This is a genomic window from Mycobacterium sp. ELW1 (assembly GCF_008329905.1).
Lineage (GTDB): Bacteria > Actinomycetota > Actinomycetes > Mycobacteriales > Mycobacteriaceae > Mycobacterium.
On the sequence record NZ_CP032155.1, the window covers coordinates 4,514,592 to 4,627,438 of the forward strand.

114 protein-coding genes and 2 pseudogenes (2 of these 116 cut by a window edge) are annotated in these 112,847 nt (G+C 67.5%); 49 read left to right on the forward strand and 67 right to left on the reverse strand.

The window, feature by feature from the left end; translation table 11 throughout:
* Nucleotides 1-141, forward strand: the 3' portion of a protein-coding gene (locus D3H54_RS21480) for a hypothetical protein (RefSeq protein WP_149380990.1). The gene continues 498 nt to the left of window position 1, outside the view; the window shows 141 of its 639 coding nt (coding positions 499-639); its start codon lies beyond the left edge, outside the window; the stop codon is at nt 139-141.
* Here D3H54_RS21480 and D3H54_RS21485 read toward each other — a convergent pair.
* The 3 genes from D3H54_RS21485 to D3H54_RS21495 all read right to left on the reverse strand — a co-directional run bounded on the left by D3H54_RS21485 (nt 138) and on the right by D3H54_RS21495 (nt 5,191).
* A complete protein-coding gene (locus D3H54_RS21485) occupies nt 138-1,049 on the reverse strand; it encodes a ribonuclease Z (RefSeq protein ID WP_149380992.1) in 912 nt (303 codons plus the stop codon). The genes D3H54_RS21480 and D3H54_RS21485 overlap by 4 nt on opposite strands.
* A 12-nt stretch (nt 1,050-1,061) precedes the next feature.
* Complete coding sequence (locus D3H54_RS21490; protein WP_149380994.1) at nt 1,062-4,064, reverse strand: UPF0182 family protein; 3,003 nt, start codon at nt 4,062-4,064, stop codon at nt 1,062-1,064.
* A gap of 104 nt (nt 4,065-4,168) precedes the next feature.
* Entirely contained in the window at nt 4,169-5,191 is a 1,023-nt protein-coding gene (locus tag D3H54_RS21495) for a YlbL family protein (RefSeq protein WP_149380996.1), read from the reverse strand.
* 133 nt (nt 5,192-5,324) lie between these two features.
* Between D3H54_RS21495 and D3H54_RS21500 the strand changes: the two genes are divergently transcribed.
* The 3 genes and pseudogenes from D3H54_RS21500 to D3H54_RS21510 all read left to right on the forward strand — a co-directional run bounded on the left by D3H54_RS21500 (nt 5,325) and on the right by D3H54_RS21510 (nt 8,932).
* Nucleotides 5,325-6,698, forward strand: a complete 1,374-nt coding sequence (locus D3H54_RS21500) for a zinc-dependent metalloprotease (RefSeq protein ID WP_149380997.1) — start codon at nt 5,325-5,327, stop codon at nt 6,696-6,698.
* A 59-nt stretch (nt 6,699-6,757) separates the two neighbouring features.
* Nucleotides 6,758-7,564, forward strand: a complete 807-nt coding sequence (locus D3H54_RS21505) for a TOMM precursor leader peptide-binding protein (RefSeq protein ID WP_149383667.1) — start codon at nt 6,758-6,760, stop codon at nt 7,562-7,564.
* Nucleotide 7,565: 1 nt separating this feature from the next.
* A pseudogene (locus D3H54_RS21510) lies at nt 7,566-8,932 on the forward strand (macrolide-binding ATPase MABP-1).
* A gap of 19 nt (nt 8,933-8,951) precedes the next feature.
* Here the strand turns inward: D3H54_RS21510 and D3H54_RS21515 are convergent.
* Complete coding sequence (locus D3H54_RS21515) at nt 8,952-9,221, reverse strand: WhiB family transcriptional regulator (protein WP_036340081.1); 270 nt, start codon at nt 9,219-9,221, stop codon at nt 8,952-8,954.
* 133 nt (nt 9,222-9,354) lie between these two features.
* A complete protein-coding gene (locus tag D3H54_RS31890) occupies nt 9,355-9,486 on the reverse strand; it encodes a hypothetical protein (RefSeq protein WP_286198963.1) in 132 nt (43 codons plus the stop codon).
* A 273-nt stretch (nt 9,487-9,759) separates the two neighbouring features.
* Here D3H54_RS31890 and tpx point away from each other — a divergent pair, with 273 nt between their 5' ends.
* Both tpx and D3H54_RS21525 read left to right on the forward strand, forming a co-directional pair.
* On the forward strand, nt 9,760-10,254 hold the full coding sequence (tpx, locus tag D3H54_RS21520) for a thiol peroxidase (protein WP_149380999.1): 495 nt from the start codon (nt 9,760-9,762) through the stop codon (nt 10,252-10,254).
* Between the two features lie 99 nt (nt 10,255-10,353).
* Nucleotides 10,354-10,788 (forward strand): hypothetical protein, encoded by a 435-nt coding sequence (locus D3H54_RS21525; RefSeq protein ID WP_149381001.1) that lies wholly within the window; start codon nt 10,354-10,356, stop codon nt 10,786-10,788.
* A gap of 1 nt (nt 10,789) precedes the next feature.
* Here D3H54_RS21525 and D3H54_RS21530 read toward each other — a convergent pair whose 3' ends face one another.
* Nucleotides 10,790-12,892, reverse strand: a complete 2,103-nt coding sequence (locus tag D3H54_RS21530; RefSeq protein ID WP_168214936.1) for an ATP-dependent DNA helicase UvrD2 — start codon at nt 12,890-12,892, stop codon at nt 10,790-10,792.
* A gap of 63 nt (nt 12,893-12,955) precedes the next feature.
* On the opposite strand from D3H54_RS21530, the gene D3H54_RS21535 reads away from it, so the two are divergent.
* Nucleotides 12,956-13,207, forward strand: a complete 252-nt coding sequence (locus D3H54_RS21535) for a mycoredoxin (protein ID WP_036340096.1) — start codon at nt 12,956-12,958, stop codon at nt 13,205-13,207.
* A 68-nt stretch (nt 13,208-13,275) separates the two neighbouring features.
* Here D3H54_RS21535 and nudC read toward each other — a convergent pair whose 3' ends face one another.
* A complete protein-coding gene (gene nudC, locus D3H54_RS21540) occupies nt 13,276-14,193 on the reverse strand; it encodes an NAD(+) diphosphatase (protein WP_149381005.1) in 918 nt (305 codons plus the stop codon).
* Nucleotides 14,194-14,197: 4 nt separating this feature from the next.
* Complete coding sequence (locus D3H54_RS21545; protein ID WP_149381007.1) at nt 14,198-15,274, reverse strand: potassium channel family protein; 1,077 nt, start codon at nt 15,272-15,274, stop codon at nt 14,198-14,200.
* A gap of 99 nt (nt 15,275-15,373) precedes the next feature.
* Between D3H54_RS21545 and D3H54_RS21550 the strand changes: the two genes are divergently transcribed.
* On the forward strand, nt 15,374-15,784 hold the full coding sequence (locus tag D3H54_RS21550) for a DoxX family protein (protein ID WP_149381009.1): 411 nt from the start codon (nt 15,374-15,376) through the stop codon (nt 15,782-15,784).
* On the opposite strand, the gene D3H54_RS21555 is transcribed toward D3H54_RS21550, so the two are convergent.
* Nucleotides 15,759-18,992: an ATP-dependent helicase gene (locus D3H54_RS21555; RefSeq protein WP_149381011.1), complete on the reverse strand. Its 3,234-nt coding sequence runs from the start codon at nt 18,990-18,992 to the stop codon at nt 15,759-15,761. The two genes, D3H54_RS21550 and D3H54_RS21555, sit on opposite strands and share 26 nt — an antisense overlap.
* Nucleotides 18,989-22,126: an ATP-dependent DNA helicase gene (locus D3H54_RS21560; protein ID WP_149381013.1), complete on the reverse strand. Its 3,138-nt coding sequence runs from the start codon at nt 22,124-22,126 to the stop codon at nt 18,989-18,991. The genes D3H54_RS21555 and D3H54_RS21560 overlap by 4 nt, the downstream gene beginning before the upstream one ends.
* A 56-nt stretch (nt 22,127-22,182) precedes the next feature.
* Here D3H54_RS21560 and D3H54_RS21565 point away from each other — a divergent pair, with 56 nt between their 5' ends.
* Both D3H54_RS21565 and D3H54_RS21570 read left to right on the forward strand, forming a co-directional pair.
* Nucleotides 22,183-22,968 carry an alpha/beta fold hydrolase gene (locus D3H54_RS21565; protein WP_149381015.1) on the forward strand — a complete coding sequence of 262 codons (786 nt, stop codon included), beginning with the start codon at nt 22,183-22,185 and terminating at the stop codon, nt 22,966-22,968.
* A gap of 2 nt (nt 22,969-22,970) precedes the next feature.
* Complete coding sequence (locus D3H54_RS21570) at nt 22,971-23,267, forward strand: MGMT family protein (RefSeq protein ID WP_149381017.1); 297 nt, start codon at nt 22,971-22,973, stop codon at nt 23,265-23,267.
* On the opposite strand, the gene D3H54_RS21575 is transcribed toward D3H54_RS21570, so the two are convergent.
* The 3 genes from D3H54_RS21575 to D3H54_RS21585 form a co-directional block, all read right to left on the reverse strand.
* Entirely contained in the window at nt 23,264-24,118 is an 855-nt protein-coding gene (locus D3H54_RS21575; RefSeq protein ID WP_149383668.1) for a TIGR02569 family protein, read from the reverse strand. The two genes, D3H54_RS21570 and D3H54_RS21575, sit on opposite strands and share 4 nt — an antisense overlap.
* 48 nt (nt 24,119-24,166) lie before the next feature.
* Entirely contained in the window at nt 24,167-25,333 is a 1,167-nt protein-coding gene (gene moeZ, locus D3H54_RS21580; RefSeq protein WP_432246611.1) for an adenylyltransferase/sulfurtransferase MoeZ, read from the reverse strand.
* Nucleotides 25,334-25,469: 136 nt separating this feature from the next.
* A complete protein-coding gene (locus tag D3H54_RS21585; protein ID WP_149381021.1) occupies nt 25,470-26,507 on the reverse strand; it encodes a DUF3152 domain-containing protein in 1,038 nt (345 codons plus the stop codon).
* Between the two features lie 161 nt (nt 26,508-26,668).
* On the opposite strand from D3H54_RS21585, the gene fasR reads away from it, so the two are divergent.
* Entirely contained in the window at nt 26,669-27,346 is a 678-nt protein-coding gene (gene fasR / locus D3H54_RS21590) for an HTH-type transcriptional activator FasR (protein WP_115316653.1), read from the forward strand.
* A 3-nt stretch (nt 27,347-27,349) separates the two neighbouring features.
* Here fasR and D3H54_RS21595 read toward each other — a convergent pair whose 3' ends face one another.
* Nucleotides 27,350-27,601: a DUF3107 domain-containing protein gene (locus D3H54_RS21595; protein WP_036340122.1), complete on the reverse strand. Its 252-nt coding sequence runs from the start codon at nt 27,599-27,601 to the stop codon at nt 27,350-27,352.
* A gap of 186 nt (nt 27,602-27,787) precedes the next feature.
* On the opposite strand from D3H54_RS21595, the gene D3H54_RS21600 reads away from it, so the two are divergent.
* Entirely contained in the window at nt 27,788-28,354 is a 567-nt protein-coding gene (locus D3H54_RS21600) for an MmpS family transport accessory protein (protein ID WP_149381023.1), read from the forward strand.
* On the opposite strand, the gene D3H54_RS21605 is transcribed toward D3H54_RS21600, so the two are convergent.
* Nucleotides 28,351-29,034, reverse strand: a complete 684-nt coding sequence (locus D3H54_RS21605) for a ferritin-like fold-containing protein (protein ID WP_149381025.1) — start codon at nt 29,032-29,034, stop codon at nt 28,351-28,353. The two genes, D3H54_RS21600 and D3H54_RS21605, sit on opposite strands and share 4 nt — an antisense overlap.
* A gap of 250 nt (nt 29,035-29,284) precedes the next feature.
* Between D3H54_RS21605 and D3H54_RS21610 the strand changes: the two genes are divergently transcribed.
* Both D3H54_RS21610 and D3H54_RS21615 read left to right on the forward strand, forming a co-directional pair.
* Nucleotides 29,285-30,799, forward strand: coding sequence for a DEAD/DEAH box helicase (locus D3H54_RS21610; protein ID WP_149381027.1), 1,515 nt, complete (start codon nt 29,285-29,287; stop codon nt 30,797-30,799).
* Nucleotides 30,800-30,819: 20 nt separating this feature from the next.
* Complete coding sequence (locus D3H54_RS21615) at nt 30,820-32,049, forward strand: Rv3212 family protein (protein WP_149381029.1); 1,230 nt, start codon at nt 30,820-30,822, stop codon at nt 32,047-32,049.
* On the opposite strand, the gene D3H54_RS21620 is transcribed toward D3H54_RS21615, so the two are convergent.
* Nucleotides 32,046-32,846 (reverse strand): ParA family protein, encoded by an 801-nt coding sequence (locus D3H54_RS21620; protein WP_168214937.1) that lies wholly within the window; start codon nt 32,844-32,846, stop codon nt 32,046-32,048. The two genes, D3H54_RS21615 and D3H54_RS21620, sit on opposite strands and share 4 nt — an antisense overlap.
* A gap of 70 nt (nt 32,847-32,916) precedes the next feature.
* Between D3H54_RS21620 and D3H54_RS21625 the strand changes: the two genes are divergently transcribed.
* From D3H54_RS21625 to D3H54_RS21635, 3 genes are read left to right on the forward strand one after another with little or no spacing between them, the layout of a single operon-like run.
* Complete coding sequence (locus tag D3H54_RS21625) at nt 32,917-33,528, forward strand: acid phosphatase (RefSeq protein WP_149381033.1); 612 nt, start codon at nt 32,917-32,919, stop codon at nt 33,526-33,528.
* A complete protein-coding gene (locus tag D3H54_RS21630) occupies nt 33,528-34,622 on the forward strand; it encodes an isochorismate synthase (protein ID WP_432246376.1) in 1,095 nt (364 codons plus the stop codon). The genes D3H54_RS21625 and D3H54_RS21630 overlap by 1 nt, the downstream gene beginning before the upstream one ends.
* Nucleotides 34,619-35,098 (forward strand): GNAT family N-acetyltransferase, encoded by a 480-nt coding sequence (locus D3H54_RS21635; RefSeq protein ID WP_149381037.1) that lies wholly within the window; start codon nt 34,619-34,621, stop codon nt 35,096-35,098. The genes D3H54_RS21630 and D3H54_RS21635 overlap by 4 nt, the downstream gene beginning before the upstream one ends.
* On the opposite strand, the gene D3H54_RS21640 is transcribed toward D3H54_RS21635, so the two are convergent.
* Together D3H54_RS21640 and D3H54_RS21645 are read right to left on the reverse strand one after the other, a co-directional pair.
* Nucleotides 35,095-35,484, reverse strand: coding sequence for a hypothetical protein (locus D3H54_RS21640; protein ID WP_149381038.1), 390 nt, complete (start codon nt 35,482-35,484; stop codon nt 35,095-35,097). The genes D3H54_RS21635 and D3H54_RS21640 overlap by 4 nt on opposite strands.
* 22 nt (nt 35,485-35,506) lie before the next feature.
* Complete coding sequence (locus tag D3H54_RS21645; protein ID WP_149383669.1) at nt 35,507-36,340, reverse strand: lysophospholipid acyltransferase family protein; 834 nt, start codon at nt 36,338-36,340, stop codon at nt 35,507-35,509.
* Between the two features lie 99 nt (nt 36,341-36,439).
* On the opposite strand from D3H54_RS21645, the gene D3H54_RS21650 reads away from it, so the two are divergent.
* Complete coding sequence (locus tag D3H54_RS21650) at nt 36,440-37,039, forward strand: TetR/AcrR family transcriptional regulator (protein ID WP_149381040.1); 600 nt, start codon at nt 36,440-36,442, stop codon at nt 37,037-37,039.
* Here the strand turns inward: D3H54_RS21650 and D3H54_RS21655 are convergent.
* Nucleotides 36,999-37,472 carry a GtrA family protein gene (locus tag D3H54_RS21655; RefSeq protein WP_149381042.1) on the reverse strand — a complete coding sequence of 158 codons (474 nt, stop codon included), beginning with the start codon at nt 37,470-37,472 and terminating at the stop codon, nt 36,999-37,001. The genes D3H54_RS21650 and D3H54_RS21655 overlap by 41 nt on opposite strands.
* A 91-nt stretch (nt 37,473-37,563) precedes the next feature.
* On the opposite strand from D3H54_RS21655, the gene D3H54_RS21660 reads away from it, so the two are divergent.
* Both D3H54_RS21660 and D3H54_RS21665 read left to right on the forward strand, forming a co-directional pair.
* A complete protein-coding gene (locus D3H54_RS21660) occupies nt 37,564-38,571 on the forward strand; it encodes a diacylglycerol/lipid kinase family protein (protein WP_149381044.1) in 1,008 nt (335 codons plus the stop codon).
* Nucleotides 38,572-38,820: 249 nt separating this feature from the next.
* A complete protein-coding gene (locus D3H54_RS21665; RefSeq protein WP_149381046.1) occupies nt 38,821-39,075 on the forward strand; it encodes a WhiB family transcriptional regulator in 255 nt (84 codons plus the stop codon).
* Nucleotides 39,076-39,164: 89 nt separating this feature from the next.
* Here D3H54_RS21665 and D3H54_RS21670 read toward each other — a convergent pair whose 3' ends face one another.
* Together D3H54_RS21670 and D3H54_RS21675 are read right to left on the reverse strand one after the other, a co-directional pair.
* Nucleotides 39,165-40,661: a sensor histidine kinase gene (locus D3H54_RS21670; RefSeq protein WP_149381048.1), complete on the reverse strand. Its 1,497-nt coding sequence runs from the start codon at nt 40,659-40,661 to the stop codon at nt 39,165-39,167.
* Between the two features lie 5 nt (nt 40,662-40,666).
* Nucleotides 40,667-40,882 carry a biotin/lipoyl-binding carrier protein gene (locus D3H54_RS21675; RefSeq protein WP_149383670.1) on the reverse strand — a complete coding sequence of 72 codons (216 nt, stop codon included), beginning with the start codon at nt 40,880-40,882 and terminating at the stop codon, nt 40,667-40,669.
* A gap of 139 nt (nt 40,883-41,021) precedes the next feature.
* Here D3H54_RS21675 and D3H54_RS32390 point away from each other — a divergent pair, with 139 nt between their 5' ends.
* Nucleotides 41,022-41,096, forward strand: a complete 75-nt coding sequence (locus D3H54_RS32390) for a 50S ribosomal protein bL37 (protein WP_085976028.1) — start codon at nt 41,022-41,024, stop codon at nt 41,094-41,096.
* A gap of 60 nt (nt 41,097-41,156) precedes the next feature.
* Here D3H54_RS32390 and rsrA read toward each other — a convergent pair whose 3' ends face one another.
* Nucleotides 41,157-41,468 (reverse strand): mycothiol system anti-sigma-R factor, encoded by a 312-nt coding sequence (gene rsrA / locus D3H54_RS21685; protein WP_149381050.1) that lies wholly within the window; start codon nt 41,466-41,468, stop codon nt 41,157-41,159.
* Complete coding sequence (locus tag D3H54_RS21690; protein WP_168215099.1) at nt 41,465-42,121, reverse strand: sigma-70 family RNA polymerase sigma factor; 657 nt, start codon at nt 42,119-42,121, stop codon at nt 41,465-41,467. Before D3H54_RS21690 ends, rsrA begins: the two co-directional genes overlap by 4 nt.
* Before the next feature lie 244 nt (nt 42,122-42,365).
* Here D3H54_RS21690 and D3H54_RS21695 point away from each other — a divergent pair, with 244 nt between their 5' ends.
* The gene (locus tag D3H54_RS21695) at nt 42,366-42,854 is read left to right on the forward strand and encodes a YbaK/EbsC family protein (RefSeq protein WP_286198964.1); all 489 of its coding nucleotides are present in this window, start codon (nt 42,366-42,368) and stop codon (nt 42,852-42,854) included.
* A 9-nt stretch (nt 42,855-42,863) separates the two neighbouring features.
* Nucleotides 42,864-43,712: an SDR family oxidoreductase gene (locus D3H54_RS21700; RefSeq protein WP_149381054.1), complete on the forward strand. Its 849-nt coding sequence runs from the start codon at nt 42,864-42,866 to the stop codon at nt 43,710-43,712.
* Here D3H54_RS21700 and D3H54_RS21705 read toward each other — a convergent pair.
* From D3H54_RS21705 to D3H54_RS21715, 3 genes are all read right to left on the reverse strand, one after another.
* Entirely contained in the window at nt 43,709-45,469 is a 1,761-nt protein-coding gene (locus tag D3H54_RS21705; protein ID WP_149381056.1) for a sensor domain-containing diguanylate cyclase, read from the reverse strand. The two genes, D3H54_RS21700 and D3H54_RS21705, sit on opposite strands and share 4 nt — an antisense overlap.
* A 165-nt stretch (nt 45,470-45,634) precedes the next feature.
* Entirely contained in the window at nt 45,635-47,173 is a 1,539-nt protein-coding gene (locus D3H54_RS21710) for an aldehyde dehydrogenase family protein (protein ID WP_149381058.1), read from the reverse strand.
* Nucleotides 47,174-47,228: 55 nt separating this feature from the next.
* Nucleotides 47,229-47,993 carry an SOS response-associated peptidase gene (locus D3H54_RS21715; RefSeq protein ID WP_149381060.1) on the reverse strand — a complete coding sequence of 255 codons (765 nt, stop codon included), beginning with the start codon at nt 47,991-47,993 and terminating at the stop codon, nt 47,229-47,231.
* A gap of 35 nt (nt 47,994-48,028) precedes the next feature.
* Here D3H54_RS21715 and aroA point away from each other — a divergent pair, with 35 nt between their 5' ends.
* Genes aroA through D3H54_RS21730 form a run of 3 tightly spaced genes read left to right on the forward strand, consistent with a single transcriptional unit; the run spans nt 48,029 to nt 51,199 of the window.
* The gene (aroA, locus tag D3H54_RS21720; RefSeq protein ID WP_149381062.1) at nt 48,029-49,324 is read left to right on the forward strand and encodes a 3-phosphoshikimate 1-carboxyvinyltransferase; all 1,296 of its coding nucleotides are present in this window, start codon (nt 48,029-48,031) and stop codon (nt 49,322-49,324) included.
* Nucleotides 49,321-50,310, forward strand: coding sequence for a ribosome small subunit-dependent GTPase A (gene rsgA, locus D3H54_RS21725; protein WP_149381064.1), 990 nt, complete (start codon nt 49,321-49,323; stop codon nt 50,308-50,310). The genes aroA and rsgA overlap by 4 nt, the downstream gene beginning before the upstream one ends.
* Before the next feature lie 40 nt (nt 50,311-50,350).
* Nucleotides 50,351-51,199 carry an aldo/keto reductase gene (locus tag D3H54_RS21730; protein WP_149381067.1) on the forward strand — a complete coding sequence of 283 codons (849 nt, stop codon included), beginning with the start codon at nt 50,351-50,353 and terminating at the stop codon, nt 51,197-51,199.
* Nucleotides 51,200-51,203: 4 nt separating this feature from the next.
* Here the strand turns inward: D3H54_RS21730 and D3H54_RS21735 are convergent, their stop codons facing one another.
* The 6 genes from D3H54_RS21735 to D3H54_RS21760 all read right to left on the reverse strand — a co-directional run bounded on the left by D3H54_RS21735 (nt 51,204) and on the right by D3H54_RS21760 (nt 57,102).
* A complete protein-coding gene (locus D3H54_RS21735; protein ID WP_149381069.1) occupies nt 51,204-51,716 on the reverse strand; it encodes a GNAT family N-acetyltransferase in 513 nt (170 codons plus the stop codon).
* Between the two features lie 33 nt (nt 51,717-51,749).
* A complete protein-coding gene (locus tag D3H54_RS21740) occupies nt 51,750-53,012 on the reverse strand; it encodes a fatty acid desaturase family protein (RefSeq protein WP_149381071.1) in 1,263 nt (420 codons plus the stop codon).
* Nucleotides 53,013-53,082: 70 nt separating this feature from the next.
* Entirely contained in the window at nt 53,083-54,240 is a 1,158-nt protein-coding gene (locus tag D3H54_RS21745) for a ferredoxin reductase (protein ID WP_149381073.1), read from the reverse strand.
* Nucleotides 54,241-54,302: 62 nt separating this feature from the next.
* Nucleotides 54,303-54,806: a DUF6912 family protein gene (locus tag D3H54_RS21750; RefSeq protein ID WP_149381075.1), complete on the reverse strand. Its 504-nt coding sequence runs from the start codon at nt 54,804-54,806 to the stop codon at nt 54,303-54,305.
* A gap of 22 nt (nt 54,807-54,828) precedes the next feature.
* Complete coding sequence (ppk2, locus tag D3H54_RS21755; protein WP_149381077.1) at nt 54,829-55,677, reverse strand: polyphosphate kinase 2; 849 nt, start codon at nt 55,675-55,677, stop codon at nt 54,829-54,831.
* Between the two features lie 9 nt (nt 55,678-55,686).
* A complete protein-coding gene (locus D3H54_RS21760; protein WP_149381079.1) occupies nt 55,687-57,102 on the reverse strand; it encodes a WS/DGAT/MGAT family O-acyltransferase in 1,416 nt (471 codons plus the stop codon).
* A gap of 173 nt (nt 57,103-57,275) precedes the next feature.
* On the opposite strand from D3H54_RS21760, the gene D3H54_RS21765 reads away from it, so the two are divergent.
* Nucleotides 57,276-57,737 (forward strand): Rv3235 family protein, encoded by a 462-nt coding sequence (locus D3H54_RS21765; protein ID WP_149381081.1) that lies wholly within the window; start codon nt 57,276-57,278, stop codon nt 57,735-57,737.
* Between the two features lie 10 nt (nt 57,738-57,747).
* Here the strand turns inward: D3H54_RS21765 and secA are convergent, their stop codons facing one another.
* The 3 genes from secA to D3H54_RS21780 form a co-directional block, all read right to left on the reverse strand.
* Complete coding sequence (gene secA / locus D3H54_RS21770; protein ID WP_149381083.1) at nt 57,748-60,525, reverse strand: preprotein translocase subunit SecA; 2,778 nt, start codon at nt 60,523-60,525, stop codon at nt 57,748-57,750.
* A gap of 100 nt (nt 60,526-60,625) precedes the next feature.
* Nucleotides 60,626-61,285 (reverse strand): ribosome hibernation-promoting factor, HPF/YfiA family, encoded by a 660-nt coding sequence (hpf, locus tag D3H54_RS21775; protein ID WP_502707767.1) that lies wholly within the window; start codon nt 61,283-61,285, stop codon nt 60,626-60,628.
* Nucleotides 61,286-61,595: 310 nt separating this feature from the next.
* Nucleotides 61,596-62,225: a ComF family protein gene (locus tag D3H54_RS21780; RefSeq protein ID WP_149381088.1), complete on the reverse strand. Its 630-nt coding sequence runs from the start codon at nt 62,223-62,225 to the stop codon at nt 61,596-61,598.
* 52 nt (nt 62,226-62,277) lie between these two features.
* Between D3H54_RS21780 and D3H54_RS21785 the strand changes: the two genes are divergently transcribed.
* The gene (locus D3H54_RS21785) at nt 62,278-63,099 is read left to right on the forward strand and encodes an alpha/beta fold hydrolase (RefSeq protein ID WP_149381090.1); all 822 of its coding nucleotides are present in this window, start codon (nt 62,278-62,280) and stop codon (nt 63,097-63,099) included.
* A 40-nt stretch (nt 63,100-63,139) separates the two neighbouring features.
* Entirely contained in the window at nt 63,140-64,369 is a 1,230-nt protein-coding gene (locus D3H54_RS21790) for an HNH endonuclease signature motif containing protein (RefSeq protein ID WP_149381092.1), read from the forward strand.
* 785 nt (nt 64,370-65,154) lie between these two features.
* Here the strand turns inward: D3H54_RS21790 and D3H54_RS21795 are convergent.
* The 15 genes from D3H54_RS21795 to D3H54_RS21865 all read right to left on the reverse strand — a co-directional run bounded on the left by D3H54_RS21795 (nt 65,155) and on the right by D3H54_RS21865 (nt 79,875).
* Entirely contained in the window at nt 65,155-65,688 is a 534-nt protein-coding gene (locus tag D3H54_RS21795; RefSeq protein WP_149381095.1) for an Imm61 family immunity protein, read from the reverse strand.
* Nucleotides 65,685-68,408 (reverse strand): glycohydrolase toxin TNT-related protein, encoded by a 2,724-nt coding sequence (locus D3H54_RS21800; RefSeq protein ID WP_149381097.1) that lies wholly within the window; start codon nt 68,406-68,408, stop codon nt 65,685-65,687. Before D3H54_RS21800 ends, D3H54_RS21795 begins: the two co-directional genes overlap by 4 nt.
* Nucleotides 68,409-68,430: 22 nt before the next feature.
* Complete coding sequence (locus D3H54_RS21805; protein WP_149381099.1) at nt 68,431-68,721, reverse strand: WXG100 family type VII secretion target; 291 nt, start codon at nt 68,719-68,721, stop codon at nt 68,431-68,433.
* A complete protein-coding gene (locus D3H54_RS21810) occupies nt 68,714-69,028 on the reverse strand; it encodes a WXG100 family type VII secretion target (protein ID WP_168214938.1) in 315 nt (104 codons plus the stop codon). Before D3H54_RS21810 ends, D3H54_RS21805 begins: the two co-directional genes overlap by 8 nt.
* 81 nt (nt 69,029-69,109) lie before the next feature.
* The gene (locus tag D3H54_RS21815) at nt 69,110-69,640 is read right to left on the reverse strand and encodes a VOC family protein (protein WP_149381103.1); all 531 of its coding nucleotides are present in this window, start codon (nt 69,638-69,640) and stop codon (nt 69,110-69,112) included.
* A gap of 11 nt (nt 69,641-69,651) precedes the next feature.
* Nucleotides 69,652-71,406 carry an MtrAB system accessory lipoprotein LpqB gene (lpqB, locus tag D3H54_RS21820; protein WP_210419758.1) on the reverse strand — a complete coding sequence of 585 codons (1,755 nt, stop codon included), beginning with the start codon at nt 71,404-71,406 and terminating at the stop codon, nt 69,652-69,654.
* 8 nt (nt 71,407-71,414) lie between these two features.
* Nucleotides 71,415-73,088 (reverse strand): MtrAB system histidine kinase MtrB, encoded by a 1,674-nt coding sequence (mtrB, locus tag D3H54_RS21825; RefSeq protein ID WP_149381107.1) that lies wholly within the window; start codon nt 73,086-73,088, stop codon nt 71,415-71,417.
* 22 nt (nt 73,089-73,110) lie between these two features.
* Nucleotides 73,111-73,797, reverse strand: coding sequence for a two-component system response regulator MtrA (gene mtrA, locus D3H54_RS21830; RefSeq protein ID WP_071947075.1), 687 nt, complete (start codon nt 73,795-73,797; stop codon nt 73,111-73,113).
* 72 nt (nt 73,798-73,869) lie between these two features.
* Nucleotides 73,870-74,499 carry a dTMP kinase gene (locus D3H54_RS21835; RefSeq protein WP_149381109.1) on the reverse strand — a complete coding sequence of 210 codons (630 nt, stop codon included), beginning with the start codon at nt 74,497-74,499 and terminating at the stop codon, nt 73,870-73,872.
* A gap of 16 nt (nt 74,500-74,515) precedes the next feature.
* A complete protein-coding gene (ahcY, locus tag D3H54_RS21840) occupies nt 74,516-75,976 on the reverse strand; it encodes an adenosylhomocysteinase (protein ID WP_149381111.1) in 1,461 nt (486 codons plus the stop codon).
* A 107-nt stretch (nt 75,977-76,083) separates the two neighbouring features.
* The gene (locus tag D3H54_RS21845; RefSeq protein ID WP_286199311.1) at nt 76,084-76,626 is read right to left on the reverse strand and encodes a TetR family transcriptional regulator; all 543 of its coding nucleotides are present in this window, start codon (nt 76,624-76,626) and stop codon (nt 76,084-76,086) included.
* Between the two features lie 86 nt (nt 76,627-76,712).
* Entirely contained in the window at nt 76,713-76,901 is a 189-nt protein-coding gene (locus D3H54_RS21850; RefSeq protein ID WP_102808604.1) for a rubredoxin, read from the reverse strand.
* Nucleotides 76,898-77,071, reverse strand: coding sequence for a rubredoxin (locus tag D3H54_RS21855; protein ID WP_149381113.1), 174 nt, complete (start codon nt 77,069-77,071; stop codon nt 76,898-76,900). The genes D3H54_RS21850 and D3H54_RS21855 overlap by 4 nt, the downstream gene beginning before the upstream one ends.
* Nucleotides 77,068-78,228: an alkane 1-monooxygenase gene (locus D3H54_RS21860; protein ID WP_286199312.1), complete on the reverse strand. Its 1,161-nt coding sequence runs from the start codon at nt 78,226-78,228 to the stop codon at nt 77,068-77,070. The genes D3H54_RS21855 and D3H54_RS21860 overlap by 4 nt, the downstream gene beginning before the upstream one ends.
* A 165-nt stretch (nt 78,229-78,393) precedes the next feature.
* Complete coding sequence (locus tag D3H54_RS21865; protein ID WP_149381117.1) at nt 78,394-79,875, reverse strand: amino acid permease; 1,482 nt, start codon at nt 79,873-79,875, stop codon at nt 78,394-78,396.
* 58 nt (nt 79,876-79,933) lie between these two features.
* On the opposite strand from D3H54_RS21865, the gene D3H54_RS21870 reads away from it, so the two are divergent.
* Nucleotides 79,934-81,328, forward strand: a complete 1,395-nt coding sequence (locus D3H54_RS21870; RefSeq protein WP_149381120.1) for an FAD-dependent oxidoreductase — start codon at nt 79,934-79,936, stop codon at nt 81,326-81,328.
* Here D3H54_RS21870 and D3H54_RS21875 read toward each other — a convergent pair.
* The 5 genes from D3H54_RS21875 to D3H54_RS21895 form a co-directional block, all read right to left on the reverse strand.
* Nucleotides 81,285-82,205 carry a cation diffusion facilitator family transporter gene (locus D3H54_RS21875; protein WP_149381122.1) on the reverse strand — a complete coding sequence of 307 codons (921 nt, stop codon included), beginning with the start codon at nt 82,203-82,205 and terminating at the stop codon, nt 81,285-81,287. The two genes, D3H54_RS21870 and D3H54_RS21875, sit on opposite strands and share 44 nt — an antisense overlap.
* Before the next feature lie 27 nt (nt 82,206-82,232).
* Nucleotides 82,233-83,459 (reverse strand): mannose-6-phosphate isomerase, class I, encoded by a 1,227-nt coding sequence (manA, locus tag D3H54_RS21880; protein WP_149381124.1) that lies wholly within the window; start codon nt 83,457-83,459, stop codon nt 82,233-82,235.
* A 7-nt stretch (nt 83,460-83,466) separates the two neighbouring features.
* On the reverse strand, nt 83,467-84,543 hold the full coding sequence (locus tag D3H54_RS21885; RefSeq protein WP_149381126.1) for a TobH protein: 1,077 nt from the start codon (nt 84,541-84,543) through the stop codon (nt 83,467-83,469).
* Nucleotides 84,540-85,931 (reverse strand): phosphomannomutase/phosphoglucomutase, encoded by a 1,392-nt coding sequence (locus D3H54_RS21890; protein ID WP_149381129.1) that lies wholly within the window; start codon nt 85,929-85,931, stop codon nt 84,540-84,542. Before D3H54_RS21890 ends, D3H54_RS21885 begins: the two co-directional genes overlap by 4 nt.
* Before the next feature lie 77 nt (nt 85,932-86,008).
* Nucleotides 86,009-86,434, reverse strand: coding sequence for a DUF3499 domain-containing protein (locus tag D3H54_RS21895; RefSeq protein WP_210419580.1), 426 nt, complete (start codon nt 86,432-86,434; stop codon nt 86,009-86,011).
* A 162-nt stretch (nt 86,435-86,596) separates the two neighbouring features.
* Here D3H54_RS21895 and D3H54_RS21900 point away from each other — a divergent pair, with 162 nt between their 5' ends.
* A complete protein-coding gene (locus D3H54_RS21900) occupies nt 86,597-87,019 on the forward strand; it encodes a metallopeptidase family protein (protein WP_036340282.1) in 423 nt (140 codons plus the stop codon).
* Nucleotides 87,020-87,046: 27 nt separating this feature from the next.
* On the opposite strand, the gene D3H54_RS21905 is transcribed toward D3H54_RS21900, so the two are convergent.
* Nucleotides 87,047-87,406, reverse strand: coding sequence for a WhiB family transcriptional regulator (locus D3H54_RS21905; RefSeq protein WP_149381132.1), 360 nt, complete (start codon nt 87,404-87,406; stop codon nt 87,047-87,049).
* Between the two features lie 299 nt (nt 87,407-87,705).
* Between D3H54_RS21905 and cofD the strand changes: the two genes are divergently transcribed.
* The 3 genes from cofD to D3H54_RS21920 are packed head-to-tail and all read left to right on the forward strand — an operon-like array spanning nt 87,706 to nt 90,610.
* The gene (gene cofD, locus D3H54_RS21910; protein ID WP_168214940.1) at nt 87,706-88,707 is read left to right on the forward strand and encodes a 2-phospho-L-lactate transferase; all 1,002 of its coding nucleotides are present in this window, start codon (nt 87,706-87,708) and stop codon (nt 88,705-88,707) included.
* Nucleotides 88,707-90,074: a coenzyme F420-0:L-glutamate ligase gene (locus D3H54_RS21915; RefSeq protein ID WP_149383673.1), complete on the forward strand. Its 1,368-nt coding sequence runs from the start codon at nt 88,707-88,709 to the stop codon at nt 90,072-90,074. The genes cofD and D3H54_RS21915 overlap by 1 nt, the downstream gene beginning before the upstream one ends.
* Nucleotides 90,071-90,610 (forward strand): NUDIX hydrolase, encoded by a 540-nt coding sequence (locus D3H54_RS21920; RefSeq protein WP_149381135.1) that lies wholly within the window; start codon nt 90,071-90,073, stop codon nt 90,608-90,610. Before D3H54_RS21915 ends, D3H54_RS21920 begins: the two co-directional genes overlap by 4 nt.
* Here the strand turns inward: D3H54_RS21920 and manB are convergent.
* Genes manB through rfbD form a run of 3 tightly spaced genes read right to left on the reverse strand, consistent with a single transcriptional unit; the run spans nt 90,607 to nt 93,466 of the window.
* Nucleotides 90,607-91,683, reverse strand: a complete 1,077-nt coding sequence (manB, locus tag D3H54_RS21925; protein WP_149383675.1) for a mannose-1-phosphate guanylyltransferase — start codon at nt 91,681-91,683, stop codon at nt 90,607-90,609. The genes D3H54_RS21920 and manB overlap by 4 nt on opposite strands.
* A gap of 5 nt (nt 91,684-91,688) precedes the next feature.
* The gene (locus D3H54_RS21930; RefSeq protein WP_286198966.1) at nt 91,689-92,576 is read right to left on the reverse strand and encodes a glycosyltransferase family 2 protein; all 888 of its coding nucleotides are present in this window, start codon (nt 92,574-92,576) and stop codon (nt 91,689-91,691) included.
* Entirely contained in the window at nt 92,573-93,466 is an 894-nt protein-coding gene (gene rfbD / locus D3H54_RS21935; protein WP_168214941.1) for a dTDP-4-dehydrorhamnose reductase, read from the reverse strand. The genes D3H54_RS21930 and rfbD overlap by 4 nt, the downstream gene beginning before the upstream one ends.
* A 145-nt stretch (nt 93,467-93,611) precedes the next feature.
* Here rfbD and D3H54_RS21940 point away from each other — a divergent pair.
* The 4 genes and pseudogenes from D3H54_RS21940 to D3H54_RS21955 all read left to right on the forward strand — a co-directional run bounded on the left by D3H54_RS21940 (nt 93,612) and on the right by D3H54_RS21955 (nt 96,920).
* Nucleotides 93,612-95,029 (forward strand): annotated as a pseudogene (locus D3H54_RS21940) (LCP family protein).
* Nucleotides 95,029-95,739 (forward strand): TIGR03089 family protein, encoded by a 711-nt coding sequence (locus tag D3H54_RS21945; protein ID WP_149381140.1) that lies wholly within the window; start codon nt 95,029-95,031, stop codon nt 95,737-95,739. The pseudogene D3H54_RS21940 and the gene D3H54_RS21945 overlap by 1 nt, the downstream one beginning before the upstream one ends.
* 143 nt (nt 95,740-95,882) lie before the next feature.
* Nucleotides 95,883-96,095 (forward strand): hypothetical protein, encoded by a 213-nt coding sequence (locus D3H54_RS21950; RefSeq protein ID WP_149381142.1) that lies wholly within the window; start codon nt 95,883-95,885, stop codon nt 96,093-96,095.
* Nucleotides 96,096-96,134: 39 nt separating this feature from the next.
* Nucleotides 96,135-96,920: a biotin--[acetyl-CoA-carboxylase] ligase gene (locus tag D3H54_RS21955; protein WP_149381144.1), complete on the forward strand. Its 786-nt coding sequence runs from the start codon at nt 96,135-96,137 to the stop codon at nt 96,918-96,920.
* Between the two features lies 1 nt (nt 96,921).
* Here the strand turns inward: D3H54_RS21955 and D3H54_RS21960 are convergent, their stop codons facing one another.
* Genes D3H54_RS21960 through D3H54_RS21970 form a run of 3 tightly spaced genes read right to left on the reverse strand, consistent with a single transcriptional unit; the run spans nt 96,922 to nt 99,840 of the window.
* Nucleotides 96,922-98,082 (reverse strand): acyl-CoA dehydrogenase, encoded by a 1,161-nt coding sequence (locus tag D3H54_RS21960; RefSeq protein ID WP_115316708.1) that lies wholly within the window; start codon nt 98,080-98,082, stop codon nt 96,922-96,924.
* 41 nt (nt 98,083-98,123) lie between these two features.
* On the reverse strand, nt 98,124-98,630 hold the full coding sequence (gene purE / locus D3H54_RS21965; RefSeq protein WP_149381146.1) for a 5-(carboxyamino)imidazole ribonucleotide mutase: 507 nt from the start codon (nt 98,628-98,630) through the stop codon (nt 98,124-98,126).
* Entirely contained in the window at nt 98,623-99,840 is a 1,218-nt protein-coding gene (locus D3H54_RS21970; RefSeq protein WP_149381148.1) for a 5-(carboxyamino)imidazole ribonucleotide synthase, read from the reverse strand. Before D3H54_RS21970 ends, purE begins: the two co-directional genes overlap by 8 nt.
* 57 nt (nt 99,841-99,897) lie before the next feature.
* Here D3H54_RS21970 and D3H54_RS21975 point away from each other — a divergent pair, with 57 nt between their 5' ends.
* On the forward strand, nt 99,898-100,548 hold the full coding sequence (locus tag D3H54_RS21975) for a GtrA family protein (RefSeq protein ID WP_102808588.1): 651 nt from the start codon (nt 99,898-99,900) through the stop codon (nt 100,546-100,548).
* Here D3H54_RS21975 and D3H54_RS21980 read toward each other — a convergent pair.
* Nucleotides 100,503-101,021 carry a PH domain-containing protein gene (locus D3H54_RS21980; protein WP_149383677.1) on the reverse strand — a complete coding sequence of 173 codons (519 nt, stop codon included), beginning with the start codon at nt 101,019-101,021 and terminating at the stop codon, nt 100,503-100,505. The genes D3H54_RS21975 and D3H54_RS21980 overlap by 46 nt on opposite strands.
* A gap of 88 nt (nt 101,022-101,109) precedes the next feature.
* Between D3H54_RS21980 and D3H54_RS21985 the strand changes: the two genes are divergently transcribed.
* The 8 genes from D3H54_RS21985 (at nt 101,110) to D3H54_RS22020 (ending at nt 107,621) form a co-directional block, all read left to right on the forward strand.
* Complete coding sequence (locus D3H54_RS21985; protein ID WP_149381150.1) at nt 101,110-102,738, forward strand: acyl-CoA carboxylase subunit beta; 1,629 nt, start codon at nt 101,110-101,112, stop codon at nt 102,736-102,738.
* Nucleotides 102,739-102,754: 16 nt separating this feature from the next.
* On the forward strand, nt 102,755-103,033 hold the full coding sequence (locus tag D3H54_RS21990; RefSeq protein WP_149381152.1) for an acyl-CoA carboxylase subunit epsilon: 279 nt from the start codon (nt 102,755-102,757) through the stop codon (nt 103,031-103,033).
* Nucleotides 103,034-103,037: 4 nt separating this feature from the next.
* Complete coding sequence (locus tag D3H54_RS21995; protein ID WP_149381154.1) at nt 103,038-103,682, forward strand: Maf family protein; 645 nt, start codon at nt 103,038-103,040, stop codon at nt 103,680-103,682.
* A gap of 20 nt (nt 103,683-103,702) precedes the next feature.
* Nucleotides 103,703-104,605, forward strand: a complete 903-nt coding sequence (locus tag D3H54_RS22000; protein WP_149381156.1) for a sulfurtransferase — start codon at nt 103,703-103,705, stop codon at nt 104,603-104,605.
* 2 nt (nt 104,606-104,607) lie between these two features.
* On the forward strand, nt 104,608-105,021 hold the full coding sequence (locus D3H54_RS22005; RefSeq protein ID WP_168214942.1) for a SufE family protein: 414 nt from the start codon (nt 104,608-104,610) through the stop codon (nt 105,019-105,021).
* An 85-nt stretch (nt 105,022-105,106) separates the two neighbouring features.
* Nucleotides 105,107-105,382 (forward strand): hypothetical protein, encoded by a 276-nt coding sequence (locus D3H54_RS22010; protein WP_149381160.1) that lies wholly within the window; start codon nt 105,107-105,109, stop codon nt 105,380-105,382.
* A 114-nt stretch (nt 105,383-105,496) separates the two neighbouring features.
* Nucleotides 105,497-107,284, forward strand: coding sequence for an acetyl/propionyl/methylcrotonyl-CoA carboxylase subunit alpha (locus D3H54_RS22015; protein ID WP_149381162.1), 1,788 nt, complete (start codon nt 105,497-105,499; stop codon nt 107,282-107,284).
* 16 nt (nt 107,285-107,300) lie between these two features.
* Nucleotides 107,301-107,621 (forward strand): hypothetical protein, encoded by a 321-nt coding sequence (locus D3H54_RS22020; protein WP_149381164.1) that lies wholly within the window; start codon nt 107,301-107,303, stop codon nt 107,619-107,621.
* On the opposite strand, the gene D3H54_RS22025 is transcribed toward D3H54_RS22020, so the two are convergent.
* Nucleotides 107,618-108,163, reverse strand: a complete 546-nt coding sequence (locus D3H54_RS22025; protein ID WP_149381166.1) for a nucleotidyltransferase family protein — start codon at nt 108,161-108,163, stop codon at nt 107,618-107,620. The genes D3H54_RS22020 and D3H54_RS22025 overlap by 4 nt on opposite strands.
* A 254-nt stretch (nt 108,164-108,417) precedes the next feature.
* On the opposite strand from D3H54_RS22025, the gene D3H54_RS22030 reads away from it, so the two are divergent.
* The gene (locus D3H54_RS22030; RefSeq protein WP_286198967.1) at nt 108,418-108,819 is read left to right on the forward strand and encodes an STAS domain-containing protein; all 402 of its coding nucleotides are present in this window, start codon (nt 108,418-108,420) and stop codon (nt 108,817-108,819) included.
* Here the strand turns inward: D3H54_RS22030 and D3H54_RS22035 are convergent.
* Both D3H54_RS22035 and D3H54_RS22040 read right to left on the reverse strand, forming a co-directional pair.
* Entirely contained in the window at nt 108,790-109,515 is a 726-nt protein-coding gene (locus D3H54_RS22035; RefSeq protein ID WP_036340373.1) for an RNA polymerase sigma factor SigF, read from the reverse strand. The genes D3H54_RS22030 and D3H54_RS22035 overlap by 30 nt on opposite strands.
* 62 nt (nt 109,516-109,577) lie before the next feature.
* Nucleotides 109,578-110,015: an ATP-binding protein gene (locus D3H54_RS22040; RefSeq protein WP_115316720.1), complete on the reverse strand. Its 438-nt coding sequence runs from the start codon at nt 110,013-110,015 to the stop codon at nt 109,578-109,580.
* A gap of 212 nt (nt 110,016-110,227) precedes the next feature.
* Between D3H54_RS22040 and D3H54_RS22045 the strand changes: the two genes are divergently transcribed.
* Nucleotides 110,228-111,244 (forward strand): DNA topoisomerase IB, encoded by a 1,017-nt coding sequence (locus D3H54_RS22045; protein WP_149381170.1) that lies wholly within the window; start codon nt 110,228-110,230, stop codon nt 111,242-111,244.
* 127 nt (nt 111,245-111,371) lie between these two features.
* On the opposite strand, the gene D3H54_RS22050 is transcribed toward D3H54_RS22045, so the two are convergent.
* A protein-coding gene (locus D3H54_RS22050) for an FAD-dependent oxidoreductase (RefSeq protein WP_149381172.1) crosses the window boundary here: on the reverse strand, nt 111,372-112,847 show its 3' portion. Its footprint extends 30 nt past the window's final position; the window shows 1,476 of its 1,506 coding nt (coding positions 31-1,506); its start codon lies beyond the right edge, outside the window — the gene reads right to left on this strand; its stop codon occupies nt 111,372-111,374.

Here is a 112,847-nt window from a genome sequence, read left to right on the forward strand (position 1 = left end):
GTCCTGCTGTTCACCCAAGGCTCCACCCTGGCCCGCATCGAGTTCGACGGCCTGCCCGGGCAGCCCGCCGCAGCCGACTTCGTCACCAACGTCGGCCAGAAGCAGGCCATTGCCCTGCGCGTCGGCCTGCCCACTCCCTAGCGGCGCGCAGGCACCGGCACCCGCATCAGGTCCTCGGCCACCACAAGGTCGCCGGAGAACACCGCAGCGGCCTCCTCGGCGTACCGCGCCGCGGCGTCGACATAACGCTGTGAGAAGTGCGTCAGCACCAACGTGCGCACCCCACACTCCGAGGCCACAACGGCCGCCTGGCGCGCCGTCAGGTGCCCGTACCGGTGCGCCAGATCCTCGTCCTCGGTCAGGAACGTCGCTTCGATCACCAGCATGTCGGCGCCGTCGGCGAGCGCGTACACCCCATCGCAGAGCCGGGTGTCCATCACGAACGCGAACCGCTGCCCGGGCCGCGGCTCACTGACCTGTGCCACATCGACAACCCGGTCCCCCAACCGCAGCGTTCCGGCGCGTTCCAGCTCGCCCACCGACGGCCCGCTGATCCCGAAGTGGGACAACAGCTCCGGGATGAACCTCCGGCCGTCCGGTTCGACCAGCCGGTAGCCGAACACATCAGTGGAATGCTCGAGGGCAGCGGCTTCCAGGACCCCGAACGCGCCGACGGCAACAACACCGGCAGCCGAAACCGGCTCCTCCCGCACCTCGACGCGGTCGTAGAACACCGAGGCGTGCCGCAACCGATCGAAGTAGTCGCGGCCTGACGCCGGAAAGTGCGCGACGAGCGGATGGCCGATCTGATCGAGTGACGCCCGCTGGATCACGCCGGGCACCCCGAGGCAGTGATCGCCGTGAAAATGCGTGAGGCACAACCGGTTCACCGCACTGACCGACACCCCGGCCAGCATCATCTGGCGCTGGGTGCCCTCCCCGGGATCGAAGAGGATGCCCTCGTCGTCCCAGCGCAGTAGGTAGCCGTTGTGGTTGCGGTAGCGGGTCGGCACCTGACTGGCGGTGCCGAGCACTACCAACTCACGCATACCGCACCTTTGCTACTTGGCGGCCTCGTACTTCTTCATCGCATCGTCGAGGCGTTGCAGCGCATCTCCGTAATCGGCGAAGTTGCCGTTCTTCTGGGCTTCCTGCACCGCGCCCAGCGCCGTCTCGACGTCGGTCAGCGCGGCAGACTTGGCCGGCGACAACGTCGTTGGGACACCCGGTGTGGCCGGTACCCCCGCGACCGGGGTGGGCACCTCCGGCGCGCTGCCCGGCACCGGAGCGGGTGCCGCAGGCGGGCGGGAGCCCGGTGGCTGACCGCCCGGCGGCGGGGTCGCCGGCGCGGGACCGGTGGCTGTCGCGCCCGCGCCGGCACCGAAGATGCCGTCGAGCGCGGTACTGACCGTCGGGCCGTAGCCGACCTTGTCGTTGTACATCATCGCCACCCGGATCAACCGTGGATAGGACGATGCGGCATCACTGGAGCCCGGCGAGGCGTACACCGGTGACACGTAGATCAGGCCGCCCTGCCCGACCGGCAGGGTCAGCAGATTGCCCCACCGTATTCGGTTCTGGTTGTCACGGCCGATCACACCGAGGTCTTGGCTGACCGCAGTGTCGGTACTGATCGCGTTGAACGCCAACTTTGGACCGTTGACCTGGCCCGGAATGGTCAACACCGTGATCCGGCCGTAGGTTTCGGGGTCGGAACTGGCACTGATGTAGGCGGCCAGGAAGTCACGCCGGAACCGGTTCATCGCGCTGGTCAGCTGGAACGACGACGAATTGGTATTGCGGGCAAGGTCTTTGGCCACGATGTAATACGGCGGCTGATAGCTGCTCGCGGTCGGGTTGGGATCCAGCGGCACGTCCCAGAAGTCCGAGGTGGAGAAGAACGTCACCGGATCGTCGACGTGATACTTGGCCAGCAGCATGCGCTGAACCTTGAACAGGTCTTCCGGATAGCGAAGGTGCGCAGCCAGATCCGGAGTGATCTCACTCTTCGGCTTGACCGTGCCCGGGAATACCGCCATCCACGCCTTCAGCACCGGGTCGCTCTCGTCCTGGGCGTAGAGCGTCACGGTGCCGTCGTAGGCGTCGACGGTGGCCTTGACCGAGTTGCGGATGTAGGACACCTGCTTGTCCGGGGCCAACCGGTTGACCGCCACCTCGGTGGAGTCCGCGGTGGCCGACGACAGCGACGTCAACTCCGAGTACGGGTAGTTGTCCAGCGTGGTGTAGCCGTCGATGACCCACACCATCTTTTTGTTGACGATCGCCGGGTACACCGTGCTGTCGGTGGTCAGCCACGGCGCCACCGCCTCCACCCGCTGCGCGGGGTCGCGGTTGAACAGGATCTTGCTGTTGTTGCCGATCACGTTGGAGAACAAGAAGTTCCGCTCGGCGAACTTGGCGGCGAACACGCTGCGCGCCAGCCAGTTGCCGATCGGCACACCACCGGCGCCGGTGTAGGTGTAGTTCTTGGTGTCGGTGTTGGTCTCGTAGTCGTACTCGCGGTCGGCGCCGTTCTTACCGACGATCGCGTAGTCGGCCGCCGTGTTGGAGATGACCGGGCCGAAGTAGACACGCGGCTGATCCAGCGGGGCCGGGCCGGGCGAGACGACATTGCCGTTGGCCCCGACGACGCTGGCCAGGAATTCGGGATAACCGCCATTCTGGTTGGGGTCGTTGGCGATTCCGCGCACCGTGTTGGCCGGCGAGGCGATGAAACCGTTTCCGTGGGTGTAGACGGTGTGCCGGTTGATCCAGTCCCGCTGGTTGTCCTGCAGCCGGTCCGGGTTGAGTTCGCGGGCGGCGACCACGTAATCACGCAGCTCGCCGTCGGCGCTCTGGTAGCGGTCGATAGACAGCTGGTCGGGGAAGTAGTAGAAGTTCTTCCCCTGCTGGAACTGGGTGAACGCCGGGCTGATGATCGTCGGATCCAGCACCCGGATGTTCGACGTGGTCGCCCGGTCGGAGGCCACCTGCTGCGCGGTGGTCGGCGCGGTGCCGCTGTAATCCCGGTACGTCACATGATCGTTGGTCAGCCCGTACGCCTGCCGTGTCGCGGCGATACTGCGACTGATGTATTCGCTTTCCTTCTGCGCGGCATTGGGTTTGACGCTGATCTGCTCGACGACCAGTGGCCAGCCCGCGCCGACGATCAGCGAGCTCAGCAGCAACAGCACCAAGCCGATCGCGGGGATACGCAGGTCGCGCAGCACGAGTGCGGAGAACACCGCGGCCGCGCAGATCAGCGCGATGGCAAGCAGGATCAGCTTGGCCGGCAGCACGGCGTTGATGTCGGTGTAACCGGCGCCGGTGAACGGCTTACCGCCGCGGGTGTGGCTGAGCAGTTCGTAGCGGTCCAACCAATAGGCGACGGCCTTGAGCAACACCAGCGTCCCGATCAGCGCCACCAGTTGGATGCGGGCCGGGCGGCTCAGTACGCCGCTGCGGCCGGCCAACCGGATGCCGCCGAAGATGTAGTGACTGATCAGGTTCGCCAGGAACGCCAGGAACAGCGCGACGAACAGGTACGACAGCACCAGCCGATAGAACGGCAGATCGAAGGCGTAGAACCCGAGGTCCTTGCCGAACTGTGGGTCGGTGATGCCGAAGTCACCGCCGTGCAGGAACAACTGCACGCGGGCCCAGTAGCTCTGCGCCACCGCTCCGGACAGCACACCGATGACCGTGGGCACCCCGATGCCGAACAACCGAAGCCGGGCCATCACCGCGGTCCGGTAGCGCGCCACCGGATCATTCGGCCCGACCGTCGGCACGAACACCGGCCGGGTGCGGTAGGCCAGCGCCAGCCCGGCGAAGACGATCGCACCCACCGCCAGGGCAGCGACCAGGAAGACCACGATGCGGGTGACCAGGACGGTGGAGAACACCGAGCGGTAGCCCAGCTCGCCGAACCACAACCAGTCCACGTAGGTGTCGACCAATCGTGGCCCCACCAGCAACAGCACGACGACCGTGAGCGCAATACCGATCAGAATCCGGCTGCGCCGAGTCAACTTCGGCATCCTGGCGCCGGGCCGCATACTCACCTGTCAGGCTCCTGAGTCTTGTCGGCGCGGCCGCGCCGCGCCGAGGCAGCAGTACGGCCACAACTCTACGCATCGCAACAACGGTGCGGTCCTGCAGCAATGCGCTAGCAGCTGGGCGGACGCCCGCCGGAGGTCAGCGTGTGCAGCGAATCGACGGCGCTGCTCAACGTGTCGACCTTCACCAACTCCATGTTGTCGTCGCGCATGGACTTCGCCTCATCGCAGTTTTCGGCAGGCACCAGGAACACACTCGCCCCGGCCTCCTGGGCGGCCAGCATCTTGTGGGTGATGCCACCGATCGGGCCCACCTTGCCGTCCGCGCTGATCGTTCCGGTGCCGGCGATGAACTTCGATCCGTTGAGATCGCCGGTGGTCAGCTTGTCGATGACGGCGAGGCTGAACATCAACCCGGCCGACGGGCCGCCGATGTTGGCCAGGTTGAAATCGATCTTGAACGGCGCCCACGGCGCGTCGAGCACCGCCACCCCGAGATAGCCGTAGTCGCGATCCTGGTTGTTGCCCAAGGTGATTCGCGCGACGCCCGGCGGGCCGTTCTTGCGGCGATAGTCGAGGACGATTTCCTGGCCCGGTTTGGTGGCCTTCAGTAGCGCCGTGAACTCCGCGATATTCGCTACCGGCTTACCGTCGACGGCGTCGATCGCGTCGCCGTTCTGCAGTTTGCCCGCCGACGGCCCCGGATCGTTCACCTTCTCCACCCGCACCGCCGAGGGGTATTTCAGATACCCCAGCGCCGCGTACTCGGCACTGTCCTCGGACCGCTTGAAGTCGGCGTCCTGATCCTTCTCGACGTCTTCGCGCGACTTGTCCGGCGGGAACACCAGGTCCCGCGGAACCAGCTGCTCGCGACCCGACACCCACAAGGTCAGTGCCTGGCCCAGCGTCAGGCCGTCGCGCTGCGCGACGGTGGTCATGTTCAGGTGCCCGGAGGTGGGATGGGTTTCGGTGCCGTCGATGGCCACCACCGGCTTGCCGTCGACCTCACCGAGCGTGTCGAACGTCGGCCCCGGGCCCAGCGACACATAGGGCACCGTCACGACCGCCAGCAGCACGCCGAAGACGACGATCGGCACGAGCGCCGTCAGCAGCGTCAGAATCCGCCTGTTCACGCCGCCAAGACTAGATGCGGCGGGCAGGAGCGAAGCGACCCGGGGAAATCGCCGGAGCCCCTGGCCGCCTCGGTTCACTGACAGCGGATCGCCTCCTTCCGCACTCGCGGCCCAGCATGAGTACGGTTGAGGCATGCCTGACCAGCCCTTCGGCTTCTCCGCGGGAGACGACCCCGACCGCGACAAGCCGAAAAAGGACCCGAACCCCGGCCCCGGTGACCCGTTCGGTTTCGCCGGCGGCGACTTCAACATGGCCGACCTCGGTCAGATCTTCACCAAGCTCGGCCAGATGTTCAGCGGCGCCGGCAACCCGATGGCCGGCGGCTCGGGACCGGTCAACTACGACGTGGCCCGCCAGCTGGCGTCCAGCTCGATCGGCTTCGTCGCTCCCATCGCGTCCGCCACCAGCACCGCCGTCGCCGACGCCGTGCACCTGGCCGACACCTGGCTTGACGGGGCGACCGCGCTGCCCGCCGGGGCGACCAAAGCCGTCGCGTGGACCCCCAACGACTGGGTGGACGGCACGCTGGACCGCTGGAAGCGCTTGTGCGACCCGATGGCCGAGCAGATCTCGTCGGTGTGGGCGCAGTCGCTGCCTGAGGAGGCCAAGGCGATGGCCGGGCCGCTGATGGCGATGATGACCCAGATGGGCGGCATGGCGTTCGGCTCGCAGCTGGGCCAAGCCCTCGGCAAGCTGTCCCGCGAAGTGCTGACGTCGACCGACATCGGACTGCCGCTGGGACCGACCGGCGTGGCCGCCCTGATGCCCGACGCCATCGAGACGCTGTCCGAAGGCCTCGAGCAGCCGCGCAGCGAGATCATGACGTTCCTGGCCGCCCGCGAGGCGGCTCATCACCGGCTGTTCAGCCACGTGCCGTGGCTGTCGAGCCAGCTGCTGAATGCCGTCGAGGCCTACGCCAAGGGCATGAAGATCGATATGAGCGGCCTCGAGGAGCTGGCGCAGGGCATCAACCCGGCCGCGCTGACCGACCCGGCCGCCATGGAACAACTGCTCAGCCAGGGCATGTTCGAGCCGAAAGCCACCCCGGAACAGACGGCGGCGCTCGAGCGGCTCGAAACCCTGCTGGCGCTGATCGAGGGCTGGGTTCAGACCGTGGTCACCGCCGCACTCGGCGAGCGCATTCCCGGCACCGCGGCGCTCTCGGAGATGCTGCGGCGCCGCCGGGCCACCGCCGGACCTGCCGAACAGACCTTCGCGACGTTGGTCGGGCTGGAACTGCGCCCCCGCAAGATGCGGGAGGCCGCCTCGCTGTGGGAGCGACTCACCGACGCCGTCGGCATCGACGCGCGCGACGCCGTCTGGCAGCACCCGGATCTGCTGCCCAGCTCCGCCGACCTCGACGAGCCGGCCGGCTTCATCGACCGGATCATCGGCGGCGATACCAGCAGCCTGGACATCGACGCCGCGATCGAGGAATTCCAGAAGGCCGAAGACGAAAAGTCGGAAGACGGCAAGAAGAACGACGACGGGCCTGTGGATAGCTGAGCCGCGCGGCACCGTCGTGATGCCACAGTCGGCAGGTGCTCTACGCACTCGACCCGGCGATGCCGGTGCTGTTGCGTCCCGACGATGCGGTGCAGGTCGGCTGGGATCCCCGCCGCGCCGTGCTGGTTCGCCCACCTGACGGAGTCACGCCGGCCGCGCTGGCAAGCCTGCTGCGCGGCATGCACGTTCCCCTCGACAAGACCGAACTGCAGCGGCTGGCCGCCGCGCACGGACTCGCCGACAATCTCGACCAGCTGCTCGACGCACTCGAAAGCAGCGGCGTCGTCCGCGGCCGGGCCCGCCCCACCGCTGCCCGCGCGCTGGCGATCCGGGTGCACGGCAGCGGCCCCCTGGCCGATCTTCTGGTCGAAGCGCTGCGCTGTTCCGGGGCGCGGATCGCGCAGACCAGCCACACCGGCGCCGCCCTGTCGACGGCGCGCGCCGACATGGTCGTGCTGACCGACTACCTTGTCGCCGATCCCAGGCTGGTGCGCGACCTCCACACCGTCGGCATCCCGCACCTGCCGGTACGGGTGCGCGACGGCGCCGGGCTGGTCGGCCCGCTGGTGATCCCCGGCGTGACGAGCTGCCTGGCCTGCGCCGACCTGCACCGCACCGACCGGGACGGCGCCTGGCCCGCGGTGGCCGCACAGCTACGCGACGTGATCGGTACCGCCGACCGTCCGACCGTTCTAGCAACCGCCGCCGTCGCGCTCGGACAGGTGCAGCGCATCATCACCGCGGTGCGCGGACAGGAAGCGGCCGGCGCTCCCCCGACCACGCTGAACACCACCCTGCAGGTCGATGTGAGTAACAACACGATCACGGCTCGCCGCTGGTCACGGCATCCACGCTGCGAATGCTGACATCCATGGTTGCCAGGAGACCGCCGTCAGGGATGATGGTCTGGTGGCAGACATCAAGCGAGGCCGCGCGGCCCGCAACGTCAAGCTGGCGACCATCCCGGTCGGCTTCGCCGGCAGGGCGGCGCTGGGCTTGGGCAAACGACTGACCGGCAAGTCGAAAGACGAGGTCCAGGCCGAGCTGTTGGAGAAGGCTGCCAACCAGTTGTTCACCGTGCTCGGTGAGCTCAAGGGCGGAGCCATGAAGGTGGGCCAGGCGCTGTCGGTGATGGAAGCCGCCATCCCCCCGAGTTCGGCGAGCCCTACCGCGAGGCCCTGACCAAGCTGCAGAAGGACGCCCCGCCGCTGCCCGCGCCGAAGGTGCACCGCGTGCTCGACGGCCAGCTCGGCACCAAGTGGCGTGAACGCTTCCAGTCCTTCGATGACACCCCGGTCGCGTCGGCCAGCATCGGCCAGGTGCACAAAGGGGTCTGGTCGGACGGTCGCGAGGTGGCGGTCAAGATCCAGTACCCCGGCGCCGACGAGGCACTGCGCGCCGACCTGAAGACCATGCAGCGCCTGGTCAGTGTGTTCAAACAGCTCGCACCGGGCGCCGACGTGGAGGGCGTGGTCGACGAGCTCATCGAACGTACCGAAATGGAGCTGGACTACCGGCTCGAGGCCGACAACCAGCGTGCCTTCGCGAAGGCCTATCAGGGCCATCCGCATTTCGTGGTGCCGCACGTGGTCGCCAGCGCGCCGAAGGTGATGATCTCGGAGTGGATCGACGGCACCCCGATGGCGCAGATCATCCGGGATGGCACGCCCGACGAGCGGGACCTCTGTGGCACAAGGCTTATCGAGCTGACCTTCGACGCCCCGGCACGGCTCGGCATGATCCACGGCGACGCGCATCCCGGAAACTTCATGATGCTGCCCGACGGCCGGATGGGCGTCATCGACTTCGGCGCGGTCGGCCCGCTGCCGGATGGACTGCCCGTCGAGATCGGTCAGATCATCTGTCTGGCCCGCGACAAGAAGTACGACGAACTGCTGCCCGCGATGGAGCGGGTCGGCTTCATTCAGAAGGGCGAGCAGGTGTCGGTCCGCGAGATCGACGACATGCTGCGCCAGTACGTCGAGCCGATCGAGGTCGACGTCTTCCACTACACCCGCCGGTGGCTGCAGAAGATGGCAGCGGCGAACATGAACGTCTCAGCGGAGCAGATCAAGACCGCCCGGGCGATGGATCTGCCGGCCAAACTGGCAATCCCGCTGCGGGTGATCGCGTCGACCGTGGCGATCTCGTGTCAGCTCGACGCCCATGTTCCGACTCGTGAACTGGCTGCGAAGTTCGTGCCAGGATTCGTCGAGCCCGAGCCGGCGCACTAGCCGGCTCGGACTCGACCCGCTAGGCCGCGATCACGTCCTTGCGCGGACGCCCCCGTGGCCGCTTGCGCTCCACGATGCTGCCGCGTTCGATGATCTCGCCGCCCCAAACTCCCCACGGCTCACCGCGGTCCAACGCGGCGGCAAGGCATTGCCGCCGGATCGGACAGTCCCCGCAGAGCACCTTCGCGCGCTCCAGCTCCATGGGACTCTCGGCGAACCACAAGTCGGGATTCCCGTCGTGGCACGGCAACACCGGCAGTTTCTCCTCGCGGACTGTCGATGTCGACATGTCTCGCTCACCTGCTTCCTGGTCGAATGGCTGTATCTCTTCGGGGGATCCGGGCCAGGAATCGGGTGAAACACAAAGGCCACGGATCCTTTGACTTCGGGTCCGTGGCCAGTGGCTGTGTCTGGGAGCTTTCCTAGATGAAGCTCCTGTCCACGGACGCGATCGTCGGGGCGGCGTTGACGCGACGCTTACGCTGCGCCGAAATAGCGGCGGCCGCGCCGGCGGCGGCATGGGCAGCGAAAGCCTGATGCGTGGGGGTCGCCATGACGGCACGGAAGGACCACGCACGATGCGCGACTGCAGCTACGCCAAAAATCGTAGTGCTGATCATCGTCGGTCCCTCCTTCCTCACGCCGCCCTGTAGCCATCGATCGGCACAGGATTCGATTTAGAGGCTAACCCCTAACCCCATTTCGCTACAAGCGATTTTCTGACCTGCGGTTTCGGCCCCGGCGGACCTCCCGGGGAGACAACCGGTGACGCCACCGGAGCTGACCCGCTCAGCAGCCCCAACGCCCGCCCTGAGAAACTAATTCCCATGGCACAGATAACCCTGCGTGGAAACCCGATCAACACCGTTGGAGACCTGCCCGCCGTCGGCGCCCAGGCCCCCGCCTTCACCTTGACCGGCACCGATCTCGGCGACCTGGACAGCGGCCAGTACAGCGGAAAAGCTCTGGTGCTCAACATCTTTCCCTCGGTCGACACCCCGGTGTGCGCTACCAGCGTGCGGACGTTCAACGAGCGTGCGGCGGCCACCGGTGCACCGGTGGTCAACATCTCCAAGGACCTGCCGTTCGCGCTGAAGCGGTTCTGCGGCGCCGAGGGCATCGAGAACGCCGTGGCCGCGTCGGCGTTCCGCAGCAGCTTCGGTGAGGACTTCGGCATCACGATCACCGACGGACCGATGGCCGGCCTGCTGGGTCGCGCGGTCGTGGTCGTCGGCGCCGACGGCAAGGTGGCCTACACCGAGCTGGTCCCCGAGATCGGCCAAGAGCCCGACTACGACGCCGCCATCGCCGCCCTGGGCTGATCTACCCCGCGGATCCGCCCGGGTCCATGCGAGCTCACCGACTTTTGTGTTCGATATGAGTCTCGTGACCTGGGCGGATTCCGCATCCATCCTTGAGGTATGGAACTTCAACGGCGAAATGACCTCAAGCACAGTCCGATTCGGCACAGCCGAAGCATTCTTGCCGGGGCGGCCGCGGTGTTCGCGGCGCTCGCGTTGAGCAGCGCCCCTATTGCCGCCGCGGACGCCCACGGCCACACCGACGGCGAATCCGGCGCAGTGACCGGCGCCGGCTTCGGACCCACTCTCGGCGTCGGCGGACCCTCCAGTTACTCCGGCGGCGGCACCGCCAATCACCCGGGCAGCGGTTCGGCGACCCTCGGCGTCGGCGGGCCGTCCAGCTATACCGGTGGCGCCACCGCCAACCATCCCGGCGGCACCGCGACCCAGGGCGTCGGAGACGTCAACAGCTACACCGGCCAGGGCACCTCTGGAGCCCCGAACAACGGCACCAACGCCACCACCAGGACCGGCAACTACGGACCCGGCCACTGACCTACTGGCGGGCGCGCACCATCTCGAGCACATCGGGTCCGAACTGCTCGAGCTTGCGCGCCCCGATACCGGGGATCGCCACCAGTGCCGCATCGTCGGCGGGCAGCGACTCGGCGATCGCGATCAGCGTGTTGTCGGTGAAGACAACGTAGGCAGGCACTTTCAGCTCCTTGGCGGTGCGAAGCCGCCAATCCTTGAGCTGACTCAGGAGTTCGTCGTCGACGTCGACCGAGCAGGTTTCGCAGCGGCGCAACATGATTGACGGCGCCGTGCTCAGCACCGCGTTGCAGACCCGGCAGCGCGGTGTCGCGCCCTTCTGCTTGCGCGGCCGGTTCGGCGTCGGCTCGGCCTGGGTCTGCGGTGCGATGCCGTTGAGGAACCGGGACGGACGCCGGCCCTGACGGCCACCCGGGGTTCGGGCCAAGGCCCAGCTGAGCTCCAAATGCACTCGAGCCCGGGTGATTCCGACGTACAGCAGGCGGCGCTCCTCCTCCACCGCCTCACTGTCCGGTCCGTGCGCCAGCGCATGCGAGATCGGCAGCGTGCCGTCGGCGAGGCCGACCAGGAACACCGCATCCCATTCCAGGCCCTTGGCGGCGTGCAGCGAGGCCAGCGTCACGCCCTGCACCACCGGTGGGTGCCGGGCATCGGCGCGCACCCTGAGCTCGGCCACCAAGGCGGGTAGGTCCAACTGCGGGCGGGCGGCAACCTCGTCGTCGACCAGGTCGGCCAGTGCGGTGAGCGCCTCCCAGCGCTCTCGGGCCTTGGTGCCGGCCGGTGGTTCGCCGGTCAGGCCGAGCGGTTCGAGGATCTGGCGCACGACCTCCGGCAGCGGGCCCTCCTCGCCGACGGAACGTTCGGCCGCGCGCTGCAGCGCCAGCAGTGACTGCCTGATCTCCTGGCGGCTGAAGAAGCCCTCACCGCCGCGCACCTGGAACGGGATGCCGGCCTCGGTGAGCGCCTCCTCGTAGGCCTCGGATTGCGCGTTGATGCGATACAGCACCGCGATTTCGCCTGCGGGCGTTCCGGATTCGACGAGTCGCTTGATCGCACGCGCGACGGATGCCGCTTCGGCGACCTCGTCGGGATGTTCGTGGAACGTCGGCGACGGGCCGGGTTCGCGCTGACCGATCAGGTGCAGCTTGCTGCCGGCCACCCGGCCGCGCGCCGCCGCGATCACCCGGTTGGCCAGCGACACCACCTGCGGGGTGGATCGGTAGTCCCGCTCGAGACGCACCACCGTCGCGTCGGGGAACTGGCGGGAGAAATCGAGCAGGTAGCGCGGCGAGGCGCCGGTGAACGAGTAGATGGTCTGGTTCGCGTCGCCGACGACGGTCAGGTCGTCGCGATTGCCCAGCCATGCGTCGAGCACCCGCTGCTGCAACGGCGTGACGTCCTGGTATTCGTCGACGACGAAGCAGCGGTAGCGGTCCCGAAACTCGGCGGCCACCGCGGCATCGTTCTCGATCGCGCCGGCGGTGTGCAGCAGCAGGTCGTCGAAATCCAGCAGCGCGATGCCGTCGCGGTTGGCTTTGAGCTTCTCGTAGCCGGCGTACACGGTGGCGACCTTCGCGGCGTCCAGCGGGATGTCACGCTGGATCTTGGCCACCGCGGCGGCGTAGCCCTCGGGGCTGATCAATGAGGCCTTGGCCCATTCGATTTCGCCGGCCAGGTCACGGACGTCGTCGGTACTGACCTGCAGGCGGGCCCGGCTGGCGGCCTGCGCCACGACGGAGAACTTGGTGTCCAGCAGCTGCCAGCCCGTGTCACCGACCACCCGCGGCCAGAAGTACCGCAGCTGACGCAGCGCGGCGGCGTGGAACGTCAGCGCCTGCACGGATCCGACCGGGGCGCCCATGTTCTGCGCATCCATGGCACGCAGCCGGGAGCGCATCTCCCCCGCGGCGCGCGAGGTGAACGTCACGGCCAGTACCTGACCGGCGGCGACGTGACCGTTGGCGACCAGATGCGCGATGCGGTGCGTGATCGTGCGGGTCTTACCGGTGCCGGCGCCGGCCAGCACACACAACGGCCCCCGGGCGGCCAGCACGGCCTCGCGCTGTTCGTCGTCGAGGCCGGTCAAATGGTCGACGGTCACCGGCATGCGCTCCATCTTGGCAGGGGGTGGGGACAATGCACGTTTGGCGCTGAAGATAAGTTCGAGCCCATGAGTGGCAACGATCCCCAGCTCACCATGTACTCCACCGTGTGGTGCGGCTACTGCAAGCGCCTGAAGACCGCGCTGAAATCGGCGGGCATCGCGTTCACCGAAGTCGACATCGAGCACGACCCGGACGCGGCCAAGTTCGTGATGTCGGTCAACAACGGCAACCAGACCGTCCCGACCGTGAAATTCTCCGACGGTTCGGCGCTGACCAACCCCAGCCTCAAAGACGTCCAGGCCAAGCTCGCGTCGTAGGTTCGCGCCGAGATCGACGAATTGCAGCGTTCTTCTCGCACTTTCGCTGCCAATCGTCGGTTTGGGCGCTAGGTGGCGTGCGCCCAGGACTCGATGATCTCGCGGGCAATCGAGATCGAGCCCGGCAGCAGCAGTTTCGACGACGAGTCACTGCTCCAGTCGCCGTGCTCGAGCGCCTCCCGCACCTCGGCCCGGGTGAACCAGGCCGCCTCGGCGATCTCGCCGTCGTGAAAAACGAACTCCTGCTCGGGATCGCCGATGGCATGGAACCCCACCATCAGTGACCGCGGGAACGGCCACGGCTGACTGCCCAGGTACTCGACGTCGCGCACCGACAGGCCGATCTCCTCGTTGACCTCGCGCGCCACGCAGCTCTCGAACGACTCCCCCGCTTCGACGAACCCGGCCAGCAGCGAGAACAGCCGCTGCGGCCACACTGTCTGGCGGGCCAGCACCGCCCGGTCATGACCGTCGTGAATCAGCACGATGATGGCCGGGTCGATGCGGGGGAACTCCTCGTGGCCGGTGAGCGGATTCAGCCGCGACCAACCCGCCTTGACCGCTTTGGTCGGTGACCCGTCCACGGCGCTGTAGCGGGCGTGCTCATGCCAGTTCAGCAGGGCCAGCGCGGACGCCAGCAGCTGAGCGCTGACGTCGTCGATCTGCTGACCGCCGCGGCGCAGATCCGACACCTCACCCTCGCCGTGCTCGGGAGCCTCGAGGGCCGCGCGCACCGCCCATACGTGCCGGTTGTCCTCCAGGCGGCCCAGGAACACCGCATCCGGCGGCGGCGCGGCGGCGTGCTTGACCGCCGGCGTCAGCGACACCCGACCGTCGGCGACCATCACCTGGTTGCGGTGATCGACGCGCAGCAGCGCGGCGTCGGCCCAGCCGGCGATGGCGGCGTCGACATCGGTACGAAGATGGTCGGCACGGTCGGCGCCCACCCGGGAGAGCAGCGGAACGTTACGCAGTCGGAAAGCCACGTCGTCAGTCTTCTCCGGTGGCGCGGACGTAGAGCAGCCGGTCGGTGGCCTCCAGGGCGTCGACTTCCGCGTCGTCGACGCGCAGCAGCTTCCCGTCGCGCACCACGCCGAGCACGATGTCGGGCAGGTGGCGCGGTGAGCCGCCGACCTCCTTGTGCTCGACCTCCCGCTCGGCGATCGCGAAGCCGGCGTCCGGGGTCAGCAGGTCTTCGATCATCTCGACGACGCTGGGCGTGGTGGTCGCGATGCCGAGCAACCGGCCCGCGGTCTCCGAGGACACCACCACCGAGTCGGCGCCGGACTGCCGAAGCAGATGCTGGTTCTCGGCTTCCCGCACCGCGGCGATGATCTTGGCTTTCGGCGCCAGCTCGCGTGCGGTCAGGGTGACCAGCACCGCGGTCGGGTCGCTGTTGGTGGCCACGATGATCGAATTGGCGTGCTGGGCGCCGGCCAGCCGCAGCACGTCGGACTTGTTGGCGTCGCCGCGCACGGTGACCAGTCCGGCGGCGTTGGCCCGGTCGAGCGACGCCTGGTCGGTGTCGACGACGACGATGTCGGCGGGCGCGACACCGTCACCGATCATCGCGGCCACCGCCGTCCTGCCCTTCGTCCCGTAGCCGATGACGACGGTGTGGTTGCGCACGCTGTTCCTCCAACGCTGGATCTTGAGAGCCTGCCGCGACGCCGTGGTCAGGGTTTCCACGGTGGTACCGACCAAGACGATCAGGAATGCCACCCGAAGCGGGGTGATGACCAAGACGTTCACCAGGCGCGCGGTCTCGGTGTACGGGGTGATGTCGCCGTAGCCGGTGGTCGACAGCGACACGGTGGCGTAGTACAGGCAGTCCAGGAAGGTCAGCGGTCCCTCGCGGACGTCGCGGTAGCCGTCCCGGTCGAGGTAGACGATGAAGACCGCCAGGAACAGCGCGGTCAGGGCGTAGATCAACCGGCGGGCGATGCGGCGACCCGGGCTGACGAACTTCTCCGGGATGTGCAAGTAGTCGACGAGTGCGCTGTCGGGCTTGGCTGCCAGGTTCTCGTCGATCGCCTCGAGCCTGCGCCGCAACCTACCCTTGGCCACGCGACTCCGTCATCGTCTGCAACGTCGTCGGGTGCAACCCACTCGCATCGGTTGCCAACCCTCTCGTCTTGAGCGCCACCACTCCAGCATTATGTACCCATGCCGACGACGACTACCGAACTCGAACCTTCACGCAGCCCGAGCCAGCTGCCTGCCTACCGCGCCGCGCTGATGCTCATCGGCATCGGGGTCGGCCACTTCCTGGCCCCCAAGCCCTTCGACGAGATCGTGCCCGCGGAGCTCCCGGGTGACGCACGGTTCTACACCTACGCCTCCGGGGTGGCCGAGGTCGGCATCGGGACCATGCTGCTGGTGCCGCGGACTCGCCGCGCTGCCGCGCTGTTCGCGATCGCGTTGTACCTCGCGGTGTTCCCGGCCAACGTGAACATGGTTCGGTTGTGGCGCGACAAGCCGCTGCCGATGAAGCTGGTGGCGCTGGCCCGGTTGCCGCTGCAGGTGCCGATGATCACCCAGGCGTTGGCCATCAGGCGCAACGCTCCGCGCTACTAGCTTCGGCGAGCAGCGCCACCAATTCCTGTGGGCCGGAAAGGTTTTCCGGCATCACGGTGACCCCTGCACGCACGTAGTGGAAGGCCGCCCGGACGTCGGACTCCGGGCAGTTCTTGATGGCCGCCCACGCCAGGCGGTAGACCGCGAGCTGGACGGCGGCGTGCCTTTTGGCGTCGTCGTCGGCGGGCGGTTCGCCGGTCTTCCAGTCGACGACGGTCATCTTGCCGTCGGCATCGGCGAACACCGCGTCGATGCGGCCGCGCACCACCGTGTCACCGATCGCCATCTCGAACGGCACCTCCACGTCGACCGGAGTACGGGCCGCCCACTGCGATTTCGTGAATGCGTCCTGCAGAGCGGCCAGCTCCGCGGTCTCGGTGGCCGCGCCGTCGACCGCTCCCGGCAGGTCGTCGAGGTCGAAAAGGCGTTCGGCGCCGTAGAAGCGCTGCACCCATTCGTGGAACGCGGTGCCCCGGATCGCGTGCGGATCCGGCCGCGACGGCAACCGGCGGGTCAGCCGGCGTAGCGCCGCAGGATCGCGGTCGAGTTCCACCAGTGCGCTGACCGACAGCTGCCCGGGCAGTTGTACCGGCGGCGGTGCGGCGATCCGGGCCCGTTCGGCCAGCAGGGCGTCGACGTCGGCTGTCCAGTTCTCCGGGTCCTCGCCGCTGTCCGGGATCGCCCCGGCCAGCGCCGACCGGACCAGCGCGGCGCCCTGTTCGATGTCGGGGCGGGTCCGGCCGAGCGGATCGGCGGGCCAGACCGCTTCACGGATGCTGTCGCGCAACGGGTTCCGTTCACCGTCGGCCGGCTCCGGGGCCCACTGGTCCACCATGCCGCATGGCTGCCCCGCCGCGTCGGCGGCGTCGATGATGTCCTTGACCTCACGCAGGAAGTCCGACGGCCCGCGCGGCGTGCTTTCCGTGGAACCCCAGTGGTGCCCGGACAGCAGCAGGGTGTCCTCGGCTCGCGTGATCGCGACGTAGAGCAGTCGGCGTTCCTCATCGAGGCGGCGCTGCTCGAGCTGCTTCTTGTGGGCCATGATGCTGTCGGACAAGGCTTTTCGGTGGTTGACGTGTTCGGTGTCCAGCACCGGCACGCCATGCAGCCCGGCGGCGGCCCGATCCCCGCGCAGCAGCGGCGGCAGGTCGGCCGGGTCGGAGAGCCAGGTCCGCTTGGACGCGGTGGACGGAAACACCCGCGCGGACAGGTGCGGGACCGCCACCACCTGCCATTCGAGTCCCTTGGCGGCGTGCACGGTCAGCACCTGCACGCGCCCGGTGGCCACACCGACCTCTGCGGGGGCCAGACCGTTCTCGACGACCGCGGCCGCATCGAGGTAGGCCAACAGCCCGTTGATGCATGCCCCGGGCCGGGTCGCATAGTCGGCGACCACGTCGGCGAACCGATCGAGGTGTTCGGCACCGGCCCAGCCCGCGGCGACGGGCCGGGCGGCCCGCACCTCCACGTCGACGCCGAGGACGCGCCGCACCTCGCCGACGAGTTCGGTGACCGGGTGGCCCAATAGTGTTCGCAGTCGGGCCAATTCACCAGCGAGCTCGGCGATGCGACGGTGCCCTTCGGCCGAGTACGCGGTGGCCGGACCCGGGTCGGCCAGCGCGTCGGCCAGGCTCGCGGTGTCGGCGTCGGGTGCGGCCGAGGCGATGATCTGCTCAGCGGTGACGGCCGCCTGCCGAGCCCCGTCGATCGCCATGGCCCGCCGCCACAGCGCGGCGAGGTCGGCAGCGCCGAGCTGCCAGCGCGGACCCGTCAGCACCCGCATCGCCGCCGCGCCGGCGGCCGGATCGGCGACCAACCGCACCATCGCCGCCAGATCGGCGACCTCCGGGATCGACAGCAGACCGGCCAGACCGACGACTTCGACAGGTACCCCGCGGGCGCTGAGCGCCTCGGCGATCGGTCCGGCGTCGGCGTTGCGCCGCACCAGCACCGCGGCGGTCGGCGGCTCACTGTTGTCTGCCGCCGCCTCGGCATACCGCGCCGCGATGTGGTCGGCGACCCACTCACGCTCGGTGGCCACATCAGTGAGCAGCGCGCAGCGCACCGTGCCGGCCTCGGCACCGGGGCGGGCCCGCAGCGCCCGGACCGCGACCGAGCGGCGGCGCGCTTCGGCGGAGATCTCGTTGGCGATGTGCAGCGTGGTCGGCGGGTTGCGCCAGCTGGTCCGCAGTTCGAGTGTGGGCGCCGGAGAGCCGTCGGCTTGCGGGAAGTCGGTGGTGAACCGCGGCAGGTTGGTCGCCGACGCGCCACGCCAACCGTAGATCGACTGGATCGGATCGCCGACCGCGGTCAAGGCCAGGCCTTCGTCGGCACCGGCCCCGAACAGCGACGACAGCGCGATGCGCTGGGCGTGACCGGTGTCCTGGTATTCGTCGAGCAGCACAACGCGGTAGCGGCCGCGAAGCTGCTCCCCCACCTGCGGGCAGGTCGAGGCCAGCCGCGCCGCGGCCGACATCTGTGAACCGAAGTCCATAACCTTGTCGGCGCGCATCCGCGCGTGCAGCGCGTCGATCAGCGGTACCAGGGCGGTGCGTTCAGTCTGGGTGGCCAGCATGCTCAGCAGGAACTGGCTCGGGCCGCGATCGCGTTGATACCGCCCGGCCGGCAGGTGATGCACCAGCCGGTCGAGTTCCAGGTGGGTGTCCAGCAGCTGGTCGGTGTCGACCAGGTGCTCGGCCAGTTCGCCGGACAGCTTGAGCACCATCGCGGTGACGCCGGCCGGGTCCTTCGCGGTGTCCAACGGTCCGGGGTGGCTGCTGACCACGTCGAAAGCCAGTTGCCACAACTCGGTTTCGCTGAGCAGCCGGGCGTCGGGCTCCACCGGAAGCAACGGTCCGTACTCGCGCAGCAGTGCACCGGCGAAGGCGTGGTAGGTGCTCACCGTCGGCGCTCCCTGCGGCGCGGCGCCACCGAGGTGACCCGCCAGGCGGGCCAGCCGGGACCGCACCCGGCGCAGCAGCTGCCCGGCCGCCTTGCGGGTGAAGGTCAAGCCGAGCACCTGGCCTGGGTCGGCGAATCCGTTGGCCACCAGCCACACCACCCGCGCGGCCATGGTCTCCGTTTTGCCCGCACCGGCGCCGGCGATGACGACGAGCGGGCCCGGCGGCGCGGCGATGACCGCGGCCTGCTCGTCGGTCGGTGTCGGAAGACCAAGGGCCTCAGCAAGTTCGAAGGGGCTGTAGGTCATGACGACTCCGTTCGCGGTGCGGTGTGCGCGGGGCAGGACGGGCGCATCGGGCAGTGCGCGCAGCCGTCGTTCACTCGGGCGATGAACTGCGGGCCGGCCGTCGCGGCCGCCGCCTGTTGCACGGTCTGGCGCCACTGCGCCGTACTGTCCGCGGTGAGTGCGGACTGTTCGCGTTCGGTGGCGCCCGATGCATTCGGCTTCGCGACGTAGACCAGGCGGCCGCCGCCGGGCCGATCACCGTCGGCCAGCGCCCCGTCGGCGATGGCCAACTGGTACAGCCCGAGTTGGGCGTGGCGCTGCGCGTCGTCCTTCGTGACCGGACTCTTTCCGGTCTTGACATCGACGATCACCAGCCGACCCTCCGCGTCGCGCTCGAGCCGGTCGACGCGCCCGCGCACCCGCACCCCCGGTTGACCCTCGCCGGACTCGGCGATCACACCGTCGACCGCGACCTCGGTACCGATTTCGGTCAGCTCATGGCGGGTCGCCGAACGCCACGCCACGAACGCCTCGAGCATGGCGGCGTGCCGATCCAGTTCGTTGTCGGCGTACCACGTCGAGTCGAACGGAATTGTGCTCCAAAGCTTTTCCAGTTCGATCACCAACTGCTCCGCGCTGCTCGCCGAGTCCGCGATCAGGGCGTGCACCACCGACCCCAAGGTCGAGCGCAGGTCACGACGGCCGGCGCCGCCATGCCGTTCGGCCAACCAGCGCAGCGGGCAGTCGGCGAGCGTCTGCACGGTCGAGGGACTCAGGGTGACGGTGTGCTGGTCACCGCTCCACAGCGGTTCCACGGTGCTGACCGAGGTCATGCCGTACCACTGCGCCGGGTCCGCACCGGCCACACCGTCTGCAGCCAGCCGTGCCAATTGCTGTGCAGCGGTGGCACGTTCACCATCGGTGACGGTACCCGCCGGCGCGCACACCACCGCCCGCAGGCGGCCGACAACGGCCGACGGCGACAGCACCGGCGGAGCGACCACCGGCTGGGCGGGCCGCACGTCATCCGCGCATGCGTACCCCTCGAGCTCGGTGACGAACGGCGACGGTAGCGCCGCATCGTCACCGGCATCACTGTCGACGGCGGTGATCAGCAGCCCCCGCCGGGCGCGGCCCATCGCGGCGATGAGCAGCCTGCGTTCCTCTGCCAGCAGCGGCGCCCGCGTCGACACGTCGTCTCCCAGGCCGTCGAGCACATCGAGCAGCCGCTGCGTACCCAGCACGCCACCCCGGGGAGTGGTGTTGGGCCACAGGCCGTCCTGCACTCCGGCGATCACGACCAGGTCCCAGTCGCGGTCCAGCGCCGCATGCGGGCTCAGCACCGCGACCGTCTCCGACATCGTCCGTCCATCGACACCGGCCGGTGGAAGTTGCAGGCCCGCAACATGATCCACGAGCCCACGCAGCGACGCCCCGGCGGTGCGGGTGACGTAGTCGTCGGCGATGTCGAACAACGCGGTGATCGCGTGCAGGTTCCGGTCGGCCAGCGCGCCGTCGGTGCCGCCGCGCTCGGCCGCCGACAGCCAGCCGCGCTGCAGCCCGCTGCGCTCCCAGGCCTGCCACAGGGTGTAGCGCGGGTCGCGGTGTCCGCGATGTCCGCGGGCCGCCGCCGCCAGCACCGCACGCACCCGGTTCACCGGGCGGGCCAGCGTCGCCGGCAGATCCACCGGACCGGTGGTGAGCGCCCTGACGAGCTGCTCGCCGAATTCCCCGGAGCCTCCGCGGCGTAGCGCCCGGCGCAACTGACGCAGGGTCACCGGGTCCACCCGGCCGATCGGACCGGTCAGCAGTGCCACCGCCAGCTCGCCGGTCAGACCGTCGGCGGTCGCCGACAACACACCCAGCAAGGCTTGCGCCGCAGGCTGTTCGGCGACGGGTCCGGCCAGCTGAGCCGCATCGACCGGAACACCGGCACCGGCCAGAGCACGCGGCAACGCCGCGGCTGCAGACGGCGACCGGACGATGACGGCGAGCTGCGACCACGGCACACCGTCCACGAGATGCGCACGACGCAGCGTGTCGGCGATCAGCGCCGCCTCGGCGTGCGCCGAACCGGCGATGCGCACACTCACCGATCCGTCGTCGCCGGTCCGGCCGGCGTTGCCGTCCAGCACCCGCCACGCGCTGTTACCGGGCAGCCCGGCGGCGATCCCGCTGATCGCGCGCGCCACCGCGGGCGCGCACCGGTGCGAACGGCCGAGTTCGACCACCGGGGTGTCGGCCGCCGTCAGCACGGCCGGATCAGCGCCGCGGAAGCCGAAGACCGCCTGATTCGGGTCCCCGGCAAGCAGAGTCAGCTCCGCGCCGGCGGCCAACACCCGAACCAGCCGTGCGGCCTGCGGATCGAGGTGCTGGGCGTCATCGACGAGCAGCAACCGGATTCGGGCGCGTTCGGCGGCCAGAAGGTCAGGGTCGGATGCCAGGGCCTCCAGCGCCGCACCGACCAGTTCGGCCGCGCCGAGCGCAGGCACCGTAGCCTGTGGCGCGGCGGTGCCGACGGCCGCGCGCAACAGCATCACCTGTTCGTACTGCTGGGCGAACCGGCCCGCGGCCGCCCACTCCGGACGCCCCGACAGCCTGCCGATGCGCTGCAGGTGCTGCGGATCCACTCCCCGCTCGGCGCAGCGGGCCAACAGATCACGAAGCTCGTTGGCGAACCCGCCGGTGGTCAGCGCGGGGCGGAGGACCTCCGGCCAGCGCGACGCCGACGCGTCACCGTCCTCGACATCACCGGCCAGCAATTCGCGGATGATGCCGTCCTGCTCGGCCCCGGTGACCAGCCGCGGCGGGGGGTCACCGGCGCGGGCAGCGGCCTGCCGCAGGACCGCGAAGGCGTAACTGTGCACCGACCGGACCAGCGGCTCCCGCACCACCGCGCGGCAGGGCTCAGCGGAGCGCGCCGCGAGCAGTCGGGCGGTCAGCGCGCTGCGGGTGGCGCCCGCCAATCGGCCTGAACCCGTCAGCAGCAGAACAGATTCCGGGTCGGTCCCGGCGGTGATGTGTGCCGCCGCCGCCGCCACCAGCAGGCTGGTCTTGCCGGTGCCCGGGCCGCCGACGATACGAACCGTGCCGCGCAATTCCGGGCGCAGCACATCGGCAGGTTCGGTCGCCCGGGCCAGCAGTGCGGTGGTCATGCCAGCGATACCACCACGGCCCACCGACAGAAACGCCAAGTGGCAGCATGAGGTACGTGACCCACGATCTTCACGTCCACCGCTTCGGGCCGCCCGGACCGATCCGGATCCTGGCCATCCACGGTTTGACCGGCCACGGCCGCCGCTGGCGGGCACTCTCGGAGAACCACCTTCCGGAGTTCGCCATGGCCGCACCCGATCTGATCGGCCACGGCCGGTCGTCGTGGTCGGCCCCGTGGACCATCGATGCCAATGTCGCCGCGCTGGCGAGCCTGGTCGAGAAGGACGCCGACGGGCCGGTGCTGGTGGTGGGCCACTCCTTCGGCGGTGCGATCGCAATGCATCTGGCGGCGGCGTGCCCGGACCTGGTGTCCGGGTTGGTGCTGCTGGATCCCGCGATCGGCCTGGACGGACAGTGGATGCGCGAGATCGCCGACTCGATGCTGTCCTCCCCCGACTACCCCGACCGCGACGAGGCCCGCACCGAGAAGTTCAGCGGCTCATGGGCCGACGTGGACCCGGCCGAACTCGACGAGGACCTCGACGAGCACCTGATCGAACTGCCCAATGGGCGCTTCGGCTGGCGGATCTGCGTGCCCGCGATGATGTCGTACTGGAGTGAGCTCGCCCGCGATATCGTGCTGCCGCGCACCGGGACTCCGACGACGCTGATACGCGCACAGTGGACGGATCCGCCGTACGTGAGTCAGGAATTACTCGACGGCCTGGCAGGGCGGCTCGGCGACGATTTCACCCTGGCCGACTTCGATTGCCTGCACATGGTGCCGCACGCGAAACCGGAGGAGACCGCGAAGCTCATCCGGGATCTGCTGGAGTCGTAGCGATGGCCCCGATCACCGACGCGCAAGTCGAGCGGGTGCGCGAGCTGGTCGCGTCCATTCCGGCCGGCCGGGTCGCCACCTACGGTGACATCGCTTCGGCGGCACAGCTTTCCAGCCCGCGCATCGTCGGCTGGATCATGCGCACCGATTCCTCTGACCTGGCGTGGCATCGGGTGATCACCGCGTCCGGGCGGCCCGCCGCCCACCTGTCGACACGGCAACTCGAATTGCTGCGCACCGAAGGTGTGCTGGCCCACGACGGCCGGGTGGACTTGGCGCAGGCGCGCCACCAGTTCTAGAGAACCAGCCGGATCAACGCGGCGGTACGTGCCAACCCGGGGAACGCGGCCGCCGTCGATCGCGGATGCAGTGCATGCACGGCGAGCCGGAAGATCAACGCGCGCAACAGCATCTGCGGCCACTCCGGCAACGCATCCCACCGCTCGATCAGACCGTCGTCGGCCTCACCCCAGGCAAGTGCGTCGACGACGACCACCCCGGCCGCCCAGGACGCCGGCCGCCAGTACGGGGTGATGTCGGTGATGCCCGGTGCCGCCGTCCCGGCGAACAACACGGTGCCGTACAAGTCGCCGTGCACCAGCTGGTTGGGACTCTTGGTGGGCTTACGCAAACCGGCCAGCTGATTGATCAGCTCGACCGACCGCTCGCCGTCCGCCGACCCGGGAGCCACCAGCGCGCCGGGCGGCAGCGAATGTAGCGGGCGTTCCTCCCAGGCGGCCCGGTCGGCGGCGATGAACACGTCGACGTCGCTCCACGGAGCGACCGGCGCCTGCGTCAGAAATCTCGGCCGTTCGAGTTTGGCGGTCGCCTCGTGCAGCCGCACCCCGGCCGACACCACCTCGTCGTGGCGGGGCTCGGGGCTACCGGCGACGAATGTGTCTGCCCGCCAACCCGAGACCACGTAGCGTCCGTCGGTCGACCGCACCGGTCGTGCCAGCCGGACCCCGTCGACGAACAACGTCTCGCGTGCTTTGGCCGACCAGGCGGCCCTGGCGTGGTCGGCGATCACCGACAACACCACCTCGCCGCACTTGAAGCCGCCTTCCCAGCCCGCTCCTAGCGGTTCGGGATCGTGGCCCTTGAGACCGAACGCGGCCAGTACATGCTCAGGCGGGCGCTCATCACTCACCCCGTCAGCCACCCCGACAGCCTAAATTGTCGCGACGCAAAGTAGCCGTCAGTAGAGCACCATGTCGGGATCGATTTGCTTCGCCCAGGCCACGATGCCGCCCTGCAGGTGCATCGCATCGGCGAAACCGGCCTTCTTCACCACCGCCAGCAGCTCTGCTGAGCGAACCCCGGTCTTGCAGTACAGCACCGGGATGCGGTCGTGTGGCAACCTCGACAAGCCCTCGCCGGACTCGATCGCCGACTTCGGGATGAGCTCGGCGCCGGTGATGTGATTGATCTCCCACTCGACCGGCTCGCGGACATCGATCAACGCCAGGTTCTTCCCGGAATCGAGCAGCTCACGCAGTTCGAGCGGGGTGACGGTGGAATCCTGCGCCGCGTCGGCCGCGGCGTCGGACACCACGCCGCAGAACGACTCGTAGTCGATCAGCTCGGTGATCTTCGGGGTCTCCGGATCCTTGCGGATGGCGATCGTGCGGTACGTCATGGCCAGCGCGTCGTACATCATGAGCCGGCCCAGGAGGGTCTCCCCGATGCCGGTGATGAGCTTGATGGCCTCGGTGCCCATGATCGACGCGATCGACGCGCACAGGATCCCCAGGACACCACCCTCGGCGCAGGACGGCACCATCCCCGGTGGCGGCGGCTCGGGATAGAGGTCGCGGTAGTTCAGGCCCAGTCCGTCGGGCGCGTCCTCCCAGAACACCGAGACCTGGCCCTCGAAGCGGTAGATCGAACCCCACACGTACGGCTTGTGCGCGAGCACCGCGGCGTCGTTCACCAGATAGCGGGTGGCGAAGTTGTCGGTGCCGTCGAGGATCAGGTCGTACTGCTCGAACAGCTGCACCGCGTTGTCGGGTTCCAGCCGCTGCTCGTGCAGGCGGACGGTCACCAGCGGATTGATCTCGAGGATGGAGTCGCGCGCGCTGTCGGCCTTGGAACGGCCGATATCGGACTGGCCGTGGATGATCTGGCGCTGCAGGTTGGACTCGTCGACGACGTCGAACTCGACGATGCCGATCGTGCCGACACCGGCGGCCGCCAGGTAGAGCAGCGTCGGCGAGCCGAGTCCGCCCGCGCCGATCACCAGCACCTTGGCGTTCTTCAAGCGCTTCTGCCCGTCGACACCGAGATCGGGGATGATCAGGTGTCGGCTGTACCGCGCGACCTCGTCGCGAGTGAGCTCGGCGGCTGGCTCGACCAGCGGCGGCAACGAGGGCACCGGCACTCCTAGGATCGGCTCGGTTTGGCGCACGCCCGACCGACGTTCACCATCCATCTCAACAGCTGGCCAGAGCAACGGCAAACAGCGGTGGAGGCTTCCCGACTGTGCTCCGGTCAGGCGGTCGTCAGGCGATCGGATACGGCCAGGGGTTGAACCGGCAGGTCTTGCCGTCGGCCTTGACGTACTCCGGATCGAAGCGGGACGCATCGTCGTCGGCGGTCGAGAAGGTCTGCTGCATCATCACCGGCGCCAGCCCACCGCTGTCGGCGCAGGGCTCGTGGTGTTGGTAGCCGATGGCGTGGCCGACCTCATGGTTGATCAGGTATTGCCGGTAGGAGCCGATGTCACCCTGGAACGGCACCGCACCGCGCACCCATCGCGACTCGTTGATGAAGACCCGGGGTTGCGCGTCGGGCCCGTAGGCCGGGTTGTAGCAGGACGACTCCAGCGGGATCTCGTACCCGCAGCCTTCGCGCACCGTCATCGGCGACGTCAGCGACACCCGGAAGTCGGGCTTGACGTCCGGGGTGTCGACGCGCTGAAAGGCGAACTGCGGATTGTGAATCCAGCTCTTGGGGTTGCCCAGGGTCTCGGTGACCATGCGGGCGAATCCTTCGTCACCGCCGAACGACGCGGTGTCGACACCGTCTTCGACTTCCACGGTGTAGGTGAACGTCTTGGCGGTTCCGTCCCCGACCTTCGGCGTCGCGCCCGGCACGATGTGCCACGTCTTGGCGCCGGCCTCGGTGAACGCCCCGCCCTCGGGCAGGATCCCGGTAGGCAGGTTGGCGTCGAACTCGGTGAGCCCGCGGGGCGGCGCCCCGATGATCGCCGTGCCGCTCGACCCGATCGTCGGCGGGCCTTGCACCGGGCCCTGGGCGGTGTGCTGAGCCGCGGGCGCGGCGGTGCCGGTGATCGTTTGGTAGAGCACCACTCCGGTGACCACCACCAGAACCGGCAGGGCGTACGCGCGCCAGCCGTAGGTGGAGATGAACCGCCCCAGCCAGCTCTGTTTACGCCATTGGCGGTGCTGATCCCGATTGGATCTGGCCCGGCCCGACTCCCCCGCCAACGGGTCGCGCAACGCGCGCAGCGGCTCGCGCCACTCGTCGCGCAGCACCGGCACACGACCGCCGCCGCGGTGCCCCGGGTCGTAGGTCACCGCCCCAGGATGGCACAACAGCCGAACACGGGAGTTCCGGCGCGCCCGTGCCCGCCGGACGCAGCTACGGGCGAGTAACCCCGCCCGGGTAGTAATGTCGACCCGACGGGCTGGTAGCGCGGGGGCATGGCCACCGGCCACAGAACCAGATTGAGGACTCGATGAGCGAACTCGCCGACACGGCCGAGCGGAAGTCCGCTCGAACAGCCAGTGGCGACCGTCCCGCCGCCAGCGCCCCGCGGCGCGGGAGCCGTCTGCCGCGCGATGAGCGGCGTGGCCAGCTACTGATCGCGGCCAGCGAGGTCTTCGTCGACCGCGGCTACCACGCCGCCGGAATGGACGAGATCGCCGACCGGGCCGGTGTCAGCAAACCCGTTCTGTACCAACACTTTTCGAGCAAGCTCGAGCTCTATTTGGCCGTCCTGAACCGGCATGTCGAGAACCTGGTGTCCGGGGTTCGGCAGGCCCTGCGGACCACCACCGACAACCGCCAGCGACTGCGCGCCGCAGTACAGGCCTTCTTCGATTTCATCGAGCACGACGGCCAGGGCTACCGGCTGATCTTCGAGAACGACTACGTCACCGAGCCGCAGGTCGCCTCGCAGGTCAAGGTGGCCACCGAAGCCTGCACCGACGCGGTGTTCGATTTGATCAGCCGCGACTCCGGACTGGATCCGCATCGCGCCCGGATGATCGCGGTGGGCCTGGTGGCGATCAGCGTCGACTGCGCCCGGTACTGGCTGGATGCCGACCGCCCGGTCTCCAAGGAGACCGCGGTCGACGGGACGGTGCAGTTCGCCTGGGGCGGACTGTCACACGTCCCGCTGACGCGCTCCTAGCGGCTACGCGCCGGCAGCACCGCCGGCACCGATCCCGAACCCGACTCGCCGCACGTCAGCGACACCGATTTCGACATAGCTGATCTTGGCGGTCTGCACCAGGAAGCGGCGGCCCTTGTCGTCGCTCAGGCTCAGCACATCCGGGCCGTCCTTGGCGAACGCCGAGGTCACCAGCTCTTCGACCTCAGCGGGCGTCTGGGAGCTGGCGAACACGAGCTCACGCGGACTGTCCGTGACACCGATCTTGACCTCCACGCTGGCCCCTTCTCTCTCATCTGCGTCGTGTGCGCATCTACCCCAGGAAGGCTAGTGGACGCCGATGTCCGCGGTCGCGGCCAGCCGTTCGCGGTTAGCGAATAGGGCGTCAAGCTGCGATAACAGCATGGCAACGGACAGGCGCGCCGCGCCGTGCCGCCGCCTGGGCGTCCATAACCTTTTCCTGTGAGCGACAACAAGCGCCGGCAGCGGCTGGTCCAGTGGCCCCGCGTGGCGCTGACCGTCGGCGGCGTCCTGGTCGCCGCCACCGCGACGACGTTCGTGGTGCGGACCGGGGACGCCGCCAGCACGATCGCGGATTCGAGCACCACGCCGACCCGCACGGTGGTGGCAATCCCCGGTCCCCGGACGTCGACCCCGGCGCCGGCCCCGGTCACCGTCACCCTCCCCGGCCTGCCGGTGGAGACGCCGGTCCGGGTCACGCCGCCCAGCCCGGCCGCCGCCCCGATGGCCCAGGCGATGGTCGATCCCGCCGAGATCGTCTACACCGTGGCGGGCAATCAGCGGCCCGACGATCCGGTGACGATCACCTATGCCGACGAGGTGGGCGCCCTGCGGACCGTGGAGAACGTCTCACTGCCCTGGCGGCTGACCGTCGTCCCGACCGTGCCCGTCAACTACGTGACCGCCAGCAGCAACGGAAGTCAGCTGAACTGCTGGATCACCGATGCGCGCGGGGCCACCGTGGCCGCCGCGACCGACAACACCATCTCGGCGACCTGTAACCGCTAGGTGAGGCCGAGCTCGCCCATCCGGTCGGCGTGCGTGCGCTGCAGCCGGTCGAAGAAATCGGCGACCTGCCCGAGGCCACCCGGGCCGGCCAGCACCAGGTCGACCAATTCGTCACGCTCGGCCAGCACGTACTGGGCCTGGGTGATCGCCTCCCCGAGCAGTCGGCGCGACCACAACGCCAGACGGCTGCGCTGGCGTCCACTGCTGGTCACGGCCTTGCGAACCTCGGCGACGACGAACTGCGAGTGCCCGGTCTCGGAGAGCACCCCGCGCACCACCGCGGCCACCTCGTCGGGCAGCACGTCGGCGATCTCGAGGTAGAAGTCCGCCGCCATCGCGTCACCGACATATGTCTTGACCAGCGCCTCGAGCCAAGTGCTCGGCGTCGTCAGCCGGTGGTAGTTCTCCAGCGCCGAGGCATACCGCGTCATCGCCGGGACGACGTCGACACCGCGGGCCTCCAGCGCCTCGCGCAGCATCTCGTAATGGGCCATCTCGGCGGCGGCCATGCTCGCCATGTTGATTCGGCCGCGCAGGTCCGGAGCCATCCGGGCCTCCTCGGTGAGCCGATAGAAGGCGGCGACCTCGCCGTAAGCCAGCAGCGCGAACAACTCGTTGACGCCGGGGTGGTCGGCGGTGATCCGCGCCGGTGATTCCGAGGCGGGCTGGGGGGCCGTCATGGCCGTCACTGTAGTCCTGGCCACAGCGTCGATCCGTCCCGGAGAGCGCGACCAGCTATGATGAGGGCTGACGAACGCCGTGAGGCGTGGTCAAGGAAATGTGCGTGCATGCAGTGGGCCCGCTCCCTCAGCGCAGGGCCCGGCGAATCGGAACATCCACACGATGGCACCGACTCCATTCCGAAGTCAGAACTCGTGCGCGCGTGACAACGCATTCGAGGACCGACTACGGAAGGCACAACGCCACCACATGACCCCACTGACAATTCATCCCCAGATTTCATTCGCCCAGCTCGGAGTGCGTGACGAGATCGTCCGGGCACTGTCCGAAGAGGGCAAGGAATTCGCCTTCGCCATCCAGGAGCAGACCCTGCCGATGGCGCTGGCAGGCGACGACCTGATCGGCCAGGCCCGCACCGGCATGGGCAAGACCCTCGCCTTCGGTGTGCCGCTGCTGCACCGCATCACCACCGACACCAGCCGGCCGCTGACCGGAACTCCGCGCGCGCTGGTCGTGGTGCCGACCCGAGAGCTGTGTCTGCAGGTCCACGGCGACCTCGTCGCCGCATCGAAGTACCTCAAGGCCGATGAATCCCGCAAGCTGACCGTCACCGCCATCTACGGCGGCCGCCCGTACGAACCGCAGATCGAGGCGCTCCAAAAGGGCGTCGACGTCGTCGTCGGCACCCCGGGCCGGCTGCTCGACCTGGCCCAGCAGGGCCACCTGCAGCTCGGCGGCCTGTCGGTGCTGGTCCTCGACGAGGCCGACGAAATGCTGGACCTGGGCTTCCTGCCCGACATCGAGCGGATCCTCAAGCAGATCCCGACCGAGCGGCAGGCCATGCTGTTCTCGGCGACCATGCCGGACCCGATCATCACGCTGGCCCGCACCTTCATGAAGCAGCCCACCCACATCCGCGCCGAGGGTGTGCAGGGGGCCGCGACCCACGACACCACCGAGCAGTTCGTCTACCGCGCCCACGCACTGGACAAGGTCGAGATGGTCAGCCGCATCCTGCAGGCGGAGGGCCGCGGCGCGACGATGATCTTCACCCGGACCAAGCGGACCGCGCAAAAGGTGTCCGACGAGCTGGCCGAGCGCGGGTTCAAGGTCGGCGCCGTGCACGGCGACCTGGGCCAGATCGCCCGCGAGAAGGCGCTCAAGTCGTTCCGCAACGGCGACATCGACGTGCTGGTGGCTACCGATGTCGCAGCGCGCGGCATTGATATCGACGACATCACGCACGTGATCAACTACCAGATCCCCGAGGACGAGCAGGCCTACGTGCACCGCATCGGGCGCACCGGCCGGGCCGGCAAGACCGGCATCGCCATCACCCTGGTGGACTGGGATGAGCTGGAACGCTGGTCGATGATCGACAAGGCCCTCAAGCTGGACTGCGCCGATCCCGCCGAGACCTACTCGAACTCCCCGCACTTCTACGAGGAGCTGAACATCCCCACCGACGCCGGCGGCACGGTCGGCGCTGCGCGCAAGTCGCAGGGCGCCAAGTCCCAAAGCGCCAAGTCGCAGGACGGCACCCGGATCAGCTCCGCCGACTCCAACCGGGAGCGCCCCAGCCGCAACCGTTCTCGCCGGCGCACGCGCGGCGGCGACGGAGCCACCGGACACACGGCCACCCAGTCCGACGCCCCCGCAGACGGCGACAAGCCGGCCGAGGGTGGCGACGACAGCCCGGCCCGCAAGCGCCGTCGCCGGCGTCGTCCGCGCAACGCCGCCGAGGCCCCCGCAACCGCAGGCTGACGACCGCTATCGTCGCCTAGATGGTCAGACCCGAGCGCCGCACCAAGGGCGATCTCGTCGCCGCGGCGACGATCGCGCTTGTCGTGGCCGTCATCGCCGCACTGTTCTGGTGGAACAGCTCCGCGCGGGCCACGATCAGCCGGCCCGCCACTTCGCCCGCGCCCAACCCGATCCCGGCGCGAGTGGTGCCCGACACACTGCAGCAGTTGTGGACCGCGACCAGCCCTCGCACGCTGAGCCCGATCGTCGTGGCCGGCACCGTGGTGACCGGCGACGGGCGGACCGTCGAGGGTCATGACCCGCAGAACGGCCAGACCCGGTGGACGTTCGCCCGTGACACGAACCTGTGCGGGGTGTCCTACGTCTACGACCTCGCCGTCGCGGTGTATCCGGATGCACGCGGCTGCGGACAGGTCAGCAGCATCAGCGGCGGTACCGGCCGCCGCGGACCGACCCGCACCGCGTACGCCGACAAGCAGGTGGTGCTCAGCTCCAACGGCAGCGCCGTGCTGTCGGCCGGGCCGACCCGGCTGGAGCTGTGGCGCTCAGATCTGGTGCGCATGCTGTCCTACGGCGAGATCGATGCCCGGGTCAAACCGGTCAACCAGGGCATCGGTGCCGGCTGCACGCTGATGTCGGCGGCGGCCAGTGACGAGGCCGTGTCGGTGATGGAAGCCTGCCGCGACCAGAAAGACCTGCGCCTGACGCTGCTCAAGCCGGCGAAGGAAGAAGACGAGCCCGACACCAAGAACGTGCCGCTGCCCGGCGTCGGTGCCGATTCCGAGGCCCGCGTGCTGACGGTGTCGGGCACCACCACCGCGGTCTATCTGCCGTCCCCGCAACCACAGATCGCCGTGTACGACGACACCGGCACCAAGATCGCCAGCACGTTGTTGAAAAAGGCTCCGGTGCTTGCCAATCCGGCCCAGGCCGTCACCCACGCCGGCGACTTGTACACCTGGTGGACCGGCGACAGCGTGGAAGTGTTCGACGCGCGGCTGTCCTACCGCTACACCATCGAGGCATCGGCTGCGGTGGCCCCGCTGGGCCCCGGCGCGATGATGGCGGGCCGGCTGCTCATTCCGCTGACCAACGGCATCGGGGTGTACGACCCGACCAGCGGCACCAGCGAGCGGATCATCGCCGTCACCCACCCGGCCGGCAATGGACCGGTGGTGCCCGCCGTCACCGGCTCGACGGTGATCGAGCAGCGCGGTGCCGCACTGGCCGTGTTCGGGACGAAACCCTAGACCTCGGGCGTGTAGGTCGGCAGCACCTTGCCGGACTTCCAATGCTTCAGCAGCGCGGCCGCCAGATCGCGATACGCCATGCCGCCCTTGCTCTTTCGGCCTGCCAGTACCGACGAGCCGGATGCGCTGGCCTCGGCAAAGCGGACCGTGCGCGGGATCGGCGGGGCCAGCACCGGCAGGTTGTAGCGGTCGGCGACGTCGAGCAGCACGTCGCGGCTGTGGGTGGTGCGCGAGTCGTACAGCGTGGGCAATGCGCCCAACAGCTTCAGGTTCGGGTTGGTGATCTGCTGCACGTCGTCGACCGTGCGGAGGAACTGCCCGACCCCGCGATGCGCCAGCGTCTCGCACTGCAGCGGCACGATCACCTCGTCGGCCGCGGTCAGCCCGTTGAGGGTGAGCACACCCAGCGACGGTGGACAGTCGATGATCACCACGTCGAACTGGTCGAGCTTGTCCAACGCGCGCTTGAGGGCGTACTCACGTCCGGCGCGCATCAGCAGCATCGCTTCCGCGCCGGCGAGGTCGATGTTGGCCGGCAGCAGGGTCATGCCTTCGGCCGTCTCCACCAGCGCCGCATTGGGCTCGACGTCGCCGAGCAGCACCTCGTGCACCGACACCGGCAACTTGTCCGGATCGGTGCCCAGCGAAAACGTCAGGCACCCCTGTGGGTCCAGGTCGACGAGCAAGACACGCTTGCCCGCATCGGTGAAAGCCGCCCCTAGAGACGCGACCGTGGTTGTCTTGGCCACCCCACCCTTCTGGTTGGCCACCGCCAATACTCGGGTCACACCGACCATCCTTGCAGGTTCGCCGGAGTTACGTCCCGGCTGCCACGGCGCGCCTGGTCATCGGGCAGAATCAATGATCGTGAGTGTCGGTACGCATCGGTTGGTCCTGCTTCGGCACGGCGAGACCGAATGGTCCAAGAGCGGCCAGCACACCAGCACCACCGACCTCGACCTCACCGAGCACGGGCGCGAGCAGGCCAAACTGGCCGCACACACGATCGAGCACCTCGGACTGGACAACCCGCTGGTGGTCAGCAGCCCGCGCAAGCGCGCCCTGGCCACCGCCGAGCTGGCCGGGCTCACCGTGGACGACGTGTCGCCGCTGCTGTCGGAGTGGAACTACGGCGACTACGAGGGTCTGACCACCCACCAGATCCGCACCGACACCCCCGGCTGGCTGCTGTGGACCTACGGCTGCCCCGGCGGCGAGAGCGTCGACCAGGTCAGCATGCGCGCCGACCAGGCGGTGTCCTATGCGCTGGAGCGCATGGTCCACCGCGACGTGGTGTTCGTCGGGCACGGGCACTTCTCCCGCTCGGTGGTGACGCGCTGGGTGGAGCAGCCACTGCGTGAGGGTGCACGCTACGGGTTCGGTGCGGCCTCGGTTGCGGTGTGCGGCTTCGAGTACGGCCTGCGACAGCTCTCGGCGCTGGGCTTGACCAGCCACCGCGAGCCGGTCACCGGGACGTGATGGCTCTTCCGTCCTTTGTGCTGAGCGGCCCCGCCGGAACAGTCGTCGCCGAGGGGATCCAGACGGGATACGACGACGTCGCGGCAGCGGCGGCGGCGCTGGCCGACGGCTCGGCGGACGTGGTGGTGGGCGCGCTGCCGTTCGACATCCGGAGCAGGGCTGCGCTGCTGGTTCCGACGACGGTGACGTTCGGCGACACCCTTCCGTCCTGGTCGACGGCGCCGCTGCCCGCGGTGCGGATCGACGCGATGGTGCCCGCACCGGAGGAGCATCGCGCCCGCATCCGCGCCGCCCTGGATCGCCTGACCGCGCCCGAAAGTACTTTGCAGAAGGTCGTTTTGGCGCGGGCACTGCGTCTGGTCGCCGACGGGCCGCTCGACGCACGCGCGATCCTGCAGCAGCTGGTGGCCGCCGACCCCGAAGCCACCGCCTACCTGGCCGACCTGTCCGTCGCGGGAGGTGACCACACCGGCACCGTGTTGGTGGGTGCGAGCCCCGAACTGCTGGTCGCGCGGTCGGGTGATGTGGTGACCTGTCAGCCGTTCGCCGGGTCGGCGCCGCGTTCGGCCGATCCACAGGCCGACGCCGCCAGCGGCGCCGCGCTGGCCGAGTCGGGTAAGAACCGCCACGAACATCAGCTGGTCGTGGACACCATGCGCGCCGCGCTCGAACCGCTGTGCACCGAACTGGACATCGCGCTGCAACCGCAACTGAGCCGCACCGCCGCACTGTGGCATCTGTCCACCCCGATCCGCGGCCGGCTGCGTGACACCTCCACCACCGCAATCGATTTGGCGCTGGCACTACATCCGACCCCGGCCGTGGGCGGGGTGCCCACCGCGGCCGCGGTCGATCTCATCGCACAGCTCGAGGGCGACCGCGGCTTCTATGCCGGCGCAGTCGGCTGGTGCGATGCTCGCGGCGACGGCCGCTGGGTGGTCGCGATCCGCGGCGCGCAACTGTCCGCCGACCAGTTGGGGGCGCTCGCCCAGGCCGGCGGCGGTATCGTCGCCGAATCCGACGCGGATGACGAAGTCGCAGAGACCACAACGAAATTCAGAACCATACTGTCGGCCCTGGGGGTGCAGCAATGACCGTGATCCGAATGGCCCGTCCCGGCGACGAGCCCGAGATTGTCGCGATGATCCGCGAACTCGCCGAGTTCGAGCACGCCCTCGATCACTGCACGGTGACCGAAAGTCAGATCACGGCAGCACTTTTCGGCGACAATCCGCCTGCGTCCTGCCATGTGGTCGAGATCGACGGCGAGGCCGCCGCGGTGGCCCTGTGGTACCGGACCTTCTCCACCTGGGACGGCGTGGCCGGCGTCTTTCTGGAAGACCTGTTCGTGCGCGACAAGTTTCGCCGCCGCGGGCTGGCCCGCACGCTGCTGGCGACGCTGGCCAAGGTGTGCGTCGACAACGGCTACACCCGCCTGGCGTGGGAAGTGCTGGACTGGAACGTCAACGCGATCGCGCTCTACGACGCCGTGGGCGGTAAGCAGATGTCGGAATGGCTCAACTACCGGGTCAGCGGTCCTGAGCTCGACGCGCTGGCGGCTGAGGTCTAGTTCTCCGCCCGGGAGGCCCAGCGCAGCGCAGGCGGACTGAACAGCAACCCCAGCACCGCGATGGCGACCCCACCCATCGCGATCGCGTAGATCGGCTGGTGGGCGGCGACGATGTACCAGGCCACCGGCAGCAGCAGCAGGTTGGCGAACACCGCGATGCCCCGGCCCCAGCGACGCCCGGTGATCAGCCCCCACCCGGCAGCCGCGACCGCGGCGCCCATCACCGCGAACCAGCCTGCCGTGCCGTAGCCGTTGACGATGTGCTGGTCAGCGCCGGCCACTGCGCGCACCACCAACACCACGGCCACGACGATCGCCACGACACCTTCGGCAGCCGCCGCGAGGCCGGCGTAGCGGACCACGGGCGGGACAACGGATTCGGTCACCTCCGTAAGGTAGCCGGTCACCTCAGACGGTTTCCGGGCGCGCGGCGCGAGTCCAGCCCAGCGGGTTGAGGCTCCGATAGGGGTCCGTCTCCCGCAGGCTGAGCAGGTCGTCGAGGATCTGCTCCAGCGCGGTCTTCGTACGGCGCTTCACCTCGTCGGCCCAGCCCGCTGCGTCGATGCCCAGCGGTGTCGTGGTGTCGATGGGCTTGCCGAATCGCAGGTACATCCGCTCCGGGCGCGGAATGAGGGTCGGTCCGATCCCGCGCATCAGCGGCATCGCCATATCCGGTCGGCCGCCGAAGCGGCCGCTCATGGCCTGACTGAACCGGCCCCACGCGCTGTCCCGCGTCGTCAGACTGCGGTACACGTCGTCTCCGCCGACGAGTCCCACCGGGACGATGGGATAGCCGTTTTCCACCGCGATCCGCGCAAATCCCGACCGCCCCTGCCAGCGCAGTTTGTATTCCTCACCCTTGAACTTCGGAATCTCACGGCCGCCCCCGGGAAAGACCAGGATGGTCTGGTCGTGATGCATGAGTTCACGCGCGGTTTCCGGCGCTCCGACCACGCCGCCGAATGCCGCCAGCAGGTCGCCAGGCAGACCACGCATCTGCCCGAACTGACGGTCGGCCAGCGGCCGCACCCGGACCCCGATCTCCCGGCGCACCGCGTACGGGATCAGGAGGGCCTCGGCACCGCCCTGAGTGTGGTTGCCCACCAACAGAAACCGGCCGTCAGCGGGCAGGTTGTGCAACCCGTCGATGTAGGGGCGCACCAGGTCGACCACCGGATCGATGCCGTCGGCGACGGCACCGAGCACCCGCTTGAGGACGCGAACCCGCGGCGGGTGGTTCATCACGGCCGCGACGTCGACCGCTGCTCGGCTCTCCACTGTGGCTCCTCACTTTCACACCCAACTACAAACGAACTAGTTCGTTCTTTATACTCCTGATTTATGAGGAGTACCTCTGAGCTGCGCGACCAGATCCTGGGCGCCGCCCGCACCGAGTTCGCCCGGTACGGATTCGCCGGCGCCCGGATCGACCGCATCGCCACGGCCGCCAGCGCCAGCAAGGAACGCCTCTACGCCCACTTCGGCGACAAGGAGGCGCTCTTCCGCGAGGTGCTCGCCGCCAACGTCGCGGAGTTCTTCCAGACGGTCCGGATGCTGCCCGACAACGTGCCGGAATTCGTCGGCGGGATGTTCGACCTCAGCGTGCGCCAGCCCGAGCACCACCGGATGGTGTCATGGGCCCATCTCGAGGGGCTGACCCTGGAGCCACCCAGCGCTGACGGGTTACCCCTGCCCCAGCTGGCCCTCGCCGCCATCGCGGAGGCTCAGGCCACGGGTCATGTCGACCCGTCGTGGGACCCGGGTGACCTGATCGTCGTCCTCTTCGGGATCGCGTTGGCATGGGCGCACTGGCCCGACCCCGCGGCCGCCACCACCTCGGCGGCGGTACTGGCTCGTCGACGCGCCGCAGCGGTCGAGGCGGCAGCCCGCGTCATCGCGCCTAGCGCCGGAACACCACCCACCGCATTGCGCAGTACATGAAGATGCCCTCGCAGGCTCCCGCCGCCATCCGGGCCGCGTGGTACTCGACACCAAGGGCCCGCAACGCGGTGGAGACACCGAGGATGAACGCCAGATAGTTGATCGCCACCACGACGACGTAGAGACCGACCTGCGGCCCCACCGCGCCGTGCGACTGGAAATTCACCACCCGGTTGAGGACGTAACTGGTCGCGAAGGCGCACACGTAGGCCACCGTCACCGCGGCCCCGAACGTCACGTGCAGCACACCGTGTAGCAGCGTCAGCACCAGCAGGTCGAGCGCGAAGGTGCCGGAGTTGATTACCACGAAGCCCAGAAAGGTCGGCGGCACAACCGAATTCAGCCCGAACGGCAGGCGCGTGACCGCCGCCTCACAGGCCCGGTGGAACCAGCCGACGGCATTGACCGAACCCGGCTCCGACCCCACGACCACGTCGCGAGCATGCCACCGGCAGCTGTCCGCTTCGTGATGAGCAGACAAACACTTCGAACAGCGTCTGCGCACCCGTCTAGGCTCATGGCTCGTGCGTGCCGTCCTGATCGTCAACCCGAACGCCACTTCCACCACTGCGGCCGGCCGCGACCTCCTCGCCCACGCACTGGAGAGCCGGGTGGACCTGTCCGTCGTCCACACCGACCACCGCGGCCATGCCATCGAGATCGCCGAAGCAGCCAGGAACGACGGCACCGACGTGATCATCGTGCACGGTGGCGACGGAACGGTGAATGAAGTGGTCAACGGGCTGCTGGGCAGGCCTGGCCGGAGGGCAGGAGCGCAGCGACCCGGGAACGAGCAGGAAGAGTTGCCGGAGACGATGCCGGCGGTGGCGGTGGTGCCGGGCGGTTCGGCCAACGTGTTCGCCCGCGCGCTCGGGATCAGCCCCGACCCGATCGTGGCGACAAACCAGCTGGTCGACCTGCTCAGCGCGCGCCGCAACGGCGCGGCCTGGCGCAAGATCGGGCTGATGGACTGCGGCGAGCGCTGGGCGGTGTTCACCGCCGGAATGGGCGTGGACGGCGACGTGGTGGCGGCGGTCGAGGCGCAGCGCGCCAAGGGCCGCAAGGTCACCCCGGGCCGCTACATCCGCGTCGCGGTCCGCGAGATGCTGTCCAGCGCCCGCAACGAGCCGCTGCTGACCCTCGAACTGCCGGGTCAACCACCACGAAGCGGCGTCTACTTCGCGTTCATCTCGAACTCCAGCCCGTGGACCTACGCCAACACCAGGCCGGTGTGGACCAACCCGGACACCACCTTCGAGACCGGGCTGGGCGTCTTCGCAATCACCAGCATGAATGTCTGGCGCAACCTGATGCTGGTGCGCCGGATGCTGTCGAAGAAGCCGGTGATCAAGGCCAAGCACCTGATCCGCTACGACGACCTGGCGTGGGTGCGGGTCACCGCCGACGAACCGGTCGCCAGCCAGATCGACGGAGATTTTCTGGGGCTGCGCGCGGAAATGACGTTTCGCGTGGTTCCGGGGGCCCTCAGCGTCGTCGCCCCGCCCGCCAAGAAGGGCTCTGACCAGCAGTAATGGGATTGCGCCTAAGGATTCAGGGCGCAGATGAGTTGAGTGTAGTACAAACGGATAGAGGGCCCGGCAACCCACCCCCAGCGGAACGTTGAAGTGAGGTTGCCCACTTGTTAACTGAGTTCTATTGACATCCGTCGAGGACGTGAAACGATCGGATGCAACAACACAGAAACATTTGTGTGCACTGCATTAACAGCCGAAGAAAAAGCAAGTGCGCTTCGTCGCGCACATAGTAAGGAGTAGCGACAAATGGATTGGCGCCATAAGGCGGTCTGCCGTGACGAGGATCCGGAACTGTTCTTCCCCGTGGGGAACAGCGGCCCGGCGCTCGCCCAGATCGCTGACGCGAAGCTCGTCTGTAACCGTTGTCCGGTCACGACTGAGTGCCTGACCTGGGCTTTGGATTCCGGCCAGGACGCCGGCGTCTGGGGCGGCATGAGCGAGGACGAGCGCCGTGCGCTGAAGCGTCGCAATGCCCGCACCCGCGCACGCACCAGCGTCTAAGCCCGCTCTTTCGACAATTTTGACATCGCGGCCCCGGCAAATGCCAGGGCCGCGATTTCTATTTGCAAATGTCTTCTCCGTCACATTTGCTATTGGGGAAGTCGAGCACTGGAACGCCGGCCGAGTGGTACCCGCAACACGACATCGGTCCCGCCGCCGGGGACGTCGTGCATTCCCAGCGAGCCGTCGAGTTCAGCGGTGACCAGCGTCCGCACGATCTGCAGGCCCAGCCGGTCGGACTTCTCCAACGAGAACCCCTCGGGAAGACCACGCCCGTCGTCGTGCACCACGACGTCGAGCCACCGCGCCGAACGCTCCGCCCGGATGGTCACGCAGCCCTGCTTGGCCGTCGACTCGAAGGCATGCTCGATGGCGTTCTGCACCAACTCGGTCACCACCATCACCAGGGCGGTGGCCCGATCGGCGTCGAGCACCCCCAACGCCCCGTCCCGGTTGATCCGGATGGGGGTATCGACGCGGGCGACGTCGTTCATGATCGGCAGGATCCGGTCGATGACCTCGTCGAGGTTGACCTCCTCGTCCACCGACATCGACAGCGCCTCGTGGACCTGAGCGATGGACGCGACGCGTCGTACCGACTCCATCAACGCCTCGCGGGCCTCCTCGTTGCTGGTCCGGCGGGACTGGAGGCGCAACAGCGCGGCGACGGTCTGCAGGTTGTTCTTCACCCGGTGGTGGATCTCGCGGATCGTGGCGTCCTTGGACAGCAGGGCGCGGTCGCGGCGCTTGACCTCGGTGACGTCCCGAATCAGCACCGCCGCCCCCGCAGCGGCGCCGTGAACCACCAGCGGCAGGGTGCGCAGCAGTACCGCGGCTCCGCCGGCATCGACCTCCAGACGCATGCTCGACCCGCCGGACAGTGAGTCGCGGACGTGTTCGGCCAATTCCTGGGCCTCGAACGGGTCGGAGATCAGCGGCCGGGTGATGACCACCAGGTTGTGGCCCTCCAACTCGGCGGCCAACCCCATCCGGTGATAGGCCGACAGCGCATTGGGGCTGGCATAGACGACGACCCCGTCGACGTCGAGGCGGATGAACCCGTCGCCGACGCGTGGGCTCGACCGGGACAGCGCCAAGTCCCCCACGTTGGGGAAGGTGCCCTCGGACAGCATGTGCAGCAGGTTGCCCGCACAGTCCAGGTAGGCCCGCTCCAGGGGCGACGACGTGCGACGCTCCGCCAGGGCGGTCTGGTGGGTCAGCACGGCCACCACCTGGTTGCTGTAGCGCACCGGGACCGCTTCGACGTTGATACCGGGTTCGCGCAGCTCGAGATCGCTGTCGCCGCGCCCGATCGCCCCCGACGTGAAGGCCGAGGTCACCAGCGGCAGATCGCCGTCCGCGACGACGGAGCCGACGGCGTCCCGGATCAGGACCGTCGGGGCGGTGTTGGGTCGGCATTGGGCCACGCAGACCAGCGCGCCGTCATCGCGGCGCACCCACATCAGATAGTCGGCGAACGAGAGATCCGCCAGCAGCTGCCATTCGCCGACCACGGCATGCAGGTGATCGACCGCGCTGCCCGGCAGCATCGTGTGCTCGGCAAGCAGGTCACCGAGGGTGGACACCGAAGCTAGTCGATCACGGCAATGAGGTCGCCGGCCTGGATGACGTCGCCCACGGACACGCTGACCTCGGTGATGGTGCCGGCCACTTCGGCCAGCACCGGGATCTCCATCTTCATGGACTCCAGAAGCACCAGGGTGTCTCCCGCGCCGATCTGGTCACCCTTGCTGACCACTACCTCGAGCACACTGGCCACGATTTCGGCGCGCACATCCTCGGCCATCTTCACCTCACTCTTGGTACCGCTCGTCTCTCAATGCCGCTCTATCGAACCACAACACCGGGTGGTCAGAGGTTCGACTGCGCCGTGAGACACTTTATTCAGAGCTCAACCATGCAGCGAAAAATATCGGAGGTACATCATGGCCAAGCGTGGTCGTAAGAAGCGTGACCGCAAGCACAGCAAAGCCAATCACGGCAGGCGTCCCAACGCCTGATACACACTCAGGCTAGTTATAAAGGGCCCGGCATTGCCGGGCCCTTTATTTGTTGGAGCGTCAACCGCGCCGGATGATCGTGGTCTGGCTGATCTGTAGCCGTACCTTCTCCAGCAGGTGCTGGGGCGCCTTCTCCCCACTGCACCGCGACGCGACCAACTTCTTGATCCGCTCCTCGACGCCGTAATGGCGCAGGCACGTCGGGCACTCTTCGAGGTGATGACGCAGGCGATCTCGCGTCTCCGTGGTGCATTCACCGTCGAGCAGCGTCCAGACCTCGGCAATCACCGCAGCGCACTCGGGGTGGTCGGGGTCGACCGGTCCGATCGGCGGGCGCCATTCCGTATCGCCCGATACGTTCTCGTCGCTCATGAGACAACCTCCTCCGGCGCGTCCTCCGCCTGGCCGCGGTTGAATCCGCGCTCCTTGGCGACATCGGCCAGCAGGCCGCGTAGTTGGCGCCTGCCTCGGTGCAGCCGGGACATCACCGTCCCGATCGGGGTATCCATGATTTCGGCGATCTCCTTGTACGGGAAGCCCTCGACGTCGGCGTAGTACACCGCCATCCGAAACTCCTCGGGCAGTGCCTGCAGAGCTTCCTTGATCTCGGTGTCGGGCAGCAGCTCGAGCGCCTCGACCTCGGCCGACCGCAGACCTGTGGAGGTGTGCTCGGCGTTGGCCGCCAACTGCCAGTCGGTGATCTCCTCGGTCGGATACTCCGCCGGCTGGCGCTGCTTCTTGCGGTAACTGTTGATGTAGGTGTTCGTCAGAATCCGGTACAACCAGGCTTTGAGGTTGGTGCCCTCGCGGAACGACCGGAAGCCGGCGTAGGCCTTGACCATGGTTTCCTGCAACAGGTCTTCGGCGTCGGCCGGGTTGCGCGTCATGCGGAGGGCACCGCCGTAGAGCTGGTCGAGCAACGGAATCGCGTCACGCTCGAAGCGTGCCGTCAACTCCGCATCGGACTCTTCGCGTTCGGCGACCTGGGCTGGGCCCGAACCGTCGGCGCTGTCGATGTCGGTCATTGTGGGTGACACAGTCCCTTCTGCCGCTGCGCCCGGGACGAGCTCCAGCAGCGGTATCGGACGGATGAAAAGTACGGGTGCCTGCTCATCGGCCATCATGCAGATTGCAGCTGACACCGGACTTCTCTCCTTCCAATCCTAAGGCTGTGACCAACATCTTTTCGGTCGCGGGCCTCGAGAGCTGCGACCAATGTTCACAACGGCATTTCTCACCGCGCTATTTCCCGTGGTTATTCTGTGCCCCGTGAGTCGTGCGGCCACCCCGGCGATCGCCGCGCTGATGGCGGCCGATGCACCCCATGAGGTGCTGCGTTACCACCATGACCCGCGCTCGGATTCCTACGGCGACGAGGCCGTGGCCGCTCTGGCAGGCGATTCGGTGGTGCCTGAACAGATCTTCAAGACGCTGGTGATCGCGTCGGGTTCAGTGCTGGCGGTGGCGGTCTTGCCGGTTCCGTGGAAGCTGTCGCTCAAGGCCGCCGCCGCCGCGCTGGGGCTCTCGAAGGCGGCGATGGCCGACCGCGCCGCCGCCGAACGGGCCACCGGCTACGTGCTGGGCGGGATCTCGCCGCTGGGACAACGCAAGCGGCTGCCGACGGTGGTCGACGCGTCGGCGCTGGGCTATGACCGGGTGCTGTGCAGTGCGGGCAAGCGGGGCTGGGATGTCGCGCTGGCGCCAGAGGATCTGATTCGGCTGACCGACGCCGTGACTGCCGACATCCGCGCCGTCTAGGGTGACGGAATGTCCTTCTCCGGCAAGACCATGTTCATCTCGGGAGCCAGCCGCGGCATCGGGCTGGCCATCGCCAAACGCGTCGCCGCCGACGGCGCCAACATCGCGCTGGTGGCCAAGACCACCGAGCCGCATCCCAAGTTGCCCGGCACCATCTACACCGCCGCCAAGGAGATCGAAGAGGCCGGCGGCCAGGCGCTGCCGATCGTTGGCGACGTCCGCGACGGCGACTCGGTGGCCGACGCGGTGGCCAAGGCCGTCGAGCAGTTCGGCGGCATCGACATCTGCGTGAACAACGCCTCGGCGATCAACCTCGGCTCCATCGAGGAGGTGCCGCTCAAGCGGTTCGACCTGATGAACGGCATCCAGGTGCGCGGCACCTACGCCGTCTCACAGGCGTGTATCCCGCACATGAAGGGCCGGGAGAATCCGCACATCCTGACGCTCTCCCCGCCGATCCGGCTGGAATCGCAGTGGCTCAAGCCGACCCCCTACATGATGGCGAAGTTCGGAATGACGTTGTGCGCCTTGGGAATCGCCGAGGAGATGCGCGACGCCGGGATCGCCTCCAACACGCTGTGGCCGCGCACCATGGTCGCCACCGCGGCGGTGCAGAACCTGCTCGGCGGTGACGAGGCCATGGCCCGCTCCCGTAAGCCCGAGGTCTATGCCGACGCGGCCTACGCGGTGCTGAGCAAACCGGCCCGCGACTACACCGGACAGACGCTGCTGTGCGAGGACGTGCTGGTGGACTCCGGCGTCAGCGACCTGTCGGTCTACGACTGCATCCCCGGTTCGGAGTTGGGGGTGGACCTGTGGGTCGACACCCCCAACCCGCCCGGCTACCGCAACCCCTAGGCGCCGAGCACCTGGACGACGGTGTTGCGGCCGGTCTCCTTGGCGCGGTACATCGCCTCGTCGGCGCGCGCCGTCGCAGTGGTGGCGCTTTCACCGGGAACGGCGAGGGTGGCGCCAATGCTCAAGCTGGCCTGGATGATTCCGCCCGGATGGAGGATCGGTTCAACCGCGCGATGCCGGATCGATTCCGCGATTTCGATGACGGCATTCAGGTCGCGGACTGCGGGCAGGAGGACGAGGATCTCGTCCCCGCCGGTGCGGCCGACGGTGTCGCCCTGACGTACGCACTCGCGGATGCGGGTCGCCAGGGTCGCGAGCACGATGTCGCCGACCGCGTGCCCCCACGTGTCGTTGATGCGCTTGAATCCGTCGACGTCGCAGAACAGCACGCCGAGGCAACCGCCGTCGCCACCGAGCGCGGCCAGCGCTGACTCGAGCCGGGCGATCGCCTCGGCCCGGTTGACCAGCCCGGTGAGTTCGTCGAACCGGGCCAGCCGCTCGAGCCGGCGCTCGAACTCGACCTGGTCATCGACCACGCGCAGCGCCGCGATCACGCCGTCGGCACCTCCGTCGGCGCCCACGTAGGGCTTCGAGCGACAGTCGACCCAGCGGAATCCGCCGTCGCCGCAGATGATCCGGAACCGTTCGACGGTGGGTTCCGCTGTGCCGGTGCGCTGCCCGCCCACCGTGACCGAGCCGACGTCGTCGGCGTGGATATGGCGACCGAAGTCCGAACCGATCCACGAGCTGTCGCCGAAAGTTGTTCGTACAGACGGCGAAGCCCATACGATCTGCGTGCCTCGCAGATGAATGACGGCGTCCACGGCGTTCTCGGCGAGGATGCTGTAGCGCGCTTCGGCGTCCTCGCGTTCGCGGATCAGGAGTGCCCTGTCGATCAGGAGGCGCTGCTCACGCTGGCTCAGGTAGAACACCGCCACGCCGATCACGACGGCGCCCGCCGAGATCGACAGCGCCCACACCGCACCTTCCTCGACCCCGATGGCCAGGAACGCCAACCGGGACAGCCCGACGACGAGCGGCAGCGCGATGAACAACGCGGCCATCCGGACCAGTCCCAGACCATCGGGGCGGGCCAATAGCCAGGCCACCGGATTGGCGTCGGCGCGTCCAGCGAAGGTCGCCGCGATCAGCAGCAGCAAGCAGACCGCGGTCGCGATTCCCATCCCGGTTACCGGCGTCGCCTCGGTGACCGAAAGCGCCTGGAACGTGTAGACCACCGTAACCAGGAACGGTATGACCGCCGCGGACACCAAGCACACCGTGCGTATCGCCCTGACCGCCCGATGGTCCAGGCGCATCAGCGCGACCGCGGTCCCCAGCAAGAGGACTGTCACCGCCGTCTGCACGCTGGGACGACCGGGCCATGGTCTGTGCATCGCCTCGACGCCGCCGGGGAACCACAGCCTGTCCACCCCGAATGCCAGGCCGGTCGCGTATTCGGCGAGGAACACCATCGCTATCGCGGCGCAGGCCACGGCCAACCCACGGGCGACCCATATCCGGGCCCGGGTGGCAGGCCCGGACTGCACCAGGATGGCCACGCCGAGGGTGGCCATCACCAGTGCGGCCCACGGCGTCATCTGCGGCCACGACCGAAAGACTCTGGTCAACCGCACTGTGCCGGTCGCCCAACCGAGCCAGTTCGCGGCGCTGACCACGAAGACCAACGCCAACGCCGAACGGCCAGCTCGACGCACCAGCGTTTCGAGCTGCGCGTCGAGCTCGGTCTCGGCCATCGGATCTCCCCGTGCAACGGTGTACCGGCATTGTGCCGCACCGGGGTGTCACCGCGACGCACGTTCACCGGGCATTACGTCGGCAAACGCAGATGACTTAAGTCAACATCGTGGACGCGTCGGGCGAAGCCCGCGCTGCTAGTTCTTCGGGCGAAGCCCGCGCTGCTAGTTCTTCGGACGCAGTCCGAAGCGGCGCAGACCGCTGCCCGCGAACGCCCGCATCGCCGCCAGCGCGATCCGGCCCTGCCGCTGCGACGACGAGTACCAGACGAGCTCGGACTTCTGGGTGGGAATTCGCGGAGCCGTGATCGCCTGCTGACGGCAGAACTTGATCAGGCCGCTGGGGCCGCCGGCCCGATAGCCGATGCCGGAGTCCTTCCAGCCGCCCATCGGAAGCGACGGGCAGAAGACGTTGGTCAGGGCGTCGTTGATGTTGACGGCCCCGCACTCCAGGCGACGGGCGACGCGCTCACCGCGCTCGACGTCGCCGGTCCACACCGTGGCCGACAACCCGTACTTGGAGTCGTTGGCCAACCGGATGGCCTCCTCCTCGTCGGCGACCTTCACCACCGGCAGCGTCGGGCCGAAGGTCTCCTCGGCAATGCAGGACATCGTCGGCGTGACGTCGGCCAGCACGGTCGGCTGGTAGAACGTGCCGACCCCGGTGGGCTTACCCCCGGTCAGCACGCGCGCCCCGGCGGCGACGGCGTCCTTGACGTGACCGTCGACGATATCGCGCTGGGCTGCGGTGGCCATCGCGCCGGTGTCGTACTTGAAGCCCGAATCTTCTTGACCCTGAGCGATATTGCGAACATTCGCGGTGAGCTTGCCGATGAATTCGTCGTACACCGGGGCCTCGACGTACACCCGCTCGACCGAGATGCAGACCTGCCCGGAGTTGAACATCCCGCCCCAGGCGATGCCGTTAGCGGCGCGGTCGATGTCGGCGTCGGCCAGCACGATCGCCGGATCCTTGCCGCCGAGCTCCAGGCTGAACGGGATCAGCCGCTCGGCGCAGGCCACCGCGACCTTGCGGCCGGTGGCGGTCGATCCGGTGAAGTGGACGTAATCGGCATTGTTGATCACCGCGGCGCCGGTCTCGCCGTATCCGGTCGCCAGGCTCAGCACCGGCGGAGCACCGACCTCGGTCCAGCCCCGGGCGAACTCGACGGCCGAAAGTGGGGTCACCTCAGACGGTTTGAGCAACACCGCCGCCCCCGCGGCGAGCGCGGGCACCACGTCCAGGGCCAGCATCGCCAGCGGGAAGTTCCACGGCTCGATGATCCCGACCAACTGGTACGGGCGGTAGCGGGTGGTGAGCTTCTTGATCTTGTACAGCGGGCTGTGCGGCTTGGGGTGCGCGTCGGCCAGGAACGCTTCGGCGTTGCCGGCCCAGTACTTGATCGAGTCGGCGATCGCCACCGGTTCCAGGCTGGCGTCGTTGCGCGACTTGCCCGACTCCGACATCAACACCTCGGTGAGGTGATCGGCGTTGTCGAGGATCCAATCCTGCCACTTGTACATCCAGACCTTGCGTCCGCGCGGGCCGATCTCTTCCCACTCGGTTTGGAACAACCGGAGCTCGCGGGCTTTCGCGGCGACGGCGTCCGGACCGTCCACCGGCACGGAGCCGGCGACGCGGCCGTCGGCCGGGTTGTGCACGGTGATCGTGGCCTTGTCGGCCTTGGGCTCGACGGCGGTCATGGCCGCTCCTCTCGCTGGTCAGGTCTTGGCTGTGAGCCTAACCGGCACCGTGCCGCTAGAACAGGCCAACCGGTTGGTTGTGTGGCTCGGCAGGCTCGATGAGCTCCGGGCCGTTGTTGCGGACGCTGTTGACCAGGGTGGAGACCTCGCGCAGGTCGATACCGGCGATATCGGGCGGTGCCGACAACAGGTCGGCGTCGGCCGGCTGATCGGGATCCAGCCAGCGGTCCCAGTCCGCCTCGTCGAGCACCAGCGGCATCCGGTCGTGGATCTCGGCGAGCTCCCCCACGGCGTCGGTGGTGATGATCGTGCACGTCAACAGCGGCGACGCCTCGTCGCTGGCTCGCCATACCGACCACAGCCCCGCCATGAACAGTGGCTCGCCGTCCGCACGAAACATGAAGTACGGCGTCTTACGGGCCTTCTTGCCGGCCGGGGCGTCCGGATTGGGCTTCCACTCGTAGTAGCCGTCCATCGGGACCAGACACCGCTTGCTCTTGGCCGAGGCGCGGAATGCCGGTGAGCTGGTGACCTTTTCCGCACGCGCGTTGATCAGGAGGGGACCCTTGTTGTCCGGGGTTCCGTCGGCCGTCGCCTTCACCCAGGGCGGCACCAGACCCCAGCGCATCAACCGGACCCGCCGGGTCGGGGTGTCGTCCGGATCGGCGTGCCGGCTGACCACCGCGGCGACGGTGGCGGTCGGGGCCACGTTGTAGTTCGGCCCCCGCGCCTCCTTCGCCGCCTCGGTGGCCTCATCGATGGCGTGGATCTTCTCGGCCAGCAGCGCCGGGTCGGTGGTCACCGCGAATCGTCCGCACATGACTCCATGGTGGCGCACGATCCCGACAGGGCAGGATGTATGCCGTGAGCACCGAGTTGTGGGCCGCGCCGTCAACGTCGTCGCCGGTGCATGCGCGCGTCACCGTGCCCGGCTCGAAATCGCAGACCAACCGCACCCTGGTGCTGGCGGCGCTGGCCGCCGCCCAGGGTCAGGGTGAGTCGACGATCAGCGGCGCACTGCGCAGCCGAGACACCGATCTGATGATCGGGGCCATCCAGGCACTCGGCATCGACGTCTCCGGCGCGGGCGCCGAGCTGGCGGTCGGCGGGACGCTCAACCCGGGTCCGCACGCCCGGATCGACTGCGGATTGGCCGGGACCGTCTTGCGGTTCGTGCCGCCGCTGGCCGCGCTGAGCACCGCCGTCGTCGCATTCGACGGTGACGAACAAGCCCGAACGCGACCCATCGCTCCGCTGCTGGACGCGATGCGCGGTCTCGGCGTCGACATCGACGGCAGCGGTCTGCCGTTCGAGGTCCACGGCCGAGGCGCGGTCACAGGCGGCACCGTCCGCATCGACGCGTCGAGCTCCTCGCAGTTCGTCTCGGGCCTGCTGTTGTCCGGCGCGGCGTTCACCGAGGGCCTGACCGTCGTGCACACCGGCACATCGGTGCCCTCGGCTCCGCACATCGAGATGACCGTGGCGATGCTGCGCGAGGCCGGCGTCGACGTCGACGACGCCACCACCAACGAGTGGCGCGTGGCGCCGGGGCCGATCGCGGCACGGCACTGGGACGTCGAACCGGACCTGTCCAACTCGATCCCCTTCTTGGCAGCGGGTGTGGTGACCGGCGGAGCGGTGGGAATCACCGGCTGGCCGTCGGCCAGCGTGCAACCCGCCGAGACCATCCTGAGCATCCTCAAAATTGTGGGATCGACTGTGCACCAGTCAGATTCGCATCTGGAGGTGCGAGGGCCCGAATCGTACGGCGGCTTCGAGGTGGACCTGCACGACGTCGGTGAGCTGGCCCCCGCGGTGGCGGCCCTGGCCGCACTGGCCGAACCGGGCTCGGTGTCGCGACTTACCGGCATCGCCCATCTCCGCGGCCACGAGACCGACCGGTTGGCAGCGCTGAGCGCCGAGATCAGCGGGCTTGGCGGCACCTGCACCGAGACCGACGACGGCCTGGTGATCACCGCGACCCCGTTGCATGCCGGCACCTGGCGTTCCTACGCCGACCACCGAATGGCGATGGCCGGGGCCATCATCGGGCTTCGGGTGCCCGGTGTCGAAGTCGAAGACATCGGGACGACCGCCAAGACGCTGCCGGAATTCGCGGCGCTGTGGACCGAGATGGTGGGGGTCGGTTGAGCCCACGCGAGTACGACGAGTCCGACGTCAAGATCCGGTCGGGCCGTGGCTCGCGTCCGCGCACCAAGACTCGGCCCGAGCACGCCGACGCCGAGGCGGGGATGGTGGTCACCGTCGACCGCGGCCGCTGGGGCTGCGTCCTGGGCGATGATCCGCACCGGCACGTCACCGCGATGCGGGCCCGGGAACTGGGCCGCACCCCCATCGTCGTCGGCGACCAGGTCGATGTCGTCGGCGACCTGAGCGGGCGTCCGGACACGCTGGCCCGGATCGTGCGCCGCGGTGAACGGCGAACAGTGTTGCGCCGCACCGCCGATGACACCGATCCGACCGAGCGGGTGGTGGTCGCCAACGCCGACCAGTTGCTGATGGTGGTGGCCCTGGCCGATCCCCCGCCGCGCACCGGCCTGGTGGACCGGGCGCTGATCGCGGCGTACGCCGGCGGGTTGAGGCCGATTCTGTGCCTGACCAAGACGGATCTGATGCCGGCCGAATCGTTCGCCGAGCAGTTCGCCGATCTGGACCTCGCCGTGCTGACCGCGGGGCGCGACGACCCGATCGACGACGTCGAGAACCTCCTGGCGGGCAAGGTCACCGTTCTGCTCGGCCACTCCGGTGTGGGTAAGTCGACGCTGGTGAATCGGCTTGTCCCGCAGGCATTTCGAGCGACCGGCGAGGTATCAGGGGTGGGCAAGGGCAAACACACCTCGACGCAGTCGGTGGCGTTGCCACTGCCCGGCGGCGGCTGGGTGGTCGACACCCCGGGCATCAGGTCGTTCGGGCTGGCCCATATCGAGCCCGACGACGTGCTGAAAGCGTTTTCGGATCTGGCGGAGGTCATCGAAGAGTGTCCGCGCGGATGTGGCCACCTGGGCCCGCCGGCCGATCCGGAGTGCGCGCTGGACGCGCTCACCGGCGCTCCCGCACGCCGTGTCGCCGCTGCCAGACGACTGCTGTCCGCGTTGTCAGACGGCGCGGCGTACTGATAATTGTTTGCAACACCAACTGAGAGGGCACGCCGCACAGATGAGCACCGTTCCAAATCTGACACTCAATGACGGCACCAAGATTCCGCAGCTGGGCTTCGGTGTCTTCCAAATCAAGCCCGATGAGACCGCCTCCGCGGTGCGCACCGCCCTGGAGATCGGCTACCGCCACATCGACACCGCCGAGATGTATCAGAACGAGAAGGGCGTCGGACAGGGCGTCCGGGACTTCGGCATCGACCGCGGCGAGGTGTACATCACCAGCAAGCTCAACAACGGCTATCACAAGCCCGACGACGCGCGGCGCGCGTTCGACGGCACGATCGAGGCGCTGGGCTTCGACTACGTCGACCTGTTCCTGATCCACTGGCCGCTGCCGGGGCTTTACGACGGCGATTTCGTCTCCACCTGGAAGGTGTTGGAGGAGTTCAAGAATGACGGCCGGGCCCGCAGCATCGGCGTCTCCAACTTCCAGATCCATCATCTGGAGACCCTCGCCCGCGACACCGAGACGGTACCCGCCGTCAACCAGATCGAGGTGCATCCGTACTTCGCCAACGACGAGCTGCGCGCTTACGGCACAGACCACACCATCCTCACCGAGGCCTGGTCACCGATCGCTCAGGGCGCCGTGCTGGGCGACCCGGTGATCGGCACCATCGCCGAGCGGCTGGGCAAGAGCCCGGCTCAGGTGGTGCTGCGCTGGCATGTCGAACGCGGCGACATCGTCTTCCCGAAATCCGTTACCCCAGAACGGATCAAGGAGAACCTGGAGATCTTCGACTTCGAGCTGAGCGACGACGACATCGACGCCATCACCGCCCTCGACAAGGGTGAGGCCGGCCGCCGGGGTCCCAACCCGGACGACTTCAACTGGATCCCGGACTAAACGCTCAATCCCGGCCGGCGAACTTCGACAGGTACAGCCAGGTCGGCCGGTAGCCGAGACGCTCATACAGACGCAGGGCGTCTCGGTTACCGGACAGCGCACCGAGAATCAGATCGTCGACGCCGGCAGTACGCAGGTGCTGTTCGAGTGTCGTCAGCAGCTCGGTGCCCAAACCGGAGCCGCGAAACTCCGGGAGCACTGAGAGGGATTCGATCTCGCCGACGCGCGTGCCGATGGCCCAGGTGTCAGCCACCCAGGTGTCGTCGGTCGGTAGGACGTGCGCCAGCCCGTAACCGATCGGGCGGTCGTCGACGCCGGCGATCAACAGCAGCGTGTCCGGCTTCGCGAGCAGATCTGCATAGAGTGCGCGGCGCACCCGCCAGGATTCGTCGTCGCTGACATAGGGCCGTAATTCGGGCATCGACTCGGCGTGCCGGTGATGCACGGCAACCCACAACGGCCCGAGGATGTCGAGGTCGTCGGCACTGCCCGTCCGCACTCGCCACGGCGCACTCACGGGGTCATCATGCCCCGCGAGCGCGCCGGCTGGCTAGGCGGCTTTCGCTGCGCGCTTGACGCGTCGCTTCTGCCGAGCAGTGGCGATCGCGGTCTTGAGCCCGCGCTTGCGGCCGGTGGCCGGATCGACACCCGCATAACCCGGTTCGAGTTCGGCGAACATCCGCTCACTGCGGGTCTCGGGTGCATCGTCAGCGGTCGCGCGGAGGTACTTGTCCGGCAGCGACAGCTTGGCGATCGTGCGCCAGGTCTTGGCGTACTGCACCAGGAACGGCCCGGTTGTGTAGGGCAGGTCGTACTTGTCGCAGATCTGGCGCACCCGGACCGAAATCTCGCGATACCGGTTGCTGGGCAGGTCAGGGAACAAGTGATGCTCGATCTGGTACGACAGGTTGCCGCTCATGAAGTCCATGGCACGGCTGCCCTCGATATTGGCGCTGCCCAGCATCTGACGCAGGTACCACTGACCCTTGCTCTCACCGACCATGTCGGTCTTGGTGAATTTCTCTGCGCCATCGGGAAAGTGGCCGCAGAAGATGATCGCGTTGGCCCACACATTGCGGATCACGTTGGCCACGGCGTTCGCGGTGAGTGTCGAGCGGTAGGTCGCCTTCGGGGACAGCGACGTGATCGCCGGGTAGGCGACGTAGTCCTTGAGCAATTGCCGTCCCGCCTTGGCGCCGAACTCGCGCACCCGGATCAGGGTGGCCTTGCGGTCGTCGCGGCCCTTGGAGATCTTGCCGAGCTCCAGGTGCTGCAGGCCGACGCCCCATTCGAAGCCGATCGCCAGCAGCGTGTTGAACAGCAGGTTGCCGTACAGGTTGAACGGCTTCCACTTCGCGTCCCTGGTAACCCGGATCACGCCGTAGCCGACGTCGTCGTCCATGCCGAGGATGTTGGTGTACTTGTGGTGCATGAAGTTGTGGGTGAACCGCCAGTGCTTGGACGCCCCGCTCATGTCCCACTCCCACGACGAGGAGTGAATCTCGGGATCGTTCATCCAGTCCCACTGGCCGTGCATGACGTTGTGGCCGATCTCCATGTTCTCGATGATCTTGGCCACGCCGAGGGTGACGGTGCCCGCCCACCAGGCCGATCGTCTGGAGCTGGCAGCCAGCATCAACCGCCCGGCGACCTCGAGACCGCGTTGAGCGGCGATGGTGCGGCGGATATAGCGCGCATCCCGCGCGCCCAGGGAATCTTCGATGTCGCGGCGGATGGCGTCGAGCTCAACCGCCAAACTCTCGATGTCCGCGTCAGTCAGATGCGTAAACGCTTCTACATCGGTAATAGCCATTAGTCACGCCTCCTTTCTTGTTCCTACGCTACCGTAACCTACGTACCCGTAGGTTACTAGCCAGTAAACCTCAGACGTCGAGCACGCAGTCGCCCGACGCGGCCGAGATACAGGTCTGGATCCGGGTGCCCGGCTCGTGCTCCACACCCGTGCGCAAGTCGCGGACGTGGCCCTCCACCAGAGGGACCACACACGACTGGCAGATACCCATCCGGCAGCCGAATGGCATCCGCAATCCGGCCTGCTCGCCGGCCTCCATCAGCGATGTTGCGGCGTCGACCGACACGGACTTGCCGCTGCGCCCGAACGTCACGGTGCCGCCCTGGCCGTGCGCGGCCGCGCGGGACGCCGCGAACCGCTCCAGATGCAGACGGTCGCCGATGCCGGCGGCCTGCCACACTTTCTCGGCCTCGGTGAGCATGCCCTCCGGACCGCAGGCCCACGTCTGGCGCTCTCGCCAGTCCGGGACCACGTCATCGAGCCGGCCCAGGTCCAGCCGCCCCTCGGTGCGGGTGGCGCGGACGGTGAGCCGGTATCCGTCGTGTTCGCGAGCCAGCTGCGCGAGCTCGCCGGCGAACATCACATCGGATTCGGTTGGGGCCGAATGGATATGGACGATATGGCCCGGCCCGCCGACCTGATCGCGGCGTTCCAGTGTCCGCAGCATCGACATCACCGGGGTGATTCCGGAGCCACCGGTCAAGAACAGCACCGACGCGGGCGCCGGGTCGGGCATCACGAAATTGCCCTGCGGCGCTGCCAGTCGCACGATCGTGCCGGGAGTCACTCCGCCGACCAGGTGGGTGGACAGGAAGCCCTCCGGCATGGCCTTGACGGTGATCGTGATGGTGCGCGAGCGGCCGGCTCCGTCGGAGTGCGGGCTCGAGGTCAAGGAATACGACCGCCACCGCCAGCGGCCGTCGACCAGCAGGCCGATACCGATGTACTGGCCGGCCTGGTAATCGAAGGTGAACCCCCAGCCCGGCTTGATCACCAGGGTCGCCGAATCCTCGGTCTCCCGCCGGACCTCGACCACCCGGCCGCGCAGTTCGCGCGCCGACCACAACGGGTTGGCGAGCTTCAAATAGTCATCGGGCAGCAGCGGTGTGGTGATCCGCCCGAATAGGGCCCGCACCGCGTCGATCGCGGGATTGCGGCCCTCACCGGCCACCTTCGGTCGCACAGTGTCGACCACGTTCGCACTGATCTTGACCTGGTTCTTCGCCATCTCGCCAACTCCTACCCGCCGTTAACCTACGGTACCGTAACCTACGGTCCCGTATCCAGGCGTCAGAGCAAATCGAGCAGGAACGGCAGCTCCTGGGTCCCGTACCAGGCCAGAGGATGGTCCGCAGCGTCGCCGACGACGAATTCGGCATCCTCATCGCCCAGATCCGCGTCGTCGATCACCGCGATCGCGGCCTTCACCGCCGGCTCGGCTCCGGAATTGTCGACATAAGCGGCAACCACCTGATCCAGGTTCACTCGTCCGCTCACCCGCACCACCGCGTCGTCGAGATCGGGTCGCAGGGTCGCATCCGCATCGGCGATCAGCACCGCCCGGCGCAGCGGCAACTCGGTGTCCGCGCGTTCGGATTCGGCAGCCAGCAGCCGCAGCGACGCCAGCGCGGCTTCCCCGATCGCGACCTCGGCCAGCTCCTCGTCGTCGCCCTCGGCGTAGGACTCGCGCAACGTCGGGGTGACGGCGAACGCCGTCCCGCTCAACGGCTGCAGCGACCCGTCGGCGACCAGCTGTTGCAGCATGGCCAAAGTGGCTGGGATATAGACCCGCATCCCGGCAGATTATCTGCTGCGCCTAAGCGCCGTTCCCGAGCAGGGTGGAGACGTGATCGTCGACATAGGTCGACAGCTCCCGCGCCGGCCGCTGATAGTCGCCCATCGGCGGCCGTTTGGGCAGATCGACCTTGGGGTGCTCGACATGCTCGTAGTCGATGCTCTTCAACAGATGGGCCATCATGTTCAGGCGAGCGTGCTTCTTGTTCTCGGACTCCACCACGAACCACGGGCTGGCCGGGGTGTCGGTGCGCACCATCATCTCGTCCTTGGCGCGTGAGTAGTCTTCCCAGCGATAGATGGACTCGAGGTCCATCGGGCTGAGCTTCCAGCGCCGCAACGGATCCTTGCGACGCTTCTTGAACCGGCGGAGCTGCTCGTCGTCAGATACCGAGAACCAGTACTTGCGCAGGATGATTCCTTCGTCGATCAACATCTGCTCGAAGATCGGGCACTGCCGCAGAAACAGCTCGTGCTCCACCGGTGTGCAGAAGCCCATCACCACTTCGACACCGGCGCGGTTGTACCAGGACCGGTCGAACAACACGATCTCGCCGCGAGCCGGCAGGTGCTCGACATAGCGCTGGAAATACCACTGGCCGCGCTCACGTTCGGTCGGTGCGGGCAGCGCGGCGATGCGCGCAATTCGGGGGCTCAGGTACTCGGTGATGCGTTTGATCGTGCCGCCCTTGCCGGCCGCATCGCGGCCCTCGAACACGACGACGATCCGCGCGCCGGTGGCCTTGACCCACTCCTGCAAGGACACCAATTCGGTTTGTAGCCGAAACAATTCGGCTTCGTAGACGTCCTTGGGAATCTTGCGATTAACCTTGGCGACCGGCTCGTCACCCGTCGATTTTCCCTTGCCCATCGCCGAATCCTACGTCTGCCGCGCAGCTTCGAGCAGTTCCTCAAGAGATTCGGCCAACAGCGTCGGCAGCACGTCCACATCGCTCATGGCGTCGCGGTCGGCGTTGATGCCGAAATAGAGCATGCCGCAATAGGATGTCACGCCGATGGCCAGCACCTGGTTGTGCAGCAGCGGCGGCACCGCGTAGGTCTCGAGCAGCTTCGCCCCGGCCACGTACATCTGCGACTGCGGCCCAGGGACATTGGTGATCAACAGGTTGAACTGGCGGGCCGAGAACTGGGTGGCGACCCGGGTGCCCATGGCATGCAACGTCGGCGGCGCGAAGCCGGACAAGGTGAGGATCGTGCGGGCGTCCACCAGACTGGCTGCCGCCGAATGCGACTCGGTGGTGTGGGCGATCTGGGACAGCCGTACCACCGCGTTGCCCTCCCCCACCGGAAGGTCGACCAGGAACGGGGCGACTTCGCTGATGGCCTGGCCCGGGCTCGACGACTCCATGACCGCCTCGGGGTACACCGACGTCGGCGCCATGGCCCGCACAGTGGAGCTGGTGGTGACCGGCTCGCCGCGGGACAGCAGCCAGTTACGTAGGGCGCCGGCGATGACGGCCAGCACCACGTCGTTCACGTCGCAGTCGTAGCGCGAGCGCACCAGCCGGTAGTCCGCGAGCGAACCGGCGGCCACAGTGAACCGCCGATTGCGGGACACTTTGGTGTTCAACGGACTGCTGGGGGCGGTGCCGCGCGCCACGGTGCGCGCCACGTCGGTCAGCCGCCGCGCCAGATCGATCACCTCTCCGCTGTTGCGGGCCAGGTCGCCCACAGCGGAGGTGACCGCCTGCATCTGCATGCGCGGCCGCGCTAGCCACTCCCCGACCGCACCGAGCAACAGCTGGCCGTTGGTGGGTTCGCGCCCGGGGATCCAGATGTCCTCACCAAACGTGGGCGGCTTCTGGGTGCGGTCGGCGATGACGTGGCCGATCTCCAACGCTGTCATCCCATTGACCAGCGCCTGGTGCGATTTCGTGTAGATGGCCAGCCGGTTCTTGGACAGACCCTCGATCAGATACATCTCCCACAGCGGGCGCGACCGGTCCAGCGCGCGTGACCCCAGCCTGGCGATCAGTTCGTGCAACTGCGAGTCGCTTCCCGGCGACGGCAGCGCCGAGCGCCGGACGTGGTAGGTGATGTCGAAGTCAGGATCGTCGACCCAGACCGGACGCGCCAGCCCGAAGGAGACCTCGCGGATCTTCTGGCGGTAGCGCCGGATCTGCGGCAGCCGACGTTCGACCGTCTCGAGCAGGGTGTCGTAGCTCAACCCGGCGCGCGGCTTGCGCACGATCGCCAGCGAGCCGACGTACATCGGGGTGGCGGTGTTCTCCAGGTGATAAAACGAGGCATCCGACGCTGACAGCCGAGTCACCATCGTTGCGACATTCCCCTCATCGACATCCCCGCCCGTCCCGACACGGTAACCGCCGACCCCGGGTCAGCGCATCGCGGGTGCACACACCAACGACAGAACTGTGCCATCATGTCGCCATCGGTTCGCCCCTCTCCGGCAGCCGGTCACCCGTTGACCGATTTCGGAGAGTGCCCATGTCCTGTGTCGTTCCCGTCGTCGACTACGAACCGCCGGTGCTGCACGCCGCTCCCGAACGGGTGCACCTACCGGGCCCACGGACTCTCGGACCGTCGCCCCGCCCCGCGCCGCAGCCGACCGCGTCTGCCCCGATGCGTGCGGCCGGCGGATTCGCCGACGCCGCGTTGAGACGGGTCCTCGAGGTGATCGACCGGCGGCGTTCCCTGGCCCAGTTGCGGCCATTGCTGACCGCCGGACTGGTCGACTCGCTGCTGCCCGCGGTCGCGCGACACGAGGGCAACGGTGCCGCACGCTTGCGCCGGCTACGGGTGCAGCCGGTCGGGACCGACGGCGCGGCAGCCGAAGTGGCGGCCACCTACAGCCGGGACGGCCGCACCCACGCCATCGCCTGCCGCGTCGAACAGGTCATGACGCCCACCGGCCTGCGATGGCAGGTGGTGGCGCTGCACATCGGCTAGCCGTGGGCGGCTAACCCCGGCGCAACCTGCTGCTGCTCTTGGACTGCTTGCGCGCGGCCTCGCGTCGCTCCTTGCGGGTGGTGCCCGCAGTCGCGGTCTGCTTGCCGCCGCCGTTGCGCTTGACTTCCGCGGTGCCGTCTTCAGCGGGACCGCTGTAGGTCAGCTGTCGGGAGTCCTCGTCGTCGATTCCCTTGGCGCGCAAGGCCGGTGCGGGCTCCTGCTGCTGGCCGCCCAGATCCGCCAGACCCTGCGGGGTGTCGACCGGCGCCACCGCCGGCGACGGAGTTGCCTCCACCTGGACGTTGAACAGGAATCCGACCGACTCCTCCTTCAGGCCGTCCAGCATGCCGACGAACATGTCGTAGCCCTCGCGCTGGTACTCGACCAGCGGATCGCGCTGCGCCATCGCCCGCAGGCCGATGCCTTCCTTGAGGTAATCCATCTCGTAGAGGTGCTCGCGCCACTTGCGGTCGATCACATTGAGCAGCACGTTGCGCTCCAGCTGGCGCATGGCACCCTCGCCGGCGAGTCCCTCGATCTCGGCTTCCCGTCGCGCGTAAGCCTTTTCGGCGTCGGCGATCAACGCGTCGAGCAGCTCTTCACGGGTCAGCTCACCGGGCTCACCGACGGCGTCGTTGTCGAGCAGGTCGTGGTGGTCGATGCCGACCGGGTAGAGCTGCTTGAGCGCGGTCCACAGCTGCTCGAGGTCCCAGTCCTCGGCGTAGCCCTCGGCGGTGGCGCCGTTGACGTAGGCGGTGATGACATCGACCAGCATGTCGTGGGCCTGCTGCTGCAGGTTCTCGCCCTCGAGGATCCGGCGGCGCTCGGCGTAGATGACCTTGCGCTGCTGGTTCATCACCTCGTCGTACTTGAGGACGTTCTTGCGGATCTCGAAGTTCTGCTGCTCGACCTGGGTCTGCGCGCTCTTGATCGCGCGGGTCACCATCTTGGCCTCGATGGGCACATCGTCGGGCAGGTTGAGTCGCGTCAACAGGCTTTCCAACGTCGCGCCGTTGAACCGCCGCATGAGCTCGTCACCCAGCGACAGATAGAAGCGGGACTCACCCGGGTCACCCTGACGACCGGAACGGCCGCGCAGCTGGTTGTCGATACGCCGCGACTCGTGGCGCTCGGTACCCAGCACGTAGAGGCCACCGACCTCGATCACGTGCTCGGCCTCTTCGGCAGCCTGCGCCTTGATCTTGGGGAGTTCCTCCTGCCAGGCGGCCTCGTACTCGTCAGGGGTCTCGACGGGATCCAGGCCACGCTCACGCAGGCGGGTGTCGACCAAGAAGTCGACGTTGCCGCCGAGCACGACGTCGGTACCGCGGCCGGCCATGTTGGTGGCCACCGTGATCGCACCGCGACGGCCGGCCTCGGCGATGATGCCGGCCTCCTGCTCGTGGAACTTGGCGTTGAGGACGTTGTGCGGAACGCGGCGCTTCTGGAACTGGCGCGACAGGTACTCCGAGCGCTCGACGCTGGTGGTGCCGATCAGGACCGGCTGGCCCTTCTCATAGCGCTCGACGACGTCATCGACGACGGCGATGTACTTGGCTTCCTCGGTCTTGTAAATCAGGTCGGTCTGGTCCTTGCGGACCATCGGCCGGTTCGTCGGGATCGGGACCACGCCGAGCTTGTAGATCTCGTGCAGCTCGGCGGCCTCGGTCTCGGCGGTGCCGGTCATACCGGCGAGCTTGTCGTAGAGCCGGAAGTAGTTCTGCAGGGTGATCGTGGCCAGCGTCTGGTTCTCGGCCTTGATCTCGACGTTTTCCTTGGCCTCGATGGCCTGGTGCATGCCCTCGTTGTAACGCCGGCCGATCAGCACGCGGCCGGTGAACTCGTCGACGATCAGGACTTCGCCGTTGCGGACGATGTATTCCTTGTCGCGCTCGAAGAGCTCCTTGGCCTTCAGGGCGTTGTTGAGGTAGCTGACCAGTGGCGAGTTGGCGGCCTCGTAGAGGTTGTCGATGCCGAGCTGATCCTCGACGAACTCGACACCCAGCTCGTGCACACCGATGGTGCGCTTCTTGATGTCGACCTCGTAGTGGGTGTCCTTCTTCATCATCGGAGCCAGGCGGGCGAACTCGCTGTACCAGTGCGAGGCGCCGTCGGCGGGACCGGAGATGATCAGCGGGGTACGGGCCTCGTCGATGAGGATGGAGTCGACCTCGTCGACGATCGCGTAGTTGTGCCCGCGTTGCACCATCTCCTCGACCGAATGCGCCATGTTGTCGCGCAGATAGTCGAAGCCGAACTCGTTGTTGGTGCCGTAGGTGATGTCGGCGGCGTAGGCCGCGCGGCGCTCATCGGGGGTCAGGCCCGACAGGATGACGCCGACCTCGAGGCCCAGGAAGCGGTGCACCCGGCCCATCCACTCGCTGTCGCGCTTGGCCAGGTAGTCGTTCACGGTGACGACGTGCACGCCATCGCCGCCCAGGGCGTTGAGGTAGGCGGGCAGCACACAGGTCAGGGTCTTGCCCTCACCGGTCTTCATCTCCGCGACGTTGCCGAAGTGCAGCGCCGCGCCGCCCATCACCTGGACGTCGAAGTGGCGCTGCTGCAGCACCCGCCAGGCCGCCTCGCGAGCGACGGCGAAAGCCTCGGGGAGCAGGTCATCGAGGCTTTCGCCGTCAGCAACGCGCTTCTTGAATTCGTCGGTCTTGGCCCGCAGCTCGCCGTCCGACAGCTTCTCTACGTCGTCGGACAAGGTGTTGACGTAGTCAGCCACCCCCTTGAGGCGCTTGACCATGCGACCTTCACCAAGGCGCAGCAACTTCGACAGCACGTTTTCCCCTGAACATATGTAGGAGGGGCCCCCTTGTGAATCGGAGGCTTAAGCGCCCCCCATCCTAGGTGACGCGCTGGTCGGACCCGGGCAGCGGCGATCAGCCCAGCCGGATCAACCCATAGTCATAGGCGTGCCGGCGATAGACAACCGATGGCCGATCGGTCTCCTTGTCCTGGAACAAGAAGAAATCGTGGCCGACAAGTTCCATCTCGTAGAGCGCGTCGTCGACCGTCATCGGCTTGGCCGGGTGCTCCTTGGTCCGCACGATGCGGCCGGGTTCGTGGTCGTCGAGCACCTGCTCCTGGGCGGTCGGCTTCTCAGGGGTGAATGCCGCGGCCGCATCGATCAGCGGGGTCGCCGCGGTGGCCTCATGCAGCGATACCGGCGTCTTGTCGCCGTAGTGAACCTTGCGGCGGTCCTTGGTGCGCCGGAGCCGGTTCTCAAGTTTGTGGACGGCGGCCTCGAAGGCGCCGTAGAAACTCTCCGCGCAGGCCTCCCCACGGACCACCGGACCGCGACCGCGCGCGGTGATCTCGACGTGCTGACAGTTCTTCCGCTGACGGCGGTTGCGTTCGTGCTCGAGCTCGACATCAAAGCGGTAGATCGAACGGTCGAACCGCTCGAGGCGAGCGAGCTTCTGCGCCACGTAGACGCGGTAGTGATCAGGGATCTCGACGTTGCGTCCGCACACCTGAACTTCGGCGTTGGCGGATTCGGCAAGGTCTTCATCGTCGGCGAGCAATTGACCGGTGTTCACGGAATCGATTGACATGCTTGACAACTCGTTTCTGTTACGGGTTGCACGCACTCTGGCGTGCCGGCCTGTCTTGGGATGCTGCGCCGACAGGATTGGCACGAAACTCACCCGCCGGCGCCAGGGGTCGAGGAACCTCACCTCCTACCGTCACTCGGCGAAGTGGCGGGCCTGTGGACTAGACCGCCCCCGTGATGTGTTCACGGTGTGTTGGCCCCGACGGTAGTCGTTGTTCACGGGGTGGTGCCACCTTTTTGGCCCACCTGTTTCGAAGTCTTTCGACCCCCGTTACACCGATCGTCACCCGCCCAGGTCAGGCGTGCGCCAGGGCGAGTACAGCCGTTACATTCACGCCGAATTCTTGGAGCGTCCGGACCGCCTCGCGGGCGGTGGCGCCGGTGGTGACGATGTCGTCGACAACCAGGACGTCACCCGTCACGGGTTTGGTCAGCTTGATCCGGCCGGCCAGGTTGCGTTCACGGTCGGCGATCGTGAGGCCGACGGAGTCGCGGACCATCGCCCGGGTCCTCAGTGCCCGGATGACGGTGATGTCGAAGTTTTCTCGGGTGGCGTGCGTGGCGATGCGAAGCACGGGATCACCGCCGCGGCGGCGAGCGGCCAAGGCGCGGGTGGGCGCCGGGACGATGGTGAACGGAGTGTCGAGGATGCCCCAGGTTGCGAGGTGATGGATGCCCAGAGCGAGGGCGCGGGCCAGTGGGGCGACGAGGTCGCGACGCCCGTGCTCTTTGAGCGCGACGATGGCCCGCCGTCGGGGGCCGGCGTAGCGGCCGAGAGCGAAGACCGGCACGCCGGGGTCGGTGCGCGGGGTGACGAGCTGCGGTTCGTCGGTGTGGACCTTGAGGGTGTTGGCGCAGGCGTCGCACCACTTGGTCGAGGGCGCGCCGCAGCCTCCGCATTCCAGCGGGAGGATGAGGTCGAGCATGGCCTGAGTGTGACGCGTCGAAGCCCAGCAGTCGGAGTACTGTCCACAGGTCATGGCCGGCGCGATGGGTTTCGCCAACGCAAATGGACTTCGGTTCGCCTATATCGAGGAGGGCTCCGGGCCCCTCGTGCTGATGCTGCACGGCTTTCCCGACACCGCACACACCTGGGACGACTTGCGTCCGCGAATCGCCGATCGCGGTTATCGGGCCGTGAGCCCGTTCATGCGCGGATATCACCCGACCGAGGTGCCGGACAGTGACCCGTCTCAAGAAACTTTGGCTCGTGATGTTCTTGCGTTGATCTCTGCTTTGGGTGCCTCCGAGGCGGTATTGATCGGGCACGACTGGGGCGCTTCGGCCGCCTACGGCGCGGCGGCGCTCGGACCGGAGCGGGTTAGCAAGCTGATCACGGTGGCGATCCCCCATCCTGCGACCCTTGTGCCGACGCCGAGGAAGCTCTGGGGCGCGCGACATTTCGCTGCGTACAAGCTGCCGGGCGCGGCGAAACGGTTCGCCCGCAATGATTTTGCGGCGTTGCCCGCGATCTATCGGCGATGGTCGCCGACGTGGAGCCCTCCCGCCTCGGAGTTCGACGCCGTGCGGGAGTGTTTCGCCAGCCCGGGCAGCCTGGACGCGGCCTTCGGCTACTACCGCAAGCTTTCACCGCTACCGTCCGCGTCTCTGAGGGCGCGCATCACGGTGCCCACCACCGTCTTCGCCGGACTCGACGATCCGGTAGCCGAATTGTCGGACTATCGTCGGGCTGCGCGGAAGTTCCTGAGCGACTATGTCATTGAGGAAGTTCCAGGTGGGCATTTCATGCACCGGGAGCATCCGGAGGTGTTCGCGGAGCGGGTCTTGGCCCACCTTTGAGCGGTCCGTTTTTGTCGGACCCTGCTGCGATGATGTTGTCATGTCCTCGACCGCCGCGCTCAGCCCGAAGGAGCGCCTCGAGGTGGTGTTCGAGGAGCTGGCGGAGCTGGCCGGTCAGCGTAATGCGATCGACGGCCGCATCGTGAAACTTGTCGCCGAACTGGATAACGACGACCTCTGCGGCATGACCGGAGCGCGCTCCGTCGCCGCCGTGGTGGCCTGGAAACTGGGCACCTCACCCTCCAACGCCAACGCCATTTCCGCTGTCGCGCACCGATTTGCCGAGTTTCCCCGATGCACCCAAGGCCTGCTGGAAGGCCGGTTGTCGCTGGATCAGGTCGGCGTCATCGCCGAACGAGCCGCCGACGGCTCCGATGAGCACTACGCACAGCTGGCCACGGCCGCGACCGTCAGCCAGCTGCGCACAGCCATCAAGCTCGAACCCCGGCCGCCCAAACCTGGCCCCCAACCCGACCCGCCACGCTCGATACGCAAGACCGTCGGCGACGAATCCACCACCTGGAAGATCACCCTTCCGCACAGCGAAGCAGCCACCGTCGACGCCGCACTGCAATCGCACCTCGATGCGCTGATCGCCGACTGGAAACGCGATCACGACGCCGACTCTGCCGACAACGCGCCCCCGCTGCCGAACACCACCGATGCGTTTATGAGCCTGGTGGAAGCCGGCTGGGACACCGACGTGGCTCGCCGGCCGCACGGGCAGCGCACCACCGTGGTGGTCCACGTCGACGTCGACAAGCGCATCGGGGAACTGCATCTGGGCCCACTACTCTCGGATGCCGATCGCCACTATCTGACCTGCGATGCCACCTGCGAAGCGTGGTTCGAACGCGACGGCCAACCCCTCGGCGCCGGCCGCACCACCCGAACCATCAATCGGCGGCTTCGCCGTGCCCTCGAACACCGCGACGCCACCTGCGCGGTGCCCGGCTGCAGCGCCACCCGTGGCCTACATGCTCACCACATTCAGCACTGGGAAGACGGCGGCCCCACCGAAATGCACAACCTCGTGTTGCTGTGCCCCTATCACCACCGAGCACACCACCACGGCGACATCACCATCTCCGGACCCGCCCACCAACTCACCGTCACCGACAGCGACGGCGAACCCCTCACATCAGCCTCACTCGCCCGACCACAGAACCACCCACCACCCGTTGTCCCACCGTGTCCCGGACCGACCGGCGAACGCGCCCAATGGAAGTGGTACCAACCCTTCGAACCGAAGGCGCCACCGGATAACTAGGTTGGCGTTTGCCAAGCGGGGTCTTTAGAACTGGCCTCTTCGATCGCAGCGAGCGTTGCCGCTGCAGCCCGGGCGACGAACTCCGATCCTCGGGCCTCGCCATGCACGCCCCACTGCCAACAGCCTACGTACGTGAGCTCATCTTGCTCATGGCCTGGAAAACCGACTTCGATGAGCTCGGTTGCCGCGAAAGGCGATGGCGGCGCGTCAAATCCACGCAACAACTCTATGACAACTTCCGGTGAGTCGCCCACATAGTTGACTGGCCTACCGAGAATTTGCACCAGGTATTCACTAGGCGGCCGATCCGGAAGGCACAGATTGGCCGAGACCCTGATGGAGCTGGCTGCCATCTGGATTATCACGCCCGTATCTGTACCGAGGACGGGTCGGCAGAGAGTGCTCAAGCCTGCACCAAGCGTCGCCACAGGGTCAGTGCGCCAGTTCCGCAACGAGAACTTCGGCGAGCAGCCGCCGTTTTCGAACTTTCGGTGGTACGGGCGCCTCATCCCCTCACCTTTGGTCAGATGACCAAGTAGCCACGCCGTGATCAAATCAGGCGTATCAAGATCGGGAGAGCGTCTCACTCAGCGAGCCACCTGTCGCATATCGGGAAAGGGTTGGAGCGCGAACGGATCTCGCGCCCGCTCAGCGGGCCGGACTTCACGCTCGAAGCTGAAGTCGGTCGAGCAATTCATTCTCGAATCCTCCCTGTCTGATAGGCCACCGGGTCATCCAGGCATATCCCCGGGCGACGTCCTCGTTCAACCTCCTGCGGCAGCGACTCAGGTCCCATGCGATTTGATCGGGAACAATGGGTGCCCCGACGGGTCCAAAAAGGCAGCTCTAAGCTCTGCAACGGAAAATTTGAGCCAGTACGACATCATTACCAACATTGTCTCGTACACCACACCGTCCCGGGCCCGGACGATTGCGTCGCCGCTAGGATCTGCCAGCAACAGCACGCCTTCAGATGGCCTTCGCAGAGAAAACCCCTCAGACAGATCCTCAGGTTCGGTTGGAAAAGCAAGAAATGACTGGCGCTGCACCGATCGAATATCCGCTCCGAAGGTTGCCCAGAAATACTTTTCGACGATGGCTAAGTCGCTCGCTGTATACAGAAACCGCTCCGGGTCCGCGCGCGAAGCCTTCGTCACGGTCACCCAGCCCGGCTCATCGACGCTTCGACGCACGTAATAGCGGTACTCGCCCCCGCCGTTTGAAAAGACAGCGGCGGAGGTCGATTCAGACTCGGAATACGACATGCCTGCTAGGCGGGCCCACGCGATAAGATCGTCTGGCATTGCCGGAATTGTCATTCAATCACCTTCTTCAGCTTTAACATTTCAACGCTAACGGGTTCACCAAATTCGTCCAGGACCACTAGCTGCATTCCGCCACCATCCCGGCCGAATGCGGGAGCGATTTCAGATATTTCGACTGACCATTTCTCCGGCAATGTGCCAGTCAAGCTGTATTGGTAGTAGGGCTTCTCGAGCGAGCTCATCGGTAGTCCCCTCGCCTCGAAGGGAGCCGGCACTCCATGCTCCATAATGCCAAGGTATTCACCGCCCGGCCATCCAACGCGATCGAGCTTTGATCCGAAGTGCTCAATCACCGCTCTAATCGAATCGAACCGCAATCGGGTGTCAGGGACAGCACCCGCATTCGGAGGATACTTGTCGTAAACCTCGCCGCTGTCTTGCACCTCGCGGTACCGCGCATCATATTCCTCTTTTGTCAGGGGATTGCCATGCGCGTCGTGACCGTAGAGCTCGTCGGGGTGCTCGAAAAGGCGCCACGTATCGCGGTTTACGTCCGTGATAGGCCCTGGCTCCGGGGAGTCTCCGGGGCGGTCAAGTGGTTCACCGTAGTGAGGGTTGTCTGGTCCGTTATCGACCGGACGCCAGTGCTCCCCCGGTTCGTGAGCGCGAATGAGGTCGCGACCCGCGGGAGAATCGCCGCCGTGAGGGGGTCCCGCCCCATGATCGTGACCATCTGGACCGTTGTGCCCATCGAGAGACCCGTGGCCGCCGTGCGTACCGTTCTCATGGCTACCGCCTCCGTGATCACCGGACCCGCCGTGAGAACCACCGCCGCCGTCGCCCGCACCCGGGTGCGGCCCATGCCCGGCGCCGTCGGCCGCGCCTTCGGCGCCGTGTGCACCAACCGAAACCGGCACTCGGTCGTCCGCAGCACCCGCCGCCGCGGGCAGCCCTTCAGGCGTGTGACTGCTGGCGCCACCCATCGAGCCCGCCGCGGGAGCACTCGCCGGAGCGGACTCCGCAGCGCCCGCAGCCCCAGCAGACGGAGCGCTCGCGGCAGCGGGTGCTGTCTCCGAAGCCACTGGCGCAGAGGGCGCTTCGGCCTTCGGCGCCGGCGCAACATCCGGGGTGTGCGTTTCGGGTGTGTGGGTCACCGGAGGAGTCACAGGGTCACCCGACGGCGGAGCGGATGTCGGCTTCCCACCTGCTGGCGCGGGCGCGGGCTCACGAGGGCCAGGCGCACCAGGCTCGGCTGGCTTCGGCAGCGGGCCAGGGCTTCCGGATGGCGGCTTGCCAGCATCGAGACCGGTCTTGTTCAGGTCGTCGAGTTTCCCGGTGACGCCCTCTATCTCACGCGAAACGCCGCGCAATCCCGTTGTCGCCGAGGCAATCCCACCGGCTTCTCCCACGGCCCGTTCGGTCGCATTGACCTCAGCACGCGCAGCCGCGCCCTCGGCGGCACGCGCACCACCGGCCGCTTTGACCCCCGCACCACCGGGTATCACCGCCGTTCCGACGTCAAAGCCCAGGGCACCTATACCGAGGAAAGGCCGATCACTGGTGAAGATCTCGTCAAAATGCGTGAGATTCTTGACCATGTCGATGGAACCCTCGGGATCCTTCGCGAAGGCCATCGGGGCAGTCGCCGGATTGAGGATCTCGGCCATCTTGCCCAAACCCTCGAGAGTCGCCAACGTTCCTTTCGGATCACCGAGCGGATCGAATGCCGTCACGAGACCGCCCACGGTGTTGATCGCGCTGAGTGAGGCACCGGTCGTTGCGTCGGTGAATGCGTCGTTGACGTTGGCCGCGATCCGGCCCGCATCCTCGCCGAGATAGTTGACCAGTTCTACGCGCATGACGATTTCCATTGCGCGCGTGTAGTTCTTGATGCTGTTGTTCAGCTGCGCGAGCAATTCCTTCCGTGCCGCGGACTGCCGTTTGTGGTTGGCGATGACGGCTTTGATGTCGTCTGCGACCTCTTGAATCTTCTCTTCGGCGTCGCCCGTGATCAGCTCGAAGACAGTGCCCATGATCCCTTGATCGATGACCGAGCCCACCACGTCCTTGAGCTTGTTCAATAGATCGCGGATCGCGTTCTGAGTCGTCTCGACATCGGTTGCGAAGCTGCTCAGTTGGTTCGACAGCTTTTGCGCCTCGCCGGCCAGCGACGACATCGCAGTGCCGACATCCCGCACCGCCGTCTTCATCGGCTCCTTGTCGGGCATCTGCTGCGCATCGATGGCGGCATACGCACCCGAGTTCGCCGCAGACACGCCGTACAGCGGTGTGGCGAACACCGCCCACGCGGCAGCGGCCGCTCTCAGCTCGGTCGGCTCACCATTCGGCCACCAGTCACCGACGAGAAACTCGACCAGGTACCACAACACCGGCGGAGTTTGGCCGGGCCCGTTGACATCTGGATCGCCGCCCGGCGCCGAGTACACCGGCGGAGCTACTGGCGCGGGCAACGGTGCAGCCCCACCGCCGATGTCCGCCGCGGCCTCCGCGCGAGAATAATTGGTCGCGGAGCCCTGAATCAGATACCCGATGTGCCGCAGGGCGTTGACGCCCTTACCGACGGCGTCGACCAACGCACTGGCGGAATCCTGATACGCGAATCCGAAAGCGGTTCCCGCGGCATCCTGACCTGTGTTCGCGTTGTACGACCCGGTCAGCGCGCCGACTGCGGCGGTGAGACCCTCGCTGAGGCCGGCCACGGCCGAGCCCGCACCCGACAGCGCCGGCGGATCCACCCGCAACGGCTCACCCATGGCGACTCACCGCGGACACCGGCTAGCCCCAGATTTTCAGGTTCGCCTCGACCGCGCCACTGTAGGAGGTGTGGGCATGGGTCCCCGCCGAGCGCAACTGCGCCAGCGCATTTCGCATCATGTCGGCCCCCTCCTTCCACTGTTTGTGGACGGCGGCATGGGATTCGCTGGCAACCCCGTCCCACTGCGCATGCAGATTGGCCACGACGGCGTCGCACTCTTCGAGCATCGAGTCGACCACCGTCTGGTAGGACGCCATGCGCTCGACGATGTCGGCCAGCCGGTCCAGATCGACCGCGAACGCGTCAGCCACGGTGAACTCCTCGCAACTGTGATGCCGACGCCTGCTCGTGGGCCTCGAATGCTTGGCCCGTTTGACCCAGTCGCTCCGCGATGGCCGCCAGCGCCTGCTGCACTTTCAGCGATCCGTCGTGCCACTGCCGCCAGGCGGCGCCATACGCTCCGCCTGCGGAACCCTCCCAGGTTCCCAGTACCTGCTGGGCCTCGCTGTCCAGATCATGCAGGCCGGCCTGCAGATGCTGCGCTCCTGCGGTCAACGCCTCACAAGCAGCCCGCAGGACTGCAGGGTCCACCTTCAACACGCCGCCGTCGCCACTCACAGAGCAAACGCTACTGGCTTGACAGCGCCTCCACAATTCACCCCTGAACAGCAGCTGAAGCCCGGAAAGCAGCAGATGCCGCTACCCGAACAGGGTCCGGATCGGCTCGCTGCCGTCCCAGTCCACCGCCGCCTTTCGCACCAGTTCACCCATCCCGATCGTCGCCGGGGTGAGCTCCATCAACTCGATGATCGTCGCTGCCGTCCCGGGCGGGGGTTCGAAGTAGGCATAGCGGGCCGTGCCCGGCTCGCCACCCGACCACACCACCGGCCATCCCGCGGCCTGCCCGGCCGCGAGCGCGGCGTCGTAGTCCTCGGCCCAGTAGGCCAGTTGGTGGAATCCATCCCCACCCGCCGAGGTGAACTCCGAGTAGATCGACGGCACATCGTTGTCCTGGTGAATGACCTCGATCTGTAGGTCCCCGCTGTTGGCCAGTCCCAGTGTCAGCTTCACCGTGCACGGCTCGCCGCGATAGATCCCGGTCTGCTCGATACCTCGCAGCACATAGAACGGGCCGACACCGAGGTCCAGCCAGGTCGCGAGTGCGGCGTCGAAATCCTGCACGATGTAACCGATTTGGCGGATCACTCCGGGCAGCACGGGTCCAGGCACCAGATCTCCTCTCAGCCGGGCAGCACCGGCACCGCGCCGGGCGTCAGGAAAGGCCGTACATCCGACCAGGATTGACTGTTCTCGGCGCTGTTACCCGACAGCTGCAGCACTCCGCGACTGTCGGATACATACACCGCCGCCGGGTTGGCCGCGACCGCGGTCACCGGCATCACGATGTTGCCGCTCGGCCCGTCGGAGTTCACCCCGTCGATGTTCACGTATGACACCGGATGAGCGGCATCGGTTCGGGTGACCACGATGTCGTCACCGGTGCGCCACGACAGCGACACCACCGACGACCCCAGTCCGAAGCCGAGCCGACGCGGATAGGTCAACGCGAACTCGCCTGCCGGAGTCTGCTCCACATTGGCCAGCACCACTTGGCCGTTGACCACCATCGCGGCCCGAGTGCTGTCTCGGGAGAGCTGCAATTCGGCTATCGCACCGGGGAATTGGGACACCACGGCCGCGGAGTCCACCGGTATCCGCGCGGGCTGCCCGGACGCCTGCTCCTGGATCACCCGCACGACACTGTTACCGTCCACCACCACCCACACGGCGTCGTCCAGCGCCCAGGACGGTCGCGTCAACGACCTCGCATCGGTGGCTTTCGCCGCCACTCCACCGTTCGGGCCGATCCACACCGAGGAGGCCATGTCCGGCGCACCGGGCCGCTGCACCGTCACCGAGGCGATCGCCTGGCCGGTCCGCGACAGCGCCGCCGACACCTGATCGTTCATCTGGCCGAACGATCCGGGCAGCGGCGTGGCCCGCTGTCCGTCCAGCGACACCAGCGATCCGCGGATCAGCGCGTGCACACCGGCCGCGGCACCGTCGACCGCACCCGGATCGGTGGCCGCCACATCGGTGGTGTCCCAACCGTCGGCGAACCGGTCGTCGAGAGCCGCGCCGTCGGCGTTGATCACGTACGGGCCCTTGATGTCGGCCCGCGCCAGCGTCCAAATGATCTGGGCGGCAAGCAGTTGCCGGCTGTGCGGATCGGTGGTGGTCAGGTTCTCCAATTCGACCTTCGCGCCGCCGTAGCCGCGACCGATGCCCGTCTTGCCACCGTCGGCGCGGGTCACCGGACCCATCATCTTCACCGGCCCCAGCAGGTTGCGCACCGTGCGGGCCATCTCCGGGCGGGGCCCGGCGATCAACTTGGTGATCAGTTCGGTGGCCAGCTGGTCGGCGTCGGACACCGCCACGTAACGCGGATCGGGAACCACGGTTTTGCCGGTCGGGTCGACGAAATACAAGGTGTTGCGCTTGTAGGTGGCCTGGAATTGCTGCCAGTCCAGGAAGACGCCGTTGGGCAACTTGTTGATCCGCCACCCGTCCGGCGTCTGGACCAACTCCAGCGGACCCGGATCGGGCAATTGCCCCTCGGCTGTCTCGAAGACGCCCACGTCGGACAGCGACCCGAGCATGTCGGCCTTCATCGTCACCGCAACCCGTTCAGTGGAGCGGGTTTCGACGAACACGACATTGTCGATCAGCAGCGCACTGCCCTGGTCGTCCCAGCCGCTGGAGGCCGAAGCGGTGAGGAACTGTCGCGCCGCCAGATGCCGGTTCGCCGGGTCGGCGGTGGCCTTGAGGAACTCCCGCAGCAGCTGGTCGGGATCCATCCCGGGGGTCGGCTTGGGCAGGCTCTTGGGCTGGGGCCGTTCGACGGTCCCGATCGCTTGCGGCGCAGAGGAATTCGGCACCCCGGCACATCCGCCGCCCAACACCGCGACCAGCCCGGCGAGCACGAGGGCCAGCAGCCGGCGTGTCACACGCTCTCCCCCGCCGGTTCCCGCTGCCGAACCTGGCGCGAGTCCTTGCGGCCATCCTGGCGTTCTGCGGCAACGGGTTTGAGCGGTAATGGACTGGTGGTGACCTTGTGGCCACGCACCAACGGAAGGGTCAGCCGGAAGCAGGCACCCTTGCCGGGTTCGCCCCACGCCTCGAGCCGGCCCTGGTGCAGCCTGGCATCCTCGATGCTGATCGCCAGGCCCAGTCCCGTTCCGCCGGAACGACGCACACGTGACGGGTCCGAACGCCAGAACCGGCTGAACACCAGCTTCTCCTCGCCCGGGCGCAGGCCGACACCGAAGTCGCGGACGGTGACGGCGACGGTGTCCTCGTCGGCGGCCATCCGGATGTGAACCGGCTTGTGCTCGGCATGATCGATCGCGTTGGCGATCAGGTTGCGCAGGATCCGCTCGACGCGGCGGGCATCGACCTCGGCGATGACCTCACTGTCCGGCAGGTTGACCATCAGTTCAATCCCGGCCTCGTCGGCCAGATGCCCGACGTTGCCGAGCGCGCTGTTGACCGTGGAGCGCAAATCGACTGCCTCGACCGAGAGTTCGGCGACGCCGGCGTCGTGGCGGGAGATCTCGAGTAGATCGTTGAGCAGGGTTTCGAAGCGGTCGAGCTCGTTGACCATCAATTCGGTGGACCGGCGCAGTGCCGGATCCAGTTCCTCGGAGTGGTCGTGAATCAGGTCTGCTGCCATCCGCACCGTGGTCAACGGCGTACGCAGTTCATGGCTGACGTCCGAGGTGAACCGGCGCTGCAGATTGCCGAACTCCTCGAGATTGGTGATCTGGCGCTGCAGGCTTTCGGCCATGTCGTTGAAGGACACCGCCAGCCGGGCCATGTCGTCCTCGCCGCGCACCGGCATCCGCTCCGACAGATGCCCCTCGGCAAAGCGTTCGGCGATCCGCGATGCCGAGCGCACCGGCAGGACCACCTGCCGCGACACCAGTAATGCGATCCCGGCCAGCAGGACCAGCAGTACCAGTCCACCGGTGGCCATCGTGCCGCGCACCAGGGTGATCGTGTTCTCCTCGCTGTTCAGCGGGAAGATCAGGTACGTCTCGAGATTCGGCACACGCGACGGCGTCGGCGTGCCGATCAGCAGCGCCGGACCGGTGAAGCCCTCGGTGCGCACCGTCGAGTACTGGTAGCTGACCTGGCCGGCTTTGACGAAGTCGCGCAACGATTTCGGGATCTGGTCTACCGGTCCCGCGGCGGTGGCCGCCCGCGGTCCGTCGCCGGGGACCATCAACACCGCGTCGAACGTGCCGGCCAACGCCGCACCGGACGACTGGCCGGTCTTGGAGATCAGCGTGTTTCGGGCCAGCTGCAGGCTGCTGTCCAGAGACCGCGCCTCTTCACCACTGACCGTTCCGCTGACCGTGTTGCGCGCCCGATCCAGTTCCTCGGTCGCCGCGTGGACCTTGACGTCGAGCACCCGGTTGGTGATCTGGCTGGTGAGCACGAAGCCGAGCGCGACGATGACGGCTGCCGACAGACCCAACGTCAGCACAACCACCCGCAACTGCAGCGACCGGCGCCAGATCAACCCCAGTGCTCGACTCAGCGCACTCGTACCCCGAACCAGGGGACCCGATCGTCCCCACGGACCGCGGATGCGCCGCCTCGAGCCGAACATCACCTGCGGCGCTCCTCCGCGCGCATCACGGCGGTCCGGCCTTGTAACCCACTCCTCGAACGGTCAGCACCACCTGCGGGTTCTCCGGGTCCTTCTCGACCTTCGCCCGCAACCGCTGGACATGCACGTTCACCAAACGGGTGTCGGCGGGGTGGCGATATCCCCACACCTGTTCGAGCAGCACATCTCGAGTAAACACCTGGCGTGGTTTACGTGCCAGCGCCACCAGCAGGTCGAACTCCAGCGGCGTCAGCGAAATCTGCTCGCCCTCCCGAGTGACCTTGTGCGCAGGCACGTCGATGTCGATGTCGGCGATCGAGAGCATCTCGGCCGGCTCGTCCTCGTTGCGCCGCAGCCGGGCACGCACGCGCGCCACCAGCTCCTTGGGTTTGAACGGCTTCATCACGTAGTCGTCGGCGCCCGACTCCAGGCCCAACACCACATCGACCGTGTCGGTCTTGGCGGTGAGCATGACGATCGGCACGCCGGAGTCCGCGCGCAGCACCCGGCACACATCGATGCCGTTCATGCCGGGCAACATGAGGTCCAGCAACACCAGATCGGGGCGGAGCTCACGCACAGCCGTCAGCGCCTGCGAGCCGTCGCCGATGACCGCGGTGTCGAAACCCTCGCCACGCAACACGATGGTGAGCATCTCGGCCAGCGATGGGTCGTCGTCGACTACGAGAATCCTTTGCCTCATGGTGTCCATGGTGTCACCGAATTGCGACAAACCCCGGCTACCACACGGGCGAGTTGCGACATTTCCGCTGCGTGGGGTCCTCTAACCGAGCAGCGAGGCCGCCAACGCCGCCGGATCGACGTCCGGGGCGACGATCGACCAGGGCCCACCCCAGTTAGCGGCACCCAGTTCGGCGTATACCGTGCCGGTCCGGCGCTGCAGTCCGTCGTCGCGCTCGTAGGCGTCCCGGGCCCGGTCGACCTCCTGCTGAGCCCGGTGCCTGGCCCGCTCGGCGGCCAACTCGACCGAGGCGTCGAGCAGGATCTGCCGATCGGGTGTGGGCAGGGCGAACCGGCCGTACTCGAGTTCGCCCACCCACGAGACCGCCTCACCCGAGGCGTCCTGGTGCAGACGGGCCGCGCTGTACGCCGCGTTGGAGGCGACGTAGCGATCGAGGATCACCACATCGTGTCGACGACGGAGATCGGCGATCTGATCGATCGCCCCGGCCCGGTCGAGGGCGAACAGCGTCGCCATCGCATACACCGACGAGGCCAGGTCGCCATGCTGACCGTGCAGCGCCTCGCTGGCGAGGTCCGCATGGATCGACTGGCCGTAGCGGGGGAAGGCCAGTGTGGTGACCGACCTTCCACCCGCTTCGAACGCGCGCTGCAGACCGTGGGTCAGAGTGCGCTTGCCTGCGCCGTCGAGTCCCTCGATGACGATGAGCACGCCGGGAGCCTAACGCTCAGTAGCGGTAATGCTCCGGCTTGTACGGGCCTTCGACGTCGACGCCGATGTACTCCGCCTGCTCCTTGGTGAGCTTGGTCAACGTGCCGCCGAGAGCCTCGACGTGGATCCGGGCCACCTTCTCGTCCAGATGCTTGGCCAGCCGGTAGACCTCGTTGTCGTACTCGTCGTTCTTGGTCCACAGCTCGATCTGGGCGATCACCTGGTTGGAGAAGCTGTTGCTCATCACGAACGACGGGTGGCCCGTCGCGTTACCCAGGTTCAGCAGCCGGCCCTCGGAGAGCACGATGATCGACTTGCCGGAGTCTCCGAAGACCCACTCGTCGACCTGCGGCTTGATGTTGATGCGGGTGGCGCCCGAGCGCTCGAGACGCGCCATCTCGATCTCGTCGTCGAAGTGACCGATGTTGCCCAGGATCGCCTGGTGCTTCATCGCCTTCATGTGTTCGAGGGTGATGATGCCCTGATTGCCGGTCGCGGTGATGACGATGTCCGCCCAGCCGATCGCCTCTTCGACCGACTTGACCTCGAAGCCGTCCATCAGCGCCTGCAGCGCGTTGATCGGGTCGATCTCGGTGACCGCGACGCGGGCGCCCTGAGCCTTGAGCGCCTCGGCGCAGCCCTTGCCGACGTCACCGTAGCCACACACCAGGGCCGCCTTGCCGCCGATCAGCACGTCGGTGCCGCGGTTGATGCCGTCGATCAGCGAGTGCCGGGTGCCGTACTTGTTGTCGAACTTGCTCTTGGTGACCGAGTCGTTGACGTTGATGGCCGGGAACGCGAGTTCACCGGCGGCGGCGAACTGGTACAGCCGCAGCACACCGGTGGTGGTCTCCTCGGTCACGCCCTGAACCGACTCGGCAATCTTGGTCCACTTGTCCTTCTCGGTCTCGAAGCGCGCACGGACCAGCGCCATGAAGACCTTCCACTCGTCGGAGGCGTCTTCCTCGGTGGGGGGCACCACACCGGCCTTCTCGAACTGCGCGCCGCGCAGCACCAGCATGGTGGCGTCGCCGCCGTCGTCGAGGATCATGTTCGCCGGCTCGCCGGGCCAGGTGAGCATCTGCTCGGCGGCCCACCAGTACTCCTCCAGCGTCTCGCCCTTCCAGGCGAAGATCGGGACGCCCTTGGGCTCGTCGACGGTTCCGTGCGGGCCGACGACGGTGGCCGCGGCCGCGTGATCCTGGGTGGAGAAGATGTTGCAGCTGGCCCAGCGGACCTCAGCACCGAGAGCAACCAGCGTCTCGATCAGCACCGCGGTCTGCACGGTCATGTGCAGCGAACCCGAGATCCGCGCACCCTTGAGCGGCTGGACGTCGTGGTATTCGCGGCGCAGCGCCATCAGGCCGGGCATCTCGTGTTCGGCCAGCCGGATCTCCTTGCGGCCGAATTCAGCCAGCGACAGGTCGGCGACCTTGAAGTCGATGCCGTTGCGCACATCGACGGTCAGTTCAGACATGTAGAGCCCCTTTTCGTTCGTCATTTGCCGGTGAGCGCGCGATACGCGCGCTGGCGACACCCTCAGCCTGCGGGCTCGCGGGACAGGCGCTTCACGCGCTCTGACAGCTAAGGAATATCGACTACACCGTAGCGTTCGGCGAACGGCGTCATCAATCGGGCCAGGTCTAAGGCCACATCGTGGTCGGCCTCGGGCGGCATCGACACGTAGCTCAGCGCGAGGCGCACGATCGCGCGGGCCAGCACCCCGGAGTCGGCCTCGCTGGCGCTGACCCAGCTGTTCATGAAGGCCTCGGTGAGCTTGGCCGAGGCACGGGTGATGATCGGCGCGCTGTCGGTGGTGATCATCTGCAGCAAGTCGGGTTTGGCGACGCCGGTCAGCAACGAGATCACCAGCGGGTCGGCGGCCGATTCGGTGAAGAACACCCGGAAGCCTTCGGTGAAGGCGGCCAGCACGTCGCCGACGTTGGAGCTGATCGCGGCTCCGATCGCGTCCACCAGGCGGTCGGCCAGCCGGATCGCGTATCCCTGCGCCAGACCTTGCCGGGAGCCGAACTCGTTGTAGATGGTCTGGCGGCTGACCCCGGCGGTGCGCGCCACGTCGGACAGGGTGATCGCGGACCAGTCCTTGGTCAGCAGTTCCTCGCGCATCGCGTCGAGGACCGAGTCCCGCAGCAGCGCGCGAGAGGCCTCGGGATAGGGCACCCGAGGACTCTTCACATGCGCGAGAGTAGTGGTCACGGCCTCGCGACTTCCACCATCTCGAAGTCCGACTTCGCCGCGCCGCAGTCCGGGCAGCTCCAGTCCTCCGGGATGTCGTCCCATCGGGTGCCCGGGGCGATGCCGTCCTCCGGCCAGCCTTTGGCTTCGTCGTACTCGAATCCGCACTGCACGCAGATAAACAGCTTGTAGTCCTGCTCGCTCACTGCTTGACACCTATCTCTTCGAAGTCGATTTTCTCTCGCACCCCGCAGTCGGGGCAGCACCAGTCGTCGGGTACCTCGGTCCAGGCGGTGCCGGGTGGGAAACCCTCCCGCGCAGCACCTTTCGCTTCGTCGTACACGTAGTCACAGATCGGGCACTGGTAGGCGCTCATGCGGGCACCCCGTACCGGGCCAGGATCTTCGCCCGACGGCGCGGGTCGATGTTCACCTTGGTGATGTCGCCGTCGTAGTGCTCGATGACCCGGTGGTCCATCATCCGCCGCCATACCCACGGGAAGTACGTCACACCGATCAAAGTCGCGTAGCCGCTTGGCAATTCGGGCGCCTCGGACATACTGCGCAGAGTCTGGTAGCGCCGGGTCGGGTTGGCGTGGTGGTCGCTGTGCCGCTGCAGGTGATACAGGAACAGGTTGGTCACCAGATGGTCGGAGTTCCAGCTGTGCTGCGGCGAGCACCGCTCGTAGCGGCCGTTCTCGTTCTTCTGGCGCAGCAGACCGTAGTGCTCCAGGTAGTTCACCGATTCCAGCATCGCGAATCCGAAGACCGCCTGGATGATCAGGAACGGAATCAGCGCGGGGCCGAACACCGCGATCAGCGCACCGAACAGCACCACCGACATCAGCCAGGCGTTGAGAACGTCGTTGCCCAGCCAGGTACGCGGATCCCACGGGCTCTTGCCGAGCCGGCGAATGCGGGCTGCCTCGAGCTTGACCGCCGAGCGTGCGCTACCAAACACGCTGCGCGGCAGGAACTCCCAGAACGTCTCCCCGAACCGCGCGGACGCCGGATCCTCCGGGGTGGCGACGCGGACGTGATGGCCGCGGTTGTGCTCGATGTAGAAGTGGCCGTAACAGGTCTGGGCCAGCGTGATCTTCGACAGCCATCGCTCCAGCGAGTCCTTCTTGTGTCCGAGTTCGTGCGCGGTGTTGATGCCCGTTCCGCCCAGCACGCCGACCGACAGCGCCAGACCGATCTTGGCGAACCAGCTCAGTGAGCCTTCGTAGCCCAGCCAGCTGAGGTCCGACGCGGTGAACATGTATGCGCCGAAGATCAGGCTGAGGAATTGGAACGGGATGAACGCGTACGTGCAGTACCGGTAGTACTTGTCGTTCTCCAGATACTCCATCAGCTCGTCCGGCGGGTTCTGGCCGTCGCGGCCGAACTTCAGGTCCAGCGCCGGCAGCAGCGCGTAGATCAGGAACGGGCCGACCCAGAAAAACACCTGGGACGCCGCGGTCCAGCCGAGCTGGTTCAGACCCCAGATGACCGGCAGCACCACGAACAGTGCGGTCGGTGCGATCAAGCCCATCAGCCACAGGTACCGCTTCTTGTCCCGCCAGCGCGCGGACGGCGCGGCACCGGCTGCGGTGTCCAGTTGAGACGTCACGACAGTTGCCTCCCTAGTCAGGTTCAGATGACTTGACTATAGAGGCAGATTTGTCGGGTGTCTAGACAAATGGTGCTTCTTTGTAAATCACCTGGCCGCGGCGGCCTCCCGCTTGGCCAACACCGAGTGGGATCGCCCGTAGAGCAGGTAGAACCCGACCCCGATGACCATCCACACTCCGAACCGGATCCAGGTCAGCCCGGTGAGATTGAGCATCAGCCATCCGCACGCCGCGATCGACAGGATGGGCAACACCGGGACCAGCGGTGCGCGGAACCCGCGCTCCAGGTCCGGGCGCGTCCGCCGAAGGATGATGACGCCGGCGGAGACCAGCATGAACGCGAACAGCGTCCCGACGTTGACCATCTCCTCGAGCTTGTCGATCGGGAAGACGGTGGCCGCGACGGCGGTGAGCACACCGACCAGCACGGTGATCCGCACCGGGGTGCCGCGAGTCCCGGTCTGGGCCAGCTGACGCGGCAGTAGGCCGTCACGAGCCATGGCGAACAACACTCGCGACAACCCGAGGATCAGCACCATGACCACCGTGGTCAGACCGGCCAGCGCTCCGATCGAGATCACCTTGGCGGCCCAGTCCACCCCGTTGAGCGAGAACGCCGTGGCCAGGTTGGCGTGGCCGTTGGCGGCCTTGTCGCGCAGGTCGCTGAATCGGACCATGCCCGACAACACGATTGAGACCGACACGTAGAGGACGGTGACGATCGCCAGCGAGGCGAGGATGCCTCGCGCGACGTCGCGCTGCGGGTTCTTGGTCTCCTCGGCCGTCGTGGCCACCACGTCGAACCCGATGAACGCGAAGAACACGATCGAGGCCCCGGCCAGCACGCCGTACAGGCCGTAATGGCTGCTCTCGGCCCCGGTCAGCAGGGAGAAGACCGACTGGTTGACGCCGGTTCCGGACGAACCCGCGCCACTTTCCGACGGCGGGATGAACGGGGAGAAGTTGGACGCCTTGATGTAGAACGCCCCGACGATGACCACGAGGGCGACGACCGCGACCTTGATGGCTGTGATCACCGCGGACACATTCGCCGAGAGCTTGGTGCCCAATGCGAGCAGGGTGGTGACAATCGCGACGATGAGCAGGGCGCCCCAGTCGAAGTTCAGCGGACCGATCGCCACCACACCACCGGAGAAGCCGAAGACGGTGCCCAGATAACTGGACCAGCCCTTGGCCACCACGGCGGCGCCGACCGCGAACTCCAAGATCAGGTCCCAGCCGATGATCCAGGCGACGAACTCCCCGAACGTTGCGTACGAGAAGGTGTAGGCGCTGCCGGCCACCGGCAGCAGCGAGGCGAACTCGGCGTAACACAGCGCCGCCAAACCGCAGGTCACGGCGGCGATGACAAACGACACCGAGATGGCGGGACCGGTGATGTTGCCGAAGGTCGATGCCGTGACGGTGAAGATGCCCGCGCCGACGACGACCGAGACGCCGAAGACCGTGAGGTCCCACCACGTCAGATTCTTGCGGAGCCGGGTGCCCGGTTCGTCGGTGTCGAGGATGGACTGCTCCACCGACTTGGTCCGCCACTTAGAGGTCATCTGCATGTTCCTTCTATTACCCCGGTTAGCCACAGTTTGAGCGGGTAATTATGAGGGCGTGGGCCAACCCCCGAAGCGTCACCATGCCATCGTCATCGGGGCCAGCATCGCAGGGCTGTGCGCTGCCCGGGTGCTGTCCGATCACTACGACCGGGTGACCGTCTACGAACGCGACACCCTGCCCCCCGAACCCGCGCACCGCGGCGCGGTGCCACAGGACCGCCACGTCCACATCCTGATGGCCCGCGGCGCGACCGAGTTCGAGGCGCTGTATCCCGGACTGCTCGACGACATGGTCGCCGCCGGCGTGGCGAAGCTGGAGAATCGGCCCGACTGCATCCACTTCGGTGCGGCCGGGCACGTGCTGGGCACCGGGCACACCCTGCAGCGCGAGTTCACCGCCTACGTGCCCAGCCGCAAGCAGCTGGAGTGGCAGATCCGCCGCCGCACCGCCGCCCTGCCGGCCGTCGACATCGTGCAGCGCGACGTCAACGCCCCGCGATTCGACGGGGAGCGCCAGACCGTCACCGGCGTCGAGTTGTCCGCGCCCGGCCAGGACGAGTTCGTCGCCGCAGATTTGGTCGTGGACGCCTCCGGCCGCGGCACCCGGTTACCGTCGTGGCTGGACGAATGGGGGTTCGCCCGCCCCCGGGAACAGACCATCGATGTCGGAATCTCCTACGCCACACAGCAGTTGCGTATCCCCGACGGCCTGATCACCGAGAAGGTCGTCGTGGCAGGGGCATCGCGGCGCCAGCAGGCCGGGCTGGGCATGCTGTTCTACGAGGACGGCACCTGGGGCTTGACCACGTTCACCGTCAATCACGTCCCGCCGCCTCAGACGTTGCCGGAGATCCACCAGATCGCCGACGAGGTGCTGCCTGCACCGCTGGCGTCAGCGATTCGTCGGGGAGAACCCTTGGGCGACATCGCTTTCCACCGCTATCCGGTCAGCCGATGGCGCCGGTACGACAAGCTTCAGCGGTTCCCCGGCGGGATCCTGCCCATCGGTGACGCCGTCGCGAGTTTCAACCCGACCTACGGCCAGGGCATGACGATGACCGCGCTACAGGTCGGACACCTGCGTCGGTTGTTGGACTCCGGTACCCACCGCCACCTCGCCTACGAATTGGCCCGCGCCACCGCGAAAACCACGTATCCCGTCTGGACGATGAACGCGATCGGCGACCTGACCCTGCACGGCACCGATGGCCCGGCGCCATGGTGGTACCACCCGGTCGGGTCGTTGTTCGATCAATTCCTCGGTGCCGCGGAAACCGACCGTGTTCTGGCGGAATGGTTTCTGCGCCGGTTCAGCCTGCTGGACAGTCTGTACATGGTTCCGCCCGCATCGATCATCGGCCGCGCGATCCGGCACAACATGTCGTCGTGGTGGGCGCAGAAGCGGTCTACCGCGCCAGTGCTCGATCCAGATCCGGTTCCAGGTAGATAACCTGCGCGGCGGGCACCGCCGAACGCACCGCCGCCTCCGCGGCGTCGATGGTGACAGCCACCGTGGCCAGGTCGGTATCGGGAGCCAACGCGATCTTGGCACCGACGAGCATTTCCTCGGGACCAAGGTACTGGGTACGGAGATGGATCACCCGGTCGACGTTGGCGGTCTGCTCGAGCGCCGCCTGGATCGCCCGGCAGTCCTCGGGAGTAGCGCCCTCACCGATCAGCAGGCTGTGCATTTCGACCATCAGGATCACCGCGATGACCCCGAGGAGCAGTCCGATCAACACGGTGCCGACGCCGTCCCACACCGGATTGCCGGTCAGGATCGTCAAGCCGACACCGGCGAGCGCGAACACCAGACCGATCAGGGCACCGGTGTCCTCGAGCAGGACCACGGGCAGCTCCGGATTGCGCGACCGGCGGATGAACTGCCACCACGAGCTGTTGCCCTTCAACGGACGTGACTCCACCATCGCGGTGCGAAAGCTGTAGGACTCCAGGGCAATTGCCACCGCCAGGATCACCACCGCCACGAGCGGCGAGGTCAGCGGTTCGGGGTGGCCGATCTTGTGGTAACCCTCGTACAGGGCGAAGATCGAGCCGAGGCTGAACAGCACCAGCGCCACGACGAACGAGTAGAAGTAACGACTGCGGCCGTACCCGAACTGGTGCAGGCTGTCGGCCTGCTTGCGCGCCTGGCGCTGACCGAACAGCAACAGCCCCTGATTCGACGTGTCGGCCACTGAGTGCACCGACTCGGCCAGCATCGAGGAGCTGCCGGTGATCAGGAATCCGACGAATTTCGCGACCGCGATGCCCGCGTTGGCGGCCAGCGCCGCGAGGATCGCCTTGGTGCTGCCCTCGGTCGACATGTGGTGTCCTCCCCCAGGCTCAGTTGTTCACAGGCCAACCGTAGCCCGGAACAACCGGGAGGGCGACGTCGCCTCCAGGCGGATCGGACCGTCGTCGGCGGCCACCCAGGCGGCGGACCCGCGATTGAGCTCCACCACATCCGACTTCGCGCGCACGAGCACTGAGCCCTCGGTGCAGACCAGGATCTGGGGACCGTCGTGGCGGGACGGGGCGTCGATCTCGTGGCCGAGGTTCTCGCCGTCGAGCATCAGGATGCAGGCGGCGAACTCCTGTGCGGGCGTCTCGTAGACCAGCTCGATGCCCTCGCGGTGGGTCGGTGCGCGCAGCATCGTCTCGTCGGCCGGCCGGAAGTCCAGCACGCGCAAGAGCTCGGGCACGTCGACGTGCTTGGGGGTCAGGCCACCGCGAAGCACGTTGTCGGAGTTGGCCATCACCTCCATGCCCACGCCGTGGATGTAACTGTGCAGGTTGCCTGCCGGCATGAAGATGGCCTCACCGGGGGCCAGCGTGATCCGGTTGAGCAGCATGGCCGCCAGCACACCCGCATCGCCGGGATAGCGCTCCCCCAGCTCCAACAGTGTCTTGGCCTCGTCGTCGAATTCCGTTGCACCCGAGCGCATATAGTCGACCGCACCGTCCAGGACGGCGGGGATCAGCACGTCCAGGTCGGGCTGCGGTGCGGTGATCCAGGTGGTGAACAGGGCGCGCAGACCGTCGGCGTCGGGCTGGCCGCTCAGCAGTCCGATGAACGGATCGAGCTCCGGCACCGCCAGGGCACGCATCAGATCGACCGAACGCGCGGCCGGCCGAAAGCCGCCGAGCGCGTGAAATTCGCTGAGCGCGACCAGCAATTCGGGCTTGTGGTTGCGGTCGCGATAGTTGCGGATCGGTGAATTGAGCGGCACGCCCAGACGGTCCTCGCGCACATAACCTTCGACGGCCTGCTCCGCGCTGGGATGGGCTTGCAGCGACAGCGGCTCCTCGGCGGCCAGCACCTTCACCAGCAGGGGCAGCACGTCGCCGTACCGACCGCGTACGGCCGGCCCCAACTGGCCGTCCGGATCGGCCCGCACGGCGTCGAGCAACGACCTCTCGCCGTCGGCGGTCTCCAACCACGCCGGGTCCCCAGGATGAGCGCCCAGCCACAATTCGGCTTCGGGATGCGCTGTTGGCGAAGGCCTTCCGGTGAACTCCGCGATCGCTGTCCGAGATCCCCATGCGTAGGTGCGTATCGCACCACGTAGCAATTCCACTGGGACGTTATCCCCCCACCAATCTGAGATAAACCGCGGCCATCTGCAGTCGCACGGCCAGCGTGGCGAGCTGTTGCTCGGCTCGCCCTGTTGGGGCCGCAACCGACCCCCCCTCCCCGAAGTCTTGCGCCCCGACCAGATCGACGTCGTCGAAACCACTCACGCGCGCGGCGAGCATCGCGCGTTCGGAATCCAGGGTCAAAGCCAACACCTTCGGGCCCCTCGACAGTGGACCGTCGAGCTCCTCGTCGTGGAACAACGCGTCCACCGGATCGCCGAATTGATGCGCGATGCCGGTACGCAACGCGACCAGCGCGTCGGACAATCCGGCGGCGGCGACGGCCTGGCCGGCCAGCCGCAGTAACACCGTCGCGGCGTACCGGGCCAGCCCCAGGGTGGCCGCACAATCGCCGGCGAGCACGACCTGCCTGCCGGACATCCGCTCGGCCAGCGCCTTCGCCGGATTGGTGAACACGTCGCGACTTACGCTGTTGCGCAACGCCTCGGCGTCGAGCTCATCGGCCAGGGTGGCCAGATCGGCCTGCAGCGCGGGGTCGACAGCCTGCATTGTCGCCAGTCCGGCCGCGAGGTAGCGGCTCAGCCCGAATTCGTCGGGCGTGTGCAGCCGGGGCTCGAGCACCGCGGTCCGTCCTGCGGTGGCGTCGCGCAGCGGACCCTCGTAGGGCGCGGCGACGACCACGCGGGCGCCGCGGCGCACCGCGGTCGCTGCGGCGGAGACGAGCGCCGGATCCCCGGCGTCGTCCCCGGCCACGACGAGAACGTCGAGCGGACCGATCCAGGGCGGAGATTCGGCGGCCACCACGATCGGCTCCCCGGCCACTCCGCCGAGGGTGGCGGCCAGCATGGTGCCGGCGCTCTCGGCCGCGCCGGCGGCGGCGACCCAGATGACGGTGCGTGGTCGATAGTCGGCGGCCAGCAGTGCCAGTTCGCCCTCGTCGACCGCGGCCGCGGTGGCGCGTACCTGAGCGCCGGCCATCGCGGCGGCCCGCAAGAGTCCGTCGCGGTCGGCTTCCAGAAGGCCCTCGGTGTCGTCGAGGTCGATGGTGGCGTGCGCAGCGCTCATGGCGCCGCCCCGGCCGGCTGGGCGGCGATGTCCTCGGACACGCGGCGGACGATCTCCTCGATCTCCTGTGCGCTGCGCGCTTCGACGTTGAGGCGCAACAGCGGTTCGGTGTTGGAGGTGCGCAGGTTGAACCAGGCCCCTTCACCGAGGTCGACGGTCACCCCGTCGAGATGGTCCAGCGAAACAGTCTCCCGCCCAAAGGCTTTCAGAACAGACTCGACGCACGTCGGCGCGTCGGCCACCCGGAAGTTGATCTCACCGGAGGCCTCGTAGCGCTGGTAGTTCGCCATCAGTTCCGACAGCGGCCGGTCTTGCTCACCCAGCGCGGCCAGCACATGCAGGGCGGCCAGCATGCCCGAGTCCGCACCCCAGAAGTCGCGGAAGTAGTAGTGCGCCGAATGTTCACCACCGAAGATCGCTCCGGTGTCGGCCATCAGAGCCTTGATATATGAATGCCCGACGCGCGAGCGCAGCGGCGTTCCACCCCGTTCGACGACCAACTCGGGCACCGCACGGGACGTGATCAGGTTGTGGATGACGGTGGCGCCGATCTCCCGGGAGAGTTCGCGACCGGCGACCAGCGCGGTGACCGCCGACGGGGAAACGGGGCCACCGCGTTCGTCGACGACGAAACACCGGTCGGCGTCACCATCGAACGCCAGCCCGATGTCCGCTCCGGTCTCCACCACGAATTTCTGTAGGTCGGCCAAATTGGCCGGCTCCAGCGGATTGGCCTCATGGTTGGGAAACGAACCGTCGAGCTCGAAATACAGCGGCAGCACCGTCAGCGACTCGATCGGGCCGAGCACCGCCGGCGTCGTGTGGCCGGCCATGCCGTTGCCTGCGTCGACCGCGACCCGCAGTGGTCGCAGGTCGGCGACGTCGACCAGCGAACGGAGGAACTTCCCATACTCGGCCAGCACATCCTGGTCACGGACCTGCCCATGCGGCCCGTCGTAGCCGGGAACCCCGGCGATCACTTCGTCGCGGATGATCGCCAGCCCGGTGTCCTCACCGACGGGCTTCGCCCCGGCGCGGCACAGCTTGATGCCGTTGTAGGCAGCCGGATTATGGCTGGCGGTGAACATGGCGCCCGCGCAATCCAGGAAACCGGACGCAAAGTACAGCTGATCGGTGGAGGCCAGCCCGATCCGCACCACATCGAGACCCTGGGCGGTGACCCCGTCGGCGAATGCCGCGGCGAGCGCCGGCGAGCTTTCGCGCATGTCGTAGCCGATCGCGATCCGGTCGCCGCCCTCGTCGCGAATCAGGCGGGCGAACGCGGCGGCGACGTCGGAGACGAACGCGTCGTCGATCTCTTGCCCGACCAGACCGCGCACGTCATAAGCCTTGATCACACGGCGAACCGCGTCGGCGGGCCTCGACATGACAGATCTCCTGACCGAGAGGGACTCTTGGCCGCCAGCCTATCTGTTCCGCGCCCCCGGCAAGGGCGGCTATCGGGTCAGTCGGTGGGGTCCGGCAGTACCCGCAGGTGCCCACGGCGGCGGCCGGCGGTCGTCGGTCGATGCGCAGCCGCCGGCATTATCGGAGTTCCGGTCGCGGGCGCATGCGCGGCGCCGCTGGGATCGGAGAACCCGGCGATCGGCGGCCGCGCCGGCAACTCACGGCCTTCCCGGACTGCGTCGGCGAGGGCGACGAGGTCATCCTCATCGGGGAACTCCGGCAGCGGCCCGGCGTGGCGAACCAGCTCCCAACCGCGTGGGGCGGTGATCCGATTGGCATGAGTGATGCACAGATCCCACGAATGCGGTTCGCGGGAGATTGCCAGCGGCCCGACGACCGCAGTCGAATCTGAGTAGACGAACGTCAGCGTCGCCACCGCATATTGGGGGCATCCAGGCCGGCAGCAGCGACGAGGAACATTCACGTCCGTGAGGCTATCGCGGTTCATTCACAGGTAGCCGGGGGACACGCGCAGCCGCCAGGCGGCCGATTCACAACCGTTACGATCACATCCGTGGCCGATTCCCGCAGCTCCCGGCGAGGTGGCCGATCCGGTGGCAGCCCGGGGTCGCGCCGGGGGCGTGAGATGCGGGGTCCATTGCTGCCGCCCACGGTGCCTGGGTGGCGCAGTCGCGCGGAGCGGTTCGACATGGCGGTGCTGGAAGCCTATGAGCCGATCGAGCGGCGCTGGCAACAACGGCTCACCGGCCTGGACGTTGCCGTCGACGAGATCCCGCGCATCGCGCCGAAGGATCCGGACAGTGTGCAGTGGCCCGCGGAAGTGGTGGCCGACGGGCCGATCGCGTTGGCCCGGCTGATCCCAGCCGGAGTGGACGTTCGCGGAAACTCGACACGCGCCCGAATTGTACTGTTTCGCAAGCCGATCGAGCGCCGGGCCAAGGACTCGATCGATCTGACCGATCTTCTTCACGAGATTCTGGTGGCGCAGGTGGCCACCTATCTCGGGGTCGAGCCGTCGGTCATCGACCCGACCATTGACGACGACTGAGTCGGAGTCTCCGACCAGCGGTCGTCGTCAGATGATGCCGCGCTTGAGGCGACGACGCTCCCGCTCGGAGAGTCCGCCCCAGATACCGAAGCGCTCATCGTTGGCCAAGGCGTACTCAAGGCACGACTCACGGACCTCGCAGCCCAAGCAGATCCGCTTGGCCTCGCGGGTGGAACCGCCCTTCTCGGGGAAGAACGCTTCGGGATCGGTCTGCGCGCACAGCGCGCGTTCCTGCCACTGGTCTTCGTCATCGGCCGAATCCGGCGTCGCATCGATGATCGGGTCTGGCACCAAACTCAAGTGAGCGCGTGCCATTACCCCCATCGTCTGCGAACCGGTAATGGACTGCGGCAACCCCATCGTGCCGAACACGTGCTCATAGGACATTTCCGCCTCCTCACCTGGTTTCGTAGATCTTTTGCATGTCGCCCACTATTGAAGTGTGCCCAACTCGTTCGAACACTTGGTCGAATCGCGGTCTGGGACACCGAAACCGGCTGGTCCGACCGGGAAATGACACTGATGTGATTAGACACTTATGCAGTGGCCCGGTCAAGCGATTGAACCGAAATTAATACCATTTCCCTTGGATAATTCGGCGAGTCGATGCCCCGGCGTGTCCTCGGAGTGACGCGATCGTGACCGCGTTCGTCGCCGAAACGGCCGACCGCCTAGTGTCGATCGGTGTGAAGATCACCGTTCTGGTCGGCGGCGTCGGGGGCGCCCGCTTCCTGCTGGGCGTACAGCGATTGCTCGGCCTGGGCCAGTTCGCCGGCCAGATATCCGGAGCCACAGGCGATCTTGATCACGCGCTGACGGCCGTGGTCAACATCGGCGATGACGCATGGATGCACGGTGTGCGCATCTGTCCCGACCTCGACACCTGCATGTACACCTTAGGTGGAGGTATCGACCCCGAGCGCGGCTGGGGACATCGCAACGAGACGTGGCACGCGAAAGAAGAATTGGCGGCCTACGGTGTCCAACCCGATTGGTTCGGCCTGGGCGACCGCGACCTCGCCACACATCTGGTGCGAAGTCAGATGCTGCGTGCGGGATATCCCCTGTCGCAGGTGACCGAGGCGCTGTGCCACCGCTGGCAGCCGGGGGCCACGCTCCTGCCGGCCAGTGACGACCGGTGCGAAACCCACGTTGTGATCGACGATCCCGACACCGGGGACCGCAAAGCCATCCACTTCCAGGAGTGGTGGGTGCGCTACCGGGCCCAGGTGCCCACTCACAGTTTCGCGTTCGTGGGGTCCGAAAACGCCACTGCCGGGCCCGGTGTCGTCGACGCGATCACCGAAGCCGACGTCGTCATGCTCGCCCCGTCGAACCCGGTGGTGAGCATCGGAGCAATCCTCGCCATCCCCGGTGTCCGCGCCGCGCTGCGCTCCACACCCGCCCCGGTCGTCGGCTACTCCCCCATCATCGGCGGAAAGCCGTTGCGCGGCATGGCCGACGAATGCCTATCGGTGATCGGGGTCGAAACCTCCTCGCACGCCGTCGCCCGCCACTACGGCGCACGCTCGGCGACCGGAATCCTGGACTACTGGCTGGTTTCCGAAGGCGATCACGCCGACGTAGCCGGCCTGACGGTGCACTCGATACCGCTGCTGATGTCGGACCCGGCGGCCACCGCCGAAATGGTGCGCGCCGGGCTCGAATTGGCCGGGGTACAGCGGTGATCGGCTCAAGTCCAACGGCGCCGCCGAGCGGCGACCACGGTAGCGCGGCTCCCGTCGAAATCCTGCCCGTCCCCGGGCTTCCGGAGTTCCGCCCCGGCGACGATCTGGCCGGCGCCCTCAGTTCGGCGGCACCATGGCTGCGCGACGGCGACGTCGTCGTGGTCACCAGCAAGGTGATGTCCAAGTGCGAGGGTCGCATCGTCGCGGCGCCGGCGGACCCCGACGAACGGGACGCGCTGCGCCGCAAGATCATCGACGATGAGGCCGTGCGGGTGCTGGCCCGCAAAGGTCGGACGCTGATCACCGAGAACCGCAACGGCATCGTGCAGGCGGCCGCGGGCGTCGACGGCTCCAACGTCGGGTCAACCGAATTGGCCCTGCTGCCGATCGATCCCGACCGCAGCGCTGCCGCGCTGCGCACGGCATTGCGCGAGCGGCTCGGCGTGAATGTCGCGGTCCTGGTCACCGACACCATGGGTCGGGCCTGGCGAAACGGCCAGACCGACGCCGCGATCGGCTCCGCCGGGCTGCCTGTCCTCTACGGATACGCCGGCGCCGTCGACCGGCACGGCAACGAGTTGGTGGTCACCGAAGTCGCCGTCGCCGACGAGATCGCCGCCGCCGCCGACCTGGTGAAGGGCAAGCTGACCGCCGTGCCGGTCGCGGTAGTCCGTGGCCTCGAGCTCGACGACGACGGGTCCACCGCGGCGCGCCTGGTGCGCGGCGGTGAGGACGATCTGTTCTGGCTGGGCACCGCCGAGTCGCTGGAACTCGGGCGCCGCCAGGCCCAGCTGTTGCGCCGCTCGGTGCGACAGTTCGCGCCGGAGCCGGTCGACCACACGCTCATCGAAGACGCCGTCGCCGAAGCACTCACCGCACCGGCCCCGCATCACACCCGGCCGGTGCGGTTCGTCTGGTTGCAGGACCATGGCCGTCGCATCACACTGCTGGACCGGATGAAAGACGCCTGGCGCAAGGATCTTTCCGGCGACGGCAAGCCCGCCGACGCCGTCGAACGGCGAGTCGCCCGCGGCCAGATCCTCTACGACGCACCAGAGGTCGTCATCCCGTTCCTGGTGCCCGAGGGCGCCCACAGCTATCCCGACCCGGACCGCACCCAGGCCGAGCACACGATGTTCACCGTCGCGGTCGGAGCCGCGGTACAAGCACTCCTGGTGGCGCTGGCCGTGCGCGGCGTGGGCAGCTGCTGGATCGGCTCGACCATCTTCGCGGCCGAGCTGGTCCGGGAAATCCTTGATCTACCGCCTGATTGGGAACCGCTGGGTGCCGTCGCCATCGGCTATCCGGTCGAACCGCCCGAACCCCGCAATCCGGCACCGGTCGGCGATCTGCTGGTGCGCAAGTGAGCGTGCGGGAGTCGGCCATCGAGCTGCTGACCGAATGGGATGCGCCGGACGACTGCCAGGATTCGCTGCGTCAGTCCGTCCTGGCCTTTCTGCTCGCCCGCCCCGATGCCTGCGAGCGGGCATGCGTCCCAGGCCATATCACGGCCTCGGCGTTGGTGGTCAACCACACCGGCGACCAGGTGCTGCTCACCCTGCATCCGCGGCTCGGTCGCTGGGTTCAGCTCGGCGGCCATTGCGAAGACTCCGACGCCGACATCGTCGCGGCCGCGATGCGGGAGGCCGCTGAAGAGTCCGGGATCGACGGCCTGCGCATCGACACGTCGTTGGGCGCCATCCACGTTCACGCACTGACCTGCTCGCTGGGAGTGCCCACCCGGCACCTGGATCTCCAGTTCATCGCCCGCGCACCCGCGGACGCGACCATCGAGATCAGCGACGAATCGCTCGATCTGCGGTGGTGGCCGATCGACGCACTGCCCGACGGCATCGACTCGGCGGTCTCACACCTGGTGTCGGTCGGCCGCTCGCGGGTCTAGATGTCGGACGAGTAGCGAACACCGCAGTCCGGGATGACAACTCCCGGCCACACCCGCGCACCGCGCAGGAGTTCGCAGCGCGCACCGATGTTCGCGCCATCGCCGATGATGGCGTCGCGCAGTAACGCGCGCGGACCGATCCGCGCGCCGGCGCCGATGATCGACCGCTCCACGACCGAGCCCGCCTCGATGTGCGCCCCGTCGAAGATGACCGCGCCGTCCAGGCGGACACCCGGCCCGATCTCGGCGCCACGGCCCACCACGGTCCCGCCGACCAGTACCGCGCCCGGGGACACCGACGCCCCATCGTGCACAAGGCTTTCCCCGCGTCGACCGCCGAGCGCAGGCGACGGCGCCAGCCCGCGAACCAGGTCGGCCGAGCCGCGCACGAAATCCTCCGGTGTACCCATGTCGCGCCAGTAGCTGGAATCGACGTAGCCGCAAACCTTCACGCCGTCGGCCAACAGCGCCGGGAACACCTCGCGCTCCACCGACACCTCCCGTCCACGGGGGATGTGGTCGAGGATTTCGCGCTTGAAGATGTACGTGCCGGCGTTGATCTGGTCGGACGGCGGATCCTCGGTCTTCTCGAGGAACGCTTCCACGCGACCGTCGGCGTCGGTGGGCACACAGCCGAATGCCCTCGGATCGCTGACGCGCACCAGGTGCAGGGTCAGATCCGCCTGCGACTCGTGGTGGCTGGCCAGCATCTGGCGCAGGTCCATGCCGGACAGGACGTCACCGTTGAACACCATCACGGTGTCGTTCCGCAGTTTGGGAATGACGTTGGCGATCCCGCCGCCGGTGCCCATCGGGTGATCCTCGACGACGTACTCGATCTGCAGGCCGAGCTTGGACCCGTCGCCGAATTCGTTCTCGAACGTCGCCGCTTTGAACGACGTGCCGAGGATGACGTGTTCGATGCCGGCCTCGGCGATGCGGGACAGCAGATGCGTCAGGAACGGCAGCCCCGCGGTCGGCAGCATCGGCTTGGCCGCCGAGACGGTCAGCGGCCGTAGCCGGGTGCCTTTGCCACCGACCAGCACCACCGCATCGACCTTCGACGGATCAATTCCACTCACCGAGTCCCCCTACTTCTCGCCAGCTCGCGACGGGACTTGCGTACCGCCGCGCGTGACCTAACCTTCAGCGCGCTCTTCATAGTCCATCGCAGCGGCGCACGCCACCAGCCAAAATGCCGATCGGACAAATAAAGGTAGGTGCTTTCGTGATGTGCCCGCAGGTTGCTGGCCGGGTCCCGGCCGGTCGAGTGGCCCTTGGCGTGCAGGATCTCCGACGACGGGACGTAGACGTTGAGCCAGCCGGCCCGGCCCAGCCGGTCACCGAGGTCAACGTCTTCCATGTACATGAAGTAGCGCTCGTCGAACCCGCCGACCTGGTCGAATGCCGCGCGCCGGATCAGCAGGCACGAGCCCGACAGCCAGCCCACCGGCCGCTCGGTGGGCTCGAGGTACTCCTGGCGATAGGCCTTGGTCCACGGATTGGTCTTCCAGACGAAGCCGACTACCGCATGCATGCCGCCGCGCACCAGGCTCGGCAGGTGGCGCGCCGACGGGTAGACCGAGCCGTCGGGGTCGCGGATCAACGGTCCCAGGGCCGCAGCCCTGGGCCAGCGGTCGGCGGCGGCGAGCAACTCGTCGATGCTGTTGGGTCCCCACACCACATCGGGGTTGGCGACGATCACGAACTCGTCGTCGGCGGGAACCGTCGCCACACCGCGATTGGCGGCGCTGCCGTAGCCGAGGTTTCCGCCCATGCGCACCAGGCGGGTGCCGGGATAGCGCTCCACCGCCTCCTCCGGCGTCCCGTCGGTGGAACCGTTGTCGGCCAGCACCACTGTCACCGGACGGTCGGTGGCCACCGTCAAGGAGGACAGGAAGCGATCCAGATGTGAGCCCGGGGAGTACGTCACCGTCACCACGGTCAGGGGGCGGCTCGACGTCACGGCGTAGAGGGTAACTGCCCGCCGGGCACGGGCTGGGCCAGCGCCTCGGCAAGCGCCTCACGCCACGGTCTTGGCGGGGTGAGCCCAGCGCGCACCGAGAGCCCCATCGACAGTGCTGAATACACCGGTCGCGGCGCCGGGCGGCCCGCTTGCGCCGTGCTCACCGGCCGGATCCGCTGCGGGTCGGCACCGAGTTCGGAGAACACGGCTCGGGCCAGCTCCAGGCGGGTGCACGCGCCCTCGTTGGCGACGTGCAGGATCGGCTCCCGAATGCGCCCCTCACTGATCTCGAATATCGCATCGGCGAGGTCTTTGACGTAGGTGGGTGACCCGATCTGGTCGTCGACCGCGTCGGCGGTCCCGTCGGTGCCGGCCAGCCGGCGCATCCCCGCCACGAAATCGGTGCCCGCTGCGCCGGTGTACACCCACGAGGTGCGCACCACGTGGGCGTCGGGCATGGCGGCCAGCACGGCCACCTCACCGGCGAGCTTGGTGCGTCCGTAGACACCCAGCGGCGCAGCCTCGTCGCCGACGTCATAGGGGCGGCGCTGCTGACCACCGACAGGCTCGCCCGAAAAGACGTAGTCGGTAGAGAGGTGCACCAGCTGCGCGCCGACCCGCGCGCAGGCGTGCGCGACGTTCTCCGCTCCGGTGGCGTTGACGGCGTATGCGGTGTCGGGGTCGGCCTCGGCGGCGTCCACATTCGCAATGGCCGCGCAGTTCACCACCAGGTCCTTCTCGGCGATGAACCGCTCGGCGGCGGCGGGGTCGGTGATGTCACACTGCCGATGCGTCAACGCGCTGACCTCGATGCCCCGACGGGCCGCCTCACCTGCAAGAAACATCCCCACTTGGCCGCCGGCACCTGTAATCACGATCCTCGCCACCACAATTACGAGTCTGGCACGCCGGTTTCGGCTACCCGGTATGCGCCCGTCTCGCCAGTAGCCTGGGCTGATGCCTGCTGACACCGAAGCACGGACGGGCGCCCAGCGGGTGGCCCGGACTGTGCTCGCGTTGATCGCCGTGACCGTGATGGTCAGCACCGGTGTCGCGTGGGGCAAGATCCGCTCGTTCGAGAACGGCATCTTCCACATGAGCACCTCGGCCCTCGGCGGGGGCGGGCAGGACGGCGCGATCGACATCCTGTTGGTGGGGATGGACAGCCGCACCGATGCTCACGGCAACCCGCTGTCCGAGGACGAGCTGGCGGCGTTACACGCCGGCGACGACGTGTCGACGAACACCGACACGATCATCTTGGTCCGCATCCCCAACAACGGGAAGTCGGCGACGGCGATCTCGATTCCCCGCGACTCCTATGTCAAGGCCCCGGGTCTGGACAAGACGAAGATCAACGGCGTCTACGGCCAGGTGAAGCTCGAGAAGATGAAGCAGTTGGTCGAGCAGCAGGGGATGGATCCGGCCGAGGCCGAACCCAAAGCCGTCGAGGCCGGCCGTGAAGCGCTCATCAAGACCGTCGCCGACCTGACCGGCGTGACCGTCGACCACTACGCCGAGATCGGCCTGCTGGGCTTCTCACTGATCACCGATGCACTCGGCGGTGTCAATGTGTGCCTCAAAGATGCTGTCTACGAACCACTTTCCGGTGCCGACTTCCCGGCCGGCTGGCAGAAGCTCAACGGCCCACAGGCATTGAGTTTCGTCCGGCAGCGTCACGACCTCCCCGCGGCGACCTCGACCGGGTGGTGCGCCAACAGGTTGTGATGGCGTCCCTTGCGCACCAGGTGATTTCCGGTAAGACACTGACCAGCCCGTCAACCCTGAACAGGCTGCAGGACGCCATCCAGCGCTCGGTGGTGCTCTCGTCGGGCTGGGACATCATGGACTTCATCAAGCAACTCGAGAACCTCGCGGGTGGCAACGTGGCGTTCGCGACCATCCCCGTGCTTGACGAGGCCGGCTGGAGCGACGACGGCATGCAGTCCGTGGTCCGGGTCGATCCGTCTCAGGTGCAGGAGTGGGTCGCCAGCCTGCTGCACGATCAGGCCGAGGGCAAGACCGAGAAGATCGCCTACACCCCCGAGCAGACCAAGGCCGACGTCGTCAACGACACCGACATCAACGGGCTTGCCGGCGCGGTGTCAGAAGTGCTCACCGGCAAGGGCTTCGGGGCGGGCGACATCGGCAACAACGACAAGGACCATGTGACCCACAGCCAGGTGCAGGCGGCCAAGGAGGACGACCTGGGCGCGCAGGCGGTCGCCAAGGAGCTGGGTGGGCTCCCGGTGGTGGCCGATGCTGCGATTCCGGCGGGAACCGTGCGGGTGGTGCTGTCCAGCGACTACACCGGACCGGGATCGGGCCTGGAGGGTTCGCTGCCGACGTCGGCTGCGGTCAGCCAGGCGGCCGGTCAGGCCGGCGACGCCACGACCCCGCCGCCGTCGCCCATCATCACCGCGGGGTCCGATGACCCCAAGTGCGTCAACTGATGACCAATCTGACTGCGGTCGTTCTGGATCCGCTGCTGCGGGCCGACCCGATGGGTCCGCGGATCACGTACTACGACGACGCAACCGGTGAGCGTATCGAGCTGTCGACGGTGACGCTGGCCAACTGGGCGGCCAAGACCGCCAACCTGTTGCGCGACGAAATGGGCGCAGGCCCGGGCACCCGGGTTGCCGTGTTGCTGCCCGCGCATTGGCAGACCGCGGCGGTGCTGTTGGGCGTGTGGTGGATCGGCGCCGAGGTCGTGCTGTCCGGAGCGGCGGATCTCGCATTGTGCACCGCCGAGCGGTTGGACGAGGCCGACGACGCGGCCGCCGGCGGTGACGTCGCGGTGCTGTCGCTGGATCCGTTCGGCAAGCCGGCACCTGACCTGCCGATCGGTGTCACCGATTACGCGACGGCGGTCCGGGTGCACGGCGACCAGTACGCCGCTGAGCCGCGACCAGGTCCGGCACTGGACGGCAGGTCGGTCGACGAAGTGCTGGCCGCCGCTTCCGATTCCGCCGCCGAGGCCGCTCTGACGGCCACCGATCGGGTCATGTCGTCGTTGCCGTGGTCCACCGCGGACGACATCATCACCAACCTGCTTGCGGTGTTCGTCGCGGGCGCGTCCCTGGTTCAGGTGGCCAACCCTGATGCCGCCGCGCTGGAACGGCGCCGGACGACCGAGAAGGTCAGCAGAGACCTGGCGTGAGGCTCCTCGAGGTCTATCCGTTGATTGGGGGACACCAGTTTCATCCGGCACGAGGGCTGGTTGACCGACAGACTGCGACCAATTGTGAGCGGATCGTACGAGGCAACCGCCATCGCGGCGGGGTGAGACAAGGAGCCCTTCCCATGAAGATGAACACGAATTTTCTGGTCACCCTGGCCGGCGGCGCTTTGGTCGCGGGTTCGATGTTGTTCGCCGGGCCGGCGAGCGCGCAAACCACCGACCCGAACACCGCCCCTAGCTCGTCGCATGCCGCCATCGGTGAGAATGGGGTGCTGGACTGGATCGAGTCGAGCGCCCCGCAGCAGAATCACGCGACCACGACGCCGCCCCGCTAAGGTTCAGGGCTGATTGCTCGCCTGACTAGGCTCGCTGAGGTGAGCCGCGCCCCGTTGAATCTCGCAGCCCTGTCCGCACTTCCGGTGCGCCGCATCGACGTCGTGGAAACCACCGGGTCGACCAACGCCGACCTGCTGGCCCGGCACGCCTCCGGCGAGGACATTCGAGGCGCGGTGCTGCTCGCCGAGCACCAGAGCGCCGGCCGTGGCCGCAATGGCCGCAGCTGGTCGGCTCCGCCACGATCCCAGATCGCCCTGTCGATCGGCGTCGGCGCCGACGGCGTCCCCCCGGAGAGTTGGGGCTGGCTGCCGTTGCTCACCGGGATAGCACTGGTCGATGCCATCACGGCGACCACCGGCATCGAGGCCGCCGTGAAGTGGCCCAATGACGTCCTGGTGGGGTCCGGCAAGCTCGCCGGCATCCTGGCCGAGGTGGCCGCACCCGATCCGGTCATCGTGGTGGGCCTGGGGCTCAACGTCACGCTGACGCCCGACGAGGCGCCCGACCCGCGAGCGACCTCACTGCAGATGCTGGGCGCCACCGAGCTCGACCGCGATGCGCTGACCGCCGCGATCCTGCGCGAACTGACCGCCCGGATCGAAAAGTGGCAAACCACACCGGGACCCGACCCGGCACTCGTCGAGGACTACCGGCGGCGCAGCAGCACCCTGGGCAGCCAGGTGCGGGCCATCATGCCCGGCGATCACGAAATCACCGGCACCGCAGTCGATGTCGACTTACTCGGCCGGCTTCGCATCGACACGGGCACCGAGGTCATCACGGTGTCGGCGGGCGATATCACCCACCTGAGACCGGCCGGCTAGATCAGCGCAGCAGCGCCCGGGACATCACAACCCGCTGAATCTGGTTGGTGCCCTCGTAGATCTGGGTGATCTTGGCGTCGCGCATCATCCGCTCCACCGGGAAGTCCACCGTGTAGCCGGCACCGCCGAACAGCTGCACGGCATCGGTGGTCACCTCCATGGCGACATCGGAGGCGAAGCACTTCGACGCCGCCGAGATGAACCCCAGGTTGGGCTCGCCGCGCTCGGCGCGGGCAGCGGCGGAGTACACCATCAGCCGAGCCGCTTCGACCTTCATCGCCATGTCGGCCAGCATGAACTGCACACCCTGGAAATCGGAGATCGAGGTGCCGAACTGCTTGCGGTCCTTGGTGTATGCGATCGCCGCGTCCAACGCGCCCTGCGCGATACCGACCGCCTGCGCACCGATCGTCGGGCGGGTGTGGTCGAGGGTGGCCAACGCGGTCTTGAAGCCGGTGCCGGGCTCCCCCACCATCCGGTCGCCCGGGATACGACAGTTCTCGAAGTACAGCTCGGTGGTCGGCGAGCCCTTGATGCCGAGCTTGCGCTCCTTGGGCCCGATCGTGAAGCCCTCGTCGTCGATGTGCACCATGAACGCCGAGATACCGTTGGCGCCCTTGTCGGGATCGGTCACCGCCATCACGGTGTACCAGGATGACTTGCCGCCGTTGGTGATCCACGCCTTGGCGCCGTTGAGGATCCAGTCGTCACCGTCAGCCTTGGCCCTGGTGCGCATCGACGCCGCGTCGCTGCCGGCCTCCCGCTCGGAGAGTGCGTACGACGCCATCGCCTCACCGGAGGCGATCGACGGCAACACCTTCTTCTTCAATTCTTCTGACCCACGCAGGATCAGCCCCATCGTGCCCAGCTTGTTGACGGCGGGAATCAGCGACGCCGACGCGTCGACCCGGGCGACCTCTTCGATGACGATGCACGCCGCCACCGAGTCCGCTCCCTGGCCGCCGTACTCCTCCGGCACGTGGACCGCGTTGAATCCCGAGGCGTTCAGGGCGTCCAGCGCCTCTTGCGGAAAGCGCGAGTTCTCATCGCAGTCGGCCGCGTACGGCGCGATCTCTTTCTCCGCCAGCGCGCGGATCGCGGTCCGCAGCTCGTCGTGCTCCTCGGGCAACTTGAATACGTCGAAATCGGGGTTCCCAGCCATCACAGCCTCCTTGCTACTCGCCGGTAACTTTACCTGGCTCCTCACTCACCGAGTAATCGCTCCCGGAGCGCACGGTCCTTCGCCAGCACTTGGGCTTCCAAGTCGTCCTGGAAGCTCTCCATCCGCTTGCGCAGCGCGACATCCGACGTGGCGAGGATGCGCACCGCCAGCAGCCCCGCATTGCGTGCGCCGCCGATCGACACGGTGGCCACCGGCACACCCGCGGGCATCTGCACGATCGACAACAGCGAATCCAGGCCGTCCAGCTTGGCCAGCGGCACCGGCACCCCGATCACCGGCAGCGCCGTGGCCGAGGCCACCATCCCGGGCAGGTGGGCCGCCCCACCGGCGCCGGCGATGATCACTTGGATGCCGCGGGCCGCCGCACCGCGCGCGTAGTCCAGCATCCGTCCCGGGGTTCGATGCGCCGAGACGACGCCGACCTCGAACGGCACCTCGAACTCAGCCAGCGCCTCGGCCGCCGCCTCCATGACGGGCCAGTCGCTGTCGGAACCCATGATCAGCCCGACCACCGGTTTATCAGTCATTGGCGGAATGCCCGTCCCATCCGTCGTTCCATTGCGCGTGCGACAACCAGTGTGCCGCCCGTTCCGCCCGTTCACGTACCCGGTTCACATCACCGTCCGCCGCACCGACGATGTTGACGTGACCCACCTTGCGACCAGGCCGTTCAGCCTTGCCGTACAGGTGAACCTTGGCCTCCGGGATCCGGCCGAACAGGTGATGCAGACGCTCGTCGACGCTCATCGCGGGAGCCTGCGGCGCGCCCAACACGTTGGCCATCACCGTCACCGGCGCGATCGGCCGGGTGTCGCCGAGCGGATAGTCCAGGACCGCCCGGACGTGCTGTTCGAACTGGCTGGTCACCGATCCGTCCATGGTCCAGTGTCCGGAGTTGTGCGGCCGCATCGCCAACTCGTTGACCAGCAGGGTGCCGTCAGTGGTCTCGAACAGTTCGACGGCCAGCACCCCGACCACGCCCAGCTCGCCGGCCAGCCGCAGCCCCAGCTGCTCGGCTTCGGCGGCCAGGTCTTCGGACAGGCCCGGTGCGGGCGCGAGGACGGTGACGCAGATGCCGTCGCGCTGCACGGTCTCCACGATCGGCCATGCCGCACCCTGGCCGAACGGGGAGCGCGCCACCAGAGCCGCGAGTTCGCGGCGCATCGACACCCGTTCCTCGAGCAGCACCGGCACGCCGTCGGCCAGGTATCCGGCGACGGCCTCCCGAGCGTGGGCAAGATCACGAGCCAGGACCACGCCGCGGCCGTCGTAACCCCCACGCACGGTCTTGATCACCACCGGCCCGCCGACAGCGGCGGCGAACGCGTCGACATCGTCGACCCCTGAGACGGCGGTGAACCGCGGGATCGGCGCGCCGAGATCCGCCAGCTTGCGACGCATCACCAGCTTGTCCTGGGCGTGCACCAGGGCTTCGGGGGGTGGCGCCACGGTGACACCCTCGGCGACCAGCGTGTCGAGCAGCTCGGTGGGAACGTGCTCGTGGTCGAAGGTCAGGGCCGACGCGCCCGCGGCCGCGCGACGCAGCGCATCGAGGTCGGTATGGGCGCCGATGACGACGTAGGGGGTCACCTGAGCGGCGGGGTCGTCGGGGCTCACAGCCAGGACCCGCAGGCTCTGTCCGAGGGCGATCGCCGCCTGGTGGGTCATCCTGGCCAGCTGTCCGCCGCCGACCATGGCGACGATAGGGGGTGTGGGGCGCTTCGACACGGCCATCATGGTGTCAGACCTGCGCGAGTACGCACACCTGCGGCGACTTCCGTAGACTTGCTCCTTGTGTCTTTTGCTGATGCCACCATCGCTCGGCTGCCCCGACCGATCCGGCCCTTCGCCGAGCGGCATCACGAGCTCATCAAGTTCGCGATCGTCGGCGCCACGACGTTCATCATCGACTCCGCGATCTTCTACACGCTGAAGCTGACGATCCTCGAGCCCAAGCCGGTCACCGCCAAGGTGATCGCGGGCATCGTCGCGGTGATCGCCTCCTACGTGCTGAACCGGGAGTGGAGCTTCCGGAACCGCGGCGGCCGCGAACGTCACCATGAGGCGTTGCTGTTCTTCGGGGTCAGCGGTGTCGGCGTGCTGCTGAGCATGGCCCCGTTGTGGTTCTCCAGCTACGTGCTGGAGCTGCGGGTGCCGCACGTCTCACTGACCAACGAGAACATCGCGGACTTCATCTCCGCCTACGTGCTGGGCAACCTGCTGCAGATGGCGTTCCGGTTCTGGGCGTTCCGGCGCTGGGTCTTCCCCGACGAGTTCGGCCCCAGCCACGACAAGGGGCTGGAATCCACCCTCACCGGCGGCGGCTTCGCCGAGGCGATGGAGGACGAGTACGAGGCGGGTGCCACCGTCACGCCGCTGCGACGCCGGCGCGCGTCGCGTCAGCTGGGCGACTCTTCCGAGCCCAGAGTGTCGAAAACTTCGTGATACAGCAGTGAATGCACCCGCTCCACGCGGGGAATGTCGTGGAACTCCAGGGGATCTTGGCTCGCCGACTCGATGATCAGGGTGCCGGTGCGCAACATGCGGTCGAGTAGGCCGTGACGGAACTCCACACTGTTGATCCGCGCCAGCGGGATGTCGATACCCGACCGGGTCAGCAGCCCGTGCCGGAACATCACCCGGCGGTCCGTGATCACGAAATGCGTTGTGAGCCAATTGAAGAACTTCCACAACGTCAGCCAGCCGACCAGGATCACCCAGATCGCGGCGATGACCCCGAACAGCACCTTCTTGGCGGTGGGGTCCCAGTTGGTGTTGTTGACCAGCGCGGACACGAAGGCCGCCAGGATCGTGGCGATCAGCAGCACCAGGATCGGACCGACCAGCCGCTTCCAGTGCGGGTGGCGATGCAGCACGACCTGTTCGTTCGCGGCCAGCACGTTCTCGGGATATCCCATGGTCATCTACCTACGGCACACGACACGCGAAGGCAAGAGACGTGGGCCCCTTAGCGCCTTCTTAAGGTGGCCGATACCATCGGCATCCATGACGAGCGTTACGGAACCGGCCTCGGGCCACACGATCGACATCCACACCACCGCTGGCAAGCTGGCCGATCTTCGTCAGCGCGCCGAGGAATCGCTGCACCCGGTCGGCGACACCGCTGTGGAGAAGGTCCACGCCAAGGGCAAGCTCACCGCTCGCGAACGCATCCTGGCCCTGCTCGACGAGGGGTCGTTCGTCGAGCTCGACGCGCTGGCCCGGCATCGCAGCACCAACTTCGGGTTGCAGGAGAATCGTCCGGTCGGCGACGGCGTGGTGACCGGGTACGGCACCATCGACGGCCGCGAGGTCTGCATCTTCAGCCAGGACGCCACGGTGTTCGGCGGCAGCCTCGGCGAGGTCTACGGCGAGAAGATCGTCAAGGTCCAGGAGCTCGCTCTCAAGACCGGTCGCCCCTTGATCGGCATCAACGACGGCGCGGGCGCCCGCATCCAGGAGGGTGTGGTCTCGCTCGGCCTCTACAGCCGGATCTTCCACAACAACATCAAGGCTTCCGGCGTGATCCCACAGATCTCGCTGATCATGGGTGCGGCAGCCGGCGGCCACGTCTACTCCCCCGCGCTCACCGACTTCGTGATCATGGTCGACCAAACCAGCCAGATGTTCATCACCGGACCCGACGTCATCAAGACCGTCACCGGCGAGGACGTCACCATGGAGGATCTGGGCGGCGCCCACACCCACATGGCCAAGTCCGGCACCGTGCACTACGTCGCCTCCGGCGAGCAGGACGCGCTGGATTACGTGCGCGATCTGCTGAGCTACCTGCCGCCCAACAACTACGCCGAGCCGCCGCGGTACCCGGCGCCCCCGCACCCGGGCGCGATCGAGGACAACCTCACCGACGAGGACCTCGAGCTCGACACGCTGATCCCGGACTCGCCCAACCAGCCGTACGACATGCACGAGGTGATCACCCGCATCCTCGACGACGACGAGTTCCTGGAGGTCCAGGCGGGCTACGCCCAGAACATCGTCGTCGGGTTCGGGCGGATCGACGGGCGCCCGGTCGGCATCGTCGCCAACCAGCCCACCCAGTTCGCCGGCTGCCTGGACATCAACGCCTCCGAGAAGGCTGCCCGGTTCGTGCGCACCTGCGACTGCTTCAACATTCCGATCGTGATGCTGGTCGATGTGCCGGGCTTCCTGCCGGGCACCGAGCAGGAGTACAACGGCATCATCCGCCGCGGCGCCAAGCTGCTCTACGCCTACGGCGAGGCCACCGTCGCCAAGATCACCGTCATCACCCGCAAGGCCTACGGCGGCGCGTACTGCGTCATGGGCTCCAAGGACATGGGCTGCGACGTCAACATCGCCTGGCCGACAGCCCAGATCGCGGTCATGGGTGCTTCGGGCGCGGTCGGCTTCGTCTACCGCAAGGACCTCAAGGAAGCAGCGAGCGAGGGCAAGGACGTGGACGCCCTGCGCCTGGAGCTGCAGCAGACCTACGAGGACACCCTGGTGAACCCGTACATCGCCGCCGAGCGCGGCTACGTCGACGCGGTGATCCCGCCGTCGCACACCCGCGGGTACATCTCGACCGCCCTGCGGCTGCTGGAGCGCAAGATCGCTCAGGTGCCGCCGAAGAAGCACGGAAACATTCCACTGTGACAAGGGGCTGCCGCCGATGACCAAGCACGAGGACATCACCGAACTCAGCGACCCGCGGGACATCACGCTCGACAACCCGGAGCCGCTGACTCCCGAGATCCGCATCGAGAGGGGCAACCCGAGCGACGAGGACATCGCCGCTCTGGTGACCGTGCTGGCCGCCGCCAGTGGCGGCAATGCCGGCCCGGGTCCGCAGGAGCTCAACCTGTGGGGTCATCCGGTCGACAAGCTGCGTTACTCGATCCACAGCTGGAATCAGGTGACCTTGTTGGAGCGGACCCACATGCGCCGATGAGCGCATCGTGACCCGCGTAGTTCTCGGCTCGGCCTCATCTGGTCGTCTGCGGGTGCTGCGTAACGCAGGGATCGACCCGCTGGTCGTCGTCTCCGGTGTCGACGAGGACGCGATCGTGGCGAACCTGGGCGCCGATGCCGAGCCCGGCGACGTCGTCACCGCCCTGGCTCAGGCGAAAGCCGCTGCCGTACACAAGGTGCTCGATCCCGATGTCGCTTCGGATTGCGTTGTCATCGGCTGTGATTCGATGCTCTACCTCGACGGCGAACTCCGAGGCAAGCCTGGAACGCCCGAACAGGCTGCGTTGCAATGGGATTCGATGGCCGGCCAGGTTGGCCTGCTCTATACCGGGCACTGCGTGATCCGGGTGCGCCACGGCGCGGCGGCCCACACCGCGACGCAGGCGGAGGTGACCCGGGTCCGGTTCGCCAGCCCCACGGCGGCCGACTTGGCGGCCTACATCGCCAGTGGTGAACCGCTACAGGTTGCTGGCGCGTTCACGCTCGACGGCCTCGGCGGCTGGTTCGTCGACGGGATCGACGGCGATCCGTCCAACGTGGTCGGCCTGGGCCTGTCGGTGACGCGTCGGCTGCTGAGCGACGTCGGGCTGCCGATCGGCGACCTGTGGGCGGCTAATCCGGTCCGCTGATCAGCGGTAGGCTCGTCGTCGTGCCGCTTCCCGCAGATCCCAGCCCCACCCTGAAGGACTACGCCCACCCGGAGCGCCTGGTCACCGCCGACTGGCTGTCGGCGCACCTCGGCACCCCCGGGCTGGCCATCGTGGAGTCCGACGAAGACGTGTTGCTCTATGACATCGGCCATATCCCGGGCGCGGTCAAGATCGACTGGCACACCGATCTCAACGATCCGCAGGTGCGCGACTACGTCACCGGCGCGCAATTCGCCGAGCTGATGAACCGCAAGGGCATCTCCCGCGACGACACCGTCGTCATCTACGGCGACAAGAGCAACTGGTGGGCCGCCTACGCACTGTGGGTCTTCACCCTCTTCGGCCACCAGGATGTCCGGCTGCTCAACGGCGGCCGGGACCTGTGGATCTCCGATGGCCGCGACACCACCCTCGACGTCCCCACCAAGGCCGGTTCCGGCTACCCGGTGGTCGAACGCAACGATGCCGCGATCCGCGCCTACAAGGACGATGTGCTTGCGTCCCTGGGCCATTCGACGCTGATCGACGTGCGCTCTCCTCAGGAGTACACCGGCGAACGCACCCACATGCCGGACTATCCCGAAGAGGGCGCATTGCGTGGCGGCCACATCCCGACCGCCGTGTCGGTGCCGTGGGCCAAGGCCGCCGAGGACAGCGGCCGCTTCCGCAAACGCGCCGAACTCGAGGATGTGTATTCGTTCGCCACCGCGGCTCCGAACATCCCGATCATCGCCTACTGCCGCATCGGCGAGCGGTCCAGCCACACCTGGTTCGTGCTCACATACCTGTTGGGCATCCCCGGCGTTCGCAATTACGACGGGTCGTGGACCGAGTGGGGCAACACCGTACGAGTGCCGATCGTGGCCGGTGCTGAACCAGGATCAGCGCCCGGGGCATCGTGAGCATGCCCGCTGCGCTCGCCGAGGTCGTGTCCGACTTCGCCGACGTGCAGGGCCAGGACAAGCTCAAGCTGCTGCTGGAGTTTGCCGACGACCTTCCTGATCTGCCCGCCGACCTCGAAGAGGCGGCCATGGAACCGGTGCCGGAGTGCCAGTCGCCGCTGTTCCTGCATGTCGACGCCTCCGACACCGAGCACGTCCGGCTGTTCTTCAGCGCCCCCGCCGAGGCGCCGACCACTCGAGGCTTCGCGTCGATCCTGGCGGCGGGCCTCGACGGCCAGCCGAAGGACGACATTCTGGCCGTGCCCGACGATTTCTACTCCGAGCTGGGTTTGGCCGCGTTGATCAGTCCACTTCGGCTGCGCGGAATGTCGGCGATGCTGGCCAGGATCAAACGCCGTCTGCGTGCGACGACGTAGAGCAGGGCGGGTCCAGCGCGGTGGTGGGCCACATCCCAGGCTCGCCGGGCCGCGCGGCCGGGTGGATTCGGCGACGCCCGTCTCTATGTCGATTGCGTCACAACGATTTTTCGGGCTGATCGACGGAGCCGGCTCGAGCTGGCCGCGCACTGTCGAGGTGATCCATGTCGACGCTGAGCTCCAAGGCGTAGTCGACAGCTGGCGAACCACCGTCGGCACGACGCCGCCCGTCAACGCCAACTTCATCTCCGGGCTCAGCATCACGGTCTGGTACCACGACAACGTGCGCGACCGTCGTTTACTGCGCAAAGCCGCCGAGGTGATCGGCACAGATCCGATCGGATTGCTCGCCGGATGCTGAACTTACTCATTGGTAGGGGTACCAGCTGGTTCGTGTCTAAGCAGCGACGCTTACACTGCCGTGCGAACCTATTTTTAAAGAACGTTCTTAGAGTCACGCAAAGCAGGAGGCGCGGTGCCCAGTCAGACCATCTCCAAAGTCCTCGTCGCCAACCGTGGTGAAATCGCGGTCCGGGTGATCCGGGCGGCCCGGGATGCAGGACTGGCCAGCGTGGCGGTCTACGCCGAGCCCGACGCCGACGCACCGCACGTGCGGCTCGCCGACGAGGCGTTCGCGCTGGGCGGCCAGACGTCCGCGGAGTCCTATCTGGACTTCGCCAAGATCCTCGACGCCGCGGCCAAGTCCGGCGCCAACGCCATCCACCCCGGGTACGGCTTCTTGAGCGAGAACGCCGACTTCGCCCAGGCCGTGCTCGACGCCGGTCTGATCTGGATCGGCCCGAGCCCGCAGTCCATCCGCGATCTCGGCGACAAGGTCACCGCCCGTCATATCGCGGCCCGCGCCCAGGCGCCGCTGGTGCCCGGCACCCCCGACCCGGTCAAGGACGCCGACGAGGTGGTCGCCTTCGCCAAGGAGTACGGCGTGCCGGTGGCCATCAAGGCGGCATTCGGTGGCGGCGGCCGCGGCATGAAGGTGGCCCGCACCATCGAGGAGATCCCCGAGCTGTTCGAGTCGGCCACCCGCGAGGCGATCGCGGCGTTCGGCCGCGGCGAGTGCTTCGTCGAGCGCTACCTGGACAAGCCGCGCCACGTCGAGGCTCAGGTCATCGCCGACACCCACGGCAATGTCATCGTCGCCGGTACCCGTGACTGCTCGCTGCAGCGCCGCTTCCAGAAGCTCGTGGAAGAAGCGCCGGCACCATTTCTCACCGACGCGCAGCGCAAGGAGATCCACGAGTCGGCCAAGCGCATCTGCAAGGAGGCCGGCTACTACGGCGCCGGAACCGTCGAGTACCTGGTCGGCCAGGACGGGCTGATCTCCTTCCTCGAGGTCAACACCCGCCTGCAGGTGGAACACCCGGTCACCGAGGAGACCGCGGGCATCGACCTGGTGCTGCAGCAGTTCAAGATCGCCAACGGCGAGAAGCTCGACCTCACCGAGGACCCGACTCCCCGCGGCCACGCGATCGAGTTCCGGATCAACGGCGAGGACGCCGGCCGCGGCTTCCTGCCCGCACCCGGGCCTGTCACCCGCTACGACATCCCCACCGGCCCCGGCGTGCGCCTGGACTCGGGCGTCGAGGCCGGTTCGGTGATCGGCGGCCAGTTCGACTCGATGCTGTCCAAGCTGATCGTGTACGGCGCCACCCGCGAGGAGGCGCTGGCGCGGTCCCGTCGTGCGCTCGACGAATTCCACGTCGAAGGTCTGGCCACGGTCATCCCGTTCCACCGTGCGGTGGTCAGCGATCCGGCGTTCATCGGTGACGGCGACGGATTCACCGTCCACACCCGCTGGATCGAGACCGAGTGGGACAACACCGTCGAGCCGTTCACCGGCGGCGGTCCGGTCGACGAAGAAGAACCTCAGCAGCGCCAGAAGGTGGTCGTCGAGGTCGGCGGCCGTCGGGTCGAGGTCTCGTTGCCCGGTGACCTGGCGTTGGGCAACGGCGGCGGCCACGCCGAGTCCGGCGCCATCCGCAAGAAGCCGAAGGCACGCAAGCGCGGCTCCCAGGCCGGCGCCGCCGCCTCGGGTGACGCGGTGACCGCGCCGATGCAGGGCACCGTGGTCAAGGTCGCCGTCGAAGAAGGCCAGACGGTCGCCACCGGTGATCTGGTCGTGGTACTCGAGGCCATGAAGATGGAGAACCCGGTGACCGCGCACAAGGACGGTGTCATCACCGGCCTGGCCGTCGAGCCGGGTGCCGCGATCACCCAGGGCACCGTGCTGGCGGAGATCAAGTAAGGCGCTCGCCGCTGACATGGATCCCGTCGAAATCAACGCGGGCGCTTGGTATTTGCGTGCGCTGAGAGCCGACTCCAGGATCGACGACCGCCCCGCGCTCGCCGACCTGGGCGAGACCGATCCGGAGTACGTGACGAGAAGTCTTGCCGGGTGGACGCAGGACCGGGTGTATTCCTGGGCGGTCTGCGAGCCGACCACCGGTGAACTGCTCGGCGAAGTGGTCCTCGACGTCGGCACCGGGATGATCCAGCCGCGGGCTCGCCCCGGTCATGCCGAAGCGACCCAGACCGCAGCCGATTCGGTGCGCCGCTTCGCCCAGTCGATCGGCAGCGGTTAGCGCTCGTCGATGTCGCGCCCGGTGGCGAGGTCGGCACAGTCGACCGCCACCACATCGGTGCGGGCCGCCAGGAACCGCCGTGCGCCCTCGTCGCCGTCCAGCGTGGCCCGCAATGCCGGCCAGTGCTCGCGGGCGATGACGACCGGATGGCCGGGCCGCCCGCCGTAGGTGGCCCGGGCCAGACCGGACGGCGACTCGTACGCGGCCCCGAGCACCCGAGCGACGACGTCCGCGCCGATGTCTGGGGTGTCGACGGTGAGGATCACCGCGTAATCGGCGTCCGATAGCGCCGCCAGTCCGGTGCGCAGGGAAACCCCCATCCCGCGCTGCCACTCGTCGGCGACCACCGCACGGGCGTGCGCCGGAACGTCGACAATCGCCGCGCCCAACACAACCACCACGTCACCGCAGCCGCCGCCGGCCAGCGCCCCGACCGCGGAACGCAGCCATTCACCCTGGGCGGCAAGCACTTTCGGCATGCCGTAGCGGGTACCCGCACCGGCCGCCAGCAGGACGCCGGCCGATCGGCCTTGTTTGGACATGTACACAGTGTGACGGCAACTGAAGAGGTTGATGAGAACCCGCGTCATCGCTGGTCGCTGGTCCGACAAGAGGCGTAGAGTTCAAGCCAGGTTGAGTTCACAGCCGCGCGGAAAAACGTCAAAGACGTGCGAGGCAAGCAAACTCCCGCACTACACGGGCTTACCCACTCTGGCGCGATCCACAGTACGAATATTCGTTCGCTGATGGAGTCACTATGTCTGTCTTCAGTACAGATCAATCCGAGCGTTCGGCTGTGTCGCATTCACATGATTGCCACACCGCTCGCTTCACTACTATCTGGCCCGACGAGACCGTCGGGATCATCACCGTCCAGGGCGAGCTCGACGCGTCCAATGCCATCGCCTTCGCCGACCACGTCGACGCATGCGCACGCGTTGGCGACCGTCTGGTCCTGGACCTGAGCCCGCTCAGCTTCTTCGGAACCGCGGGATTCTCGGCGCTGCACACCATCAACGTCCGCTGCGCCAACGCTTCGGCACGTTGGGTGATGGTGACCGGGGACGCGGTGTCGCGGCTGTTGCGGGTCTGCGATCCCGACCACACGCTGCCGGTGGCCGACTCCGTGCGGGAGGCCGTCGAACTGCTCGACGGCGAACCCCGCCGGCTACTCCAACTGGTCCCGGAGCCGAGTTAGCGACTTCGCGAGCAGGCGCGAGACGTGCATCTGTGAGATGCCGACGCGCTCGGCGATCTGAGTCTGGGTGAGCGACTCGAAGAACCGGAGCAACAGGACGGTGCGTTCCCGCTCGGGCAACTGCGCGAGCAGCGGACGCAACGCCTCCCGGTTCTCGATCTGATCCAGGCTCAAATCGACGTCACCCAAGGTGTCGACGATCGCCGGCGCGTCCTCGTCGCTGCCGCTGCCGCCGCTGTCGATCGACAGGGTGTTGTACGAACTGCCCGCGACCAGACCCTCGACGACCTCTTCGCGCTCCATGCCGAGTTCTTCGGCGAGTTCGGAGGCGGTCGGTGCGCGCCCCAGCCGCTGGGACAGTTCCGAGGTCGCCGCGCCGAGTCGCAGGTGCAGTTCCTTGAGCCGGCGAGGCACCTTGACCGACCAGCTGTTGTCCCGGAAGTGGCGTCGGACCTCACCCATGATGGTGGGGACCGCGAATGACACGAAGTCCGAACCGGTCTCGACGTCGTAGCGGATGACCGCGTTCACAAGGCCGACGCGGGCTACCTGAACGAGGTCGTCTCGGGGTTCGCCGCGGCCGTCGAAGCGGCGGGCGATGTGGTCGGCCAGCGGCAGGCAGCGCTCGACGATGCGATCGCGCTGGCGCTGGAACTGGGCGGAGTCAGGATCCACCTTCGCCAACTCCCGGAACATGTCCGGAACGTCGGCGTACTCCGAGTTCGTCCGCCTGGGCGAACTATCCGTAGCTCGGGAATTCACCGCCCGGAGCCCGCCCGCCTCGTGGTCAGGGTGATACCGAACACCTGCCCGTCACTACTGGACTCGTGACCGTTGTGGAATGTCTGCACATCGTCGGTCAGCGAGCTCAGCACGTGCCAGCTGAAGCTACCGGGGGTGACCACATCGTTGGTATCGCATGTCGTCGACGCTTCCACCACCACCACGTCGTCGTGCGCATCGACGACGACGACGAGCGTGGCATCGGGCGATGCTGAACGAATCAACCGGGTGCAGGCCTCGTCGACGGCCAGCCGCAAATCCGCGACGGCGTCGAAATCCAGGTCCTCGAACGTGCCGACCGCGCCGACCACGGTGCGCAGCACGGCCAAGTTCTCCAACTTGGCCGCAACCCTCAATTCGACAGCGCTCTCCCCTCGCTGGTGCGCGCCGCCCTGGCTCTCGCCGTCCGTCATCTGGCCTCCTGGCAATGTCGACCCGACACTACTCCAGCCCACAGGCGTGCTAACCACGGTCGTGTGATGACCGAGTCGGCCGGGTAATAGGTGCGCATGAGGCCGGAAGCGAGCGCAACACAACCCAGGAAGTCGTCGTCATGGTGGCACCCTCGTACCCACCCGGCACCCCAGTTCAAACCTGCGCGCCGCAAATTCTGGTTCGTCGAGCGATGAGACTCCGGCGCAGCTCCGTCGACGGACCGGGTCTCCGTCGTGTTCGCCGAGGCAAGGGTTTCTCCTACTACACCCCCGACGGCGAATTGCTGACCGACGAGAAGACGGTCCAGCGGATCAAGGACCTGGTGATACCGCCGGCCTGGCGCAAGGTGTGGATCTCGCCCCATCCCAGCGGCCACATCCAGGCCGTCGGCACCGATGCGGCAGGCCGACGCCAGTACCTCTACCACCAGAAGTGGCAGGAGGAGCGCAGCGAGGAGAAGTTCGATCGGGTACTGCAGATGTCGTCTGGACTGCCCGAGTTTCGTTCGCGGATCGCCGAGGATCTGCACGGCGAGGGCCTTTCGAAAGACCGGGTGCTGGCGTTGGCTCTGCATCTGCTCGACCGCGGGTATTTCCGTGCCGGCGGCGAGGCCTACGCCGAGGAGAACAACTCCTACGGCATCGCCACGCTGCTGTGCGAGCACGTGACGGTCAAGGGCGGCGCGGTGGTGTTCGACTATCCGGCCAAGAGCGGGGTCCAGCGAAACTGGACCATCGAGGACCCCGATGTGGTGGGCATCGTTCGCGAGTTGCGCCGCTGCAGCCCCAGCGGCCGCCTGCTGGTGTGCCAGACCGACTCCGGCTGGCTGGACATCCACTCCGATGACCTCAACGCGAAATTCAAGGAACACCTCGGCGAGGACCACAGCGTCAAGGACCTGCGGACCTGGCACGGAACCGTGCTCGCCGCAGCGGCTTTCGTCGATGCCGACCCGCCGGTCAACAAGACGGTACGCAAGCGTGTGGAGGCCGCCGTGATGCGCGAGGTGTCCGACGAACTCGGCAACACCCCCGCCGTTGCCCGCAGCTCCTACGTCGACCCGCGGGTGGTCACCGCCTACGAGAACGGAACGACGATCGCCGCCGCAGCGCGCCGGGCCGGTAAGGAGCGCAACGCCGACCGCGGGCAGGCCATCCTCGAGAAGGCCACCGCGCGGATGATCAGGCGGGTTGCCAAGCGCCGCTGACGGTGGCTGCGGCGCGGACATATCGCAATGTGCAACGGGGCCAACGAATTTCAGGTCGGGAATCCGGCGCAGCGCGGCTGCACATCGCCGGAGGGCGGTTGCCCGTCAAGCGTTGAGCCGCAATCGGTTAGCGCGACAGATCGCGGGTGGCCGGGCCCTCCAGCACGGTCCCGTCCGGTCCGAATCGCGAACCGTGCAACGGGCAGTCCCACGACTTCTCCGCGTCGTTCCACGACAGCACACCGCCGAGATGGGTGCACACCGGCGAGACGCACCTCTCGTCTCCGCCGACCACGCTGCGGGCCACCATGTTCCACGGCGGTCCACTAACCGAACCGGCCCCCTCGCGCAGCGGGGTATTTCGGCGGGCGATCGGTGTCACCCACCCGGCAGCCATCTGCCAACCGACCTCGAGGTTGTTCTTCAGCGCCGTGGTGAGACCCGTGAGCTCGTGCGGGCTCCAGCTGGCAAAGGCCGGCGCCCAGCGCGCCTGGTCTCCACCGAGCAGACGCTTGGCCAGTAACAGTGCCGCGGCCACGCCATTGGTCATCCCCCACTTCGCGAACCCCGTCGCCACCAGGAAGTGGTCGCTGCCGGGAAGCAGCGGCCCGACGTAGGGCAGTTCGTCGACAGGGACGTAGTCCTGGGCCGACCAGTAGTGGGTGGGTTGCGCGCCGGGAAAGTGTCGCCTGGTCCAGCCGACGAGTTCGTCGTAAGAGGTCCGCGCGCTGTCCTTGCGCCCGACGGTGTGCCCGCCGCCGCCGACGATCAGCCTTTCACCAGCGGCAGTCGGGGCGTAGCGCACCGACCGGGTGGGCTTGTCGACAGAGAGCATCATCGGCCGCGGAAGTGACCCGGGCACGTCGAAGGCCACGCAGTAGGAGCGGCTCGGGTGCAGCCGGGCGAAGAAGCCGCCGCGATCCAGGATGGGCGTGCCGGTTGCCAACACACACTGGTCGGCGTGGGCGACGTGCTCACGGCCCTGCGCACTGCGCAGCTTCAGGCTCACCCGCCCGTCCGAAGTGGACGCCGCATAGACGCGGTGACCGGTCATCAGTCGACCGCCGCGTTCCTGCAATTCGGTGATCAGCGCGCCCAGAAAGGGCATCGGGTCGAACTGAATCTGTTCGGCCAATCGGACGCCGCCACGGAACTCGAACGGCACGTCCAGCTGATCCACCCAGCTCACGCCGAGACCCGCGGCCTCGGCAGCCTCGAATTCCGCACGGGCGGTGGGAAGTCCACGCTCGAATTGCGCATAGCTGTAGGCGTCTTCGCGCTGTAGATCGATGCCGTGGTCTGTGCAGTAGTGCTCCAGCCAGGCCTGGCCTTCCCGGTTGCCTTCCACATACTGGCGAACCAGCTCGATCGAGTGGCGTTGCGCGATCGTCGAAAGCCGGCTGCCCTGCAACAAACTGACTTTGGCAGTGGTGTTGCCGGTGGCAACTGCACCCGCGGTGCGCGCCTCCACCACGAGGACCCGCTTCCCGGCCCGGGCCAGCAGGACTGCGACCACCAACCCGGTGATACCCGCCCCGACCACGACGACCTCAACGTTCGGAGCGTCTTTTGTTGCGTCACCGTCAATTTGGGGTTGGTCGAC

What these genes read in the sequence shown, in the direction of transcription:
- D3H54_RS21960 (WP_115316708.1), bottom strand. Translation starts at nt 98,082, where the DNA reads ATGGCTGGGAACCCCGATTTCGACGTATTCAAGTTGCCCGAGGAGCAC.
- D3H54_RS21610 (WP_149381027.1), top strand. Translation starts at nt 29,285, where the DNA reads ATGACCCCACTGACAATTCATCCCCAGATTTCATTCGCCCAGCTCGGA.
- D3H54_RS21945 (WP_149381140.1), top strand. Translation starts at nt 95,029, where the DNA reads ATGACCAATCTGACTGCGGTCGTTCTGGATCCGCTGCTGCGGGCCGAC.
- D3H54_RS21555 (WP_149381011.1), bottom strand. Translation starts at nt 18,992, where the DNA reads ATGACCTACAGCCCCTTCGAACTTGCTGAGGCCCTTGGTCTTCCGACA.
- D3H54_RS22045 (WP_149381170.1), top strand. Translation starts at nt 110,228, where the DNA reads ATGAGACTCCGGCGCAGCTCCGTCGACGGACCGGGTCTCCGTCGTGTT.
- D3H54_RS21630 (WP_432246376.1), top strand. Translation starts at nt 33,528, where the DNA reads ATGGCTCTTCCGTCCTTTGTGCTGAGCGGCCCCGCCGGAACAGTCGTC.
- D3H54_RS21795 (WP_149381095.1), bottom strand. Translation starts at nt 65,688, where the DNA reads ATGACAATTCCGGCAATGCCAGACGATCTTATCGCGTGGGCCCGCCTA.
- D3H54_RS21740 (WP_149381071.1), bottom strand. Translation starts at nt 53,012, where the DNA reads ATGGCTATTACCGATGTAGAAGCGTTTACGCATCTGACTGACGCGGAC.
- D3H54_RS21690 (WP_168215099.1), bottom strand. Translation starts at nt 42,121, where the DNA reads ATGACCGACATCGACAGCGCCGACGGTTCGGGCCCAGCCCAGGTCGCC.
- tpx (WP_149380999.1), top strand. Translation starts at nt 9,760, where the DNA reads ATGGCACAGATAACCCTGCGTGGAAACCCGATCAACACCGTTGGAGAC.
- ppk2 (WP_149381077.1), bottom strand. Translation starts at nt 55,677, where the DNA reads ATGGGCAAGGGAAAATCGACGGGTGACGAGCCGGTCGCCAAGGTTAAT.
- rsrA (WP_149381050.1), bottom strand. Translation starts at nt 41,468, where the DNA reads ATGAGCGACGAGAACGTATCGGGCGATACGGAATGGCGCCCGCCGATC.
- D3H54_RS21535 (WP_036340096.1), top strand. Translation starts at nt 12,956, where the DNA reads ATGAGTGGCAACGATCCCCAGCTCACCATGTACTCCACCGTGTGGTGC.
- mtrA (WP_071947075.1), bottom strand. Translation starts at nt 73,797, where the DNA reads ATGGACACCATGAGGCAAAGGATTCTCGTAGTCGACGACGACCCATCG.
- D3H54_RS21970 (WP_149381148.1), bottom strand. Translation starts at nt 99,840, where the DNA reads ATGATGGCCGTGTCGAAGCGCCCCACACCCCCTATCGTCGCCATGGTC.
- D3H54_RS21905 (WP_149381132.1), bottom strand. Translation starts at nt 87,406, where the DNA reads ATGTCCTATGAGCACGTGTTCGGCACGATGGGGTTGCCGCAGTCCATT.
- D3H54_RS21865 (WP_149381117.1), bottom strand. Translation starts at nt 79,875, where the DNA reads ATGACCTCTAAGTGGCGGACCAAGTCGGTGGAGCAGTCCATCCTCGAC.
- D3H54_RS21645 (WP_149383669.1), bottom strand. Translation starts at nt 36,340, where the DNA reads ATGAACCACCCGCCGCGGGTTCGCGTCCTCAAGCGGGTGCTCGGTGCC.
- D3H54_RS21890 (WP_149381129.1), bottom strand. Translation starts at nt 85,931, where the DNA reads ATGTCGAGGCCCGCCGACGCGGTTCGCCGTGTGATCAAGGCTTATGAC.
- D3H54_RS21505 (WP_149383667.1), top strand. Translation starts at nt 6,758, where the DNA reads ATGCCGGTGCTGTTGCGTCCCGACGATGCGGTGCAGGTCGGCTGGGAT.
- fasR (WP_115316653.1), top strand. Translation starts at nt 26,669, where the DNA reads ATGAGCGAACTCGCCGACACGGCCGAGCGGAAGTCCGCTCGAACAGCC.
- D3H54_RS21855 (WP_149381113.1), bottom strand. Translation starts at nt 77,071, where the DNA reads ATGAGCGCCTACCAGTGCCCGATCTGTGACTACGTGTACGACGAAGCG.
- D3H54_RS21705 (WP_149381056.1), bottom strand. Translation starts at nt 45,469, where the DNA reads ATGGCCGAGACCGAGCTCGACGCGCAGCTCGAAACGCTGGTGCGTCGA.
- D3H54_RS21785 (WP_149381090.1), top strand. Translation starts at nt 62,278, where the DNA reads ATGGCCGGCGCGATGGGTTTCGCCAACGCAAATGGACTTCGGTTCGCC.
- D3H54_RS21635 (WP_149381037.1), top strand. Translation starts at nt 34,619, where the DNA reads ATGACCGTGATCCGAATGGCCCGTCCCGGCGACGAGCCCGAGATTGTC.
- D3H54_RS21845 (WP_286199311.1), bottom strand. Translation starts at nt 76,626, where the DNA reads ATGCGCGAGGAACTGCTGACCAAGGACTGGTCCGCGATCACCCTGTCC.
- D3H54_RS22025 (WP_149381166.1), bottom strand. Translation starts at nt 108,163, where the DNA reads ATGTCCAAACAAGGCCGATCGGCCGGCGTCCTGCTGGCGGCCGGTGCG.
- D3H54_RS21525 (WP_149381001.1), top strand. Translation starts at nt 10,354, where the DNA reads ATGGAACTTCAACGGCGAAATGACCTCAAGCACAGTCCGATTCGGCAC.
- D3H54_RS21800 (WP_149381097.1), bottom strand. Translation starts at nt 68,408, where the DNA reads ATGGGTGAGCCGTTGCGGGTGGATCCGCCGGCGCTGTCGGGTGCGGGC.
- D3H54_RS21485 (WP_149380992.1), bottom strand. Translation starts at nt 1,049, where the DNA reads ATGCGTGAGTTGGTAGTGCTCGGCACCGCCAGTCAGGTGCCGACCCGC.
- D3H54_RS21860 (WP_286199312.1), bottom strand. Translation starts at nt 78,228, where the DNA reads ATGGGCTTGATCGCACCGACCGCACTGTTCGTGGTGCTGCCGGTCATC.
- D3H54_RS21745 (WP_149381073.1), bottom strand. Translation starts at nt 54,240, where the DNA reads ATGGCGAAGAACCAGGTCAAGATCAGTGCGAACGTGGTCGACACTGTG.
- D3H54_RS21665 (WP_149381046.1), top strand. Translation starts at nt 38,821, where the DNA reads ATGGATTGGCGCCATAAGGCGGTCTGCCGTGACGAGGATCCGGAACTG.
- D3H54_RS22010 (WP_149381160.1), top strand. Translation starts at nt 105,107, where the DNA reads ATGTCGATTGCGTCACAACGATTTTTCGGGCTGATCGACGGAGCCGGC.
- ahcY (WP_149381111.1), bottom strand. Translation starts at nt 75,976, where the DNA reads ATGTCTGAACTGACCGTCGATGTGCGCAACGGCATCGACTTCAAGGTC.
- D3H54_RS22035 (WP_036340373.1), bottom strand. Translation starts at nt 109,515, where the DNA reads ATGTTCCGGGAGTTGGCGAAGGTGGATCCTGACTCCGCCCAGTTCCAG.
- D3H54_RS21765 (WP_149381081.1), top strand. Translation starts at nt 57,276, where the DNA reads ATGTCCTGTGTCGTTCCCGTCGTCGACTACGAACCGCCGGTGCTGCAC.
- D3H54_RS21790 (WP_149381092.1), top strand. Translation starts at nt 63,140, where the DNA reads ATGTCCTCGACCGCCGCGCTCAGCCCGAAGGAGCGCCTCGAGGTGGTG.
- D3H54_RS21980 (WP_149383677.1), bottom strand. Translation starts at nt 101,021, where the DNA reads ATGGGATATCCCGAGAACGTGCTGGCCGCGAACGAACAGGTCGTGCTG.
- D3H54_RS31890 (WP_286198963.1), bottom strand. Translation starts at nt 9,486, where the DNA reads ATGGCGACCCCCACGCATCAGGCTTTCGCTGCCCATGCCGCCGCCGGC.
- D3H54_RS22040 (WP_115316720.1), bottom strand. Translation starts at nt 110,015, where the DNA reads ATGACGGACGGCGAGAGCCAGGGCGGCGCGCACCAGCGAGGGGAGAGC.
- D3H54_RS21500 (WP_149380997.1), top strand. Translation starts at nt 5,325, where the DNA reads ATGCCTGACCAGCCCTTCGGCTTCTCCGCGGGAGACGACCCCGACCGC.
- D3H54_RS21875 (WP_149381122.1), bottom strand. Translation starts at nt 82,205, where the DNA reads ATGTCGACCGAGGGCAGCACCAAGGCGATCCTCGCGGCGCTGGCCGCC.
- D3H54_RS21750 (WP_149381075.1), bottom strand. Translation starts at nt 54,806, where the DNA reads ATGCGGGTCTATATCCCAGCCACTTTGGCCATGCTGCAACAGCTGGTC.
- D3H54_RS21900 (WP_036340282.1), top strand. Translation starts at nt 86,597, where the DNA reads ATGCGGGGTCCATTGCTGCCGCCCACGGTGCCTGGGTGGCGCAGTCGC.
- D3H54_RS21560 (WP_149381013.1), bottom strand. Translation starts at nt 22,126, where the DNA reads ATGACCACCGCACTGCTGGCCCGGGCGACCGAACCTGCCGATGTGCTG.
- D3H54_RS21550 (WP_149381009.1), top strand. Translation starts at nt 15,374, where the DNA reads ATGCCGACGACGACTACCGAACTCGAACCTTCACGCAGCCCGAGCCAG.
- D3H54_RS21615 (WP_149381029.1), top strand. Translation starts at nt 30,820, where the DNA reads ATGGTCAGACCCGAGCGCCGCACCAAGGGCGATCTCGTCGCCGCGGCG.
- D3H54_RS21990 (WP_149381152.1), top strand. Translation starts at nt 102,755, where the DNA reads ATGACCAAGCACGAGGACATCACCGAACTCAGCGACCCGCGGGACATC.
- D3H54_RS21885 (WP_149381126.1), bottom strand. Translation starts at nt 84,543, where the DNA reads ATGAGCGCTGCGCACGCCACCATCGACCTCGACGACACCGAGGGCCTT.
- D3H54_RS21530 (WP_168214936.1), bottom strand. Translation starts at nt 12,892, where the DNA reads ATGCCGGTGACCGTCGACCATTTGACCGGCCTCGACGACGAACAGCGC.
- D3H54_RS21950 (WP_149381142.1), top strand. Translation starts at nt 95,883, where the DNA reads ATGAAGATGAACACGAATTTTCTGGTCACCCTGGCCGGCGGCGCTTTG.
- D3H54_RS21700 (WP_149381054.1), top strand. Translation starts at nt 42,864, where the DNA reads ATGTCCTTCTCCGGCAAGACCATGTTCATCTCGGGAGCCAGCCGCGGC.
- D3H54_RS22020 (WP_149381164.1), top strand. Translation starts at nt 107,301, where the DNA reads ATGGATCCCGTCGAAATCAACGCGGGCGCTTGGTATTTGCGTGCGCTG.
- D3H54_RS21715 (WP_149381060.1), bottom strand. Translation starts at nt 47,993, where the DNA reads ATGTGCGGACGATTCGCGGTGACCACCGACCCGGCGCTGCTGGCCGAG.
- D3H54_RS21985 (WP_149381150.1), top strand. Translation starts at nt 101,110, where the DNA reads ATGACGAGCGTTACGGAACCGGCCTCGGGCCACACGATCGACATCCAC.
- D3H54_RS21780 (WP_149381088.1), bottom strand. Translation starts at nt 62,225, where the DNA reads ATGCTCGACCTCATCCTCCCGCTGGAATGCGGAGGCTGCGGCGCGCCC.
- D3H54_RS21515 (WP_036340081.1), bottom strand. Translation starts at nt 9,221, where the DNA reads ATGTCGACATCGACAGTCCGCGAGGAGAAACTGCCGGTGTTGCCGTGC.
- D3H54_RS21570 (WP_149381017.1), top strand. Translation starts at nt 22,971, where the DNA reads ATGGCCCCGATCACCGACGCGCAAGTCGAGCGGGTGCGCGAGCTGGTC.
- D3H54_RS22005 (WP_168214942.1), top strand. Translation starts at nt 104,608, where the DNA reads ATGCCCGCTGCGCTCGCCGAGGTCGTGTCCGACTTCGCCGACGTGCAG.
- D3H54_RS21760 (WP_149381079.1), bottom strand. Translation starts at nt 57,102, where the DNA reads ATGGTGACTCGGCTGTCAGCGTCGGATGCCTCGTTTTATCACCTGGAG.
- D3H54_RS21605 (WP_149381025.1), bottom strand. Translation starts at nt 29,034, where the DNA reads ATGACGGCCCCCCAGCCCGCCTCGGAATCACCGGCGCGGATCACCGCC.
- purE (WP_149381146.1), bottom strand. Translation starts at nt 98,630, where the DNA reads ATGACTGATAAACCGGTGGTCGGGCTGATCATGGGTTCCGACAGCGAC.
- D3H54_RS21730 (WP_149381067.1), top strand. Translation starts at nt 50,351, where the DNA reads ATGAGCACCGTTCCAAATCTGACACTCAATGACGGCACCAAGATTCCG.
- D3H54_RS21710 (WP_149381058.1), bottom strand. Translation starts at nt 47,173, where the DNA reads ATGACCGCCGTCGAGCCCAAGGCCGACAAGGCCACGATCACCGTGCAC.
- D3H54_RS21650 (WP_149381040.1), top strand. Translation starts at nt 36,440, where the DNA reads ATGAGGAGTACCTCTGAGCTGCGCGACCAGATCCTGGGCGCCGCCCGC.
- aroA (WP_149381062.1), top strand. Translation starts at nt 48,029, where the DNA reads ATGTATGCCGTGAGCACCGAGTTGTGGGCCGCGCCGTCAACGTCGTCG.
- D3H54_RS21675 (WP_149383670.1), bottom strand. Translation starts at nt 40,882, where the DNA reads ATGGCCGAGGATGTGCGCGCCGAAATCGTGGCCAGTGTGCTCGAGGTA.
- D3H54_RS21620 (WP_168214937.1), bottom strand. Translation starts at nt 32,846, where the DNA reads ATGGTCGGTGTGACCCGAGTATTGGCGGTGGCCAACCAGAAGGGTGGG.